This is a genomic window from Streptomyces stelliscabiei (assembly GCF_014873495.1).
Taxonomy (GTDB): domain Bacteria; phylum Actinomycetota; class Actinomycetes; order Streptomycetales; family Streptomycetaceae; genus Streptomyces; species Streptomyces bottropensis.
Genome location: NZ_JADBGF010000001.1, coordinates 2582892 through 2695898 on the forward strand (window position 1 = coordinate 2582892; position 113007 = coordinate 2695898).

Consider the following 113007-nt stretch of genomic DNA (forward strand, 5'->3'; position numbering starts at 1 on the left):
CGCACGGCCCGGGAGCACCCCCGCAACCGCCGCTGACCCGAACGGCCGCCGGGCGCACCCGGGTAAGGGAACGGTAAAGCGGCCTGAATCGTTCACCACGCATGACCGCTATGACCCCCGGCTCGAACATCCCGCTGCCCGTCACCCGCGTCGCGGTGGACGTCTCCGCCCCCGTGCGGCTCGACGTGTCGGGCCTGCTGCTCACCGCCGACGGCAAGGTGCGCTCGGACGACGACTTCATCTTCTACAACCAGCCGTCCGGCCCGGGCGTGACCTACCGCTCCGGCGGCGGCACCACGCCCGACTCGATCACGGTGGACACCTCGGCCGTGCCCCCGGGGATCGAGAAGATCGTCGTCACGGCCAGCCCGGACGCGGCGGGCCAGACCTTCCAGGGCATCGAACCGACGGCGACGATCCGCGACGCGGCGAACGGCTCCGTGATCTCCACCTTCACCCCGCCCCAGCTGGGCACGGAGACCGCCCTGGTGATCGTCGAGATCTATCTGCGCAACGGCGCGTGGAAGGCCCGCGCGGTCGGCCAGGGATACGCGAACGGTCTCGCGGGCATCGCGACGGACTTCGGGGTCACGGTGGAGGAACCCGCCCCGGCCGCCCAGCCGGCCCCCGTCCCGCCCGCTCCCGCCGCGCACCCCCCGGCGGCCCCGCCCGCCCCCGCCATGGACCCCCGTGTCATGGCTCCCCCGGCGCCGCCCGCCCCGCCGGCCGCACCCCCGGCCCCCGCCCCGGGTGCCGGCAAGATCAACCTGGACAAGGGCCGCGTCAGCCTGCAGAAGAACCAGACGGTCTCCCTCGTCAAGGGCGGCCGCCCACTGCTCTCCCAGGTCAAGATGGGTCTCGGCTGGGAGCCGGCGTACCGGGGCAAGGACATCGACCTCGACGCGTCGGTCATCGCGTACGGCCCGCAGCGCAACCACATCGACAGCTGCTACTTCGGCAAGCTGTCGATCGTGAACGGCGCGATCAAGCACTCCGGTGACAACCTCACCGGCGAGGGCGGCGGGGACGACGAGGTGATCGTGGTCGATCTCGGACGGCTGCCGCAGGAGGTCACCGGGCTGGTCTTCACGGTCAACTCGTTCTCCGGCCAGAAGTTCACCGAGGTCGCCAAGGCATACTGCCGGCTGCTCGACGCCGCGACCGGCGAGGAGCTGGTCCGCTTCGACCTCACCAACGCCGAGGCCCAGACCGGCGTGATGATGGCCAAGCTGATCAAACAGTTCAGCGGCGAGTGGGATATGACCGCGATGGGCGACTTCGTGAAGTCCCGCACGGTCAGGGGGATGGTGAAGCCGGCGGCGCAGGCCCTCTGAGACGCGCGTACGCGACGCCGGGCGCCTCCCGCGTGCGGAGGGCGCCCGGCCGGCGAGCGGTGGGGCGGAGCCCCCGCCCCTTACTGGATCACTCCGCTGTACGCGTTCAGCGCGGGCTGGCCGCCGAGGTGGGCGTAGAGCACGGTCGACTCCGGGCCGATCTCGCCACGCTCGATCAGGTCGATCATCCCGGCCATCGACTTGCCCTCGTACACGGGGTCGGTGACCATGCCCTCGGTGCGGGCGGCGAGCTGCATGGCGACGAGGGTGGCATCGTCCGGAACCCCGTAGATCCCGGCGTGGTAGCGCTCGTCCAGCTCGACGTCGTCCACGGTCAGCTCCCGCTCGACGCCGATGAGCTTGGCGGTGTTCCGGGCGATGCGGGCGACCTGCTCCCGGGTGGTGGTCGGCTTGGCCGAGGCGTCGATGCCGATCACCCGGCGCGGCCTGCCGCCCGCCTCCTCCAACGCGGCGAAGCCGGCGACCATGCCGGCCTGGGTCGAGCCGGTCACCGAGCACACGATCACCGTGTCGAAGAAGACGCCCAGCTCGCGCTCCTGATCGGCGACCTCGTACGCCCAGCCGGCGAAGCCGAGGCCGCCGAGGGGGTGGTCGGAGGCGCCGGCCGGGATGGCGTACGGCTTGCCGCCGCCCTCCTCGACCTCCCTGAGGGCCAGCTCCCAGCTCTCCTTGAAGCCGATCCCGAAGCCGGCCCGCACGAGCCGTACGTCGGCGCCGGCCAGCCGGCTGATCAGGATGTTGCCGACCTTGTCGTAGACGGAGTCCGGCCAGTCGACCCAGCTCTCCTGCACGAGCACGCACTTGAGCCCGGCGCGGGCGGCGACGGCGGCCACCTGGCGGGTGTGGTTGGACTGCACGCCGCCGATGGAGACGAGGGTGTCGCAGCCCTGCGCGAGCGCGTCGGCGACGAGGTACTCCAGCTTGCGGGTCTTGTTGCCGCCGTACGCGATGCCGGAGTTGCAGTCCTCGCGCTTGGCCCAGACGGAGGCTCCGCCGAGGTGCGCGGTCAGCCGCTCCAGCGGGTGGACCGGCGAGGGCCCGAAGAGGAGGGGGTAGCGCTCGAAGGACGAGAGGGACACGGGTTCTCCCGGGTGGGGTGGGGCGGAGCCGGACGGGCGAGGCGGGATGCGTTGGGGCGGGGCGGGGGTGGGGGCGGATTGAGGCGAGGCCGGTCGGGTCAGTGGTCCGCTCGGCGCACGGGCGTGTCGCCGGGTTCGGGGGCAGGCTGGTGGGCGGACTCGTGGGTGGGCCGGCGCGCGGACGCGGCGCCGCCCACTCCCTCGGCGGACTCCGGCCCCGACCCCTCACCCGACTCCGCGACCGGCTTCTCTTCCGGCTCGGCGCTGGGACCGGCGTCCCGATCGGCATCGAGATCGGTGTCCGGCTCGTCGGCGAGTGCGGCCAGGCCGCGCCAGATCTCCGCCGTGACGCGGACCGCCTCGTCCGTGTCGCCGTCCGCGCAGGCCGCGATCAGCTGCTCGTGCAGTCCGGCCGAGCGGCAGTTGCCGCCCTCGCCGAAGCGCCGTCGCTCCAGCCGGCGGATGAGCGGGGTGTAGCGGGCGACGGTGGCGGCGGCCGCGCGGTTGCCGCTCACCCGGACGAGCACGTCGTGCAGTGCGTCGTCGGCGACCAGGGCCGCGTCGACGTCGCCGGTGCGGACGGCCGCCGCGAACCGCTCGTTGGCCGAGCGCATCATCTCGACGTCCGCCGCGAACAGCCGGGGCACGGCGGTCCGGGCGACCAGCTCGTGCATGGCCCCGACCACGGCGGCGGCGTCCCGCACATCGGAGGCGACGACGGCCGTGACCCGGGTGTAGCTCTGCGGCTTGCTCTCCAGGAGCCCCTCGTCCACCAGCCGGGAGAAAGCCTCCCGCACCGGCGCCCGGGACAGACCCAGCAGCTCCGCGAACTCGGCGTCCCGCACCACCGCGCCCGGCTCGATCTCGCCGGCCACGATGGCGTCCCGGATGGCTTGGTAGGCGCGGTCCCTCAGCAGGGTGCGCGCGACCGGTCGTATGGCCTCCATGAACTGAAATGTTAGATGCCAGTCCCTCCCTCGAACAAGAGTGTGGCCCGCGTCCCCCATGGGACACGGGCCACACTCATCCCCCGTGCTAGTGGACCGCCGGTCCGCGGAGCGGCGTCACCCGGCCGCCCACGGCCACTCGGCCCGCCGGGCCCCCTCCAGCAGGGGCACCATGCGAAAGGCCGCGTCGGAGAGCCCGCCGAAGGTGTGGCGGTTCGCCGTGCCGGAGGGGCCGTGGCCCGCCCGGTGACCGGCGAGGTTCCAGGTGTAGACCGGCACATGGGCCGGGACCTGGGCGGTCGGGTCGCCGTGGTGGCTGTATGTGGCCTGCTCGTCGGTGACGATCAGCACCCGGTCGTGCTTGCGGTAGTGCGTGCGCACCGCCTCGGTGGTGTCGGTGCCGCCGAGGTCGCCGAAGCGCTCCAGGATTTTCAGCACCGACTCGCCCTTGCGGTACGACACCGGCCGGCTCGTGGTGCCGAACTCGACGAGATCCCCGTCCGCCGCCCGCAGCGCGAGCGCCGTACCGAAGATCGCCGCCGCGTCCGCGTAGGTGAGGGACGAGCCGTCGGTCAGCCCCGAGTAGAACATCGAGCCCGAGCGGTCGACCAGGACCAGCGTCCGGCCGGGCAGCGCGGGCACATTGGCCAGCGAGTGACCGAGCGCCTGCTCCAGCGGGTACGCCCAGCGCAGCGACGGCGCGTGCCGGTACGCGGCGAGGTAGCGGAACGGGAACTGCCGGGACCGCGCGACCTCGGCCGGGTCGCTGATCCTCGCGGCCACCCGGGCCGCGACCTCGTCGGAGACCCCGGCCTCGTCGAAGTTGCGCAGGTTCCGCACGAGCGCCATGGCGCCCATGGACGGGATGACGGCCTCCCAGGCCGCCTTGTCCATCGGTCCCTGGAGCCAGCCCGCCAGCGCCTCCCAGGTGATGCCCGCGTCCGCGAGCCGCTGGGCGCCGCCCGCGCCAGTCACGACTCTGCGGCGCTTGGCCGGACGCAGGGCCATCAGGTCGCGGTGGGCCGCGAGCACGGGCAGCGACTTGGGCACGACCGCCGTGTCCGGGTGGTGCCGCCGGTCGAGGGCGTACTGGAACAGGTCGCCCTGCCACGGCTTGTCCGGGTCGGGCGCCGCGTGCACCAGGTTGAGGATGTCGCCGAAGCGGTAGCCCTTGGACGCGGTGTCGTACTTCAGCAGCGACTTGGGGTGGTAGAGCCGTCGTACGGCGTCGGCGACACCCCGCTTCACCGGCTTGGGGAGGGCGCGGCCGTAACGGGAGGTCCAGTACGCGAGCAGCTCGCCGGGCTCGTCCGGGCGCCGGAGCACCGAGTCGATGACCTGGCGGTTCGTCGGACCGTCGGTGACGCCCGCGTCGAGCCGTGCCTTCACGTACTCGGCGGCGCCCACGAGGGAGGCCGTACGGAGGTTGCCCTCGCCGCGCAGCCAGCCGAGCAGGCCGGCCGTCCACTCCGGATCGGTGACGGCGAGACGGCGGACGAGCGCGGCGAACCGGTCGTCCCGGTCCTCGCCGGACTCGTAGAACGTCCTCTGCGCGACGAAGTTGGCAATCGAGAGCAGGAACAGCTCCGAGCGCTCGTCCCGCTCCTGGCCGCGACCGCCCTGGTGGGTGCGGAGCACGCGTCCCGTCGAGGTGACGCGCGACGTGGGCCGTGCCCGGGTGCTCTTGCTGTTGAACCGCGCCATGATGAATTCCCCCGAATTCCTTCGCACGTCGTGCGTGGCATTTTTCGGAGGGAGGCGCGACAGAAGGAAGGTGCCCGAGGTCGAGGTCGGCGGCGGTGCTTATAAACTGGCGCGTCTGCCGTTCCGCCACATCGGCCGTGGGCCGATGACGGGATTCGAACCCGCACGAGGATTTCTCCCCACCAGTTCCCGAAGTATCCGCTGCCTGCGCACCGGGCACCCACCGTCTGCCGCGCCTCCCGAGATCGAAACGCACCGGGAGGTGCGTGAAGCATGAGGTGTCCAGAGATCGAATTCGGCGGAACCGACGTAGGTGCTCTGCCAACTGAGCTACACCGGCGTGTTGGTGCCGGCGACGGGACTCGAACCCGCGACCTCCCCATTACGAGTGGAAGTAGGTCCTGCCTTCGCACCTGGACGTGCATCACTCTAGGAGGACGGTCGCGGAACGGGCGACCGAATTAATGACCGCTTCAGCGCTTCACCGCTTCTGCCGCTTCCAGGGGCCGGTGATGGCGAGCAGGATGCCCGGCGTCTGGATGTTGGCGTACAGGGTCGTTCCGTCGGGCGAGAAGGTGACGCCGGCGAACTCGCTGTACTCCGGCTCCTCCTCGGTGCCGATGTTCAGGTCGTTGCGGGCGATCGGATAGGTACGGCCGCTGTCGGTGGCGCCGAACAGGTGCTGGACCCCTTCGCCGTCCTCGGCGAGGACGATGCCGCCGTAGGGGGAGACGGTGATGTTGTCGGGGCCGTCGAGGGCGCCGTCGGCGGACGGGTCCGGGTTGACGCCGAGCAGGACCTTCAGGGTCAGGGTGCGGCGCTTGGGGTCGTAGAACCAGACCTGGCCGTCGTGCCGCACCGGGCTCTCGTCACGGGCGTACGAGGAGACGACGTACGCTCCGCCGTCGCCCCACCACATGCCCTCCAGCTTGCGGGCGCGGGTGATCTCGGTGTCGGCGAACTGCTTGCGCACGGCGACGGTTCTGGCGTCCCGGTCGGGCACGTCGACCCAGTCGACGCCGTACACCGTGCCGATCCGCGTGGCGCGGGACAGGTCGTCGACGAAGCGGCCGCCGGAGTCGTAGCAGCGGGGGGCCTGGAGGACGCCCGCGTCGTCGGCGAGGGTACGGAACTTCCCGGGCCCGTGGGTGAATCCCCTGGGCGGGGTCCAGCGGAAGAAGAGGCCGTTGGGGGCGGCCGCGTCCTCGGTGAGGTAGGCGTGGCCCCGCTTGGGGTCGATGACGACGGCCTCGTGGTCGTAGCGGCCGAAGAACTTCAGCGGCTTCGGGGCGCGGTTGGCGCGGCGGTCACAGGGGTCGACCTCGAAGACGTAGCCGTGGTCCTTGGTCATGCCGTTGACGCCGGCCCGGTCGGAGTTCTCCTCACAGGTGAGCCAGGTGCCCCACGGGGTGGAGCCGCCCGCGCAGTTGGTGGAGGTGCCCGCGATGCCGACCCACTCGGCGACCCGGCCGTCCGGCCGCACCTCCACCACCGTGCAGCCGCCGGCCGCCGCCGGGTCGTACACGAGCCCCTCGGTGAGCGGCACCGGGAACTCCCAGTTGGACCGGGGGCCCTTCAGTTCGTGGTTGTTGACGAGGAGGGTGGTGCCGCGGGGGCCGGGGAAGGCGGCGGTGCCGTCGTGCTTGCCGGGGGTGAACTCGCCCGACTCCAGCTTGGTCCTGCCGCTGTACGTGATGATCCGGTACTTGAATCCTGCGGGCAGCGCGAGGATGCCCTCAGGGTCGGGCAGGAGGGGGCCGTAGCCGAGCCGGTCCGCCCCGTGCCCTGTTTCTTTGTGACCGGCCTCCGAGCCCGGATCGAGGTCGCTGTCGGTGTCGGTCGCCGCGAGGGCGTTCGGCGCGGTGGCGAGCGCGCCCACGCTGCCGGCCAGCGCGACACCGGCTCCGGTGACCGCGGATCGTCTGGCGAAGTCCCTGCGGGTGAGCGGCATGCTGTCTCCTGCGTGGCGGTGGAGGACCGTGGGTGCGGACCCGAGGTGTCGCGCCACGGTGGCGCCCGCGCCTGAACGCGGGCTGAACGCGGAGAGAAGGACGCCCCCCGTCTTCGATGAACCACCAAGGGTCTGCGCCTCACCACTCGAACATCCGGCCCGTCGGCGCCTGCGGCTCCGGTGCTCCTCGCGCAGCCCCCCGCACCCCTGAAAACCCAGCCCCTACGGGCCTGAACGAGGACGGGGCCCGCAGGGCTGAAGGCGAGGGGGACCGCGAGGGGCGCAGCCCCTGCTTTTCAGGGGCGCGAGGAACTGCGCGAGAAGCCCCACCGAAGCCGCACCCACGCACGCACAGGGCCCCCCGCCCTTCGGGGGCGCGAGGAACTGCGCGACCAGCCCCCACCCACCCGCAGACGCCGACGCACCCGCACCCCCGAGCTACCGCCCCCGAACTACTGCGCCCCAGCCCCCGGCCCCATCTGCGACCGCGCCTTGAACGCCGCCTTACGCGCCTCCTTCGCCACCCTCTTGTCGGGATGGATCCGCCCCATCGCCTCAAGAACGTCGGGCGTGGCCGGATGATCCACCCGCCACGCCGCCGCGAAGAACGAACCGTGCTGCGCGGCCAGCCCCTCCACCAGCGCCCGCAGCTCCGCGGAGTTCCCCTCGGCCGCCAGCTGCGCGGCCACCGTGTCGATGGTCAGCCAGAAGACCATCGCCTCGGACGGCACGGGCACGTCGACCGCCCCGTTCTCGGTCAGCCACACCCGGGCGAGCCCGCCCAGCTCGGGGTCGTCCAGCACCTCCCGCAGGGCCGGCTCGGCCACGGCCCCCACGAGGGACAGCGCCTGCTGACAGCGCAGCCGCCGCAGCGGCGCGCCGGCGTCGGCGCCCCGCGCGGCGGCGAGCAGCTCGCGCGCCGCGGAAGCCGGCTCCCGGCGGGCGAGCCACTGCTCGGTCTCGGCCTGGGCCGCCGCCGGCGGGAACCCGGCGGTGCCGTCGAGCAGCGCGTCCGCGCCCTTGTCGACGAGGTCCCCGACCGCGGGAGCCGGTACCCCCGCCTCCTGGAGCCGGGCCCGCATCCCGTACAGCCCGAGCGGGGTGAGCCGGACCATGCCGTACCGCGTGACATCGGTGTCGTCGACGGTGGGCGCGCCGCCCGGCCCTTCGGCGGCGACGACCTCCTCGGCGTCCGTCATCAGCGCCTCGTCGACCGGCTGGTACTCCACCAGCCCGATCGGCTCCAGCACCCGGAACTGGTCGTCCAGCCGCATCATCGCGTCCGAGACCTGCTCCAGCACGTCGTTGGTGGGCTCCCCCATGTCGTCGGGGACGATCATCGAGGCGGCGAGGGCGGGCAGCGGCACGGGCCCGTCGGGGCCGTCCTCGCTGACGGTGAGGAGGTACAGGTTGCCGAGCACCCCGTCGAGGAACTCGGCCTCGGCCTCGGGGTCCCAGTCCAGCTCGGAGAAGTCGATCGCGCCGCCGGTCTCCATCGCGTCGACGAGGCCGTCGAGGTCGGGCACGCTCGCGTCGGCGAGGACGGTCTCCAGGGCGGTGAGCCAGATGCCGAGCACGTCCTGCGGCCCGCCGCCGGTGAGCAGGGCGAGCTCCTCGCCCACGGTGACCGCCCCCTCCGCCCCTCCCTGCGGCCCCTCGGGTCCCTCGGGTCCCTCGGTTCCGTCGGGCCCCTCAATCCCCTCAGGGTTCACGATCTCGACGAGCCCGGTGTCCACGGCCACCCGCCAGGCCTCGCCGGCCGAGGCCGCCGCGTCGCCGTCGTCGACGCCCGCCCCGGTGAGCCCGAGCGCCTCGGCGGCGGCGGGCAGTTGCTCGTCGACGAGTTCGCCCCCGGTGCCCACGCGTGTGTCGGGCCCGGCCCAGCGGGCGAGCCGCACGGCACGCGAGAGCAGCGGGGTGGCGAGCGCCTCCCGCGCCAGCTCCGCTTCGGGGAGGAGCCGCACCGGCGGCAGTGGCGAGCTGTCTGACATCGGTGGGGATCTCCTCGGGAACGGGTGCTGACGAACAGGTGCTGACGAACGACTGCCGAGCGATGCGGCGCCCCCGGCGAGGGGGCTTTCCGTAGGCGATACGCGTACGGGTACGCAGCCTAGACGGATTTGGACCCATGCCGCCCGGTTCATGTACCTGCCAGGAGTTGGACATGGCTGAAACCTTGACAACTGGCCTGAGCAGGCAGGAGATTGACGCGCGTAGAAACTCGCGGGTAGCTCTGGGATGATTCCGGGGCCTCCCACAGGCACGACCGTCGGAGTTCATCGGGTCCGCCGGGTTCTACGCGCGTCGCACCGCCCCACCGGTCGCAGGCCACCCCGTCCACTCTCGTCCCGGCGCCCACGTACGTCCCCGGAGGGATCCCCTTGCCGAGCAAGAGAACCGCGCGCATCGGCGCGCTGACCGTCGCCACCATCTGCTCCACGGTGTCCGCCGTGGTCCTGACCTCGCCCGCCGAGGCGGACTCGCTACGCATCCACGACATCCAGGGCACCACCCGGACGTCCCCGCTCACCGGCCAGCAGGTCGCCGGGGTCCAGGGCATCGTCACGGGCGTGCGCACCTACGGCTCGCGCGGCTTCTGGATCCAGGACCCCGAGGCGGACTCCAACCCCGCCACGAGCGAGGGCGTCTTCGTCTTCACCAGCTCCCGGCCGACGGTCTCGGTGGGCGACGCGGTGACGGTCGCGGGCACGGTCGGCGAGTTCATACCGGGCGGCACTTCGTCCGGAAACCAGTCCGTGACGCAGATCTCCCGCCCGACGATCACGGTCGTCTCCACGGGCAACGCCGTCCCGGCCGCGAAGGTCATCGACACCAAGTCCGTGCCGAAGAAGTACGCCCCGGCCGGCGACCCCGCCGCCGCCGGCTCGATCAACGGCCTCAAGCTCGCCCCGGCCACGTACGCCCTGGACTACTACGAGTCCCTGGAGGGCATGAACGTCCAGGTCGCCGACACCCGCGTGGTCGGCGCCAGCGACCCGTTCACCGAGCTGTGGGTCACGGTGAAGCCCCGGGAGAACGACAACCGCCGTGGTGGCGCGCTGTACGACTCCTACACCTCGCAGAACACCGGCCGGCTGCAGGTCCAGTCGCTGGGCGCGGTCGCCGACTTCCCGAAGGCGAACGTCGGTGACGTTCTGAAGGGCACGACGGCCGGCCCGCTGGACTACAACCAGTTCGGCGGCTACACGCTCGTCGCCAACCGCATCGGCACCCTCAAGCAGGGCGGCCTGGAGCGCGAGACGACCGCCAAGCAGGCGCGGGGCGAGCTGGCGGTGGCGACGTACAACGTCGAGAACCTGGACCCCTCGGACGCCTCCTTCGCGGACCACGCGGCCGCGATCGTGCACCACCTGCAGTCGCCCGACATCGTGGCCCTGGAGGAGATCCAGGACAACAACGGTGCCACCAACGACGGTACGGTCGCCGCCGACAAGACCGTGAAGAAGCTGATCGACGCGATCGCGGCGGCCGGCGGTCCGGCGTACGACTGGCGCTCCATCGACCCGGTGAACCTCGCGGACGGCGGTGAGCCGGGCGGCAACATCCGCCAGGTCTTCCTGTTCAACCCCGCGCGGGTCTCCTTCACCGACCGCGCGGGCGGCGACGCCACGACCGCCGTCGGCGTGACGAAGGTGAGCGGCAAGGCGCGGCTGACGGTGTCCCCGGGCCGGATCGACCCGGCGAACGCCGCCTGGACGAACAGCCGCAAGCCGCTCGTCGGCGAGTTCTCCTTCCGCGGCAAGCCCGTCTTCGTGGTCGCGAACCACTTCGCGTCCAAGGGCGGCGACCAGGCGCTGCACTCGGAGTTCCAGCCGCCGAAGCGCAGCTCGGAGACCCAGCGCCACCTCCAGGCGACGGCCGTGAACACCTTCGTCAAGCAGGTCCTGGCGAAGGACAAGAAGGCGTCCGTCATCGCCCTCGGCGACATCAACGACTTCGAGTTCTCCGACACCGCGGAGCTGCTGGAGAAGGACGGCGTCCTGTGGTCGGCGATCAAGTCGCTGCCGAAGCGGGAGCGTTACTCGTACGTCTTCCAGGGCAACGCCCAGGTCCTCGACCAGATCCTGGTCAGCCGCTCGGTCCGGCGCGCCACCGGGTTCACGTACGACAGCGTGCACATCAACTCGGAGTTCAACGACCAGATCAGCGACCACGACCCGCAGGTGGTGCGGTTCGAGCCGTAGGCCGTGCACCACGGCCATGATCGATCATGACCATTCATGATCGATCATGGCCGGGTCGTGGCCGTCCGTGCCGCTCAGGGCTGGCTGAACACGCCGTTCAGCCAGCCCTGCCACGCGTTCTCGTCCGCCCCGGCGTCGGCGCCCGGCGCGAAGTCGTGGACGCTCATGCCCACCCGGTAGCCCCAGTGGTTGCGGCCGAAGAAGCGGATGAGGGCGTCGTCGGTGCGCAGGCCGATGAAGTACGGGTCTCGGTAGTCGACCACGGCATCGAGGAGCCGTCCGTCGGGGCCCTTGACCTGGACCCGGGCCTCCTCGGCGGTGTCGTCCGCGAGACCGAGCGCGCGTCCGACGGTGGTGAGCGCGTCGGGGGCCCCGGCCGTCTCCGGCGCGTCGAAGGTGGCGAACGCGGTGACCGTACGGCCCCTGAAGCGCGTCAGGTACTGGCGCAGGGTGTGCAGGTAGAAGCCGGTGTGCTTGGCGGCGCCGTCGTACTGGTTGTCCCAGTCGTCGACGAAGATGCCGCTGTGCACGTACCTCACCCAGGCCCGCTTGCCGTCGTCGCGCGGTTCGATCGTGTAGTCCAGCTGGTTGCGCGTCTGTTCGGAGATGCCCTCGACGTCCTCGACCCGGTTGGTGTACCGGTGCGGCGGGTCCCAGGCGGTGACCTCGGAACCGAACGGCCCCCTGCCGCCGACGCGCGGCTCGGGCGCCTCCATGGGCCACAGCCACCCGCCCGTCCCGGCGGTGACGGCCTCCCACACCTCCTCGGGGGTGGCGTCGACCTCGAACTCCCGGGCGATCTCGAATTCCTTGGACATGACGTGCTCCTCAACGGGTCTCACAGGCCGGGCAGTTCGGTCCGGTCGGGCAGTTCGGTCTGATTGGGCTGCTTGCGCAGTTCGGTCCGGTCGGGCAGTTCGGTCCGGTCGGGCCGCTTGCGCGATTCGGTCTGCTTGGGCTGGTCGAACAGTGCGGGCCGGTCAGGCCGGTCGTCGAGTCGGTCGGCCTCCTCGGACCCGTCGGGCGGTGCCGATGCCCCGGCGGCCTGCGGCCTGACCGTGGGGTGGACCGCGACGACGATCCGGTGCCCCCGGCCGGCCGCGGCGTCGGGCGCGTCGTACTTGCGCAGGAGCGCGCTCACCCCGGCCGTCAGTTCCTGGACGAACGCGGCCCGGTCGGCGGCCGAGGCGAAGGTGACCTCGCCGTCGAGCGCGTAGGTCGCGAGCCCCTTGCGGGCCCTGGCCGCGCCCGTGACGAGCGACCCGACGTCCCGGACCAGACGGGCGCCGAGCGCCAGCAGCCAGCGCGCGGAGAGCTGGTCCCGGAAGCGGTCCGGATCGGGCTGCACGGCGGCGAGCGCGAGCGGGGAGATCACGTACGACGCGGCGGTCGCCCGCATCAGCCGCTCGGTGACATTGCCCTTGCGCCGCTCCCCCGCCAGCTCGACCAGACCGTGCCGCTCCAGCGCCTTGAGGTGGTAGTTCACCTTCTGGCGCGGCAGCCCGACCTTCCCGGCCAGCATGGCGGCCGAGGCGGGCCCGGCCGCCAGCTCGGCCAGCAGCCGGGCACGTATCGGATCCAGCGAGACCGCCGCTGCCTCGGGATCCTCGATCACGGTGACGTCCAACATGACCCCACCGTCTCACCGAAAACTTTTTTTGTCCAGGACATCGGAGTGTTCGGTGAGAGGCGGTGCCGGAGTCAGTCCGCGACGAGGCCGAGCGCGTACTCGTAGCGCCTGACCGTGCTGCTCCTCAGTCCGGGCCAGGTCTGCACGCGCTGCCAGAGCGCCGAGGGCGAGCCGACCCCGTCGCCGGGCGACGCGAGGGCGTCGACGTGGTGCCGCGCGCTCTCCCACTCGGCGTAGTTGAGGACGCGGGTGCCGTCGGTGGCGAGGTGGAAGTGGGCGGAGATACCGCCGGGGTGCGGATGCGGCTCGGCCGCCAGGGCCTCTTCGACAGCGTCCACCCAGGCCCGCTGCCGCGCCGGGTCCGGCCCCTCGAACTCGACGTCGACGATCACGACGCACCCCGGAACCCGGTCGGCACGGTCGCCGTCCCCCGTGAGACTGCGGTACCGCCGGTAGCGCCCGAGCCCCACCCGCTCGATCCCGGGCACGGCGGTGTCGATGGCGTCGTTGCGCTCCTGCCGACGCGTCCGCACGAAGGCCTCGTACGCCTGCTCGTCGGCCCACTGGGAGTAGTGCAGCAGGCCGGAGCCGTCGTCCGCCGTGTAGACGAAGTAGCCCAGCAGCCCGTCGGTGGGCCAGGGGCGGCTCTGCCAGGTGTCGGCGACGGCCTGGACGGTCAGCCGCTGCCGCTCGGGCGTACCCACCTGCCAGGTGCTGAAGAAGGGCGCCCCGACATCGGGGCGGTCGAGGACGGGATGGAGGTCCGTACGACGGGTCATGCCGCTCTCCCATGATCGGTGCTCGGTGTGGGTGCACCGACCACCTTTCAACCTCAACCAGGATTCAGGTCAACTCCGCGATTCGGGCCCCTGTTTCGGGAGACCCGCCCGGTCATGGACGAGAAGCGGCCCGAGGCCGAGCGGGTGGGGAAGGAACCGGATTCCGGGGCGAAGGACGCAACGGAGACCGGGGCGGAGGCGGAGGAGCGGACCGGCGTGGACGGCCCCACCGGGCTGCCGAAACGCTCGTGGTGGGCAGTGGTGCGGCGCACGGCGAAGGAGTTCCAGGACGACGAACTGTCCGACCGGGCGGCCGCGTTGACGTACTACGGTGTCCTGTCGTTGTTCCCCGCCATCCTGGTGCTGGTGTCGATGCTCGGTGTCGTCGGACAGCGTGCGACCGACAAGATCCTGGACAACATCGGCGATCTGGCGCCCGGCCCGGCGCGCGACATCCTGCGGGACGCGGTCGTCCAGTTGAGCGACAGCGGCGGTACGGGCAGCCTGCTGGCGATCGTCGGCCTGCTCGCGGCCGTGTGGTCGGCGTCGGGATACGTGGCCGCGTTCATCCGTACGTCCAACGCCGTGTACGACCTGCCGGAGGGCCGCCCGGTGTGGAAGGTGACGCCGCTGCGGATCGGCCTCACCCTGGTACTGATGGTGATGCTGGCGGTGAGCGCGTTGATCGTGGTGTTCACCGGCCCGCTGGCCGAGCGCGCGGGGACGACGATCGGGCTCGGCGACGCGGCGATCGCGGTGTGGAACATCGCGAAGTGGCCGGTGCTGCTGGTGCTGGTGACGCTGATGATCGCGCTGCTGTACTGGGCCGCGCCCAACGTCCGTGGCCGGGGCTTCCGTTGGGTCAGCCCCGGCGGCATCGTCGCCACGCTGATCTGGCTCGCCGCGTCCGCCGGTTTCGCGGTCTACGCCGCCAACTTCGGCTCCTACAACAAGACCTACGGCACCCTCGCCGGCGCCGTCGTCTTCCTCATCTGGCTCTGGCTCACCAACCTCGCGATCCTGCTGGGCCTCGAATTCGACGCGGAACTCTCCCGCGAACTCGCCATCACCGAGGGCCGCGCCCCCACCGAGGAGCCCTACGTCGAACCCCGGGACACCCGCAAGTGGCCGCCCCGGCTACGGGCCCTGCGAGAGGCACGCACCCGGACGACCACCACCGCGACCGGCCGCGACCCGATGACGAAGGGCTGAGCGCGACGACGGGATCCCCGAGCGGAGAGACGTGCCCGCAGCCGCGGACGGGGACCGGCTGCGGGCGGGTGCGCGGGGCGGCCGGGCGACCGCACGGTCCTCTGTGCGGTCGCCCGGCCGCGGCTGCCGCTTGCGGGGTGGCGCCGCCGCCGGTCGCTCGTGGGCTCCGCGTACCGCCCGAGGCGGTCGAGGGGGCTGCGTCTCACCTCGCCCGGGCGCCGGAACACGGAGGGCCACACCGTCGTTGGGCCGCATCAGGGGAGGCCATCGCATGCGACGGCTGCGAGCGGGGCCGCACACACGAAACGGACCCGCTCGCAGCCGTCGCACGCGAACAGGTCAAGAAGATCCAGCCCTCTTCGAGAGCGGGCACCCCCGGCGCACCCCACCATGCCGAAGGAGCACCAGCCGCACCACCCCGCCCCGCACGCGGCAGGGGGTGGGCGGGAGGCGAACGCCGTGCCCCGCCTAGCGGTAGTGCCGCCAGACCAGCACCCCCACCGCGGCCACGGCGACACTCGCGCCGCCCACGATCAGCATCTCCCGGGGCACCCGCTCCCACGCCGACTGGGCCTTGGCCTTCACATCGGCCTGGGCCGCGTGCACCCTCGCCTTCACGTCCGCCTTGGCTGCCAGTTCCTCGACCGTGTCGCCGAGCTGTGCCCGGGTCTCCTCGATCTGTCGCCGGAGTTCGTCGGGGCCCTTGGCGCCGACCGAACCATCGGCCCTGCTCGATGCCTGCGTCATCGCCGCGCCCTCCCCTTGATCTCGTCCACGTCCGCCTTGACGCTGTCGAGCGCCCGCTCCGGCTTGGGCGGGGTGGCCCGGCGGAGCTGTGCGCGCCCGAGCGCGGCCAGCACGCCCGCGATCACGAACAGCACGGCCATGACGATGAGCGCGGCGGCCCAGACGTCCAGCACCAGGGAGAGTGCTCCGACGCCGGCGGCGGCGAGGGTCATGAATCCCACGTAGGCGACCGCGCCGGCCGCGCCGAGCAGCCCGCCGCCGCGTCCCGCGCGCCGCCCCTTCTCGGCCAGCTCCTCCTTGGCGAGGGCGACCTCCTGTCGTACGAGCAGGGAGAGCTGTTCGGTGGCCTGCCCGACCAGCTCGCCCACGGAGTGGTGGTCGTGTTCGCCCGGCCCCGGACGTTCGGATCGCGCAGAGCGCACGAATCGCGTGGGCCTGGTCTCGGTGGTCCCGGTCACGGTGTCGCCTCCTCACACATCGGGACGCCCCGAGTACCCTTCCCGGCCCGCGCTACCCCTGCGACATCGCTTCGACCTCGAACGTCACCCGTACCCACCTGCCCCGGCCTCGCACACGGCTCCCCACTCCGTCCTCGTAGCGAAACTCCCAGACATTCCGTAGAAGAATTAAGTGGAGCTTCACAATGAGGCCCCCGAGACTACCCGTATGACCCTCACCCACCGCCCCGCCCCCACTCCCTTCGGCCGCGCCCTCTGCGCGATGATCACGCCCTTCACCCCCTCCGGCGCACTGGACCTGGACGGAGCCCAGCGACTGGCCGACCATCTGGTGGCCGAAGGGTGCGACGGACTGGTGCTCTCCGGTACGACGGGTGAGTCGCCGACGACCACGGACGCGGAGAAGGCGGAGCTGATCCGGGCCGTGCGCGCGGCGGTCGGCGACCGGACCGTGATCGTCGCCGGGGTGGGCACCGCCGACACCCGGCACACCGTGGAACTGGCGCTGGCGGCCGAGAAGGCGGGCGCGGACGGCCTGCTGGCGGTCACGCCGTACTACAGCACACCCCCGCAGGACGCGGTCGAGGCCCACTTCCGCGCACTCGCCGACGCCTCCGGGCTGCCCGTCGCCCTGTACGACATCCCCGGCCGCACCGGCACCCGTATCGAACCGGAGACCATGATCCGGCTGGCCGGGCACCCGAGGATCGTGGCGGTGAAGGACTGCGCGTACGACCTCCTCGGCACCCAGAAGGTGCTGGCGCAGACGGAGTTGGCGTACTACACGGGCTGCGACGAGTACGTGCTCGCGCTGTACGCGATCGGCGGTTCGGGTTACGTCAGCACGGTCGCGAACGCGGCCCCCCGCCACGTCCGGGCAGTCATCGACGCGTTCGACGTGGGTGACACCGCCGAGGCGGCCCGGCTCCAGCGACGAACCATCGCCCTCACCGAACTGATGATGTCCTCGGGCCTGCCCGGCACGGTCACGGCGAAGGCGCTCCTGGCCCGGCTCGGTCTGCCCGCGGGTCCGGTCCGCGCACCACTGCGGCCCGCCGGTCAGGAGGTGACCGACGGGCTGCTGAGGGCGTACGAACGCCTGGTGGCCGCCTGAGAGGGGTGGTCAGCGGGTGGCGAAGACCGCGTTCCAGCGCCCGGCCGCCCCGTCGTTGCCCTTGCGGGCGCCGCTGAGCGTGAGCGTCTTGTCGCTGCCGATGGTGACGAGCACCAGGGCGTTGTGGAACTCGTTGTCGCCGGCCGCGATGTCCCAGGCGATGAGCCGCTTGTTGTCGACCCAGGTGAGCAGTTGCTGTCCAGGGATCTTGTGCAGCCGCTTGCCGGTGTAGGGATCGAGGATCTCGGAGGCGGTCGTCCTGGCCCCGCCCGCGAAACCACCGGCCGCGAGCTTGCCGTCCGGGGAGAGCCGCGCCTCCACCGACCAGGTCAGGTACTTCTCGTTGGCCGGCTTGGCGACCTTGTCACCCTTCAGGTCGTAGAACTGATCGTGCGGTTCCGAGGTCAGCCCTGAGTAGACCAGCTTCGCGTCTCGGCTGAAGGCGAAGTCCTGACGGGCGTTGAGGACGCCCATCTCGTCGCCTTCGTCGGGGACGACCTCGCTCCAGTCGGCGTTTCCGGAGTCGACGTCGACGACGTAGAAGCCGGTCCGGTACGACGTGGACCAGTCCGACTCGAAGTCGTTCTTCTTGCCGTCGCCGTCGGAGTCGTAGTCCACCCGGTTCAGCAGGTCGGGGTTCTTGCTGTAGGTGGTGGCGACGAGCTTGGTGCCGTCGGTGGAGAACTCCACGCTCGCGACGCCCCGGCCGACCGGGATCCAGCGCTCGACCTTGCCGGTGAGCAGGTCGAGGAGTCCGATCCGCTCGGCGGGCAGCTCCTTCTCCAGGACGGCGGCGGTCCGCATGCCGGGGGCGACCGAGACCTGGGACCAGCGGGTGTCCTTGACGTACTTGCCGGTCTCCTGGTCGAGGATCCGGTAGGTACGCGCCCTGACCGCGGTGTCCTTCGAGGTCCTGACGGTGTCCGAGGTGTACCACGCGGCCAGCGCCACCTCCCCGGCCGCGATCAGGTCCCGCGGCGGTGACTGGTCGGGGTGGGCGATGATGTCGCTCTTGTTCATCTCGGTGGCGAGCCGTACCTCGTCCTTGCCGGAGTCCAGCAGCGGCACGGCCACCGCGACGGCGACCACGGCGGCGGTGGCCGCGGCGACGGTCGCGATCGACCGGTTCCGGCGGCGCCGCCGGACGGTCAGCACCCGGTCGGCGAAGCCGGGGGTCAGGGGCGGCTGTTCGGCGGCCTGCTCCCGCAGGGAGTCGCGCACCAGTTCGTCGACGTTCACGGACGCACCTCCACGGGCGAGAAGTCACGGGACGGGGTCTGCTCGGCGGCGGCGGGCCCGAGCAGGGCCAGCTCGGGCGCGAGTTCGCGCAGCCGGGCCAGCGAGCGGTGGGTCGTGGACCGGACGGTCCCGACGGAGCACCCGAGGATCCGGGCGACCTCGCCCTCGGGCAGGTCCTCGAAGTAGCGGAGCACCAGCACGGTCCGCTGGCGGGCGGTGAGCCGGGCCAGCGCCCCGCGCATCACCAGCCGCAGTTCCACCCCGGCCGCCCCGTCGGCGGCGCCGCTCTCGGGCGGCTCGGCGACGGTCAGCTCCCGGCGCCGCCACTTCAGCCGCCACCGGCTGACCTGCTGCCGGTAGATGATCCGCCGTACGTACGCCTCAGGCTCGTCGATCCGCTGCCAGCGTCCGGCGGCCTTGATCAGCGCGTTCTGCAGCAGGTCCTCGCCGGCGTGCCGGTCCCCGCCGCTCAGCAGTACGGCCGTCTTCAGCAGAGCGGACGACCGCCCCGCCACGAATTCCCGGAAACTCTCCTGCCCCGCGGCATCCATCGTCACCTTCTCTTCCCTGGCGGGCCCCGTGTCCCGCCCCTGTGCCCCTAGTGACGCGCGGACCCGCGCCCGGCTATGCCGCCCCGGGGAAGAAAGTCGTGCGGGTGGTGGAGAACGGATGGTGGGGAACGCCGCGGGCCCGCACGCGCGTCGAGCGCGTACGGGCCCGGATTCCCGACGGCGGCCGGGTCAGCCCCAGCGGTACCCGTCACCGAACAGCAGGGTGTGCTCCAGCACGTCCTCCATCGGGTCGTCGACCTGGCCGACGTTGACGAGCCCGATGCGGGGGCCGTTGTGCGAGGAGGTGTTGGTCTCGTCCGCGTACGCGGCCCCGGCCGGAAGCCAGCACAGCGTCGCCCCGGCCAGCACCCCCGTGACCACGCGCGCCACGCCCCTCGCCCGGTCGTTCCTCATCCCTCGGCCCCTCATCTCGTCGGCCCCTCGTTTCGTCGGCTCGGCAGCTGATCGGACTCCGTGTCCGCCCGTTCATCTGCCTGGACCGCGCGAAGGTCACGCCGAGTAACCCGTACGTGGGGCCTTGATGATCAGTTGTGGCTGTGCAGGATCTCGTTCAGGCCGCCCCAGACCGCGTTGTTCGGGCGGGCCTCGACCGTGCCGGTGACCGAGTTGCGGCGGAAGAGGATGTTCGAGGCGCCGGAGAGGTCGCGGGCCTTGACGACCTGGCCGTCGGGCATGGTGACGCGGGTGCCGGCGGTGACGTAGAGGCCGGCCTCGACGACGCACTCGTCGCCGAGGGCGATGCCGACGCCCGCCTCGGCGCCGATCAGGCAGCGCTCGCCGATGGAGATGATGACGTTGCCGCCGCCGGAGAGCGTGCCCATCGTGGAGGCGCCGCCGCCGATGTCCGAGCCGTCGCCGACGACGACGCCGGCGGAGATCCGGCCCTCGACCATGGACGTGCCGAGGGTGCCCGCGTTGAAGTTGACGAAGCCCTCGTGCATGACCGTGGTGCCCTCGGCGAGGTGCGCGCCGAGGCGGACGCGGTCGGCGTCGGCGATCCGGACGCCCTTGGGGGCGACGTAGTCCGTCATGCGCGGGAACTTGTCGATCGAGGTGACCTGGAGGTGCAGGCCCTCGGCGCGGGCGTTGAGGCGCACCTTCTCGATGTCGTCGACGGCGACCGGGCCGAGCGAGGTCCAGGCGACGTTGGCGAGGAGGCCGAAGACGCCGTCCAGGCTCTGGCCGTGCGGCTTGACCAGGCGGTGGGAGAGCAGGTGGAGGCGCAGGTAGGCGTCGTGCGTGTCGAGCGGCTTCTCGTCGAGCGAGGAGATGACCGTGCGGACCGCGACGACCTCGACGCCCCGGCGCGCGTCCTGACCGAGCGCGGCGGTCGCGCCCCCGCCCAGCAGTTCGGCGGCCCGCTCGGCGGTCAGCCGCTCGGTGCCGGACGGGCCGGGCTCGGCCGCCAGCTCGGGCGCGGGGTACCAGGTGTCGAGAACGGTGCCGTCGGCGGCGATCGTGGCGAGGCCGGCGGCCACGGCGCCGGTGGAGCGGGGAGCAGTCGTGTCGGTCATGAGGGCAACCTAACCGTCCGGGGCCGGTACGGGCCAACCCACGACGCGGCCGTCTCAGGAGCCGGGCACTTTACGGACATACGACACCGGGCGGCCCGCCCACCCCCGTGGGACGGGCCGCCCTCGTTCGGGGGCGCCGGCGCCCGCAGGGCCCGGACTTGCGTACGGCGGTGCTTGCCGATGAGGTTGCCCGCGATGCCGTACAGCCAGGGGCGGGCGTCGGCCCGGGTCCGGTCGTAGCGGCCCCGGATGCGGAACGCCGCCAGGAAGGTGTCGGTGGTGAGGTCGTCGGCGATGCCGTCGCCGAGTCGCCGGGCCACGTACCGGTGGATGTCCGGCGCGTAGCGGTCGTAGAGCCGTGCGAACAGCTCGGGCTGTTCCAGGGATGGGGCGACGACCTCGGCGTCGTCCTCGACCTGCGCCTGCGCCTGCGCCTGCGGCGGTAATCCGCTCACCGGGTTCTCCCCCACCCGGCACCCTGCTCGTCACGGGTTCCCCCTCTGCTTCGCCGTGTTCTGTCACCCCCTGTTCCCCGTCGGGCCGAGGAAGGTTCACGGCTCGCGCGCGGGTCTGTTCAGGGAATCACCCGCGCCAGCACCTCCCGCGCGTACTCCTCGTCGTACGGCGTCCCCGTCAGCAGGACCTGCAGACAGATGCCGTCGACCAGCGCGACCAGCGCCCGCGCGGTCACCGGGTCGGTGCGGCGGGCGAGCGTGTCGGCGAAGGCGCGGGCCCACTCGTCGGCGACGGGTCGCAGCGCGGGTCGGCGCAGGGCGGCGAGATACAGCTCGTACTCCACCTCCAGGCCCGTCCGGTCGCCGCTGAACCACTCCCCGCCCAGCGCGGCCAGTTCGGCGGCGAGGTCGGTGCTCGGGTCGCGCAGGGCCTCGCGCGCGGCGACGGCCTTCGCGAAGCCCTCGTTGGCCTGGCGCAGCGCGGCGACCATCAGATCGTCGAGGGTCTTGAAGTGGTACGTCGTCGAGCCGAGCGGTACGTCCGCCTCGGCGGCCACGCTGCGGTGGCTCAGCCCGGCGATGCCCTTCGCCCCCACGACCCGGATCGCGGCGTCGATGATCCGCTGCCGCCGCTCGGGGTCGTAACGCCGGGCCATCAGTGGGCGCCTCCCAGGTTCAGCACCACCACTCCCGCGACGATCAGCACGATCCCGGCGATCTTGGCGAAGCTCAGCCCCTCCCCGAAGAGGACCAGCCCGAGCGCGGCGACGGTCGCGGTGCCGACGCCGGACCAGATCGCGTACGCCGTGCCGATGGACATCGACTTCAACGCCTGGGCGAGCAGCACGAAGGAGACGAGGTACCCCACGCCGGTGACGACCGACGGCCACACCTTGCTGAAGCCCTCGCTGTACTTCATGGCGGTGGTGGCGGCCACTTCGGCGGCTATGGCGCCGGCGAGCAACAGATATCCCATGTGTACGAGCGTACACATCATATGTACGGATGTACACATCGAGTGTAGTGGCTCGCTTATGGGCGGAATTGGCCGCCGCCGCCCCCCAAGAGGCCCTCGTTTCGGGGCCGTTCCGTTATGGAAGCGCTCACTGAAAGGGCTCCCCGGGCGTCACTTGGTGAACTACTGTTTCAACGGTCAATCTCCCGAATGTGTGACGACCGCCAGGGTTTGCACACACCGGTGACACGTAACACCCTCCCTGATCCGCATGACGAATTTGCGTCCGCCTGTGGCGACGCCGAGGGAACCGCGCATGCCGCCGACTAAGCCCGGACCTGATCCGGACCAGACCCCGCCCAGCCTTCCGATGCTCAGATCCGCGAAGGTGTGGGAGACCGGGGTCGCCCCGAACGACACCCGTATACCGGGCACCCGCCGCCTCTGGCTGGCCGGTGCCCTCGCTCTCGCCGTGGTCTCCTCCTGCGTCACGGCGATCACCCTCCAGGCCTCGGGACCTGACCACTCGTCGGACAAGAACGCACGCACCACCGCCGCCGACGACCGGGTTCCCACCGCGTCCCTCCCGCCCACGTCGCCCCCCGCGACCTCGGCACCGGACGGCAAGAGCGGTCTGTCGGAGCCTCAGGGCTCCGAGGACGACCCCAAGAAGGACGGGAACAAGAGCAAGGGCGAGGACTCCAAGGGCTCCAAGGGCTCCGGCTCGTCCGACGACAAGCAGCAGGGCGGCTCCAAGCCGACCGCCAAGCCGTCGAAGACGACCTCGCCCGCCAAGAACCCGCCGTCCTCGTCGACCACCCGCAAGTCCGTCCAGGCGGTCAACTACCCGGACCGGTACTGGCACCTGAGCAACGGCGCGATCCGGCTCGACTCGGTGGGCTCGTACAGCGGAGGCGAGACCAGGGAGGACTCCTCCTTCAAGGTGGTCTCCGGGCTCGCCAAGTCCTCCTGCTACTCCTTCAAGATGGCGGACGGCCGCTACGTACGGCACCAGAGCTTCCGGCTCCGCGTCAGCGGCAACGACGGCTCGGAACTCTTCCGCCAGGACGCCACCTTCTGCCCCATGCAGTCCCCGTACTCGGACGCCGTGATGCTTCAGGCGGTCAACTACCCCGACCGCTTCCTGCGCCACAAGAACTTCGAGCTGGTCCTGGACCCGTACGGCTACAACACCACCGGACGGCAGGACTTCTTCTTCCGCCTGGTGAAGGGCCTCGGCTGAGCGACCGGACACCCGCCCGCACATGAGTGTGGCCCCCGGCGAATGTATTCGCCGGGGGCCACACTCATGACCGATGGATCTCAGACGTTGAACCCGAGCGCCCTCAGCTGCTCGCGGCCGTCGTCGGTGATCTTGTCGGGGCCCCACGGGGGCATCCAGACCCAGTTGATGCGCAGCTCGTTGACGATGCCGTCCGTGGCGGACTTGGCCTGGTCCTCGATGACGTCCGTCAGCGGGCAGGCCGCGGACGTCAGGGTCATGTCGATCGTCGCGATGTTCGCGTCGTCGATGTGGATGCCGTAGATGAGGCCGAGGTTGACGACATCGATGCCCAGTTCGGGGTCGACGACGTCGTACAGGGCCTCGCGGACCTCCTCCTCGGAGGCCGGCTTCATCTCCAGGGTCTCGCTCATGCCGTCTTCCTTTCGACGTCGGCGTCGGCGCCCAGCGCCTGGGCCGTCGCGTCCTTCCACGCCATCCAGCTGAGGAGGGCGCACTTGACCCGGGCGGGGTACTTGGAGACACCGGCGAACGCGACCGCGTCCTCCAGCACCTCCTCCATCGCGTCGTCCGGCTCGATCTTCCCCTTGGACTGCATCAGCTCCAGGAAGGTCTCCTGGATCTTCCGCGCGTCGCCGAGGTCCTTGCCGACCAGGAGGTCGTTCAGGACCGAGGCCGACGCCTGGCTGATCGAACAGCCCTGGCCCTCGTACGACACGTCCTGCACGGTCGTGCCGTCGTACTTCACTCGCAGGGTGATCTCGTCGCCGCACGTCGGGTTCACGTGGTGCACCTCGGCGTCACCGTCCCGCAAGCCCCGGCCGTGCGGGTGCTTGTAGTGGTCCAGGATGACTTCCTGGTACATCGAATCCAGCTTCATGCGATCGCTCGTCCCCTCAGCCGAAGAAGTTCCGTACGTGCTCCAGGCCGTCGACCAGGGCATCGATCTCGGCCGGGGTGGAGTACAGATAGAACGACGCTCGGGTGGTCGCGGGAATTCCGTAGCGCAGGCAGACGGGGCGGGCGCAGTGGTGGCCGACCCGGACCGCGATGCCCTGCTCGTCGAGCACCTGGCCCACGTCGTGCGGGTGGATGTCGCCGAGCGTGAAGGAGATCGCCGCGCCCCGCTCCTCGGCCGTGGCCGGGCCGATGATCCGCAGGTCCGGGACCTCCGTCAGCCGCTTCACCGCGTACTCGGTGATCGCGTGCTCGTGGGCGAGGATCTTGTCCATGCCGATCGCGCTCAGGTAGTCGATCGCCGCGCCCAGACCGACCGCCTGCGCGATCGGCGGGGTGCCCGCCTCGAACTTGTGCGGGGCGGGGGCGTACGTCGACGAGTGCATCGACACCGTCTCGATCATCTCGCCGCCGCCGAGGAACGGAGGCAGGTCCTCCAGCAGCTCCTGGCGGCCCCAGAGCACACCGATGCCCGTCGGACCGCACATCTTGTGGCCGGTGAAGGCCACGAAGTCGGCCTGGAGGGCCTGGACGTCCAGCGGCATGTGCGGCGCGGCCTGCGAGGCGTCGATGCAGACCAGGGCGCCGACCTCCTGCGCCCGGCGCACTATCGCCTCGACGGGGTTGACCGTGCCGAGGATGTTGGAGACCAGCACGAAGGAGACGATCTTCGTCTTCTCGGTGATGACCTCCTCGATGTTGGAGAGGTCGAGGCGGCCGTCGTCGGTCAGGCCGAACCACTTCAGCTTCGCGCCCGTGCGCTGCGAGAGCAGCTGCCACGGCACGATGTTGGAGTGGTGCTCCATCTCCGTGATGACGATCTCGGTCTCGGCGTCCACGCGGTAGGGCTCGTCGGCCCAGCCCAGCATGTTCGCCACGAGGTTCAGTGACTCGGAGGCGTTCTTGGTGAAGATCACCTCGTCGCGCGAGGGAGCGTTGACGAACGCGGCGACCTTGTCGCGCGCGCCCTCGTACAGCGCCGTGGCCTCCTCGGCGAGCACATGCACACCGCGGTGGACGTTGGCGTTGTAGCGCTCGTAGTACTCGCTCAGGGCGTCCAGCACCTGGCGCGGCTTCTGCGAGGTCGCCGCGTTGTCCAGGTACACGAGCTTCTTACCGTCGTGGACCTGGCGGTCCAGGATGGGGAAGTCCTTGCGGATCGCCTCGGTGTCGAGGAGGCCCGGCAGCTGTGTCACGCGGATGCGCCACCCTTCGTGTATACCTCGTAGCCCTCGTTCTCCAGCTTGTCGGCGAGCTCGGCGCCGCCGGACTCGACAATGCGCCCGCCGGAGAAGACGTGGACGAAGTCGGGCTTGATGTAGCGCAGGATGCGCGTGTAGTGCGTGATCAGCAGGGTGCCGACCTCGCCGGTCTCGCGGACGCGGTTGACGCCCTCGGAGACGATGCGCAGGGCGTCGACGTCCAGACCGGAGTCCGTCTCGTCGAGGATCGCGATCTTCGGCCGGAGCAGCTCCAGCTGGAGGATCTCGTGGCGCTTCTTCTCACCGCCGGAGAAGCCCTCGTTGACGTTGCGCTCGGCGAAGGCGGGGTCCATGTTCAGGCGCTGCATGGTCTCCTTGACCTCCTTCACCCAGGTGCGGAGCTTGGGAGCCTCGCCGCGGATGGCGGTGGCGGAGGTGCGCAGGAAGTTGGAGACCGAGACGCCGGGGATCTCGACCGGGTACTGCATCGCCAGGAACAGGCCCGCGCGGGCGCGCTCGTCGACGGACATCTCCAGGACGTCCTCGCCGTCGAGGGTGACGGTGCCGCCGGTGATCGTGTACTTCGGGTGACCCGCGAGGGAGTAGGCGAGGGTCGACTTGCCGGAGCCGTTCGGGCCCATGATGGCGTGCGTCTCGCCCTGCTTCACGGTGAGGTCGACGCCCTTGAGGATCTCCTTCGTGGCGTTGTCGGCCTCGACGGTGACGTGCAGGTCGTGGATTTCAAGCGTTGCCATGGATGCCTCAGGACTCCTGGGAGAGGGAGACGAGCACGTCGTCCCCTTCGATCTTTACGGGGTATACGGGGACGGGGCGCGTCGCGGGAAGGCCGGACGGCTTGCCGGTTCTGAGGTCGAACGCGGAGCCGTGCAGCCAGCACTCGATCTGGCAGTCCTCCACCTCGCCCTCGGAGAGCGAGACGTTCGCGTGGGAGCAGATGTCGTGGATGGCGAACACCTCGCCCTCGGTCTGTACGACCGAGACCGGCGTGCCGTCGAGTTCCACCCGCTTCGGGGTGTCCTTCTCCAGCTCGCTCAGCCCGCAGGCGCGTACGTAGGTGGTCATCGGGCCGATCCAGACACAGTCTCCAGCTCCTCGTCGATCTTCGCGAGGAGGCGGTCCTGGATGTCGTCGACACCGATCTGCTGGACCAGTTCGGCGAAGAAGCCGCGAACGACGAGGCGGCGGGCCTCGTCGGCCGGGATGCCGCGGGCCATCAGGTAGAAGAGCTGCTCGTCGTCGAAGCGGCCGGTCGCGGAGGCGTGGCCGGCGCCGACGATCTCGCCGGTCTCGATCTCCAGGTTCGGCACCGAGTCGACCCGGGCGCCGTCCGTGAGAACCAGGTTCCGGTTCATCTCGTAGGTGTCGGTGCCCTCGGCCTTGGCCTCGATGAGCACGTCGCCGATCCACACCGCGTGGGCACGCTCGCCCTGGAGCGCGCCCTTGTAGACGACGTTGGACTTGCAGTGCGGGACGTTGTGGTCGACCAGGAGGCGGTGCTCCTGGTGCTGGCCGGCGTCCGTGAAGTACAGGCCGAACAGCTCCGCCTCGCCGCCGGGGCCGGCGTAGGTCACGCGCGGGTGCAGACGTACGACGTCGCCGCCGAAGGTGACCACGACGGACTTGAAGGAGGCGTCGCGGCCGACCAGGGCGTTGTGCTGGGCGACGTGCACGGCCTTGTCGTCCCAGTCCTGGACGGAGACGACGGTCAGCTTCGCGCCGTCGCCCAGGAGGTAGTCGACGTTGGCGGCGAGCACGGCGTCACCGGTGTGGTCGATGACGACGACGGCCTCGGCGAAGGCGCCCAGCTCGATCACCTGGTGGGCGAAGGCGGTGCCGCCCTCACCGTGCACGGCGATCCGGATGGGCTCGGCGAGGACCGTCTCCTTGGGGACGGTGATCACGCCGGCCTTCTCGAACGCCGAGTACGCCTGGGCGGCGACGCGGTCCACCGGGGTGCCGGCCCTGCCGAGGCGCGCGTCGTCACGGCCGACGGCCTCGACGGTGACGCCCTCGGGGGCCTGGACGTCGACCTTGAGGCCGTCGCCGGTGGCGACGGCGGTGCCGTCGTGCAGCCCGCGCAGGCGCTCCAGCGGGGTGAACCGCCACTCCTCCTCGCGGCCGTGCGGCACGGGGAAGTCCGCCACGTCGAAGGACGGGGGCGCGCTCATGCGCGTGGCGACGGTCGACTCGGCGGCCACCGCGATCTGGCCCGCGGTGGTGGATCCCACGGGGATGTTCTGAGCCTCAGCCATGGCTGTCGGTCTGCTCTCTTCCTACGTCAAGAAAATCTGGCTACTGCCGGCAGGGACGGTCTTAACCGACCGCGCCTTCCATCTGCAGCTCGATCAGCCGGTTGAGCTCCAGCGCGTACTCCATGGGCAGCTCCTTCGCGATGGGCTCGACGAAGCCGCGCACGATCATCGCCATGGCCTCGAACTCGCTCAGGCCGCGGCTCATCAGGTAGAAGAGCTGGTCGTCGGAGACCTTGGAGACGGTCGCCTCGTGGCCCATGGACACGTCGTCCTCGCGGACGTCGACGTACGGGTAGGTGTCCGAGCGGGAGATGGTGTCGACGAGCAGCGCGTCGCACAGCACGTTCGACTTGGAGCCGTGGGCGCCCTCGCCGATCTCCACGAGCCCGCGGTATGAGGTACGGCCGCCGCCTCGCGCCACCGACTTGGAGACGATGTTGGAGGAGGTGTTCGGCGCCATGTGGACCATCTTGGAGCCGGCGTCCTGGTGCTGACCCTCGCCCGCGAAGGCGATGGAGAGGGTCTCGCCCTTGGCGTGCTCGCCCATCAGGTAGACGGCCGGGTACTTCATGGTGACCTTGGAGCCGATGTTGCCGTCGATCCACTCCATGGTCGCGCCCTCGTACGCCACGGCGCGCTTGGTGACCAGGTTGTAGACGTTGTTCGACCAGTTCTGGATGGTCGTGTAGCGGCAGCGGGCGCCCTTCTTGACGATGATCTCGACGACCGCGGAGTGCAGCGAGTCCGACTTGTAGATCGGCGCCGTACAACCCTCGACGTAGTGCACGTAGGCGCCCTCGTCGACGATGATCAGCGTCCGCTCGAACTGGCCCATGTTCTCCGTGTTGATACGGAAGTAGGCCTGGAGCGGGATCTCCACGTGCACGCCCTTCGGCACGTAGATGAAGGAACCGCCGGACCACACCGCGGTGTTCAGCGACGCGAACTTGTTGTCGCCGACCGGGATGACCGTGCCGAAGTACTCCTTGAAGAGCTCGGGGTGCTCCTTGAGGGCGGTGTCGGTGTCGAGGAAGATGACGCCCTGCTCCTCCAGGTCCTCACGGATCTGGTGGTAGACGACCTCGGACTCGTACTGGGCCGCGACGCCCGCGACGAGGCGCTGCTTCTCCGCCTCGGGGATGCCGAGCTTGTCGTACGTGTTCTTGATGTCCTCGGGCAGGTCCTCCCAGGACTCCGCCTGCTTCTCCGTGGACCGCACGAAGTACTTGATGTTGTCGAAGTCGATGCCCGACAGGTCCGAGCCCCAGTTCGGCATGGGCTTCTTCTCGAACAGGCGCAGGCCCTTGAGGCGGAGCTTGGTCATCCACTCCGGCTCGTTCTTCTTGGCGGAGATGTCGCGGACGACGTCCTCGTTGATACCGCGCTTGGCAGAGGCACCGGCCACGTCGGAGTCGGCCCAGCCGTATTCGTAGTTGCCCAGACCCTCGAGCTCGGGGTGGGCGGTCTCCTCGATGGGGAGCGTCATGCGGGGTTCCTCCCGGCGGTACGTGCAGATGCGGTGTCGGTGGCTGTCGTGGAAATTCTGGGGATGAACGTCGTGCAGACGCCGTCGCCGTGGGCGATGGTGGCCAGCCGCTGGACGTGCGTGCCGAGCAGTTCGGCGAACAGCTCGGTCTCGGCCTCGCAGAGCTGCGGGAACCGCTCGGCGACATGGGCCACCGGGCAGTGGTGCTGGCAGAGCTGCTCCCCCTGGTGGGGGTGGGGCGCGCTGCGCGCCGTAGCAGCGTACCCGTCGGCGCTCAGGGCCTTGGCCAGGGCTTCGGTCTTCTCTTCGGGGTCCGCGGCCTCGACGGCCCGGCGGTAGGCGCCGGCCTCGGCGGCGACCCGGGCCCGGGCGAAGGCGGCGACAGCCTGCTCCCCGCCCTCCTGGTCGGCGATCCAGCGGAGCGCGTCCATGGCGAGCTTGTCGTAGGACTGGTCGAAGGCGTCCCGGCCGCAGTCCGTCAGGGCGAACACCTTGGCGGGGCGCCCGCGCGTGCGCGCGCCGTAGACGCGCTGCTCGCGGGGCTGCACGACGTCGTCGCCGACCAGCGCGTCGAGGTGACGGCGGACGGCCGCCTGGGTGAGTCCGAGCCGCCCGGCGAGGTCGGCCACCGTGGACGGGCCGTGGGACAGGATGGACCGCGCGACCCGGTTGCGGGTGGACCGCTCACCGGTCGCGAGTTCCTCCTGCGGAGCCTCGCCAACGTTTTTCACAACGCCATTGTTGCGTAATTCCTCAGAGAGGGGCAAGCCGTGCCCGGACGGGCCGGCGGTGCCGTGCATCACTTAGGTGAACCTAAGCTGACCTGGGGAAACGATCACCGATCGATCAAAGGGCTGGCGCCGCGAAGGGCGCTCCGGAAGACTGCCACACCATGTCGACAACCCCTCCCACCGGCCCACTTGTCACCCGCGCCGGACTGGCGGCGGACCTGCGCGCCGCCGGTGTCGAACCCGGCGAGACCCTTCTCGTGCACTCCTCGCTCAGCGCGCTCGGCTGGGTCTGCGGAGGTGCCGTCGCGGTCGTCCGGGCGCTGCTCGACGCACTCGGTCCGGACGGCACCCTGGTCGTCCCCAGCCAGACCGGCGACCTCTCGGATCCCGCGCTCTGGTCCCGGCCACCGGTGCCGGAGGAGTGGTGGGAGCCCATTCGGGTCGCCATGCCCGGCTACGACCCCGCGATCACACCCAGCCGCGGGGTCGGGGTGATCCCCGAGACGGTACGGACCTGGCCGGGCGCCCGGCGCAGCGCGCACCCCCAGACCTCCTTCGCGGCGATCGGCCCGGCCGCGGCGGCGATCCTCGCGGACCACGCCCCCGACTGCCGCCTCGGCGAGCGCAGCCCGCTGGCCCGGCTGGAGCGGGCGGGCGCCCGGGTGCTGCTGCTCGGCGCGGGCTACGACACCTGCACCAGCTTCCACCTGGCCGAGTACCGGATACCCGCACCGCTGGTCGAGGTCGGCCGTCCGGGCCCGGACGGCTGGGAGGTGGTGACCGAGGTGTCGATCGACTCGGACCGGTTCGACGAACTGGGCCACGACTTCGAGCGCGACCTGGGCGTCCGCCGGACCAGGGTGGGAGGGGCGGACGCACGGCTGTTCCCGGTGGCCGACGCGGTGGCGTACGCCGAGCGCTGGCTCCCGGTGCACCGTCCCCGTGAGGAGGAGATCTCCGGACCCGGCCGCCTCGGCGCCCGGCCGCGTCCCTAGACTCGGCCCCATGCGAAGTGACCCCGTGGTCCAGGTCCGGTCCCTGGTGAAACGGTACGGCGACAAGACCGCGGTGGACGGCCTGGACCTGACGGCCCGAGCGGGCGTCACCGCCGTCCTCGGCCCCAACGGAGCGGGGAAGACGACCACGATCGAGACCTGCGAGGGCTACCGGAAGCCGGACTCCGGCTCGGTGTCGGTCCTCGGTCTCGACCCGGTCCGCGAGGCCGCGGCGCTGCGCCCCCGGATAGGCGTGATGCTGCAGTCCGGCGGCGTCTACTCCGGCGCCCGCGCCGACGAGATGCTCCGGCACGTGGCCAGGCTGCACGCCCACCCCCTCGACGTGGACGCCCTGATCGAGCGCCTGGGCCTCGACGGCTGCGGCCGTACGACCTACCGCCGGCTCTCCGGCGGCCAGCAGCAGCGGCTCGCCCTCGCGATGGCCGTGGTCGGCCGCCCCGAGCTGGTCTTCCTCGACGAGCCGACCGCCGGCCTCGACCCGCAGGCCCGCCGGGCCACCTGGGAGCTGATCCGGGACCTGCGCGCGGACGGCGTCTCGGTCATCCTCACCACGCACTACATGGACGAGGCCGAGCAGCTCGCGGACGACGTCGCGATCATCGACGGCGGCCGGGTCGTCGCCCAGGGCGCGCCCGAGGAGCTGTGCCGGGGCGGCGCCGAGAACACCCTGCGCTTCACCGGGCGCCCGGCCCTCGACGTCGGCTCCCTGCTCAAGGCCCTCCCGGCGGACTCCGCCGCCGCCGAACTGACGCCCGGCGTCTACCGGGTGACCGGCAAGATCAACCCGCAGCTCCTCGCGACCGTCACCTCCTGGTGCGCCCAGCACGGGGTGATGCCGGACCGGATCTCGGTGGAACGGCACACCCTGGAAGACGTTTTCCTGGAGCTGACCGGCAAGGAGCTGCGTTCATGACCGCGAGGACGAACACGGGCACCGGCACCGGCACGTACGCGCCGAAGCCGGGTGCCGCCCCCCTGTCGCGCATGATCGGGGCGCAGGCGGCCCTGGAGACGAGGATGCTGCTGCGCAACGGCGAGCAGCTGCTCCTGACGGTCGTCATCCCGACCCTGCTGCTGGTGCTGTTCGGCTCGGTGGACATCGTCGACACCGGCGAGGGCGAGGCGGTCGACTTCCTGACGCCCGGCATCCTGGCACTCGCCGTGATGTCGACGGCCTTCACCGGCCAGGCCATCGCCACGGGCTTCGAGCGCCGCTACGGCGTGCTGAAGCGGCTGGCCGTCTCACCGCTCCCCCGCTGGGGCCTGATGACCGCGAAGACCCTGTCCGTGCTGGTCACGGAGATCCTCCAGGTCGTCCTGCTCACCGTGATCGCCTTCGCGATGGGCTGGAACCCGCACGGCAACCCCTTCGCCGTGCTGCTCCTGCTCGTCCTCGGTACGGCCGCCTTCTCGGGACTCGGCCTGCTGATGGCGGGCACGCTGAAGGCGGAGGCGACGCTCGCGGCGGCGAACCTGGTCTTCCTGCTGCTGCTCGTGGGCGGCGGTGTCGTCGTCCCGCTGGACAAGTTCCCGGACGCGGCCCAGAGCGTGCTCCACCTGCTGCCGATCTCCGCGCTGTCGGACGGGCTGCGGGACGTCCTCCAGGACGGCGCGGGCATGCCGTGGGGCGACCTCGGGATCCTCGCCGTCTGGTCGGTGCTCGGGCTGGGCGCGGCGGCTCGGTTCTTCCGCTGGGAGTAAGCGCAGCTCAGCGCCCCGGCCGTACCCTCGTGAACGCGTGCACAAGCGGCACGCCTACCATGGTGGGCGTGCCGAAACCGACCCGCGACGACCTCGTCTCCGCTGCGCGCAACCCGCTCGCCTTCATCGCCGACCGCTGGACCCCGGACCCCAGAACGGTCCGCCGGGCGGCCCTCGCCGCCCTCGTCATGGCGGTGGTCATCGTGGTGACCGGCGGTGCCGTGCGGCTCACCGGGTCGGGCCTCGGCTGCCCGACCTGGCCCAAGTGCACCGACGACTCGCTCACCGCGACCCGTGAGATGGGCGTCCACGGCTACATCGAGTTCGGCAACCGCATGCTGACGTACGTGCTGTGCGCGGCGGTCGGCTGGGCGATCGTCGCCGCGCGCTCGCAGAAGCCGTACCGGCGCAGCCTGACCCGGCTGGGCTGGGCGCAGTTCTGGGTCGTCATGGGCAACGCGGTGCTCGGCGGCATCGTCGTCCTGGTCGGCCTCAACCCGTACACGGTGGCCGCGCACTTCCTGCTCTCCACCGCGCTCATCGCCGTGGCCGCCGTGATGTGGCACCGCACCGGCGAGGGCGACACCGCCCCGCGTCCGGTGGTCGGCCAGGCGGTGCGGCAGCTGGTGGCGATCCTGGTGGGTGTCACGCTGCTGCTGATCGCGGTGGGCACGGTCGTCACGGGCGCCGGTCCGCACGCGGGTGACTCCAGCAAGGTCCATCGCATCCCGCTGAACTGGGAGAACGTCACCAAGCTGCACGCCGTGCTGGCCTGGATCGTGGTGACGCTCGCCTTCGCCCTGTGGTTCGTCCTGAAGGCGGTGGACGCCCCGCGCGAACCGCTGAACCGCACCCGCGACCTGTTCCTGGTCCTCCTCGCCCAGGGCGCCGTCGGCTACGTCCAGTACTTCACCGACCTCCCCGAGATCCTGGTCGGCGCCCACATGCTGGGTTCCTGCCTGGTGTGGATCGCGACCCTGCGGGTGCTGCTGTCCCTGCGGGAACGGCCGGCGGACGGGGCGGACGCGCCGGGACCGGCCGCCACGGAGACGCCGGTCGCCGCGCACGGCTGAGTCAGGGACGGGCCCGCGCCCGCCGCGTCAGCCGTACGTCCGTACGAGGTTCTCGATCGCGGGGGCCAGGAACAGGCGGGTCAGCTCGCCCCGGTGCCGCACCTCCTCGGTCCGCTGCCCGTACCGGCGCCGCCTGATGTCCTCGACCACCTCGGCCGGCGCGTCCAGGGTGGGCAGCAGGTCCAGGGCCTCGCGCTTGGAGATCAGCCGGCCCTCGCGCAGGGTGGCGGTGGCGCGGGCGAAGGTGAGCAACCCCAGGTCGACCCAGATGTCCTGGTCCCACAGGTGGGCCCTGTCGAGTGCCGGGCGCCAGAACTCCCGCTGGTCGCGGACGACGAAGGCGTCCAGCTCGGTGTCGGAGACCGGCGGCAGCACCGCCCCGGGCGGTTCGCCGTGCAGGACGAGGCCGAAGGTGTGCAGCTCGCGCCGGGTGACCGGGGTGACCGTACGCCGGAACAGCCGCTCGTGCGCCCAGGTGAGGTGCGGGCGCCCGGCGTCGGCCGCCGTGGGGGGCGTCAGATACGTGCAGTGCAGATTCGCCGCCTGCGGCGCGTGGCGCAGGCGGGCGTGCAGACGTCCCGCCCGCCAGACGGTCCGGGCGGTGACCGGGCCCTCCAGGACGGCGATCAGGTCCAGGTCGCTGCGGCCCTCCTGGTAGTCGCCGCCGCCGAGGGAACCGTGGGCCCAGACGGCGAGCGGGGCGAGGTCCCGCAGTTCGTCGAGGAAGCGTCCGACCAGGGCCGCGGTCCCGGTCGCGGTGGCGGGTAAGCCGGCGGTCGCGTCGCTGTCTGTCATGCGGGCCAGTCTCGCCCGCTCAATCCAGCCCGTACACCCGCCGGGCGTTCCCCGCCGCGATCAGTCCCGCCACGCGCTGCGCGTCCACCGGTGACCAGGCCCCCTCCGCCACCCAGGTCCCCAGCACCCGGGCCAGCGCCTCACGGAACAGCCGGGCCCCGACCACGTGCAGCTCGGGCAGGCCGTGGGCGCCGCTGGAGAAGAGGAGCTTGCCGAAGGGGGCGAGTTCGAGGACTTCGGCGAGCACGGCGGCGGCCCGGGCGCCGGTGCGCACGAGTTCGGCGCCCAGGTCGACGTGGACGTGCGGGAAGACCCCGGCGAGGTGGGCCGCGTGACGGTGGTACGGGTAGCCGTGGAGCAGGACCAGGTCGGTGCCGAGGCCCGCCGTGGCGCGGGCGAAGTCGGTCAGCAGGACGGGATCGGTGGCGTCGATGCGCAGGCCGGGTTCGCCGAGGCCCGCGTGGAGCTGCAGGGGACGGCCCGAGGCTACGGCGATCCACAGCAGTTGGCGCAGGAGGACGGGGTCGGTGAGCGCCCCGCCGACCGGCCGGTGCGCCAGCCAGCGCCCCACCGCACCGCGCACCTCCCCCGGGCCGGGCGGCTCGGGCGCGAACGCCAGGCCGTGCCGTACGCCCGCCACCGAGGTGAAGGCGACGGCGTTCGCGGCGGCCGCGTGCACCGACTCGGCGAGGTTGGCCAGGAACGACTCGACGGTGCCGGAGGTGTCGGCGACCTGTTCGGCGAGGAGTTCGAGGCGGACGATCTCGTGGGCGTCCGCCTCTCCCGTGGAGGCCATCTCGCCCGGCCCGGTGAGGTCGCCGGGCAGCCCCGTGTCGACGAGGTAGGTCGTGATGCCGCTGCCCCGCAGGAGCCTGCGGCCGGCCTCCAGGACGCCCAGTTCGCGGCGCCGGGCCAGATAGCGGGCCGGCGGGCAGTGCGGTTCCAGGCCGAGCAGGGGCGGGCACCAGCGGCGTACGGCGAAACCCGTCTGGGTGTCGAAGAAGGTGGTGCCGGGCGCGGGCGGGCCCTCGCTGCGCGCGAGGTGGGCCTCGAAGGTGCCGAGGCCCAGCTCCGTGCGCAGTACGCCGTGGCAGTACTGGTCCACGAGGGACGGCGTTTCGATCATCCGGGCTCCCCGAGGCCGACTCCGTCGTTCACGGGGCCTAACGGGTGAGCCGGGCTCAGGTGTTGCTGTTCTTCGGACCGCCGACCTGGATTCCGGCCATGCGCGACCACTCGTAGGGGCCGGTGGTGACCTTGGCCGCGAACTCGCCGTCGAAGTCCTCGTGGACGGTGACGCCGGACTTCCGCACGGCGGCCTCAGCGATGGCGTGGGTGGGGGCCACGAGGTCGCCCCAGCCGCCGTCCTCGCCGACCAGGACGATCCGGGCGCCGATCTGGCCGATGTAGGCGACCTGGGCCTCGGCTCCTCCGTGGGCCTTGGCGAAGGTGCCGATCTGCTTGGCCAGCCGGGTCGCGCGGCGCTCGGCCTTCGCGGCGGCCTTGGCTTCCTTGGCCTCGTCTGCCTGCTTCGTGTCTGACATGGTCAGGATGCTACCGATGGGTACTGCGGGCGGCGACGGTGGCCCGAGTGGGCTTCGCCACTCGCCGTTGCGCGTTGCGGTGAGTGGGTGCGTGAGGCCCGTCGTGGTTGCTCGCGCCCACGCGGCGGAGCCGCACATCGATACAGCCCCGCGCCCCTTACCGGGCGGGCCTCAGCGCAGGAAGGGGTCCACCGCGACCGCCACGAAGAGCAGCGACACGTAGGTGATCGACCAGTGGAACAGGCGCATCTCCTTGAGCTTGCCGCCGGTCGCGCCGCCCTTCGCGCGGTTCTGGAGGGCGTGCGCCTCCCAGAGCCACCAGCCGCCGGTGACCGCGGCGACCGCGGTGTAGAACCAGCCGGTGTAGCCGAGGGGGGTCAGCATCAGGGAGACGGCGACCATCACCCAGCTGTAGAGGACGATCTGGCGCGCGACGACCTTGTTGGAGGCGACCACCGGGAGCATCGGGACGCCGACCCGGGCGTAGTCGTCCTTCACCTTCATGGACAGGGGCCAGTAGTGCGGCGGGGTCCAGAAGAAGATGACGAGGAAGAGGATGACCGCGGCCCACGACATCGAGTTCGTGACGGCGGACCAGCCGATGAGGACGGGCATGCAGCCGGCGATGCCGCCCCAGACGATGTTCTGGGACGTACGCCGTTTGAGGATCATCGTGTAGACGACGACGTAGAAGAGGAGCGCCCCGAGTGACAGCCAGGCGGACAGCCAGTTGACGAGGAGTCCGAACCAGGCGGTGGAGACGGCCGCGAGGGTGAGGCCGAAGACCAGGCCCTCACGCGGGGTGACCATGCCGGTGACCAGGGGGCGCTGCGACGTGCGCTCCATGAGTGCGTCGATGTCCCGGTCGATGTACATGTTGAGCGCGTTGGCGCCGCCCGCCGAGAGGTAACCGCCGACGCAGGTGGCGAGCACCAGCCAGAGGTCCGGGACGCCCTGTTCCGCCAGGAACATCACCGGAACCGTGGTGATCAGCAGCAGTTCGATGATCCGCGGCTTCGTGAGCGCCACGAAGGCCATGACGCGGGCCCCGATCGGCCGCTGACCCCGGCTGCTGCTCGTGCTGCTCGCGCCCAGCACGCCCGGTGGACGGGATTCGACGGCCGTCACGCACACCCCTGACAGAGACTCCTCAGCAAGCCTCCGGATGTGAACTCCCCGTGACGGCTCGCGCGTACCACGCCACTGTAGACGTTGCCCAGAGCCAGCCTTTCAAGGGGGTGGGGTCGTGTTTGGGGGTGCCCCGCGGCGAGCCGGACACACTTGCGTTGAGCAGTCGGATGAGCGGGTCCGTATTCAGATGTCGAACAGCGGAACCCCCTGGTCTCAGCATGCGAACCGCTGGTCGGGAGGCGGACGGGACACAGTCCCGGCAGTCTGGAATGGCTCGAAAAGATGCGCGTTCCTACGGGGGTAGGCTCGACAACGGCCGGTGCCGTTGTGAACACCGGCACGACACATGTGGAGAGGAGCCCTGACCCAGGGTGAGCACCAAGCCGACCACTACAGCCCTCGCGTGGACCGAATTGGACCAGCGGGCCGTCGACACCGCCCGGATCCTGGCCGCCGACGCCGTCCAGAAGGTCGGCAACGGCCATCCGGGGACGGCGATGAGCCTCGCGCCCGCCGCGTACACCCTCTTCCAGAAGGTGATGCGCCATGACCCCGCCGACCCCGACTGGGTGGGCCGTGACCGGTTCGTCCTGTCCGCGGGCCACTCCTCGCTGACCCTGTACATCCAGCTGTACCTGGGGGGTTTCGGCCTGGAGCTGGCTGATCTGGAGTCCTTCCGCACCTTCGGTTCCAAGACCCCGGGCCATCCCGAGTACGGGCACACCAGGGGTGTGGAGACGACGACGGGGCCGCTGGGCCAGGGGGTGGCCAACGCGGTGGGCATGGCGATGGCCGCCCGTTACGAGCGCGGCCTGTTCGACCCGGAAGCCGCGGTCGGGGAGTCGCCGTTCGACCACCACGTCTTCGCCATCGCCGGTGACGGCTGCCTGCAGGAGGGCATCTCCGCCGAGGCGTCCTCGCTGGCCGGGCACCAGAAGCTCGGCAACCTGGTGCTGCTGTGGGACGACAACCACATCTCCATCGAGGGTGACACCGAGACGGCCGTCTCCGAGGACGTCACCAAGCGGTACGAGGCCTACGGCTGGCACGTGCAGCGGGTGGAGCCCAAGGAGAACGGCGACCTCGACCCGGTCGCGCTGTTCGCGGCGATCGAGGCGGCGAAGGCGGTCACCGACAGGCCCTCCTTCATCGCGATGCGTTCGATCATCGCCTGGCCGGCCCCGCACGCGCAGAACACCGAGGCCGCGCACGGCTCGGCGCTCGGCGCGGACGAGGTCGCCGCCACCAAGCAGGTGCTGGGCTTCGACCCGGAGAAGAGCTTCGATGTCGCGGACGAGGTCATCGCGCACACGCGTGCCCTGGGCGAGCGCGGCCGTGAGGCGCGTGCGGTGTGGGACAAGCAGCTGCAGGAGTGGCGGGACGGCAACGCCGGGCGGGCCTCCGAGTTCGACCGGATCAGCGCGGGCGAGCTGCCCGAGGGCTGGGAGTCGCACCTGCCGGAGTTCGAGACGGGCAAGGGTGTCGCCACGCGCGCCGCGTCCGGCAAGGTCCTCCAGGCGCTCGGCGCGGTGATCCCGGAGCTGTGGGGCGGCTCCGCCGACCTCGCCGGGTCCAACAACACCACGATCGACAAGACGTCGTCGTTCCTCCCCGCGGACAACCCGCTGCCCGAAGCCGATCCGTACGGGCGCACGGTCCACTTCGGTATCCGTGAGCACTCCATGGCCGCGGAGATGAACGGCATCGCGCTGCACGGCAACACCCGTATCTACGGCGGCACGTTCCTGGTCTTCTCCGACTACATGCGCAACGCCGTGCGCCTGTCGGCGTTGATGCATCTGCCGGTGACGTACGTGTGGACGCACGACTCCATCGGTCTGGGCGAGGACGGCCCCACGCACCAGCCGGTCGAGCATCTGGCCTCGCTGCGGGCGATCCCGGGTCTGAACGTGGTCCGTCCGGCCGACGCCAACGAGACGGCCATCGCCTGGCGCGAGATCCTCAGGCGCTGGACCAAGGAGTTCGGCAAGGGCGCCCCGCACGGTCTGGCGCTGACCCGTCAGGGCGTGCCGACGTACGAGGCCGACGAGGATGCCGCCAAGGGCGGTTACGTGCTCTTCGACGCGTCGAACGGCGCGCCGGAGGTCGTCCTCATCGCCACGGGCTCCGAGGTGCATGTGGCCGTCGAGGCCCGCGAGCGGCTGGAGGCCGACGGTGTGCCCACGCGGGTGGTGTCCATGCCGTGCGTGGAGTGGTTCGAGGAGCAGGACCAGGGGTACCGGGAGAGCGTTCTGCCGCCGTCCGTCAAGGCGCGTGTCGCGGTCGAGGCCGGTATCGGACTGACCTGGCACAAGTACGTCGGCGACGCCGGCCGCATCGTTTCGCTGGAGCACTTCGGCGCTTCGGCCGACGGCAAGGTCCTCTTCCAGGAGTTCGGCTTCACCGCGGAGAACGTGGCCGCGGTCGCGCGGGAATCGCTCGCAGCCGCTCAGCGCTGACGCTCTACACACGACACGTAGGAGATGGAATTTCCATGACAGACGCACTCAAGCGCCTCTCCAAGGAGGGCGTCGCGATCTGGCTGGACGACCTGTCGCGCAAGCGCATCACGTCCGGCAACCTCGCCGAGCTGCTCGACCAGCAGCACGTCGTGGGCGTCACCACCAACCCGTCGATCTTCCAGAAGGCGATCAGCAGCGGTGACGGCTACGAGCAGCAGGTCTCCGACCTCGCCGCCCGCAAGGTCACCGTCGAAGAGGCCATCCGCATGATCACGACGGCGGACGTCCGCGACGCCGCCGACATCCTGCGCCCGGTCTTCGACGCGACCGGCGGACAGGACGGCCGGGTCTCCATCGAGGTCGACCCGCGCCTGGCGCACGACACCAAGGCCACGGTGGCCGAGGCCAAGCAGCTGGCCTGGCTGGTGGACCGGCCCAACACGCTGATCAAGATCCCGGCCACGATGGGCGGCCTGCCGGCCATCACCGAGGTCATCGGCCTCGGGATCAGCGTCAACGTCACGCTGATCTTCTCGCTGGAGCGCTACCGCCAGGTCATGGACGCCTACCTGGCCGGCCTGGAGAAGGCCAAGGAGCGCGGCCTGGACCTGTCGAAGATCCACTCGGTGGCGTCCTTCTTCGTGTCCCGCGTGGACACCGAGATCGACAAGCGCATCGACGCCCTCGGCACCGACGAGGCCAAGGCCGCCCGCGGCAAGGCCGGTGTCGCCAACGCGCGTCTGGCGTACCAGGCGTACGAGGAGGTCTTCTCCACCGACCGCTGGAGCGCACTGGAGAGCGCGGGCGCCAACAAGCAGCGTCCGCTGTGGGCCTCGACCGGCGTCAAGGACCCGGCGTACAAGTCGACGCTGTACGTCGACGAGCTGGTCGCGCCGAACACGGTGAACACCATGCCGGAGGCCACGCTGGAGGCCACCGCCGAGAGCGGTGAGATCCGCGGCAACGCGATCGCCGGGACGTACGAGCAGTCGCGTGCCGAGCTGGACGCGGTCGAGAAGCTCGGGATCTCGTACGACGAGGTCGTCCAACTGCTGGAGGAGGAGGGCGTCGAGAAGTTCGAGGCGTCCTGGAACGACCTGCTCAAGTCGACCGAGGCGGAGCTTCGGCGCCTCGCACCCTCGGAGGGCTGAACACCTTGTCGAGCAGCAATCCGCTGCGTGACGCCGCGGACCGACGGCTCCCGCGTATCGCGGGGCCGTCGGGCCTGGTCATCTTCGGCGTCACAGGCGATTTGTCACGTAAAAAGCTGATGCCTGCCGTGTACGACCTCGCCAACCGCGGACTGCTGCCGCCGGGCTTCTCGCTCGTCGGCTTCGCACGCCGGGAGTGGGCCAACGAGGACTTCGCGCAGGAGGTGCACGACGCGGTCAAGGAGCACGCGCGCACGCCCTTCCGCGAGGAGGTCTGGCAGCAGCTCATCCAGGGCATGCGGTTCGTCCAGGGCACCTTCGACGACGACGAGTCCTTCGAGCGGCTGCGCGACACCATCGAGGAGCTGGACAAGGCGCAGGGCACGGGCGGCAACTTCGCCTTCTACCTGTCCGTGCCGCCCTCCGCGTTCCCGGTGGTGATCCAGCAGCTGAAGAAGCACGGCCTGGCCGACCAGAGCAGCGGCTCATGGCGGCGCGCGGTCATCGAGAAGCCGTTCGGGCACAACCTGGAGTCGGCCGAGGATCTCAACAAGGTCGTCCACGAGGTCTTCGCCCCGGACCAGGTCTTCCGCATCGACCACTACCTGGGCAAGGAGACCGTCCAGAACATCCTGGCGCTCCGCTTCGCCAACACGATGTTCGAGCCGATCTGGAACCGGTCCTTCGTCGACCACGTGCAGATCACGATGGCCGAGGACATCGGCATCGGCGGCCGGGCGGGTTACTACGACGGTATCGGCGCCGCCCGTGATGTCATCCAGAACCACCTGCTGCAGCTGATGGCGCTGACCGCGATGGAGGAGCCCGCCTCCTTCGACGCGGACGCGCTCGCGGCCGAGAAGACCAAGGTGCTCGGCGCGGTGAAGCTGCCGAAGGACCTGGGCCGGGACACCGTGTTCGCGCAGTACGCGGCCGGCTGGCAGGGCGGCGAGAAGGTCATCGGCTACCTCGAAGAGGACGGCATCGACCGCAAGTCGAAGACCGACACCTACGCGGCGATCAAGGTGCAGGTGGACAACCGCCGTTGGGCGGGCGTCCCGTTCTACCTGCGGACGGGCAAGCGCCTGGGCCGCCGGGTCACCGAGATCGCGGTGGTCTTCCAGCGTGCCCCGCACTCCCCCTTCGACTCCACCGCCACCGAGGAACTGGGCCAGAACGCGATCGTCATCCGCGTCCAGCCCGACGAGGGCGTGACGGTCCGCTTCGGCTCCAAGGTGCCCGGCACGTCGATGGAGATCCGGGACGTGTCGATGGACTTCGCCTACGGCGAGTCCTTCACCGAGTCCTCGCCCGAGGCGTACGAGCGTCTCATTCTCGACGTCCTGCTCGGCGACTCGAACCTCTTCCCGCGCACCGAGGAGGTCGAGCTGTCCTGGAAGATCCTCGACCCGATCGAGGAGTACTGGGACAAGAGCGGCAGGCCCGCGCAGTACCAGGCGGGCACCTGGGGTCCCGTCGAGGCGGACCAGATGCTGCAACGAGACGGACGGAGCTGGCGCCGGCCATGAAGACGGACCTCACGGACACCACGGCCAGCAAGATCAACAAGGCGCTGGTGAAGGCCCGCCGGGAGATAGGGACCCCGGCGGTCGGCATGGTGCTCACGCTGGTCATCGTGACGGACGAGGAGAACGCGTACGACGCGCTCAAGTCCGCCAACGACGCCTCCCGCGAGCACCCCTCGCGCACGATCGTGGTCATCAAGCGTGTCTCCCGCTCCCCCCGGGACCGCACCAAGTCCCGCCTCGACGCCGAGGTACGGGTGGGCGCGGACGCCGGCACCGGTGACACGGTCGTCCTGCGGCTGTACGGCGAGGTCGCGGACCACGCCCAGTCGGTCGTGCTCCCGCTGCTGCTGCCGGACGCGCCGGTGGTCGTCTGGTGGCCGGTCAACGCGCCGCTCGACCCGGCCCGCGACCCGCTGGGCGCGCTCGGCCAGCGCCGGGTGACCGACAGCTACGCCGCCGAGAAGCCCATCGATGAGCTGCGGAGCCGCGCCGACAACTACGAGCCCGGCGACACGGATCTGGCCTGGACCCGGATCACCCCCTGGCGCTCCATGCTGGCCGCCGCGCTCGACCAGGTGGACTGCGAGGTCATCTCCGCGGAGGTGCAGGGCGAGCAGTACAACCCGAGTGTGGAGCTGCTGGCGATGTGGCTGGCGGACCGCCTCCACGTCCACGTACGGCGGGGGGTGTCGGCCGGGCCCGGCCTCAACGAGGTACGGATGCTCACCAGCACCGGTCCCATCCGGCTGTACCGCCCCGCCGGGGGGCTCGCCCTCCTCACGCTGGAGGGCCAGCCGGACCGGGCGGTCGCGCTGAAACGCCGCGAGACGTCCGAGCTGCTGGCGGAGGAGCTGCGCAGGCTCGACCCCGACGACACGTACGCGTCGGCGCTGCGGTTCGGGGTGGACCGGCTGGGCGGGGCGCTGGGGAGCACGGCCGGCGGTGGGCCGACGGCTTCGGCTTCGGTCACCTCGTCCGCATCGGCCGACGGTTCGGCTTCGGCCGGCGCTGCGGCCGGCGCTTCGGCTTCGGCTTCCGGCTCCGTGCCGGCGTTGCCGGCGGGGGCGCCGTCGACTCCGTCCTCCTCGGCGGGATCTCCGGGGCCGGCCGGTGGCGAGGACTCCGAGCGGCCCACGCCGGCGCAGATGCCGCCCGTGAAGAAGGCGGCCGCGCCGTGAGCACCCCGCAGCTGGTCGTGCACCGCGACAAGGAGCTGATGGCTCAGGCCGCGGCGGCCCGGCTGATCACCAAGGTCGTGGACGCGCAGGCTTCGCGCGGCTACGCCTCGGTGGTCCTCACGGGCGGCCGCAACGGCAACGGGCTGCTCGCCGCGCTGGCCACGGCGCCCGCCCGGGACGCGATCGACTGGGGCCGGCTGGATCTGTGGTGGGGCGACGAACGGTTCCTGCCCGAGGGTGACGCCGAGCGGAATGTCACCCAGGCCCGGGAGGCGCTGCTTGACTCGGTGCCGCTGGATCCGAGGCGGGTGCACGCCATGCCCGCGTCGGACGGGCCGTGGGGTGCCGATGTGGGTGCGGCGGCCTCGGCGTACGCGCAGGAGCTGGCGCGGGCGGCGGGGCCCGAGAACCACGGGACCGTGCCGACGTTCGACGTGCTGATGCTCGGGGTCGGGCCGGACACCCATGTGGCCTCGCTCTTCCCCGAGTTGCCGGCCGTGCGGGAGACCGAGCGGACGGTGGTGGGCGTGCATGGCGCGCCGAAGCCGCCGCCGACGCGGGTCACGCTGACGCTGCCCGCGATCCGGGCCGCGCGTGAGGTGTGGCTGCTCGCCGCCGGGGAGGACAAGGCGGCGGCCGCGGCCATCGCGTTGTCCGGTGCGGGGGAGATCCAGGCGCCGGCCGCGGGTGCGTACGGGCGGTCGCGGACCTTGTGGCTACTGGATTCGGCCGCGGCGTCCCAGCTGCCGCGGTCCTTGTATCCGCCTGCCTCGCCGTAGCTCCGTTCGGGTGCGGGTCCGGTGGGGGCCGGTCGCGCAGTTCCCCCGCTCCTGAAAAGCACGGGCTGCGCCCCGCGCTTTTCAGGAGCGTGTCGTTCAGGCCCGCAGGCACCTGGGCTTTCCGGGGCGCGGGGAACTGCGCGAGAAGCCCCACCGGACCCGCACCCGACAACGCACCCCACTCAAGCCGTCAGGACGCGAAGTCGTCCTCACGGGTCTCCGGCAGCGCCCACACGCACAGCAGACTCACCAGGCACAACCCACCGGTGTAGCACCCGAGCACCAGCGGCGACGACCACTGACTGTTCAGCCAGGTCGCGACGAGCGGAGCGAAGCCGCCGCCCAGCGTGTTGGCCAGGATGAACGCCGCCGACGCCCCCGTGTACCGCACCCTCGCCGGGAACAGCTCCGCGAGGAACGCCGCCGCCGGGGAGAACATCAGGGCGAGCAGCATGAGCCCGACCGTGTACGCGCCGGTGATGACGAACGCGTCGCCCGTGCTGAGGGACGCGTACATGGGAACGGACCACACCACGCAGCCGGCCGCGCCCGCCAGCATCAGCGGCCGGCGCCCGATCCGGTCGGCGAGCCGCGCGACCGGCAGCGTGATCGCGATCCCGGCCGCCGCCCCCACGCTGGCGGCGGTGAGCATCGTGTTCTGCGGGATGCCGAGCGATTTCGGACCGTAGGACAGGCTGTAGACGATCGTCAGGTAGTACACGGCCGAGCCGCCGATCGCCGCGCCCGTGCCGAGCAGCAGCCGGCGCGGGTGGCGCGCGACGAGCGTCCCGAGCGGAAAGCGCGACGCCGGGGAGCCCGCTGATCCGGGAGAGGCCGGGGACGCCGGGGACGCCGCCGGGGGCGAGCCCGTGAACACCGGCGACTCCGACACCGTCGTCCGTACCCACAGCCCGACCAGGACGAGCACCGCGCTGAGCAGGAACGGCACGCGCCAGGCCCACTCCGTGAAGCCCTCGCGGCCCACGATGTTCAGAGTGGGGAGGATGACGGCGGTGGAGAGCAGGAAGCCGAGCGAGGGGCCGACGTTGGGTATGGCGGCGTACAGCGCGCGGCGGCCGGGCGGGGCGTGTTCGGCGGCCAGCAGGACCGCGCCACCCCACTCGCCGCCCATGCTGACGCCCTGCAGCAGACGGAGGGTCACCAGGAGGACGGGAGCGAGGAGTCCGGCGGTCTCGTAGGTCGGCAGGAGGCCGACGCCGACCGTCGCGAGGCCCATGAGCAGCAGGGAGGCGACCAGGGCGCGGCGGCGGCCCAGCCGGTCGCCGATCGTGCCGAAGAGGACGACGCCGAGGGGGCGGGACAGGAAGGCCGCGGCGAAGGTGAGGAACGCGGCGAGGGTGGAGACGGTCGCGTTGCCGGAGGGGAAGAACGCGGGTCCGAGGACGAGCGCGGAGGCCGTGCCGTAGACGGCGAAATCGTAGTACTCGATGGTGGTGCCGATGAGGCTCGCGGCGGCGACCTTGGGCGCCTTGCTCGGCCCGGCCGGCGGCGAGGCGGCAGGCGTCGGGGAGGCCGACGACGGTAACGCGACCGATCCGGGGTCCACGGCCTCGGAGACGGTCCCGGGCGGGGATTCGGGCATGGGGGCTCACTTCCGGTACGCCCGGACGAATGTCTCGGGTGCAGAGGGGGACGGCCACGCATGAAACACGAACCGGAGTGTGACTGTCACCCTAGGCCGCGTAATTCGATCCCCACAAGGAAGTCTCGGAAATGGCAGTCCGGATCCCCGTCGAATTGTTTCGACAGGCCCGTAGGTGGCGTTTACTCGCGACAATGGTGAATAGGGCATGTGATCCCGCGTGATCCCTATGTGATCCGTGTGATCCCGCTATGCCTGCGGACAGGTCGGCAGAATGTGCCACGAACACCACCTTCGGGCGGCGTCAACCCGGTAGGCGCTGTCAAGTCGTTATCAAATAATCATGTGGCGACCTGCATAAAAATTGCCCGCAGGTCACGCCTTGCCAACTCCCGATCACGCACGGAATGCTGACGTCCTGGCAGAACTTGAAAGTTCTACGACCATCGTTTTTCGGACATGGAGACCGCATCGGGTTGCCGCGGTTCAACTTTCTGAAATGCGGCCTCAGAGCCGGGAAGGCGCATTACCCATGCTGAAAACTGGCAAGCCATTACGTTGGAGAAGACTTTCTCGGGCCGGTGATGACCGGCATTTGCTCATCCCTCTCGACCACAGTGTTTCGGACGGCCCGGTCGCCCCTCCCGGACAGTGGGAGGACCTCCTTCGGGCACTGGTGGCCGGCGGGGCCGACGGGATCGTCGTCCACAAGGGGCGGGCCCGCGCACTCTCCCCGGACCTCCTCGGGAACTGCGCGCTGGTGGTGCACCTGAGCGCGAGTACGGCCTGTTCCGCCGACGTGGACGCCAAGGTGCTGGTCGGCGATGTCGAGGAGGCGGTGGCGCTCGGCGCGGACGCGGTCAGCGTCCATGTGAACATCGGCTCGGACACCGAGGGGCGTCAGCTCGCCGACCTGGGCGCGGTGGCCCGTTCGTGCGACACCTGGGGCATGCCGCTGATCGCGATGGTCTACCCGCGCGGCCCCCGGATCGAGAACCCGCACGACCCCGCCCTCCTCGCGCACATCGTGAACGTCGCCGCCGATCTGGGCGCCGACATGGTGAAGACGACCGTCGCCCTGCCGGTGGAGCGGATGGCCGAAGTGGTGGCCCACAGCCCCATCCCCGTCCTCGCGGCCGGCGGTCCACCGGACGGCTCCGACCTCATCGAGTACGGCACCGCCGTGATGGCGGCCGGCTGCCGGGGGCTCGCCGTCGGCCGCCGGATCTTCTCCTCCCCCTCCCCCGCCTCCCTGGTCTCCCGGCTCGCGGCCGTGGTGCACGGGGCCGGCGGCGACGGCATCACCGAAGACATGAGCATGACCGCTCCCCCTCCCCCCGTTACTCGACGATCGTGGCAGGTGTCGCATGAGGTTCGCGTGGATCGATCTCCGTGAAGTCCCCCGTCCGCAGCTCCAGGCGGTGGTGGACGCGGCCGTCCACGCCCGGATGGCCGGAGTGGTCTCGGCCGACGCCGAGTTGCTGGGAACGCTGCCGCCGACCGTGACCCGGGTGCTGGTGTCCGCGGAGCCCGCGGCGGCGCTCGCGAGGAAGCCGGCCGACAAGTTGGCCGACAAGGGGGGCAAGGAGGCCAAGGGCGCGGGTGACGCCAAGTCCTCCGGCGCGGGCGGGACCCTCACGGACGCCGGGATCGACGTCCTGCTGCGGAGGTTCTCCACGCAGGACGAGCTGGACGCGCTCGCCGCGGAGAACCGGGCCGCCGTCCGAGTACCCGCCTCGGGTGGGCCCGCCTCGGGAGCGCCGGTCACCGCCGCACCCGTCGCCGGCTTCGTCGACGTACGGGACGACCGCACGCTCCAGCTGTCGTGCGTGGGCGCGATGGCGCTGCCGTACACGGTGATCCATTTCGCCGACCCGACGAAGATCCCGTTGGAGATCGTGCTAGCGGCGGCCGAGTCGGCCGAGGGCAAGCTGGTGACCGTCGTCGGGGACCTGGAGGAGGCCGCCATCGTCTTCGACGTGCTCGAACGCGGTTCCGACGGCATCCTGTTCACCCCCCGGAGCGCGGACGACGTGTTCGCGCTGGCCCGGCTGCTGGAGGCGACGACCCCGCAGCTTGAGCTGTCCACGCTGACGGTGGAGAGCATCCGGCACGTCGGGCTCGGCGACCGGGTCTGCGTGGACACCTGCTCGCACTTCGAGGAGGACGAGGGCATCCTCGTCGGTTCGTACTCCTCCGGTTTCGTGCTCTGCTGCAGCGAGACGCACCCGCTGCCGTACATGCCGACCCGGCCGTTCCGGGTCAACGCCGGCGCCCTGCACTCGTACACACTGGGCCCCGACAACCGCACCAACTACCTCAGCGAGGTCGGCTCCGGCAGCACTCTGCTGGCGGTCGGTGCCGACGGCCGCACCCGGCGCGTGGTGGTCGGGCGGGCCAAGCTGGAGTCCCGGCCGCTGCTGGAGATCCGCACGCACGCGGAGGACGGGCGCCTGGTGAGCCTGACCGTGCAGGACGACTGGCACGTACGGGTCCTCGGACCGGGCGGCAAGGTCCTCAACGTCACCGAACTGCGGACCGGGGACGAACTGCTCGGCTATCTGGCGGCGGACAAGCGCCATGTCGGTCTGCCCATCGGCGAGTTCTGCAAGGAGGTCTGAGGCCCCATGGGCGAACTCGTGGCGGCCGCGGCCGGTGAGGACGGGATGGGCGTCCTCGTCCAGAGGCTGTTCGACGCGCGGGACGACGGCCTGCCGTATCTGACGCACCAGCGGGAGACCGTCGGCCGGGGCGGGTTACGGGAGCGGGTGGCCAAGCAGGCCGCCGTGTTCGCCGGCTACGACATCGGGCCCGGCAGCACGGTGGGGCTGCGGACGCCGCCCAGTTTCACCCAGGTCGAGGTGCTGCTCGCGCTGTGGCGGCTGGGCGCGCAGGTGATGCTGTTCGACTTCCGGCTCAAGCCCGCCGAGGTGGACGCGCTCTGCGCCGGCTGTCGGCCGCAGTTCATGGTCCGGGCCGGGGCCAACGTCCGGTCGGCCTTCGGCTTCCGGCCCGAGTACGAGGTCGCCACCGAGTGCCGCAGGGGCGGCCGGCCGGCCGCGGGCGGGCACCGGCTGGTCCAGTTCAGCTCGGGCTCCACCGGGCGGCCGAAGGTGATCGGCAGGACTCCCGGGTCGATCGCCGCCGAGATCGAGTCGTTCGCGGCGGTCCCCGGCATGCCGGGCGAGGGCGACCGGCTGCTGCTGCTCAGCTCCACGGCGCACAGCTTCGGCCTGATCGGCGGACTGCTGCACGCGCTGGCGGCCGGCGTCCGGGTCGTCTTCGCGCCCCGGGTCTCCGCCCGCGAGATCCTGCTGACCTCGGCCGAGCACCGGATCACCCATCTGTTCGGGGTGCCGATGCACTACGAACTGCTCGCCGCCGCCCTCGATCCGCCCGAGCTGCCCGAGCTGCGAGCCGCCGTCTCCGGTGGAGAGCTGATGCCCCCCGAGGTCGCCGCGCGGTTCGCCGAACGGTACGGCGTCACGGTCGGCGAGGCCTACGGCACCACCGAGACCGGCATCGTCGCCATCGACGTCGGCGGCACGCTCCGGCCCACGGTCGGGCGGCCCGCGCCCGGTGTGCTGGTCCGGGAGCACAAGGGTGAACTGGACGTCGCGCTCGACACGTCGCCGTACCTCTTCGACTCCGGCGGCACCCAGTACGAGGACGGCTGGCTGCACACCCGCGACCGGGCCACGGTGGACGCCGACGGGACGGTCACCGTGGGCGGCCGCGCCGACTCCCTCGTCGTCGTCGGCGGCCTCAAGGTCGACCTCACCGAGGTCGAGCAGGTGCTGCGCGCGCACCCGGCCGTCGAACAGGCGGTCCTGGTCCACGAGGACGTGACCGAGGCGTACGTGGCGGTCGCCGCCGGGGCCGGGAGCCCGTCGGCGGAGGAACTGCTGCGCTGGTGCCGGGAGCGGCTGGCCGACCACAAGCTGCCCCGCGTGATCCGGGTGCTGGACACCCTGCCCCGCACCTCGAACGGGAAGCTGGTCCGCCGGGCGGCCACGCTCCAGGCGGCGAGCGGCGCGTAGCGGCCGGACGGCCGACCCCCGCGACGGGCGACCCCACTACGGGCAGTCCTCGCACGACTTTTCGCATGACCTTCTCACGACATTCCCCCATGGAGATGGCGATCATGAGCACGTCCACCCTGGACAACGAGATCCGCGAGTTCGTCCTGACCACGGTCATCGACGAGATGAACATCCTGCTGAGCCGCGACGGCATCACGGACGAGAGCCCGGTGACCGTCGGCGGGCTGGAGCTGGACTCCCTGAGCCTGATCGAGCTGACGCTGCGGCTGGAGTCGCGGTTCGGCGTGGAGATCCCGGACACCGACATCGAGCCGCTGGCCTCCCTGACCCTCGGCGGGCTCGTCACCGAGGTCGTCCGGCGCGGGGCGAAGGCATGAGCGCGGAGGTCTCCGCGCCGTCCGTCCCGGGCACCTCCGCGCCGTCCGTCCCGGGCACCTCCGCGCCGTCCGTCCCTGGCACCTCCGCGCCGTCCGTCATCACCCTCGGCACCGTCCGGGAGCTGCTGTCCGACCGCAAGATCTTCCCCGGGGTCCCGGACGACCTCGGCGACGACTCCGAACTGGTCCTGGACTCACTGGGGTTGGTGTGGCTGCTGCACGTGGTGGAGGAGCGGTACGGCCTGGTGGTGGAGCCCGGTGACGAGGACATCGCGAACCTGACCTCGCTCCGGCGGCTCACGGAGTTCCTGAGCGCGTCCGCGGCGGACGCGGCGCAGGGAGGTGACCGCGTTGACCGGTGACGTGACGGTGACCGGGTTCGGTGTGCGCACGGCCTTCGGCGCGGGCGCGGACGCCCTGCGCCGCGGTGTCTTCGCCGGCGTCCCCTCCTTCGCGCCCACCACCCGCTTCGACACCGGCCCGTACCGCACCCCGATGGCCGGCGCCGCCCCCGACGGCCCCGACGGCCCCGAGCACCGGGCCCTGCGCCCCGCCCTCGCGGACTGCGGAAGGGAGGCGCTCGACATGGCGGGCCTGCCCCCGGGCACCGAGGCGGCGGTCCTGCTGGGTATCGCGGGCGACTGCACGAGCATCACGCGTCACTGGCGGGACGCGGCGGCGGGGCCGGGTGTGGAGACGAGCGGTGGCGCCGACGGACGCGGCGACACCGTACCCGGGCTCGCCGACCCCATCGACGCGGAGGCGGCGCACCTCGCCGACGCCGTCCCGGCACACCTCGCCGAGTCACTGGCCCGGGGCCTCGGCCTGACGGGGCCCCGGCTCACGTTCACCAACGCCTGTGTGGCCTCCGCCGCCGCGATCATCCATGCCTGCCGGCTGATCTCGTCCGGCCGGACCGACGTGGCGGTGTGCGCCGGCGGCTACCTCGTGGAGGAGGAGACGTTCGGGAAGTTCGACTCGGGGCGGGCGCTGTCCCGGGACGGCATGGTGCGGCCGTTCAGCGCGGACCGCACCGGGCTGCTGCTCGGCGACGGGGTCGCGGCGGTCGTGCTGGAGTCCACCGAGCACGCGCGGCGGCGCGGGGCCCGGCCGCTGGCGGGCGTGGTCGGCTGGGGGGCGGCCACCGACGCCCACCACATCGCCCAGCCGCACCCGGAGGGCGTGGGCCTGGCCCGCGCGGCCCGGCAGGCGCTGCGGCTGGCCGGGGACCCCGACGGTTCGGCCCTCGGCTACGTCAACGCGCACGGCACCGGCACCAAGTACAACGACGGCGCCGAGACCCGGGGGCTGCGCGCCGCCCTCGCGGAGCGGGCCGGGTCGGTCCCGGTCAGCTCCACCAAGAGCACCACCGGCCATCTCCTGGAGGCGGCCGGAGTCGTGGAGTTCGTGATCACGGTGCTGGCCCTCATGGACGGCGTACTGCCGCCGACCGCGGGCCTCACGCGGCCGGACCCCGAGTGCGATCTCGACTACGTGCCGAACCGGGCCCGGCAGGCCGACCTGCGCCGGGCCCTGACCATCAACGCCGCGTTCGGCGGCGCCAACACCGCACTCGTCCTGGAGCGGCCGTGACGACGACGGACCACGGCGGGAGAGCCGCGCCGGCGGCCACGCCGACCAGCACACGGCCAAGCGCGCCCGCCGGCACGCAGGAGACCGTGCCGGCCGGGAAGGGGCCCCTGCGCTCGCCGCTGGGCGTCCTCACCACCGCCACCGCGACGCACGGCACCGGGCGGCCCGACGACATCCCGCTGCCCCGGCTGCCGGGGTTCGTGGAGTCGGCGTTCAGCCCGTTGGCGTACGAGGTCGCCGCGCGGTGCCTGACCGAGCGGGCCGGGGACGGGGCCCGTACGGCCGTCGTGCTGGCGAGCCTCATGGGGGACACCACCACGGCCGATCTGGCCAGCCGGCGGGTGGTCTCCGGGCGGGTCCACAACCCGCTGCTGTTCATGCAGGCCACGCCCAACTCCGTGCTGGGGCACATCAGCAGGGAGTTCCGGATCACCGGGCAGATGTTCAGCCTCTCCACGCTCGACGATCCGGTGACCGAACTGCTGGCCATGGCCGACCTCCTCCTGGAGGACCCGGAGCTGGACCGGGTCCTGGTGGCGGGCGTCGAACTGGGCGGCGGCGCGCGTACGGCCGCCGTGCACCGGGAGCTGTCCGCGATCAGCGGCCGGCCGGTCCCGGACCTCCCGGAGGCCGCCGCCCTGGCGGCGGCCGTCCTGCTCGGCCGCCCCGGCCCCGGCGTACCCGTGACCGTCCGCGCGACGGACACGCACGACGGCGAACGGCCGGCGGCCCTCGCGCACCCCGGCAGCGTCCAGGCCCTGTTCGACCTGGCCGCCGCCCACCGGCGGCTGCTGCGGGACGGCGGCACCCACGTCCTGGTCACCGAACCCCGGACCCCCGCGTTCCTCCTGGACGCCGAACGCCTCCCGGAAAGAAACGAGACGGAGACCCATGCTCATCAGTAGGCAGGAGCGGGCGCGGATCTGCTCCGACACCGAACTCGGCGCCGGCAACATCCTCGGGCGGCTGCGCGCCTACGCCCGCCCGCTCGACGAGCCGGTGCTGCGCACCGACGGCACCTGGCGCGCGCCGGACGGCAGCCGGCCCGAGGTGCTGACACTCGGGCAGCTGTACGAGGTGGTGGAGACGTACGCGGGCTGGTACGCGGCCCGGGGCGTGCGGCCCCGTGACCCGGTGGCCGTCCACTCCTTCTCCGCCGCCGAGTTCGCGGTGAACTTCCTGGCGCTGACCTCGCTCGGCGCCGTCCCCTCGTTCGTCAACGGCAACCTGGCCCCGGAGACCGCCCGGGAGTACGTCCGCCGGCAGGGCGCGGTGGGCGCCTTCACCGACGAGGCCCACCGCGAGGTGCTGACCGGCGACGCCGAGGGCGCGGCGGGCGGGACCGGCCTCGGTTTCCTGGTGACCGCCGCCGACATTCGGCCGGAGCACCGCGCGTCGCTCCCGCCGTCGTACCCGTACCGGCACGACCCGACCGACCCGGTGCTCATCTCCCACTCGTCCGGCACCACCGGCATGCCCAAGGGGGTGCCGCACACCCACCGCACGCTGATGTACGCCCAGGTGCACCGGCTGCGCTTCTCCACCGGCGCCGACATGGAGCGCACGCTGGTGGGACTGCCCGGCGCGCACAACGCGATGGTGGCGACGCTGCTGTACTGCCTGCTGCTGCGCACGGACATCAAGCTGCTCTCCAGCCAGCGCGGCCCGGACGTGCTGGACGCCGTCGAGGAGTTCCGGCCGACGACCGTCCTGGCCTTCGCCGGGACCTTCGGCGAGATGGCGGCGGAGGACCTCGCGGCACGTGACCTGTCCAGCGTGCAGGTGTGGTTCAACACCGGGGACGCGGCGCACGAGGCGCACATCCGGGCGCTCGTGGAGCACGGGAGCCACACCGAGATCCGGCGCGACCTGAGCCGGGTCCGGGTCGACGGCTCGGTCTTCGTGGACGGCCTCGGTTCGTCGGAGGCCGGGTACTCCGTCTTCCACAACCGGCACACCAAGGACACCTCGGCCTACTCCCGCCGCGTCGGCAAGCCGATCAGCTTCGCCGAGGCCGCGGTGCTGGCGGAGGACGGCACCCCGCTGCCACCCGGGCAGATCGGCCGGCTGGGCCTCAGGTCGCCCACGCTCACGCCCGGTTACTGGAACGACTCGCTGACCTGGAACCGGATGCGGCTCGGCGGCTACTGGCTCACCGGCGACCTCGCCCACCAGGACGAGGAGGGCAACTTCTACCACCTGGACCGGGTCCCGGACGCCGTGCGCACCCGCGCCGGCATCGTCTTCAGCACCCGCACCGAGGAACTGCTGCTGGCCGGGCTGCCGAGGCTCGCCGACTGCACGGTGGTCGGGGTCGCCCCCGAAGGCGTCCGCGCGGACTGGGACGGCGACGGTCAGGCCGAGGCGTACGCCCTGCTCCAGCTCGCGGACGGCGAGGGGACCGACGACGACGGGGAGAGCGACGAGGTGTGGACCGGGCGCGTCAACGCCGTGCTGACGGCCGCCGGGTTCCCGCCGGTCACCCGGGCGCTGCGGATGAAGCCCGACGACGTGGCCAAGGGCGCCACCGGCAAGGTTCTCAAACGAGTGATGCGGGACCGGTTCGCGGCCCGCCTGGCCGCCGCGACCGCCGCCGAGGAGCAGCACGCATGAGCACGCACAGCGACGCCGACGGCGTCAACCACCGCGCCCGCGCCGGTGAGGCGTACCGGCTCTGGTGGCAGCACGACGCCAACTGGTACCAGGGGGTCGCCGCGCGGTACGGCCAGGAGGTCGCCAACGAGATCAACGCGGAGGCGATGGGGAAGGTCGCCCTGCACGTCGGGCAGCGCGTCGCCCGGCTGCGCGGACCGCTCCCGGACACCGGCGACAGCCGCAAGGACCTTCAGGAGCTGCGCCGCCGCTACGACGAGTGCGGCGACCGGATGTTCCCGCCGGAGCTGCGCAACGCCTCCACCGAGGTCGAGGACGACGACCTCGTCGTGCTCACCCTGAAACGGAACTTCGCGATCACCATGGTCCGGATGGCCGGTTCCCTGGAGGGCTACCGCTGCCCGTGCACCGCCGTCCACGCGGGCTGGTCCGAGGGCCTCGGCGCGACCCTGACGGAGAACCGGGCCGAGAGCTGTCTGCGGGACGGCGACCCGGCGTGCCGTCTGCTCATGCGGATCGCCACCCCCCTCGCACCGGGTGCGGAGGGCTGAGGCGTGCGTGTACTCGTCGCCGGGGCCACCGGAGTGGTCGGGCATCCGCTGGTGGGCGCGCTCCGGGCGCGGGGCCATCACGTGAGCGCGCTGGTGCGGCAGGGCTCCCGGAGCCGGGCCCCCGAGGCCGACGAGGTGGTGGTCGCCGACGCCCTCGACCGTGCCGCCGTGCTGTCGGCGGTGTCGGCGGCCCGTCCCGAGGCGGTCGTCCACCAGCTGTCTGCCCTGCGGCTGCTGGGCGACGACCCGCCCGGAGCCTTCGCCCTCACCGCGCGGCTGCGCACCGAGGGCACCGCCCATCTGGTCGAGGCGGCCCGCGCGGCCGGCGCGCGCCGGCTGGTCGCCCAGTCCATCGCCTTCGCCGCCGCCCCGGCGGGCGATCCGGTCCTCGACGAGGACGCGCCGCTGTACGTGGACGCCCCCGACCCCGGCTGGGCCTCGACCGTACGGGCCGTCGCCGAGCTGGAACGGCGGGTGACGGGCGGGGGCCCGCAGGGGGTGGTGCTGCGCTACGGCACGCTGTACGGCCCGCGCACCGCGTACGCCCGGACCGGCGCGACCGCCGCGTCCGTGCTGGCCGGACGGCTGCCGCTGGCCGGCGGTGGGGCCGGGATCATGTCGTTCCTGCACGTCGAGGACGCGGTGGGGGCGGCCGTGACGGCCGTCGAGTCCGACGCCACCGGGGTGTTCCATGTGACGGACGACGACCCCGCCCCCGCCGCGCAGTGGCTGCCGCACCTCGCCCGGACGCTGGCCGCGCCCTCCCCGCGCACGGTCCCCGCGGCCCTCGCGCCCCGGCTGCTCGGCTGGTTCATGGCCCACCAGCTCACGTCCGCGCACGGCGCCGCCAACGACCGCGCCCGTACGGCCCTGGGCTGGAAGCCGGTCAGAGCGAGCTGGCGCGACGGGCTGGGCCGGGAATGACCCGAACCGATGACGCCCTCGCCGTCTGTGTGATCGGCGCCGGTCCGCGCGGCCTCTCCGTGCTGGAGCGGATCTGCGCCAACGCGCGAGGGGCCGGGCGGCCGGTCGAGGTCCACCTCGTCGATCCGTACCCGCCGGGCGCGGGCGCGGTCTGGCGCACGGACCAGCCGGGCGAGCTGCTGATGAACACGGTCGCCTCGCAGGTGACCCTGTTCACCGACGACAGCGTGGACTGCGCGGGCCCTTCGGTGGCGGGACCGAGCCTCTACGAGTGGGCGTGCGCGATCCGCGACCAGGACGTCGAGGACGGCTTCGGCCGGGACGTCGCACAGGCCCTGCCCGCGCGGGCGGTGGAGGAGGCCCGGCGGCTCGGCCCCGACACCTATCCGACCCGCGCGTTCCACGGCCACTACCTGGAGTGGGTCTTCCGGCACCTGTTACGCACGGCCCCCGCGCACGTGACGGTCCGCACCCACCGGACGACGGCCGTCGCACTCACCGACGACGCCGGGACCGGGCGCGACGAGGACACCGCGAACCCGCCGCAGCGGGTGGCGCTGGCGAACGGCGAGCGCCTGGCGGGGCTGGACGCGGTGGTGCTCGCCCTCGGCCACGGCGCTGTGACGCCGTCGCCGGAGGAACGCGCCCTGCGCGCCTTCGCCGACCGCCACCACCTCGTCCACGTGGCCCCCGCGAACCCGGCCGACACCGACCTGAGCCGTGTCGCGCCGGGCACGCCGGTCGCCCTGCGGGGACTGGGCCTGAACTTCTTCGACTGCCTGGCCCTGCTCACCGAGGGCCGCGGCGGCACCTTCAAGGAGGGCGAGTCCGGTCTCGTGTACCTCCCGAGCGGCAACGAGCCCGTGCTGTACGCCGGTTCACGGCGCGGGGTGCCGTACCACGCCCGGGGCGAGAACGAGAAGGGCGCGCTCGGCCGCCACGAGCCGCGCTTCCTGACCCCGGACGTCATCGCGGGGCTGCGGCGCCGCGTGGCCGACGGGCACCCGCTCGGCTTCCGCCGGGACCTCTGGCCGCTCGTCGACCGCGAGGTACGGACCGTCCACCACGAGGCATGGATCCGCGCCGCCCGAGGAGCGGAGGCGGCCGAGGAGTTCGTACGGTCGTGCCGCGCGGACCCGGACGGGCGGGGCGAGGGGGCCCTGCTCGACCGTCACGCGGTCCCGCCCGGCGAACGCTGGGACTGGACGCGGATCGAACGCCCCTACGGTGAGCGGAGGTTCACGGGCCGCGCCGACTTCCGGGACTGGCTGCTGGCGTATCTGCGCCGGGATGTCACCGAGGTCCGTCGCGGCAATGTGCGCGGTCCGTTGAAGGCGGCGCTGGACGCCCTGCGGGACCTGCGCAACGAGATCCGGCTCGTCGTCGACCACGGCGGAGTCTGCGGCGACTCGTACCGCGCCGAACTCGACGGCTGGTACACCCCGTTGAACGCCTTCACCTCGATCGGCCCGCCGGCCTTCCGCATCGAACAGCTGATCGCGCTGATCGAGGCGGAGGTCGTCCAGGTGCTCGGCCCGGGGATGCGGGTACGGGCGTGGACCTCCGGTGCCGACGCGGTGGCGGGCATCGGCGAGGGCGGTTTCCTCGTGGACGCCGAGTCGGTGGACGAACCCCCGGTGCGGGTCACCGCCCTGATCGAGGCCCGGCTGCCCGCCGTGGACCTGCGGCGGAGCGCCGACCCGCTGCTCCGGGGGCTGCTCGCGTCCGGCGCCTGCGGCCCGTACCGGCTGACGGGCGCGCCGGGGCACGAGCCCGGCGGGCTGGCGGTCACCGACGGCCCGCCCCGGCTGGTGGACGCGGCGGGCCGGCCACACCCGCGCCGGTTCGCCTTCGGGGTGCCGGTGGAGGGGGTGCGCTGGGTGACGGCGGTCGGCATCAGGCCCGGCGTCGGCTCGGTGACGCTGGAGGACTCGGACGCGATCGCGCGTGCGGCGCTGGGGCTGGGGCCTGAGGCCGGGCCGGGGCCGGCGCCGGAGACCGGAAGCCACGGGGTCACCGTCGTTCCGTCCCCGCATCGGACATCAGGCACGAGGAGTCGAGGAGCGTGAACGCGATGCCCGTATCCGTGGGCACCGATGCCGGCCTGCTCGCCCCCACCTGGGCGGGCACACCCGTCGCCGCCGAGGTGACCGACGAGGCGTGGCTGCAGGCCATGCTGGACGCGGAGGTGGCGCTGGCCCGCGCCCAGCACGCGGTCGGGCTGACCCCCGCCGCCGCCGTGGAGACGATCGCCGCGGCGGCCCGCGCGGAACGTCTGGACCTGGCTGCCCTCGCCCACGCGTCCCGGGCGGCCGCCAATCCGGTGGTCGCCCTGGTGACCGTCTTCGGGGAGGTCGTCGCCGCGAAGGATCCGGCCGCGGCGGAGTATGTGCACCGGGGGTCCACCAGCCAGGACATCCTGGACTCGGCGGCGATGCTGATCGGCCGCCGGGTGCTCCACCTGATCGCGGCGGACCTGTCGCGCGTGACGGCCGCCCTCGCCGCGCTGGCCGACGCCCACCGCCGCACCGTTCTCGCCGGCCGCACCCTCGCCCAGCACGCGGTACCGACGACCTTCGGGCTGAAGGCGGCGGGCTGGCTGGAGCTGGTCACCGACGCGTCGGTGCGGGTGCGGGCGGTGGCCTCGCGGCTTCCGGCCCAGTTGGGAGGGGCGGGTGGGACGTTGGCCGCCTATCGGGAGTACGCGATTCTGGACCGCGGGGGCCCGGCCGGAACGGGCGACGGCGGCACCGGTGAGGGCGGGCTGGAGCTGCTCAAGCCGTTCGCCGAGGCGCTGGGCCTCGCCGAGCCCACCCTCCCCTGGCACACGGTCCGCACTCCCGTCGCCGAACTCGGGGCCGTGCTCCAGCTCGTCACCGGAGCGCTCGGGAAGTTCGCGCTCGATGTGCAGACGTTGTCCCGCACGGAGATCGGTGAGCTGTCGGAGCCAGCCGGGGCCGGGCGCGGCGCGTCCTCGGCCATGCCGCAGAAGCGGAACCCCGCGCTGGCCACGCTGATCGTGTCGGCCGCCCGGCAGGTCCCCGCGCACGCCCTCGTGCTGGCACAGTGTCTGCTCGCCGAGGACGAGAGACCCGCCGGGGCGTGGCACGCCGAGTGGCAGCCGCTGCGGGAGGCGTTGCGACTGACGGGCGGGGCCGCGCACACCGCCGTCGAACTCGCGGAAGGGCTGATCGTCCACCCGGAGCGCATGCGGGCCAACCTCGAACTGACCGGCGGCGCCATCGTCACCGAACGTCTGAACGTGGCGCTGGCCCCGGTGCTCGGCAAGGTCCGCGCGAAGAAGCTCCTGACCACGGCCTCGGCCGAGGCCGCCGACACCGGTCGCCCCCTGCGTGCGGTGCTGGCCGCCGACCCGGAACTGTCCGCCCGCTTCTCCCCCGACCGGCTCTCGGAACTGCTGGATCCGGCCCGGTACACGGGCGCGGCCGAGGCCCTGATCGAGCGGGCCCTGCGCAGACACGCCGAGCTGGGCGGGGAGCGGCTCCCGGAACCGGACAGAGAGCGGCGCCGGGAACCGCACGAAGCGCCGCGCGGTCACGAGAAGGGCGGAGACACGCGGTGAGCACCGCGAGCCGGACGACCGCGACACCGGCCGCCCCACCCGCCCGCTCCTGGCCTGGCCTCCTGGTCGTGGTCTGCGCGCAGATGCTGATCTGGCTGGACACCCCTCTGGGTCGTCGCCGTCCTGCTGTGGATCCAGGGCTTCGGCATGGATCTGGTCGGCGCACCGGTCACGGCCGTGACGATGCGCGGGGTGCCGCCGCAACGGCGGGCGCCGGCTCGGCCGTCAACAGCGTCACCCGGCAGGTCGGCGGCACCCTGGGGGTGGCCATGGCCGGCTCGATCCTCGCCGGTGTCTACCGGCACCGGACGGCCGACGCCGAACTGCCCGGCGCCGCGCGGGGTCCGTCCCCGGCGGCCGAGGAACAGGCCCGCGCCTCCGCCGAGGCCGCCCGCTCCCTGCCCCTGCCCCTGCCCCTGCCCTAGCTGGCCACCACCGCCGACCGCGCCTTCCTCGACACCATGTACGCCGCCACGCTCTCGGTCGCCGCCCTCGCGCTCATCGGATGCGCGGTGGCCGTCGGGGGCCCGCGCACACGGCCCTCGGTAGGCGACAGAGACAAACCCGACAGAGAGAGACGGACAGCGCGATGACACAGCCCACGCCCCGCTCGGTCCTCGTCACCGGTGGCAACAGAGGCCTCGGCCTGGCCATGGCCCGCCGTTTCGCGGCGGCCGGGGACCGGGTCGCCGTGACCTACCGGGGCACCGAACCCCCCGCCGCCGAGGGCTTCCTCGCCGTACGGTGCGATGTGACGGACAGTGCCCAGGTCGACCAGGCCTTCGAGGAGGCGGAGACCGCCCACGGCCCGGTCTCCGTCCTGGTCGCCAACGCGGGCGCCACCCAGGACCGACTGCTGGTCCGGATGACCGAGGCGGACTTCACCTCGGTCCTCGACACCAACCTCACCGGGGCCTTCCGTGTCGCCCGGCGCGCGGTGCGGGGCATGCTGCGCGCGGGCCACGGCCGTATCGTCCTGGTCTCCTCCACGGCCGCCCTGCGCGGCGCCCCCGGCCAGACCAACTACGCGGCGGCGAAGGCCGGTCTGGTCGGCTTCGCCCGCGCCCTCACCCAGGAGCTCGGCCCCCGCGACATCACCTGCAACGTCGTCGCCCCCGGCCTCACCGAGACCGACATGAGCCGCGCCCTCACACCGGATCAGCGCGGCGCACTGCTGCGGACCACCCCGGCCGGACGCCTGGGCACCCCCGAGGAGGTCGCCGACGCGGTGGCCTTCCTGGCCGGCGCCGGGTACGTCCGCGGCGCGGTCGTCCCGGTCGACGGGGGCGCCGGGCTGGGGCACTGAGGCGGCCTCGCGGACCGGGTGGGGAAGTGGACGTCGCGCGGCCGCCCGCTTCCCCACCCCGTACGGCTACCGTCCGCGCAGTGTCCGGTACGTGGCGACCAGCGCCTTCGTGGACTCGTCCAGGCCGGGCACCTGCGCCCCTTCCGTCAGCGCCGGCTCCACCCGCTTGGCGAGGACCTTGCCCAGCTCGACGCCCCACTGGTCGAAGGAGTCGATGTTCCAGACGGCGCCCTGGACGAACACCTTGTGCTCGTACAGCGCGATCAGCTGGCCGAGGACCGACGGGGTCAGTTCCTTCGCCAGGATCGTGGTCGTCGGGTGGTTGCCCAGGAACGTCTTGTGCGGCACCAGCTCGTCCGGCACGCCCTCCGCGCGCACCTCGTCGGGCGTCTTGCCGAAGGCAAGGGCCTGGGTCTGGGCGAAGAAGTTGGCCATGAGGAGGTCGTGCTGGGCCTTGAGCGTGTCGCTCAGCTCGGCGACCGGCTCGGCGAAGCCGATGAAGTCCGCCGGGATCAGCTTCGTGCCCTGGTGGATCAGCTGGTAGTACGCGTGCTGCCCGTTCGTCCCCGGCGTGCCCCACACCACCGGCCCGGTCTGCCACGTCACCGGCTCACCGTCCCGGCCCACGTACTTGCCGTTGGACTCCATGTCCAGCTGCTGCAGGTAGGCCGTGAACTTGGACAGGTAGTGGCTGTAGGGCAGCACCGCGTGCGACTGGGCGTCGTGGAAGTTGCCGTACCAGATGCCCAGCAGCCCCAGGAGCAGCGGCACATTGGACTCGGCGGGCGCCGTCCGGAAGTGCTCGTCGACGATCCTGAACCCGTCGAGCATCTCCCGGAAGCGGTCCGGGCCGATCGCGATCATCAGGGACAGCCCGATCGCCGAGTCGTACGAGTAGCGTCCGCCGACCCAGTCCCAGAACTCGAACATGTTGGCCGTGTCGATACCGAAGTCCGACACCTTCCCGGCGTTCGTCGACAGTGCGACGAAGTGCTTGGCGACGGCGTCGGGGCCGGCCTTCAGCTCGGCGAGCAGCCACTCGCGCGCGGAGGTCGCGTTGGTGATCGTCTCGATCGTGGTGAACGTCTTGGAGGCGATGACGAACAGCGTCTCCGCCGCGTCCAGGTCCCGCACGGCCTCGTGCAGGTCGGCGCCGTCCACGTTCGACACGAAGCGGACGGTCAGGTCGCGGTCGGTATAGGAGCGCAGCGCCTCGTACGCCATCGCCGGGCCGAGGTCGGAACCGCCGATGCCGATGTTGACGACGTTCTTGATGCGCCGCCCGGTGTGACCGGTCCACTCCCCGGACCGGATGCGCTCGGCGAAGCCGCTCATCCGGTCGAGCACGGCGTGCACGGCCGGCACCACGTTCTCGCCGTCGACCTCGATCACCGCGTCGCGCGGGGCGCGCAGCGCGGTGTGCAGGACGGCGCGGTCCTCGGTGGTGTTGATCTTCTCGCCGCGGAACATGGCGTCCCGCAGCCCGAACACGTCGGTCGCGGCGGCCAGCTCGCGCAGCAGCCGCAGCGTCTCGTCGGTGACCAGATGCTTGGAGTAGTCGACGTGCAGATCGCCGACCTCCAGCGTGTACCCGGCACCGCGCCCGGGGTCCGCCGCGAACAGCTCGCGCAGCTGGACCTCACCCTGCTGCTCCCGGTGCTCGGCCAGCGCGGTCCATTCGGGCGTCTGGTCGAGCCTGGTACGGCTTTCTGCGTTCATCTCGGACTTCAGCCTTCTTTCCTACCTGGTCCTGCGTACCTTGCCCCGCTGCCGGTCCCAACCTAATTGATCACAAGGGAACACGAGCTGTCGTCCCGCGGTCGTCCGGTTCGACAACGGATACGTCCCTTCCGAGCACCGGTATCAACACGGCGACGGACAGGGCGGGGAAAGCCGACGGCAACCGAGGTCGGCGGCGCGCCTTCCGGAACATGGCCATGCTCCGGAAAGCGCCCTGACCAGCAGGAACGCGAACCTCGCGAGCCGCAGCCCCGGAACAGCTCCGGCCAGGCACCTTCGGTGCCCGGCCGGTGTCGACTTCTAGATCTCGCCCCGCAGTTTGGCGAGCGCCTCGGCGAGGATCGCCTCGCCGTCCGCGTCGCTGCGGCGCTCGCGCACATACGCGAGGTGTGTCTTGTAGGGCTCGGTGCGCGGTGGGTCCGGGGGGTTGTCCCGGTCCTGTCCGGCCGGGAAGCCGCAGCGCGGGCAGTCCCAGGTGTCGGGGACCTGTGCGTCGCTGGCGAAACTCGGCTGGGTCTCGTGTCCGTTGGAGCACCAGAAGGAGATGCGCAGCCGGGGTGCGGACTCGCCGCGCTCGGCTTCGCCCATCGGCCCCGCCCCGACCCGGCTTCCTCGGATCGCGTTGCCACTTGCCACGGTCGTAACTCCCTGCGTGATGGTGCGGCGAAGCGAGTCGGCGTTTCGCTTCGCTGCGAGCGCCTCAGTCTACGTAAGGCCCAACGCGCGTCCAGTGATTGGAGTTACATCCCGCCCACAGACGCAAGCCCCATGATAGGCCGCGTTCGAAGTCGCGTACCCGTCATGGGGCTTTACGTGCGGATTGGTGCGTCCGTGACGCGTTGTCTCTCGGTGTCGGCCCAAAGGTCAGTTGTTGACCTTCATCAGGATGCCGAGGACGATGATGCACGCGAACCACAGCAGACCGACCACGACGGTGATCCGGTCGAGGTTGCGCTCGGCGACCGAGGAGCCGCCGACGGAGGACTGCATACCGCCACCGAACATGTCGGAGAGGCCTCCGCCCTTGCCCTTGTGCATCAGCACCAGCAGCATCATCAGCAGGCTGAAGACGATCAGGGCGATCGAGAACCCCATAACCACGGCTGGACCAACTTCCTCGGATTCTGATGGACTGCGGGGACCGGCCGCGTGGCCGGTCCCCGCAAGAGTACGACGTTACGCCGTCAGGGCCTACTCACTGGTCGCGGAAGCGCACGATCTTGACGAACTCGTCCGCGTCCAGGGAGGCACCGCCGACGAGGGCGCCGTCGATGTCGGCCTGCGCCATGATCTCGGCGACGTTGCCGGCCTTGACCGAACCGCCGTACTGGATGCGGATCCTGTCGGCCGTCTCCTGGGAGTACAGCTCGGCGAGCTTGCCGCGGATGGCCGCGCAGACCTCCTGCGCGTCCTCGGCGCCGCAGACCTTGCCGGTGCCGATGGCCCAGACGGGCTCGTAGGCGACCACGACGGTCTCGGCCTGCTCGGCGGGGACGTCCTTGAGGCCGCCCTCGACCTGGGCGAGCGTGTGGGAGACGTGGTTGCCCGCCTCGCGGACCTCCAGCTCCTCGCCGACGCACAGGATCGGGGTCAGGCCGTGCTTGTAGGCGGCCTTGACCTTGGCGTTGACGATCTCGTCGGTCTCGTCGTGGTACTGGCGGCGCTCGGAGTGGCCGATCGCCACGAACGTGCACTTGAGCTTGGCCAGCATCGGCCCGGAGATCTCTCCGGTGTAGGCACCTGAGTCGTGGGCCGACAGGTCCTGGGCGCCGTACTTGATCTTGAGCTTGTCGCCGTCGACCAGGGTCTGGACCGAGCGCAGGTCGGTGAAGGGCGGCAGGACCGCGACCTCACAGGCCTCGTAGTCCTTGTCGGCGAGGGCGAAGGCGAGCTTCTGGACGTGCGCGATGGCCTCGAGGTGGTTGAGGTTCATCTTCCAGTTGCCCGCCATGAGGGGCAGGCGGCTCTGTTCCGTAGCGGTCATCGAGGGTCAGTCCTCCAGTGCGGCGAGCCCGGGGAGCGTCTTGCCCTCGAGGTATTCGAGGGAGGCGCCACCACCGGTCGAGATGTGGCCGAATGCGTTCTCGTCGAAGCCGAGGATGCGCACGGCCGCGGCGGAGTCTCCGCCGCCGACGACCGTGAAGGCCTCGGAGTCGAGGAGTGCCTGGGCGACCGCCTTGGTGCCCTCGGCGAAATCGGGGTGTTCGAAGACGCCCATGGGGCCGTTCCAGAAGACGGTGGCGGCGTCGGCGATCTTCGAGGCGTACAGCTTGTTCGACTCCGGACCGATGTCCAGGCCCATCCGGTCGGTCGGCATGGCGTCCGCGGCGACCGCGGTGGCGTCGGCCGGGGCCTTGCTCTTCAGGTCCGGGAACCCGGGCGCGACGACGGCGTCGACGGGCAGGACCAGTTCGACACCGGTCCGCTCCGCGCGCTCCACGTACTCCTTGACGGCGTCGAGCTGGTCCTCCTGGAGGAGGGAACTGCCGATCTCGTGGCCCTGGGCCTTGAGGAAGGTGTACGCCATGCCGCCGCCGATGAGGATGCGGTCGGCCTTGCCGAGCAGCTGGTCGATGACGGCCAGCTTGTCGGAGACCTTGGCGCCGCCGAGCGCGACCACGTAGGGGCGCTGGACGTCGTCGGTGAGCTTCTTCAGGACGCCGACCTCGGTGGCGATGAGGTATCCGGCGTAGTGCGGCAGGCGGGCCGGCAGGTCGAAGACCGAGGCGTGCTTCCTGTGCACCGCGCCGAAGCCGTCGCCGACGTAGACGTCGGCGAGGGCGGCCAGCTGGTCGGCGAAGGCGCCGCGCTCGGCGTCGTCCTTGCTCGTCTCGCCGGCGTTGAAGCGCAGGTTCTCCACGACGGCGACCTGGCCGTCGCCCAGGCCCGCGACGGTGGCCGTGGCGGACTCGCCGACGGTGTCCGTCGCGAACGCCACGTCGGCGCCCAGGAGTTCACCGAGGCGGGCGGCGGCCGGGGCGAGGGAGAAGGCCGGGTCCGGGGCGCCCTTGGGGCGGCCCAGGTGCGAGGCGACGACGACCCGCGCGCCCGCCTCGGCCAGTGCCTTGACGGTGGGCAGCACGGCGCGGATGCGGCCGTCGTCGGTGATGGTCGTGCCGTCCAGCGGCACGTTGAGGTCGGCGCGGACGAAGACCCGCTTGCCGGCGACCGGCCCGGCGAGGAGTTCGTCGATCGTCTTCATGAAAGAGGGCTCCCGAGGAGGACGTGTGGTGCTCGTGATCGTAGGAGGGCCGCTGTGTACGTGGGTCGGGGCCCGGGCGGCGCGTCCCTGCGCCGCACGGGCCCCGACGTCACACGAAGGTGCCTGCTCTGTCGGTCAGAGCTGCTCGCCGACGAAGACCGTGAGGTCGACGAGGCGGTTGGAGTAGCCCCACTCGTTGTCGTACCAGCCGAGGATCTTCACCGTGTTGCCCTCCTGGACCATGGTCAGGGAGGAGTCGAAGGTGCAGGAGGCCGGGTCGCTGACGATGTCCGAGGAGACGATCTCGTCCTCGGTGTAGGCCAGGTAGCCCTTGAGGTCGCCGTCCTCGGAGGCCTTCTTGAACGCGGCGTTGACCTCGTCCTTGGTGACCTCGCGCTGCAGCGTGACGACCAGGTCGGTGGCCGAGCCGGTCGGGACCGGGACGCGCATCGCGATGCCGTCGAGCTTGCCCTTGAGCTGCGGGAGGACCAGCGCGGTGGCCTTCGCGGCGCCGGTGGTGGTCGGGATGATGTTCTCGGCGGCGGCGCGGGCGCGGCGCAGGTCCGAGTGCGGGAAGTCCAGGATGCGCTGGTCGTTGGTGTACGCGTGGACCGTCGTCATCAGACCCTTGACGATGCCGAAGTTCTCGTCGAGGACCTTGGCCATCGGCGCCACACAGTTGGTGGTGCAGGAGGCGTTGGAGATGACGTGGTGGTTGGCCGCGTCGTACTTGTCCTGGTTGACGCCCATCACGATGGTGATGTCCTCGTCCTTGGCCGGAGCCGAGATGAGGACCTTCTTGGCGCCGCCGGCGAGGTGCTTCGCGGCGTCGGCCTTCTTCGTGAAGATGCCGGTGGACTCGATCACGATGTCGACGCCCAGCTCGCCCCACGGGATGTCGGCGGGGTTGCGCTCGGAGAGGACCTTGATGGTGTGGCCGTCCACGGTGATCGTGTCGGCGGTGTGCGACACCTCGGCCTTGAGGCGGCCCAGGATGGTGTCGTACTTCAGGAGGTGTGCGGTGGTCGCGGTGTCACCCAGGTCGTTGACAGCCACGATCTCGATGTCAGCACCCTGCTCCAGCAGCGCGCGGAAGTAGTTACGACCGATGCGGCCAAAGCCGTTGATGCCTACGCGGATCGTCACGAACCGATCTCCTCGTTGGTACGCCGGCTCAGTGCCGGCGAGCTGTATGGGATGTCCCCGACCGCCTACGACCCTACCTCCCCCGGGCCCGTCGAGTGACATCGAGATGCCCTATACATGCCGGTGCGGTCCGTACTCGCCAGTAGGGGTACGGACCGCCCTGGTTTTGCAAGGTGATTACCTTTTGAGCGGCCCCCCGATCATCTGATTCCAGACGTCCGCAAGGGCCGCTCACGAGGCCTTCTTCCAGCCGTTCGGCGCAGTCGGCGCTCAGTTCTTCAGAGCCGCCAGCGCCTTGCCGAGCAGTGCCTTGCGGTCGGCGGCCGCGGGGACCTGCTCCAGACCGAAGCCCAGCAGCACGGTGTCGCCCGTGGTGACCGCGCCGTAGGTCTTGAACAGTTCACCCGACAGGCCCCAGTCCTTCACCACGGCCGGGCTGCCCGCGGGCGGACCGGGAGTGCTCCAGGCACCGAGCGACGTCTCGAAGCCCTCGACCGCGCCGGCCGTGCCGCCGATGACGACGGTGGCGTTGTCGGCCAGGACGCCGCGACCGCCGGAACCGGGGTCGGTGACGTAGCTGAGCGACACCTCGACCTTCTTCCCGGCGTACGCGGACAGGTCGAACTCGACCTTCTGCCAGCCGTCCGAGGCCCCGGTGAAGCTGTTCCAGGAACCGCTGGTGCCGGTGGGCGTGCAGCCGCCGGAGCCCAGGGTCAGGTACCGCTTCAGCGCCGGGTGGCCCTGGATGAAGTACCCGGCCTCGCACTCGACGGGCACGGCGGTGGAGGTGGCGCCGCCGGCCTCCGGCAGCGTCGTCCAGTCGTCCGCCCCCACCGTGTGCGCCTCAAGGAGGGCGTGGTCATACCCCTCCTCGGTGCTCCACAGCAGCTGGCTGCGCAGGGTGGGCCTGTCGGCCGCGCTCACCGAGGTGAGGTCGATGGTGCGGGTGAGACGGTTCCACGCGTAGTCGGTGTGCGTGGCGGCCGCCATGGACGCGCCCTCGTACGGGCCGTACGGGTTGACGGTCCCGGGGTACTGGCCCGCTCCCGCGCTCTTGAACTGCGGGAACGTCTCCACGGACAGGGCGTCCGAGGTGACCCCGAAGGAGCCGGCCGTGTTCAGCGGGTTCCCGGGCGCGTCGCCGAGCTTGCCGCTGAAGCCGCCGAGCTTGCCGAGGCCCGCGAAGGCGGTGGCGTTGGGCAGGGAGGTGCGGCTGTAGGCGCCCAGGTAGTACTGGCTGAAGTCGTTCGACAGGGTGCCGTCGCCGAGGTCGACGGAGCCGCCGGCGCTCTCGCCCGCCTCGATCAGCTTGCCGCCCTCGTTGAGGTAGGCGCGCAGGGCGAGCTGGGTGGCGACGCCCGGACGGACGGCGCCCGTGTAGTGCACGACGGTCTTGAAGTGCTCCAGTACGCCGAGCGCGTCGGGAGCGCCCTGGGTCGCGACATCCCAGACGAGCGCCCTCTTGTTGTTGGCCTTCAGGGCGTCGACGTAGGCCTGTGTCTGGGTCGCGGTCGCGCCCTCCTCGGCGACGACGAGGATGTCGCCCTTGGGGCGTTCGGCCACGGTGTAGGTGAAGCGCTCGCTCTTGGTGGGTTTGCCGCTCTTGGTCTCACCGGTGAACCAGACCTCGACCTTGTCGCCGGGCTCGCCCTCGCGCACCCTGGCCCGGTACTCGTCGAACCAGAGGTTGTCCTCACCGCCGAAGGTCTCGCCGCCCTTCCAGGGCTTGAGCCTCTCCTGGTACGTGGCGCCGCGGCCGTTGACCCGGTAGTTCAGCTCCTTGTCGCTCACGGATCTGCGGGCGACGACGGAGACCTCCTGCTTCTTGCCGCGCGAGTACGACGTGCCGAACGTCGCCGGGGTGAAGTCGGGGGCGTCGACGCCGACCGAGGACTTCGGCTTGTCGGGCGTGGCGGCGGACTCGGCGACGGAGAGCGCGAACGGGATGTTCTTCGCGAACTCCTGCTGGATCAGCTTCTCGTCGTCCGGGAACGTGAAGACGGAGGCGCAGTCCTCGGGCTTCCAGGCGTCGTTCGGGTCGATGTTCGACGCCGTCTGGCAGGTCGACATCTCGGGGGTGAACATCGCCGTGCCGTTGACGTTGGCCGCGTGGCCGTCCGCCTCACCGTTGGTGGTGTACAGCTCGGAGGAGAGCTGGGGGTGGTAGCCGGGGACCGCGGGGTTCTCCGGGGTGCCGGCCAGCGACTTGTAGAGCACGTCGTCCGGGCTGGGCGTGGCCACCTGCCAGCCGACCCCGTAGAGGATGAGTTCGGCGGCCGAGTGGTAGTTGATGCCGTACTCGAAGCCGATGCGCTTCTCGAAGGCGTCCAGGGCCTTGGTCTCGGGCTCCGAGCCGGGGCCGCCGCCGCGGTAGGTCTCGCTGGTGGGGAACGGGGACGAGCCCTCGTTGTCGTAGCCCCACTTGTAGGCGAAGTTGCGGTTGAGGTCGACGCCGTCGCCGACGGTGATGGCGTTGTCGCCGTTGACGTCCCGCAGGTTCTTGCGCCACTGGCGGTTGGCGGCGTCACGGTGGGTGAAGTCGTAGCCGTCCGGGTTGGCGGAGATCACGAACCACAGCTCGGTGGAGTCGACGATCTTCTTGATCCGCTTGTCCGTCTTGTAGTTGTCCAGGTAGTGGTGCATGAGGCGCCGGGTCATCTCCGGCGTGATCCACTCGCGCGCGTGCTGGTTGGACATGTACAGCACGGACGGCTTGGCGCCGTCCTTGGTCTTCTTCGCGTCCTTGGTCAGCTTCAGGGCGAGGATGTCCTGGCCCTGGAGGGACTTGCCGAGGGAGACCACCTTGGTCAGGGACGGGTTCTCCTGCCCCGTCCGCAGGATCTCCTCCTTGATGTTCCCGGCTCCGCTGTAGGGGCGGTAGACCCCGTCGGCGGCGGCGTCCACACGCGCCTCCGCCTTACGCGTGAGCTGGTGCTCCTTCAGCTTGACGCCCTGCTCCTCCAGGGCGTCCGCCTGTTTGTCGGTGAGGTAGACCTCGACCGACGCGGTGCCCTTCTCGGGTGCCTGCTCGCTGAGTTCGTGACCGTCCTGCCCGGCGGCGAGCAGCAGCGGTATCTGCTTCTTCGTCACCTCGGCCCGGAAGACCTTGACTTCGTCGGTGTCGGAGCCGTCGTTCTCGGCGGCCTGGGCCAGCGGCGCGAGTCCCGCGCCACCGCCCAGCAGGAGTGCGCCGGTGGCGAGGATCGATCTCGCTCTTCGTCTCATGAGCCCCCCTTGCGTGGTTCGCCCCAGTAGCGAACAGACGCCAGGCTCATGTCAGATCTGGGCCAAGTCAAGGAGGCGACACAGGCCAATCACGGAATTCACGCGGAAAGCAGAAAGCCGGTGCCGACATGCACAAGTGGCCGTCGGCACCGGCGAGTTGAGCCTTCCCGGCGATCTGTCACCCCACCAGGTTTTCGGCCATCTCCTCGGTGATGCTGGCCTCGGTGCCCGGGATGCCGAGGTCCGACGCGCGCTTGTCGGCCATGGCCAGCAGACGGCGGATCCGGCCCGCGACGGCGTCCTTGGTGAGCGGCGGGTCGGCGAGCGCGCCCAGCTCCTCCAGGGAGGCCTGCTTGTGCTCCATGCGCAGCCGCCCCGCGGCCGCGAGGTGCTCGGGGACGTCGTCGGCGAGGATCTCCAGGGCACGGCCCACGCGGGCGCCGGCGGCGACGGCGGCACGGGCCGAGCGGCGCAGGTTGGCGTCGTCGAAGTTGGCGAGCCGGTTCGCCGTAGCCCGGACCTCGCGGCGCATCCGCCGCTCCTCCCACGCCAGCACGGACTCGTGGGCGCCGAGGCGGGTCAGGAGCGCGCCGATCGCGTCCCCGTCCCGGACGACCACCCGGTCCACGCCCCGTACCTCGCGGGCCTTCGCCGCGATCGACAACCGGCGGGCGGCGCCGACCAGCGCGAGCGCCGCCTCCGGGCCCGGGCAGGTCACCTCCAGGGAGGACGAGCGGCCGGGCTCGGTGAGCGAGCCGTGGGCCAGGAAGGCACCACGCCAGGCCGCCTCGGCGTCACAGGTGGCGCCGGAGACGACCTGCGGGGGAAGGCCCCGGATGGGGCGGCCGCGGCCGTCCACCAGACCGGTCTGCCGGGCCAGCTGGTCGCCGCCCGCCACCACGCGTACGACATAGCGCGAGCCTCTGCGCAGGCCGCCGGGCGCCATCACGATCAGTTCGGAGCTGTGGCCGAAGATCTCCAGGATGTCCCGCTTGAGTCTGCGGGCCGCCATCGCGGTGTCCAGCTCCGCCTCGATCACGATGCGTCCGCTCACCAGGTGCAGCCCGCCCGCGAACCGCAGGATCGCCGAGACCTCCGCCTTTCTGCAGCAGGTCCGGGTGACGGGTAGCCGGGAGATCTCGTCCTTCACCGCTGCCGTCATCGCCATGGGCCGATCCTTCCATGCATCCGAAAAATACGGTCGTACGCGGCGGCCAACAGCTCCGGGTCGTGCCGCGGAGATCCGTCGGGCCGGGCCACCGGCGCCAGCTCGACCGCGGCGCCGAACCGTTTGGCGGCGTCGGTCAGGGAGTCGCGGTCGGGCACGGCGGCCTCGTCGGCCAGCACCACGTCCAGGGCGAGTTTAGGGGCGTGTCGTGCCAAAACCTCCAAATGACGCTGCGGGGAGAAGCCATCGGTTTCTCCGGGCTGCGGTGCGAGGTTCAGCGACAGCACGAGCCGGGCCTTGGTCTCGGTGAGCGCGTCGAGCAGCTCGGGCACGAGCAGGTGCGGGATCACCGAGGAGAACCAGGAGCCGGGGCCGAGCACCACCCAGTCGGCGTCGCGGACCGCCGCGACGGCCTCGGGCACGGCGGGCGGGTCGTGCGGCACGACGTGCACGGACTGCACCTCACCGGGGGTGAGTGCGACGGTCGCCTGCCCCCGGACCGTCTCGACGTCGTCCGGGCGCGCCGGATCGTGCCCCTTGACCAGGGCCTGGAGCTCCAGCGGTACGGCCGACATGGGCAGCACCCGGCCCTGGGCCCCCAGCAGCCTGCCCACCAGGTCGAGGGCCTGGACATGGTCGCCGAGCTGTTCCCACAGGGCGACGATCAGCAGATTGCCGACCGCGTGTTCGTGCAGGTCGCCCTGGGACTGGAAGCGGTGCTGGATGACACGGGCCCAGGTCTGGCCCCAGTCGTCGTCGCCGCACAACGCGGCCAGCGCCTTGCGCAGGTCGCCGGGCGGCAGGACGCCCAGCTCGTCCCGCAGGCGTCCGCTGGAGCCGCCGTCGTCGGCGACGGTGACCACGGCGGTGAGGTCGCCGGTGATCCGGCGCAGGGCGGCGAGCGAGGCGGACAGGCCCATGCCGCCGCCGAGCGCGACGACCTTGGGCTGGGCTCCCCGGCGGCGCGGCCGGGCCCCGCGGGCCTCGACGGGCCTGTCCGCACGGCCCTCCGGGGCGACCCGGCGCAGTCTGCTCAGCCTGCTCAGCCGGGACGAGGTGGGTCCGGTCACTCGCGCCCCATGTCCCGGTGCACGACGACGGTCTCGACGCCCTGGGAGGCGAGGCGGGCGGCTAGCTTCTCGGAGGTGGCGACCGAGCGGTGCTTGCCGCCGGTGCAGCCGACCGCGATGGTCACGTACCGCTTGCCCTCGCGGCGGTAGCCGGCGGCGATCATCTGCAGCAGCTCGGTGTAGCGGTCGAGGAACTCCTTGGCGCCGGGCTGGTTGAAGACGTACGCGGAGACCTCCTCGTTGAGTCCGGTGAAGGGGCGTTCCGGGACCCAGTGGGGGTTCGGCAGGAAGCGCATGTCCACGACCAGGTCGGCGTCGACCGGGAGGCCGTACTTGAAGCCGAAGGACATGACGGTGGCCCGCAGCTCGGGCTCCTCCTCGCCGGCGAACTGGGCGTCCATCTTGGCGCGCAGCTCGTGCACGTTCAGGCTGGAGGTGTCGATGACCAGGTCGGCGTCGCCGCGCAGCTCGCGCAGCAGTTCCCGCTCGGCGGCGATGCCGTCGGTGATGCGGCCGTCGCCCTGGAGGGGGTGCGGGCGGCGGACCGACTCGAAGCGGCGCACGAGGGCGTCGTCGGAGGACTCCAGGAAGACGATGCGCCGGGTGACGTGCTTGGTCTCCAGGTCCGCGAGGGAGTCGCGGAGGTTGTCGAAGAAGCGGCGGCCGCGGACGTCGACGACGACCGCGATCCGGGCCACGTTCCCCTGGGAGCGGGCGCCGAGTTCCACCATGGTGGGGATCAGCGCGGGTGGCAGGTTGTCGACGACGAACCAGCCGAGGTCCTCCAGACACTTGGCGGCCGTGGACCGTCCGGCGCCGGACATGCCGGAGATGATGACCAGCTCGGGGATGGCCGCCTCGGGGACCCCGGCTGTTTCGATGCCCGTACTCACGTGTGCTCCGTCTTCCTGTGGCGCTGGGTGCTGCGGGGTTCCGTCGCCCACCGCGCTGTGGGCCTCCCCGCGCTCCGCCGTGTGCTCGTGGTGCTGCTCTTCCGGACGCTCCGGGGGCCCCGGGAGTTCTGTGGGCTCCGGGAGTTCCGGTCGTTCGTCGTGCTCGGTCATGTCTCCTGCCCTCGCCGCCGGTCCGGGGCGCCCGCGGCCACGGGCTCCCCAGAGGGGTCCGCCGTCGTACCGGGCTCCTCTTCCTCCATGATCTCTCCAGTGGCCGTGTTCACGGCGGGCGCGGCCGGAGCCGCCTCGGCGAGGGCCACGGCGATGGTCTCGGCCGTCTTGCGGCCTATGCCGGGGACCTCGCAGATCTGGTCGATCGTCGCGGAGCGCAGCTTCTTCAGCGAGCCGAAGTGTTTCAGCAGGGCCTGCTTGCGAGCGTCCCCGAGGCCGGGCACGTCGTCCAAGGGGCTCGCCCGGAAACGCTTGGCGCGTTTGGCGCGCTGGTAGGTGATGGCGAAGCGGTGGGCCTCGTCGCGTACCCGCTGCAGGAGGTACAGGCCCTCGCTGCTGCGGGGCAGGACCACCGGGTCGTCCTCGCCCGGCACCCAGACCTCCTCCAGGCGCTTGGCGAGGCCGCAGACGGCGATGTCGTCGATGCCCAGCTCGTCGAGCGCCCGCCGGGCGGCGGCGACCTGCGGCTGCCCGCCGTCGACGACGACGAGCTGGGGCGGGTAGGCGAACCGCTTGGGGCGGCCGTCCTCCTCGGTGAAGGCGTTCGGGTCGTCGCCCGCGTCCCCGTCCTCCTCGACCCACTCGCCCGTCTTCTCCTTCTCCGCGAGGTAGCGCCGGAAGCGGCGGGCGATGACCTCGTGCATGGAGCGGACGTCGTCCTGGCCCTCGCCGTGCCAGACCTGCGTGTCCCCGACCCGGCCCTTGATCTGGAAGCGGCGGTACTCGCTCTTGCGGGCCAGTCCGTCCTCGAAGACGACCATGGAGGCCACGACGTCGTCCCCCTGGAGGTGGGAGATGTCGTAGCACTCGATCCGCAGGGGGGCGCTGTCCAGGTCGAGGGCCTCGGCGATCTCCTCCAGCGCGCGGGAGCGGGTCGTGAGGTCGGAGGCCCGCTTGGTCTTGTGCAGGACGAGCGACTGCTGGGCGTTGCGTGCGACGGTCTCCATGAGCGCCTTCTTGTCGCCGCGCTGCGGGATGCGCAGGGAGACGCCCGCCCCGCGGCGGCCGGTGAGCCACTCCTGGACGGGTCCGACGGGGTCGGGCAGCGCCGGGACCAGGACCTCCTTGGGCACGGAGTCGCCGGTCTCCTCGCCGTAGAGCTGCTGGAGCGCGTGTTCGACGAGGTCACCGGTGGTGACGGCCTCGACCTTGTCGGTGACCCAGCCGCGCTGTCCGCGCACCCGTCCGCCGCGAACGTGGAAGATCTGGACGGCCGCCTCCAGCTCGTCCTCGGCGACCGCGATCAGGTCGGCGTCGGTCGCGTCGGCGAGCACGACCGCGTTCTTCTCCATGGCCTTCTTCAGGGCCTCGATGTCGTCCCGCAGCCGGGCGGCCCGCTCGTACTCCATGTCCTCGGCCGCGTCCGTCATCCGCTTCTCCAGACGGCGGATGTACGTGCCGGTGCGCCCCGCCATGAAGTCGCTGAACTCGTCGGCCAGTTCGCGGTGGTCCTCGGCGGAGATCCGCTCGACGCAGGGCGCCGAGCACTTGCCGATGTAGCCGAGCAGACAGGGCCGGCCGGTGCGGGCCGCGTTCTTGAACACCCCGGCCGAGCAGGTGCGTACGGGGAAGACGCGCAGCAGCAGGTCGACCGTGTCCCGGATCGCCCACGCGTGCGCGTACGGCCCGAAGTACCGCACGCCCTTCTTCTTGTGACCGCGCATCACCTGCACGCGCGGGTACTGCTCGTTCATCGTGACCGCGAGGTACGGATAGCTCTTGTCGTCGCGGTACTTGACGTTGAACCGGGGGTCGAACTCCTTGATCCAGGAGTACTCCAGCTGCAGCGCCTCGACCTCCGTGGACACGACGGTCCACTCCACGGAGGCGGCCGTGGTGACCATCGTGCGGGTGCGCGGGTGGAGGCCGGTCAGGTCCTGGAAGTAGTTGGCCAGGCGCTGACGCAGGCTCTTCGCCTTCCCGACGTAGATCACCCGGCGGTGCTCGTCACGGAACTTGTACACCCCGGGAGAGTCCGGGATCTGCCCCGGGCTGGGGCGGTAGCTGGAGGGATCGGCCATGCTCCACACCCTACTGGCGGGGAGTGACAACCCGGGGGCCCTGTGGACGGAGCGCAGCGGCCGGAGGGCACCGCGCCCCGGGCTCTAACGCGTCTCCAGGAACGTCAGCACCGCCAGGACCCGCCGGTGGTCGTCCGGCTCCTCGGGCAGCCGCAGTTTCCCGAGGATGCTGCGCACATGCTTCTCGACGGTCCCCTCGGTCACCCACAGCCGACGGCCGATGCCCGAGTTGGACCGCCCCTCCGCCATCAGGCCGAGGACCTCTCGCTCACGATTGCTGAGCATCGACAGCGGATCGTCACGGCGCTGCGCCGCCACCAGCTCCTGCACCAGCGAGGGGTCGACCACCGACCCTCCCCGGCGGATGCGGTCCAGGGTCTCCAGGAACTCGTCCACGACCGTGATCCGGCTCTTGAGCAGATACCCGATGCTGCGCCCGCCGGCCAGCAGCTCCAGGGCGTCCTCGACCTCGACGAACGCCGACAGGACCAGGATCCCGACCGACGGATACCGCTCCCGGATGGTGCCGGCGGCCTTCAGCCCCTCCGTGGACTGCGTCGGCGGCATCCGGATGTCGACGATCGCGATGTCCGGCAGCTCCGTCTCGACGAGGTCCATGAGCCCGTCGGCGTCGCCCGCCTGGCCCGCCACCTCGTAGCCGACGCGCTCGCACAGGCTCGCCAGCCCCTCCCGCAGCAGCACGTCGTCGTCCGCGAGCACCACCCGTCCGCGCACCGGATGCTGATCGGCCTCCATGGTCTCGGCCTCCCCCTTGCCCGACCTGTCCCGTTCGTCTCGACAGCCTGCCTGAACACGGGTCTTACGGCTAGCCGGAAGCCTAGTTGGGGGAGGGCCGTGAAGACACCTGAACGTCTGTCCGCCATGCTCGCAGATGTGCGGCCGCGGGTGGACCGGCGCCTCCGACGGGAGACGGCGAGTCATCCGCCCTGCCCCGGGACCGGACGGCCGTCTCCGCCGTCCGATTCGGCCGCCCGGAACGTACGCCCGTACCGAGTCCCGAACTCCCCCCTTTGAACGGGCCTCACCGCGTACGCTTCGGGCGGTCACACACGTCATGCACGTCGCACACGTCACATACGCGGCAGGACGACCGCCGCGTCCTCCTCCTGCGGCGGCGCCAGCGGCAGACGCACGCTCAGCGTGGTCCCGGTGCCGGGCGGGCTGACGACCGTCAACCGGCCGCCGATCGCCTCCACCCGGTCGATGAGCCCGATCAGCCCCGAGCCCTTGTCGGGCTCCGCCCCCCCGTCGCCGTCGTCGCGGATGACCAGTTCCAGCACGCCCGAGCGCTCCTCGGCCGCCACGGTCACCACGTTCGCGCGCGCGTGCTTGACGGCGTTGGTGAGGCTCTCGGAGATGACGTAGTAGGCGGCCACCTCGACCTGTTCCGGGAAGCGGGCCTTGCCGAAGGCGAGGTCGAGTTCCACGGGCACGGCGCAGCGGCGGGCCAGGGCGCGCAGAGCGGGGCCCAGGCCACCCCTGGAGAGGACGGAGGGGTGGATGCCCCGGGCCACCTGCAGCAGGTCCTGGAAGGTGTCGTCGAGGCCCTTGGCCAGCTGGTCCAGCCGCCGGGCCAGTTCCGAGGAGGGGTCATCCACCAGGGTCTCGGCCATCCTCAGTTCCAGTTGCAGGGAGACCAGGCGCTGCTGGACGCCGTCGTGCAGGTCGCGTTCGATGCGCCGCCGGGAGGCGTCCCCGGCGGCGACCACGCGCGCGCGGGAGGCGGCCAGCTGGGCCCGGCTGTCGGCGTTGGCGATCGCGGTGGCGATCAGTTCGGTGAAGTCGGCGAGCCGGGACTCGGTGCCCCCGGGCAGCGGGTCGAGGAGCGAGGCGGCCACGACGACCCCCCACAGGCAGCCCTCGACGACGATGGGGGCGCCCACACAGGTCCCCGAGCGGGCGGCGCTCCGGGTGCGGGCCACCTCGTCGATGGTCTTCCGGGCCGCCTCGCGGCGGGCCGTACGGACGATCTCGGCGGCCTCGTCCCCGCGCGCGTGCGCGATCCCGAGGACCTTGACGCCGCCGTCGGGCTCGTGGCGCAGGACGGCCGCCGCCGTGCCCAGCAGGGACGCCACCTCCTCGGCGACCTTCCCGAACACGTCGGCCGGCGGTACGCCGCGCGCGACCGCGGTGGCGACCCGGCGCAGCGCGGCCTGTTCGAGCGCGGCCCGGCGGCTCTCGGTGACGTCGCGGGCGGCGGCGTAGACGAGGCCCTCCTCCGGGACCGGCCGGGCGCTCCACTGCAGCCAGCGTTCGGTGCCGTCGGCACGGACGTACCGGTTCACGAACTCGGCGACCTCGGTGCCGCTCGCCAGCAGCGCGATGGCCTCGCGGGTCTTGTCCCGGTCCTCCTCGTGGACGAAGTCGAGCAGGGGCCGGGAGGTCAGCGTCTCGATCGGGTAGCCCAGGGTGCGTTCGAACGCCGGGTTGACGCGCTTGAAGTAGCCGTCGACGCCGCTGATGCAGAGGAGGTCCATGGAGAGGTTGAAGATGCCCTCCAGCTCCTGTTCGGCCCGTCTGCGCCGGCCGTGGGCGGCGGCGAAGGACGCCATGGTGCCGTTCATGCCGCCCAGCAGCTGGGCCCAGGTGCCGTCGAAGGAGTCGACGTCGGCCCGGTGGCAGAGCCGGCCCGCGTCGATCGCGGTGTTCATGGCCCGGATCTCGCCGGCCAGCCGTCCGCTGGTCACCCGCAGCTCGCGGAACGTGTCGGCGACGTCCCCGAGTTCGTCGCGTCCGGTGTAGTGGATGTCGTACGAGAGGTCGCCCTCCGACAGGGCGCGGGCGCCCTCGGAGACCTCGCCGAGAGGGCGGGTGATCGAGCGGCGCAGGGCCAGCGCGAACAGGGTGACGAAGGTCAGGACGGCGAGGGAGATGCCCAGTTCGGTCAGGGCCCGGGCCCGTATGGCGCGCAGATCGCGGTGGGCGGTGTCGTCGAGTTCGCGGGCGGCGCGGTCCTGGATGCCGCGCAGGGCGTCGACGTAGCGCGCGGAGTCGTCGAGCCAGCTGTCGTACGAGGGCCAGTCGGCGGGCCGGGGGTCGGTGTCGGCGGCGAGCAGGTCACGGACCGTGCGGACCTCGCGTCCGGGGGCCTGAAAGATCACGGTGTGCAGTTCGGCGTTCAGTCCGTCCGAGGCGGTCAGCCGAAACCTTCTGAGCTGGGACTTCTCCAGTTCGGTCCAGCGACCGGCGGCGGCGGTGGTGCGCCGCTCGCCGGGTGTGTGGAAGAGGATGGCGAGTTCCGCGCGTTCACTCTCGGTGGCGGCGACGGCCCGCAGCATCGCCATGTGGGCGTCGGCCGCGCGGCCCGCGGCCCGGGTGGGCCGCCCGGCTTCGAGGCCGGCGACCGTGTCGAGCACCCTGTTCTGGATCACCTCGTACCGCTGGGTCAGGGTCCGGGCGTCCAGCGAGCCGGTGCCGGTCTGGACCCGCAGGGCGTGCAGCTGGCGGCGTACGGAGTCGAGGACCCCGGCGACGTCGGACCCCACCTGCCGGTCCACGGCTTCCCCGAAGGCGTGCCGCAGGGCGTCGTCGGTGACCCGCTGGGCCTGCGTCCGGGCGCGCAGGGTGTCCGGTCCGGCATCCAGCCGGGCCTCGACCGCGGCGATCCGCTCACGGGCCACGGCGCCTCCGACCTCGCTGGTCGCGAACGAGACCTCGATCGCGGTGTCGAAGTCGCGCAGGGTCCGCGCCTCCTGCCACTGGGTCATGGCGGTGAACGCCGTGAAGGACAGCAGGACGGTGACCGGCAGCAGGACGAGCAGCATCAGCTTGGGGCCGACGCGCAGCCGCGCCAGGAACGGGACGGTGATCGCGCCCGTGGCGGGCCGGCGGACCTCGGTGGGGCGCGGGGCGGGGGTACGTCCGTGGGACGGCGGGCGGAGCACGGCCGGGCCTCACGGTCCGGTCGGGGGGTAGTGCCCGTGGTCCGCCAGATCCTGGTCGACGGCCCGCACCGCCTCGTCCAGCGCGGGGCGCACGGCCCCTCCGCGCATGATCTTCGCGAAGGCGTGGGAGAAGGCCTCGGTGATCGCCGGATAGGCGGGGGTCTGCGGCCGGGGACGTGCGGTCCCGGTGCGCAGTTGTTCTATGTAGAGGCGTGCGCGGCCGCCCTCGGCGAAGGCGTCGGTCCGCTCGATCGCGGTTCCGGTGGCGGGAATCGCGCCGTTGGCCTCGGTCATCCGCAGGATCTCCTCGGGGCGCAGCAGGAAGTCCAGGAACCGCCACACGGCGTCGCCGTCCGCCGTGCCCGCGGGGATGCCCCACTGCCAGGAGCCCATGCCGGTGGCGCTGCCCGTGCCGAAGTCGGGCAGCGGCACGATCGCCACGTCGCCCGGGTGGGCCTCGGTGTAGCGCCCGTACGACCAGTGGCCGGCCCAGGACACCGGGGTTCTGCCCTTCTGGAAGGCCTCGAAGTCCTTGTTCGCGTCCACGTAGCCCGTCTTCACCCAGCCCTGCAGCGTGGTCAGTGCCTGGACCGACCGCGGCCCGTTGAGCACACCGTCGGCCGTTCGATAGGTGGAGCGGTCGATGAGGTCGCCGCCCGCCGACCACAGCGCCGGTGCGAAGCCGTACGTGCCCCACTCGGTGTCGGCCCACTGCAGCTGGAGGTCCAGGGGCCGCTCGTGGCCGTGCGCGCGCAGCTTCTTCAGGATGCCGGTGAACTCGTCGGCGGTCCAGGCGTCGCCGACACCCCGCGGGATGCGTACGCCCGCCTTCTTCAGCTCCGACGGCCGTACGTACAGCCCGAGTCCGGAGTCGAACGTGCCGAGCCCCCACAGCCTGCCGCGATAGGTGCCCTGTTCGAGGACGGACGGCAACAGGTCGGCGCGCAGGGACTTCGGGACGCAGGAGTCGATCGGCCGGAGGTCGCCGGCCCAGGCGTGGCTGAACAGTTTCGGGGCGTCGAAGTCGAGCAGGTCCGGCAGTTCGCCGTCGGCGGCCGCCTCGCGGACCAGTTCGTCGTGGTCGCCCTTCGGATGGTGGACAAGCCGGACGGTCACGTCGTCCTGGGCGGTGTTGAAGGCCCTCACCTGGGCGCGCAGGGCCTCCAGTTCGCCGCGTGCCGACGGCCGGTGGTACCACATGGTGATCTGCGCGGGGGCGTCGATCCGCCCGTCGCAGGTCACGTCGGAGGCACGCCGGGTGTCCTTGTCGCCGTCCCCGCCCGCCTCGCAGCCCGCGAGCAGCAGGGCCATGCAGAGCAGGAGCGCCGCCGGGGCCCGGCGGGCCGGCCGCACCGTGCCGAGCCGGCCCGCCGCGCGGGGCGTGCTGCGCCGGGGTCCGGCGGCTCGCGTCATGGTCCGCTCTTCGGGTATCCGTCGTGGGCCGCGAGGTCCTGGTCGATGCTCTCGACCGCCTTGTCCAGCGTCTTCCGGACGGGCGCTCCGGAGAAGACGATGTCGGCGACCGCGTGCGAGAACGCGACGGTGACCGCCGGGTACGCCGGTGTCTGCGGCCTCGGCCGGGCGGCGCCGCTGCGCAACTGCTCGATGAACAGCCGCTCCGCGCCGTCCTGGCCGTACAGCGGGGACAGCTTCACGCCCCCTTCCGTCGCGGGGATCGCGCCGTTGGCCTCGCTCATCCTCGCCACCTGCTCGGGCCGCAGCAGATACTCCAGGAAGCGCCACACCGCGTCACCGTCGGCGCCCCCCGAGGGGATGCCCCACTGCCAGGAGCCCATGCCGGTGACGGTACCCGTGCCGAAATCGGGCAGCGGCACGATCGCCACGTCGCCCGGGTACGCCTTGCTGAACTCGCCGTACTTCCAGTGCCCCATCCAGGAGATGGGGCTGCGACCCTTCACGAACGCGCTCTTGTCCTTCTTCTCGTCCCTGTCGACATAGCCCTGCTTCACCCAGTTCTGCATGGTGGTGAGTGCCTCGACGGCCTCGGGGCCGTTGAGGAATCCGTCGGCCGTGCGGAACTCCTCGGGGTCGATGAGGTCGCCGCCCGCCGACCACACGGCCGGTGCGAAGGCGTAGGTGTTCCACTCGTCCGCGATGCGGGAGTCGGTGAAGTTCAGGTCGAGCGGCGCCTCGTAGCCCTGTGCGCGCAGTTTGCGCAGGATCCGCGTCAGCTCGTCGGCCGTCCAGGCGTCGTCGACGCCCTTCGGGACGCGCACGCCCGCCTTCCTGAGCACCGACGGCCGTACGTACAGGCCGAGTCCGGAGTCGAACGTGCCGACGCCCCACAACCGGTCGTCGTACGTGCCCTGTTCGCGGATGGAGGGAAGCAGGTCCTTGCGGATCCTCGCGGGTACGCAGGAGTCGATCGGCTTGAGGGTGCCGGACCAGGCGTAGCTGTAGAGGTTCGGGCCGTCGAAGTCGAGCAGGTCGGGCAGGTCGCCGCTGGCCGCCGCGGACAGGACGAGTTCGTTGTACGGGCGCTGCTCGGGCAGGGTGACCAGTTCGACCCGCACCTGCCGCTGGGACCTGTTGAACTCCTTGACCTGGCTCTTGAGCGTGCTCTGTTCTCCGCTCTGCCCGGCGTGGAACCACATCGTGATGTGGGCGGTGCCCTCGATCCGTCCGTCGCAGGTCGTGTCGGCCGCCGCCTTGCCCTCCTCGTCCACCCGGCCGCCGCCGTCACCGCCGCTGCATCCGGCGAGCAGCAGGACGGCCGCCGCCGAACCCGACAACAGGGCACGGCGGACGGGACGTTCTCCGAGGTCCCGGCGCTGTTTCTGCATCGCACACCCCCACTTGACCGGAGGGTACGGCCCCCAGGGCAGCGACATGCTACTCCTCGTGTCGCACCCGATTCCCTGGGTGAGAGTGAACCCGTCGTTCCGGCACAGGACGTGGGCACATTCCACGGGAGGGTGCGCGGTGGGGCCCACTCTTTCCCGCTAGCCGGAATGTGCGTCCATGACCGCCTTGGGAGGCTGTGCGCATGTCCACGCGCTGTCTCCTCGTCGATGACAGCGCCCGGTTCCTGGAGGCTGCCCGTACGCTGCTGGAGCGCGACGGGATCCGCGTCGTCGGTGTGGCCCGCACAGGCGCGGAGGCGCTGGCACGGGCCCTGGAACTGGCCCCTGATCTCGTCCTGCTGGACATCGACCTCGACGGCGAGAGCGGTCTGGAGCTCGCGCCGAGGCTCGCGCGCACCGCCGCGTCCGTCATCATCCTCACCTCCACGCATCCGCTGGACGACTTCGAGGAACTCGTCGCCGCCAGTCCCGCCCGGGGTTTTCTGCACAAGTCGAAGCTCTCGGGGCGGGCGCTACGGGACCTGCTGGGGCCTGATCAGGGGCCCCTGGCGCGTTGAGGATCTTGCCGACGGTGTCCGGCCATGTGACGCATCAGGTGTTGTCGGGACCTGGTCAACACGCTTCAATGCGGAGGAACTCGGGGCAAGGAGCCTTCCCTACGGATGCGCGGACGGACGGATGCGCGGACGGAGGTGCGGACAGAGGACAGAGGTACGCACGGGGGTACGTACGGACGGCCGCCGACGGCCGCGGGGTGGAGGGGCGAGGCCCCCGAGAATCCACTGGGCCCCCTCGGCCCGCATGGTCCTACCACCCGTCGCGCTCTCTTCTACAGAAAGGTCTCTGCATGCGGCACGCCACAGAGCACGCGGACGTCGCGACGATGACGGACGCCGCCACGGCGGAGTTGGAGTCGGTCCTGCGGGGCGGCCCCTTCCATGTCGCGCTGCGCGCCGCGATCGCCGCCCGCGGCCTGCCGCTGCAGCGCGTGCAGCACCACCTCTCGCGCTACGGGGTCAAGGTCGGTGTCACCAGTCTCAGCTACTGGCAGCAGGGCGCCCGGCGCCCCCAGCGTCCCGAGTCGCTGCGGGCCGTGCGGGCCCTGGAGGAGATCCTCCAGCTCCCGGACGAGTCCCTGATCCGGCTGCTCGCCCGGGCCGACGACCACCCCGGCCCGGAGCGCCCCGCCGGCCGCTCGTACCGCTCGGTCGTGGAGGCCTCCGACGTCCTGGAGCGCCTCCTCGGCGAACTGCGAGTGCCGCTCGACGGCGGTGTCCACACCGTCGGCCACCACGAGCGGGTCCGCGTCGGTGCGGGCCGGGAGCTGCTGGGCCGCGAGTCCCAGCACATCGTGCGCGCCCACAAGGACGGCGTGGACCGCTATGTGGCCGTCCATCACGGCGACCCGGGCTGCGCGCCGGAGCGAATGGCCGTCCGCGCCCTGGAGAACTGCCGCAGCGGCAGGGTGCGCTGGGACCGGGAGACCGGCGTCCTCGTCGCCGAACTCCTCTTCGACACCCGGCTGCGCAGCGGTGACACGTACCTCTTCCGCTACGGCTTCGACGACGGCACGGCCGGTGTGTGCACCGAGTACGTCCGTGGCTTCCGATCCACGGGCGGCCAGTACGCCCTCCAGGTCCGCTTCGACGAACGGGCCCTGCCCCTGCGCTGCCACCGCTTCAGCCAGCACTCCGCCGCGGCCCCCCGCAGCGGCCGGCAGATCCTTCCTCTGAGCGGCCCGCACCGCTCGGTCCACCTCGTCGAACCACGGGTGCGGACGGGGGTCGTGGGCATCGGCTGGGACTGGGAGTGACGGCCGGGAGGCACGGGGCCCGCGCCAGGACGGCCGTCCGTCATGGTGCGCACGCCTTTGCGATACTTTCCGGCCGACAGTCCCCGAGAAAGGATCCGCCTCGTGATCGTCGTCGCCGGTGAAGCCCTGATCGACCTGGTCCCGCAGGGTGCGGGCGCGCTCGTGGATCTGCGGCCGGCACGCGGCGGCGGCCCCTACAACACGGCCGTGGCGCTCGGCCGTCTCGGCTCCCCCACCGCCTTCTGCTCGCGGGTGTCCCACGACGCCTACGGCGAGACCCTGCTGGACGGCCTGCGCGACGCGGGTGTGGAGGTGACGTCCGTGCAGCGCGGGCCCGAACCGACGACGCTCGCCCTGGCCTCGATCGGCGAGGACGGCTCCGCCCGGTACTCCTTCTACGTCGAGGGCAGCGCCGACCGCCTGTTCGAGACCCCCGACCGGCTGCCCCCGGGCACCCGGGCCGTCTCCTTCGGGACCTGCTCACTCGTCCTGGAACCCGGCGCGAGCGCTTACGAGAAGCTGCTCCACGCCACCGCCGCCCGGGGTGTGTTCACCGCCCTCGACCCCAACATCCGGACGGGGCTGATTCCCGACGCGGACGCCTACCGGGCCCGCTTTTGGAGCTGGCTGCCCTCGGTGTCGCTGCTCAAGCTCTCCGAGGAGGACGCGCGGTGGCTGGGCGGCACCCCGCGCCAGTGGCTGGACTCCGGGCCCGCCGCGGTCGTGGTCACCCGCGGCGGTGACGGCCTGACCGTCCACACCCGCGGCGGCGCGGAACACTCCGTACCCGGCGAGAAGGTCGACGTCGTGGACACCATCGGCGCCGGCGACACGGTCAACGCGGCCCTCCTCCACGGCCTGTCGGCACGGGACGCCCTCTCCGCCGGGGCCCTCGCCGCCCTCGGCGCCGACGAGTGGATCCGCTTGCTCCGCTTCGCCGCCCGCGCGGCGGCGATCACCTGCTCCCGGGCGGGCGCCGAGCCGCCGTACGCGGCAGAGGTGGGCGAGGTCTAGGACCCTTCGCGCGAGGTGTCCTGTCCGGGCCGGTCGGCGTTTTCGCCCTCGGCGCCGTCGGTGCCCACGGTTCCTGCGGGCCCTGGAATGTTCGCCTGGTCAGCCGCCGACCGTGCGCAGCGCGCCCGGCTCACGGCTGGCGAGGAGGTCGAGGGCGGTGGCCGTGGCCTTGTCGGCCGGAAGGTGGACCATGAGGCGCTGCCCGTCGTCCGGCAGCGCGAGCGTCTCGTACGCCAGGCGCAGCCGTCCCGCCTGCGGATGCTCGACGAGATCCGTGCCGTTGCGCATCGGCATCGCCGGCACTCCCTTCAGCCGCAGGGTGAATCTGGCTCCCGCGGTGACCGTCAACTCGTCGGTCAGGGCGGCGACATACGGGTCGTGGGGCGGGGCCTCGTGGCGCAGATGGGCGACCTGTTCGTCGGCGAGCCGCTCCCAGCCCGGATACACCGTGCGGGCCCGCTCGTCGGTGAACAGATACCGCGTGACGTTGGGCGGGTCGCCGTCGAGCAGACCGAGCGGGCGGGCGAAGCGCTCGTAGCCGGAGGTGTGGGCCACGATGTCGCCGAGCCAGTTGAGGAGCACGGCCGGGGTGGGCTCCAGCCGGTCGAGGAGGGCTCGGACGGTGGGGCGCACGGTCCGGGCCGGCGGAGCGGCCGGCGGGCGGACCGTCCTGTCGCCGCCGCTCTCCCCGGCCAGTCGGCGCAGCAGGACCCGATCCGGCACGGGCAGACACAGCGCGTCCGCGAGGGCGCCGAGCACGTGAGAGGTGGGGGTGTGGTCGCGGCCCTGTTCCAGCCGGGTGAGGTACTCGACGCTGATCCCGGCGAGGGTGGCCAGCTCGGCGCGGCGCAGCCCGGGTGCGTGGCGGCGGGAACCGGTGGGCAGTCCCGCCTCGGTCGGGGTCATGGCCTCGCGGCGGCTGCGCAGGAAGGCGGCCAACTCGTTGTCGCTCACCCGTCGAACGTACAGGGTGCGCCGCTGCCGAGGGGTGCCCTCGCCTCACCACCCCCGGCCGGGCCCGCCCGCTCGGGTGCGAAACGGCGGATGGTGGAGGCATGACGCATGACGACGCTCCGCGCCGGCCCACCGCCGGCGCTCTGCCCCTGTCCCCCGGCGACTGGGAACTCGACCCGCTCCACTCGGCCGTGCGCTTCACGGTCCGGCACCTCGGGATCGCCAAGGTGCAAGGCCGGTTCGAGCGGTTCACGGCCGAGCTGCACATCGGCGTGACGGCCGGCGACGTGCGGGTGGGCGCGGAGATCGCCCTCACTTCCCTCGACACCGGGAACGCCGACCGTGACACGCGCACACGCTCGGCCGAGCTGCTCGATGTCGAGAGGCGTCCGACGATGACCTTCCGCTCGACGGGAGTGCGCGGGGCGGGCGAGAGGTGGTCGATGGAGGGGGCCCTGACCATCGGGGACGTGACCCGTCCGGTGAGGCTCGCCGTCCGGTTCGGCGGGCTCGTGGACTCACCCGGCGACGGGCGCAGGCGCGCCGGGTTCGAGGCGACGGGTGAGATCCGGCGCGGCGACTACGGGCTGGACTTCGGGGCCGGGCTTCTCGGTGATGTTGTCAAGGTGCGACTGGACATGCGGTTCGTCGAGCCCGAGGTGCGGGAGGGCTGACCGGCCACAGGGGCAGGGCGGTTGAGGGAAGAACGAGCGGTGGCCCGCGGGGAGTTCCCGCGGGCCACCGCACTTTTCCTGATTTCGGCGGACCTGTCGGTCAGGTGCCGCGATGCCGCCTCAGTCCTCGCGGGCCCGCGTGGTCCTCTTCGCGGGAGCGGCCTTCTTGGTGGCCGTGGCCGCCTTCTTCGTGGCGGTGGCGGCCTTCTTGGTGGCCGTGGCCGCCTTCTTCGTGGCGGTGGCGGCCTTCTTGGCGGGGGCGGCCTTCTTGGCGGGGGCGGCCGTGGCCGTCCGGGCCGTCGCCGTCTTCTTCGCGGGCGCCCCGGCGGCGACCGTCCGCTTGGCCGCGGCCTTGCGCGTGGCCTTCACCTGGGCCGCGTCGCTGATCCGGTCGGCGCCAAGGATCTCCCGCAGGAACTTGCCCGTGTGGCTGGTCGGCACCCCGGCGACCTCCTCGGGCGTGCCCTCGGCGATCACGAGGCCACCGCCGGCGCCGCCCTCGGGTCCCATGTCCACGACCCAGTCGGCGGTCTTGATGACGTCGAGGTTGTGCTCGATGACGATGACCGTGTTGCCCTTGTCGACCAGCCCGGAGAGCACCTTGAGGAGCTTGCTGATGTCCTCGAAGTGCAGTCCGGTGGTCGGCTCGTCCAGGACGTAGACCGTGCGTCCGGTGGAACGGCGCTGCAGCTCGCTGGCGAGCTTGACGCGCTGCGCCTCACCGCCGGACAGGGTGGTCGCGGACTGCCCGAGCCGGACGTAGCCGAGGCCGACGTCCTTGAGCGTCCTGAGGTGACGGGCGATCGCGGGGACGGCCTCGAAGAAGTCCGTGGCCTCCTCGATCGGCATGTTCAGTACGTCGGCGATGGACTTGCCCTTGTAGTGGACCTCCAGGGTCTCCCGGTTGTACCGGGCGCCGTGGCAGACCTCGCACGGGACGTAGACGTCCGGGAGGAAGTTCATCTCGATCTTGATGGTGCCGTCGCCCGCGCAGTTCTCGCAGCGGCCGCCCTTGACGTTGAAGGAGAAGCGGCCGGGCAGGTAGCCGCGGACCTTCGCCTCGGTGGTCTCGGCGAACAGCTTGCGGACGTGGTCGAAGACGCCGGTGTACGTCGCCGGGTTGGACCGGGGCGTACGGCCGATGGGCGACTGGTCGACGTGCACGACCTTGTCGACCAGGTCGTCGCCGTCCACGCGCGTGTGCCGGCCCGGGACGTTCCTGGCGCCGTTCAGCTCGCGGGCCAGGTGCGTGTACAGGATGTCGTTGACCAGCGTGGACTTGCCGGAGCCGGACACACCGGTGACGGCCGTGAAGACGCCCAGGGGGAACGAGACGTCGATGTCCTGGAGGTTGTTCTCCCGGGCGCCGTGCACGGTGAGCCGGCGGGTCGGGTCGAGCGGGCGGCGGATGTCGGGCAGCGGGATGGCCTTCCGGCCCGAGAGGTACTGCCCGGTCTGCGACTCCGCGTTGTCGAGCAGTTCCTTCAGGGAGCCGCTGTGCACGACGTTGCCGCCGTGCTCGCCCGCGCCGGGACCGATGTCGACGATCCAGTCGGCCATCTTGATGGTGTCCTCGTCGTGCTCGACGACGATGAGCGTGTTGCCCATGTCGCGCAGCCGGACCAGGGTCTCGATGAGCCGGTGGTTGTCGCGCTGGTGCAGACCGATGGAGGGCTCGTCGAGGACGTAGAGGACGCCGACGAGACCGGAGCCGATCTGGGTGGCCAGACGGATGCGCTGGGCCTCGCCGCCGGAGAGCGTGCCGGCCGCGCGGTTCAGCGAGAGGTAGTCGAGGCCGACGTCGACCAGGAACCTCAGCCGTTCGTTGACCTCCTTCAGGACGCGCTCGGCGATCTTCTTGTCGCGGGTGTTGAGCTTCAGCTTGCCCAGGAAGTCGGCGCAGTCGCTGATGGACATGGCGGCGACCTCGGCGATCGACTTCTCCATGACCGTGACCGCGAGGACGATCGGCTTCAGCCGGGTGCCCTCACAGGTGGGGCAGGGCACCTCGCGCATGTAGCCCTCGAAGCGCTCACGGCTGGCGTCGCTCTCGGCCTCGCCGTGGCGTCGCTTCACGAAGGGGACGGCGCCCTCGAAGGCCGTCGTGTAGACCCGCTCGCGCCCGTACCGGTTGCGGTAGCGCACCTCGATCTGCGTCTTGTGGCCGTACAGCAGGGCCTTCCTCGCGCGCTGCGGGAGTCCGGCGAAGGGGATGTCGGTCCGGAATCCCAACGCCTCCGCGAGGGCTCCGATGAGGCGGCCGAAGTAGTCCTTGGTGTGGCCGTGGGACCAGGGGTGGATGGCGCCCTCGTCGAGCGACTTGTCCTCGTCCGGGACGATCAGCTCGGGGTCGACCTCCATGCGCGTGCCGATGCCGGAGCAGTCGGGGCAGGCGCCGAAGGGCGAGTTGAAGGAGAAGGAGCGCGGCTCCAGCTCCTCGAAGGACAGGTCGTCGTACGGGCAGTACAGGTGCTCCGAGAACATGCGCTCGCGCTCGGGGTCGTCCTCGGGGAGGTCGACGAAGTCGAGCACGACCATGCCGCCGGAGAGGCCGAGGGCGGTCTCCACGGAGTCGGTGAGGCGGCGCTTGGCGGAATCCTTCACCGTCAGGCGGTCGACGACCACCTCGATGGTGTGCTTCTCCTGCTTCTTCAGGGTGGGCGGATTGGAGAGCTGGACGGTCTCGCCGTCCACCCGCGCGCGGCTGTACCCCTTGGTCTGCAGATCCGCGAAGAGGTCGACGAACTCGCCCTTGCGCTCCCGCACCAGCGGCGAGAGGACCTGGAAGCGGCTGCCCTCGGGCAGCTCCAGCACCCGGTCGACGATGGCCTGCGGCGACTGGCGGGAGATCGGGCGGCCGCACTCGGGACAGTGCGGCTTGCCGATGCGCGCGAAGAGCAGCCGCAGATAGTCGTAGACCTCGGTGATCGTGCCGACCGTCGAGCGCGGGTTCCGCGAGGTCGACTTCTGGTCGATGGAGACCGCCGGGGACAGACCCTCGATGAAGTCGACGTCCGGCTTGTCCATCTGTCCGAGGAACTGCCGGGCGTAGGAGGAGAGCGACTCGACGTACCGGCGCTGCCCCTCGGCGAAGATCGTGTCGAAGGCCAGCGAGGACTTGCCCGACCCCGACAGGCCCGTGAAGACGATGAGCGAGTCGCGTGGCAGGTCGAGCGAGACGTTCTTCAGGTTGTGCTCGCGCGCGCCACGGACGATGAGACGGTCGGCCACGCCGGTCCGCACCTTTCTTGAGTGAATGACAGGGGCCAGAGCCCCCGTCTTCACAGACTAGGGGGAGCCACTGACAACGCCGGTCCTGTTTCCCCGTTCCAGAACAATCCCGGGCCTTCCAGCATGCCCGACGCCGCACCCGACCATATAGCACGCGCATTCGATTTACGGGCGTGGCCGGACTGCTTCACCCCAAGGTGTGGCGGGGATAGGGTCGGCGGCATGATGGATCACGCACGTGACCTGGCCTCTGTACGAGAAGCGACGGACCGGCTCCTCACCGCAGCCGCCGGACTGGACAACGCCGCTGTGGCCGACGCGTCACGGCTGCCCGGCTGGAGCCGGGGTCACGTCCTGGCTCATCTCGCCCGTAACGCGGACGCACTGGTGAACGTGCTCGAAGGGCGCCCCATGTACGGCTCCGAGGAAGCGCGGGACCTCGACATCGGGCGGGACGCGCCGCGGCCTCTGCAGGCGCAGCTCGCCGACGTGCGCGACAGCGCGGACCGGTTCCAGGACGCCGCCGCGCTCCTCGCGGACTGGGCCCGCACGGTCGAGCTGCGCAACGGGGTCACGGACTCCGTGTCCCGGTTGCCCTTCCGGCGCTGGATCGAGGTGGAGCTCCATCATGTGGACCTCGGCATCGGGTACGAGCTGGAGGATCTTCCGCGTGAGTTCGTGGAGCGGGAGATCGGCTTCCTCGTCGACCGCTTCACCGGGCATCCCGACGTGCCGCACACCCGTCTGACGGACGGCACGCACGCGTGGACCACCGGTAGCGCCGCTTCCGGATCCGAAGTGACGGTGACCGGCACCGCGCCGGCCCTCCTCGGCTGGCTCGCGGGCCGCCGCGACGGCACCGCGCTGCACGTCGAAGGAGGGGCTCTACCGCCGCTGCCCCCGCTATAGGCTGCCACCATGACGTACAGCGGAGCGGTGAAGGTCGGCGGTCCTGCGGATGTGCACGAGCTGCGGGACCTGATGATCTCCAAGGTCGCCGTCGGTCCGATGGACAACAACGCGTACCTGCTGCGCTGCCGGGCCACCGACGAGCAGCTGCTGATCGACGCCGCCAACGACGCCGGAACCCTGCTCACCCTGATCGGGGACGACGGGATCGCCTCGGTCGTCACGACGCATCGGCACGGGGACCACTGGCAGGCGCTCGCCGAGGTCGTGGCGGCCACCGGCGCCCGTACGTTCGCGGGCCGGGACGACGCCGAGGGCATCCCGGTGGCGACCGACGTACCCGTCGGCGACGGCGACACGATCCGGGTCGGGCGCGTGGAGCTGACCGCACGCCACCTGGTGGGCCACACGCCGGGTTCGATCGCCCTGGTCTACGACGACCCGCACGGGCATCCGCACGTCTTCACCGGGGACTGCCTCTTCCCGGGCGGGCCCGGCAGGACGACGAACCCGGTGGAGTTCACGAGCCTGATGGACGGGCTGGAGGAGAAGGTGTTCGGCCCCCTGCCTGACGAGACGTGGATCTATCCGGGCCACGGGAACGACACGACGCTCGGGACCGAGCGGCCGCGACTGGCGGAGTGGAGAGCCCGCGGCTGGTGATCAGCTGATCCGACCGGGGCCGCCCGGAGACGGATCGCCGGCTGCCGAGCGGACCGGTGCGGCGGTCCGGGCGGTCCGGGCTCCACGAGCGCGGACCGGTGGCCGCTGCGCGGCTTCCCCTCACGCGGTCAAAGGACGCACCCGGTCCAGTCACTTCACGGAGTGTCGGCGGCCGCACGCTGCCGGAGTCGACGCAGCGCCATGTCCCCCCACGCGAGGTTCTCCCGCTCGAACGCCATCCCCCGCAGCAGCGTGAGGTACGGACCGATGCGCTCGGCCTCGGTGAAGTAAGCCTCCTCCGAGCGCCCGTCGAGCAGACGCCGGCGCATTTTTTCGTAGCGGGCCAGCTTGGCCGTGGCCCATTCCATGCGCTCGGCGACAGCCGCCCGCACCGCCTCGACGTCCCCCGCGTCCGCGCACTGCACCTTGACCAGCAACTCGTCCCGGATGACCACGGGCCGGCTCGGCGACGCTGCCGTGTAGGCGCGCACAGCCTGCCGCCCCGCTTCCGTCAGCGAGAAAAGTCGTTTGTTGGGGCGACGCTCCTGCTCGACGACCCGGGCCGCGATCAGCCCCTCGGCCTCCATGCGCTCCAGCTCTCTGTAGAGCTGCTGAGGTGTCGACATCCAGAAGTTGGCGACCGTCGCGTCGAACCCCTTCGCGAGGTCATAACCGGACGCCTCGCCCTCCAACAGTGCGGCCATCACCGCGTTCCGCAATGCCATTGACCCAATTTACCAGAAACGCGACTAGCCAATAAATTGAGCATGCCCTTACACAGCCATCCTGGACAGGACCACCCACAGCCTCTAGCCTCGCCGCTATCTATTCAACTTGTTGACTATGACAGGTGAGGTCTCATGCATCCCTTCCGCAAGGCCGTCGAGGCCCGCGACATGGACGCCGTGGCAGCCCTGCTGGCGGACGACGTCGTCTTCACCAGCCCGGTCGCCTTCACGCCGTACCCCGGCAAGGCGGTGACCGCCGCGATCCTGCGCCATGTGATCCAGGTCTTCGAGGACTTCACCTACGTCCGCGAGATCGCCAACCCCGACGGCCGCGACCACGCCTTCGTCTTCACCGCCAACGTCGGCGGCAAGAAGCTCCAGGGCTGCGACTTCCTGCACTTCGACGAGCACGGAAAGATCGACGACTTCACGGTGATGGTGCGCCCGCTGTCGGCTGCGAAGGCGCTGTCCGAGGCGATGGGCGCCCGGTTCGACGAGATCGCCCGCGAGGCGGCCGCGCAGTGACCACGACGCCCGACTTCGGCGTCCGTGTGGGCAACACCCGGAAGGACCCGTAGGCGTTCGCCCGTCTGCTCCACGGCCCGGAGCGCCCGCACCCGTCGGGGTGGCGCACACGGGGACGATGAACTCTCCTGCGCCGTAAGGAAGTTGGTGAGGCATCCGACAGGGGGCGTGGAGTCGCCCGCACGCGCCCCGTGTGAATCGAACACACATGCCGACGCCCCACGCGCGCTCCCGGCGTACGCCGTGGCGTAGTCCACTGGAAGCAGGTCCGCACGGGATGACGGCTCCCGCGCGGATGGGCCGCCGGCCACCCATCCCCGCCCTCGGTCGGCGGCCCCGCCCAGCGTTCACAGGAATGCAACGCACGTTCCCAGAATGCGGACAGTTACCCATGTGACCTCGACAAACAGGACGTCGCGCTGTCAATCTCACGCCATGCGTCCTGTCCTGCGAGCCGCGCGCTCCCCGCGCCGTGCCGTCTCCGCCGCCATAGCCGCCCTGCTCGCCACCGTCGCGGTGGGCTGCGCCCCGCAGCCGGAGGAGGATGCCTCCGGCTCGGCCTCCGCCTCGGCGGCCGGGGCGTCCTGCGCCAAGGGCGGGTTGGACACGAAGACCTCCGGCAAACTGACCGTCGCCACCGACGAACCGGCCTACGAACCCTGGTTCACGAACGACGACCCGAGGAACGGCAAGGGCTTCGAGTCGGCGGTCGCGTACGCCGTGGCCGAGCAGCTCGGCTACGCGAAGGCGGACGTCGTCTGGCAGAGCGTGCCCTTCAACAAGGCGTTCGCGCCGGGGGCGAAGACCTTCGACTTCGACATCAACCAGGTCTCGATCAGCGACGAGCGCAGGAAGGCCGTGGACTTCTCGTCGGGGTACTACGACGTGCGCCAGGCCGTCGTCGCGCTGAAGGGCTCCGCGGCCGCGAAGGCCACGAGCATCGCGGACCTCAGGAAGCTGCACCTGGGCGCCCAGGTCGGCACCACCAGCCTCAACTACATCGACGACGTGGTGAACCCGGCCCGGGACGCCGCCGCGTACGCGAAGAACGACCAGGCCAAGTCCGCGCTGAAGAACGGCCAGATCGACGCCATCGTGGTCGACCTGCCGACCGCGTTCTACATCACGGCGGCCGAGGTGACGGACGCGAAGATCGTCGGCCAGTTCGAGAACCAGGGTGGCGCCCCCGAGCAGTTCGGGCTCGTCCTCGACAAGGGCAGCGCCCTCACGTCCTGCGTGACGTCCGCCGTGGACGCGCTGCGCGAGGACGGCACGCTGGCGAAGATCGAGCGGCAGTGGCTGTCCGAAGCCGTCGACGCCCCGGTGCTCAAGTGACGGTCGTCAAGCAGGAGTCCGGGCAGGGGGACGCCGACGACGACGGCATGCCCGGCGGGGACGACGGCATGCCCGGCGGGGACGACGGCTACGTCCCCTCACCACGACGACTCGACCGGGAGCGCTACAGGCGCGACCGGGCCCGCCGCGCCACCGGCGTAGCCGCCCTGTCGACCCTGGCCACGGCCGTCGTCCTCTATCTGGTCGTGGTCAACGCTCCCGGCTGGCCGCGCACGAAGGAGACGTTCTTCAGCGCCGAGTACGCCCGCGAGGCGTTCCCGAAGGTGCTCGAAGGGCTGTGGCTCAACGTTCGGCTGCTGCTGGTCTGCGGCGTCGCCGTCCTGGTCCTCGGCATGCTGATCGCCGTCGCCCGCACCCTGCGCGGCCCGGTGTTCTTCCCCCTGCGGGCGCTCGCCGCCGCGTACACCGACTTCTTCCGCGGTCTGCCGCTGATCATCAACCTGATGATCGTGGTGCTGGGCGTCCCGGCGCTCAGGCTCCAGGGCGTGACCGTCGATCCGGTGCTGCTCGGCGGCACCGCGCTGACGCTCACGTACTCGGCGTACGTCGCCGAGGTGTTCCGGGCCGGCATCGAGTCCGTGCACCCCTCACAGCGCGCGGCGGCCCGCTCGCTGGGGCTCACCAACCGGCAGGCACTGCGTCACGTGGTGCTCCCCCAGGCGGTACGCCGCCAGGTGCCGCCCCTCCTCAACGACCTGGTGTCGCTGCAGAAGGACACCGGGCTGGTCTCCATCGGCGGCGCGATCGACGCCGTACGCGCCGCCGACATCATCGTGGGCCGCAGCCTCAACTACACGCCGTACATCGTCGCGGGACTGGTCTTCGTCGCCCTGACCATCCCCATGACCCGCTTCACCGACTGGGTCACGGCCCGGATGGACCGGCAGCGGGCGCAGGGAGGGACGACATGAGCGACACCCGAGAGACCGCGCACGCCCCCGAGGCGTCCCCCGTGCTGCGGATGGAGTCCGTGCGCAAGACCTTCGGCGGCTCGGTCGTGCTGCGCGACGTCGACCTGGCGGTCGCCCCGCACACCGTCACCGCGCTGATCGGCGCCTCCGGTTCCGGCAAGTCGACCCTGCTGCGCTGCGCCAATCTCCTGGAGGACATCGACGACGGGGCGATCTGGCTGGACGGCGAGGAGATCACCGACCCGCGCGCCGACCAGGACGCGGTACGCCGCCGCATCGGCGTGGTCTTCCAGTCGTACAACCTGTTCCCGCACATGACGGTGCTGGACAACATCACCCTCGCCCCGCGCCGGGTGCACGGCGTGGGCCGTGCGGAGGCCGAGGAGCTAGCCCATGGGCTCCTGGACCGGCTCGGGCTGAACGGGAAGGCGGGCGCGTACCCCGACCGGCTCAGCGGAGGCCAGCAGCAGCGCGTGGCGATCGTGCGCGCCCTGGCCGTACGCCCCCGGCTGCTGCTGCTCGACGAGATCACCGCCGCCCTCGACCCGGAGCTGGTGGGCGAGGTCCTGAACGTCGTCCGCGACCTGAAGGCCGACGGCATGACGATGGTGCTGGCCACCCATGAGATGGGCTTCGCGCGCGATGTCGCCGACCAGGTCTGTTTCCTGGACGGGGGTGTGGTGCTGGAACGCGGCACGGCGGAGCAGGTCTTCGGTGACCCACGTGAAGAACGCACGCGGCAGTTCCTGCGCCGGATCGTGGAGGCGGGCCGTCTGTGACGGGCGGTGCAGGGGGCGGGTGCCAGGGGCGGGTGCAAGGAGCGGGTGCAAGGGGCGGCCACCTGGAGATCGGGCGTTACCGTCCGCCTCGCCGGTCGGACCGGTCCGGCCCGACCGCGCACCCCCGATGACCGAGCCCTACGCCTGCGCCTTCCCCGCCCCCGCCAGCGCGGCGACGCGCTCCACGCCGAACACATACCCCTGCACCCCGCAGCCGGCGATGACCCCGTCGGCGCGCAGGGAGACGTACGAGTGGTGCCGGAACGTCTCCCGCTGGTGGATGTTGGAGATGTGCACCTCCAGCACGGGCAGCCCGTCACAGGTGTTGAGCGCGTCGAGGATCGCCACGGAGGTGTGCGAGTAGGCGCCGGGGTTGATGACGATGCCGCTGTGGTGGAGCCGTGCCTCGTGGATCCAGTCGACCAGTTCGCCCTCGTGGTTGGACTGCCGGAAGTCCACTGTGCCCCCGTGCGCGGCCGCCGCCTCGGCGCACATCGCCTCGACGTCGGCAAGGGTGTCGGAGCCGTAGATCTCGGGCTGGCGCTGCCCCAGGAGGTTCAGGTTGGGGCCGTTGAGAATCATGATCGGGGCGTGGGCCAGGCTGCGGGGCACGGTTCCTCCGGTCCTTCGGGGTGGGCGGCCGTCGGGGCCGCTGCTCGACCCCGGTTTATCACGGTGAAACGATGCGGCAGGAAGCCGTACCCTCCCCGCATGACCACGCCCGCGTACCCTCCGAAGCCCTCCCCCGGTGACCGTGTCGCCGTCCTCTCGCCCGGCGCCGGCCTGCCCGAACTCTTCCCCCGGCCCTTCGAACTCGGCCTGCGGCGGCTGCGCGAGGAGTACGGTCTCGAACCGGTCGAGTACCCGACAACCCGGAAGATGGGCGCCTCACCGCGGCAGCGGGCCGACGACATCCACGCCGCCTTCGCCGACCCGGACATCAAGGCGGTGTTCACGTCGATCGGCGGTGACGACCAGATCACCGTGCTGCCGCTGCTCGACCGGGAGTTGCTGCGGGCCAACCCCAAGCCGTTCTTCGGACTGAGCGACAACACCAACCTGTTGGCCTTCCTCCACACCACCGGAATCGTCGGATACCACGGCGGCACCGTCATGACCGCGCTCGGCAGGTCCGTCGCCATGGATCCGCTGACCGCGGAATCCCTGCGCGCCGCCCTGTTCACCTCCGGGCCCTACGCACTGCGACCGGCCGAACGCTTCAACGACATCGACCGTGACTGGGCCGACCCGGCGACCTACGACGCGGAGCCGGAGACCGTGCCCGGCACCGGGTGGACCTGGGTGAACGCCGACCGCGTGGTGGAGGGCCGGAGTTGGGGCGGCTGTCTGGAGATCTTGGGCTGGCTGCTGATGGCCGACCGCGAGGTGCCGCGCGACCTGTCCGTGTTCGACGGCGGGGTGCTCTTCCTGGAGACCTCGGAGGAACTGCCCAGCGGCGAGGAGGTCTTCAACACCCTGCGGAACATGGGCGAACGCGGCCTGCTCCACCGGTTCTCCGCGCTCCTGATGGGACGCCCCAAGGCGTGGTCCCTGGAGCGGCCCACCACTTCGGAGGAAGCGGCCCGTTACACGGCCGGACAGCGGGAGGCCGTCCTGCGCGCCATGCGGACGTACGCCCCCGACACCACGATCGTCTTCGACGTCGATCTCGGGCACACCGATCCGCAGGTCGTCATCCCCTACGGAGGCGTGGTCCGGGTGGACGGTCCCGCCCGGCGCATCACCGTGACGTACTGAGGCCCGTTGACGCCTCCCGGAACACGGTGACCTCGCACGAGCCTCCGCACGCCCCCCGTAACCGCCCGTCACCGTGGGTAGTTGACGCGGCATGCAACCAGCACGCACCGTGAAACCGCCGTCCATGCTCCGCCTCGCGTCCGCCTCGCTCGCCGGGACGGCCATCGAGTTCTACGACTTCTTCGTCTACGGGACGGCGGCGGCGCTCGTCCTGGGGCCGCTGTTCTTCCCGACGTTCTCGCCCCTGGCGGGGACCCTCGCGGCCTTCGCCACGTTCGGGGTCGGGTTCGTGGCACGGCCGCTCGGCTCGGTGCTGTTCGGGCACATCGGGGACCGGCGCGGGCGGCGGCCGGTGCTCGTCGTCTCGCTGCTGCTGACCGGGGGCGCGACCGTGGCCGTCGGCTGCGTCCCCACGTTCGACTCCATCGGTGTGATGGCCCCCTTCCTCCTTCTCGTGCTCCGCTTCCTCCAGGGGCTCGGGCTGGGCGGGGAGTGGGGCGGGGCGGTGCTGCTGACGGCGGAGCACGCGCCGGCCGACCGGCGCGGACTGTGGTCGAGCTTTCCCCAGGTCGGCCCGGCGGTGGGGTTCCTGCTGGCCAACGGCGTGATGCTGGCGCTGTCGGCGACTCTGACGGAGGCCCAGTTCGCCGCATGGGGGTGGCGGGTGCCGTTCTGGGCGGCGGGGGTCCTGGCCCTCGCGGGACTGTGGCTGCGGTCGTCGCTCACGGAGAGTCCGCAGTTCCTGGGGATCGACGAGCCCGCGCGCGTGCCGTTCGCCGAGGTCGTACGCGGCCACTGGCGGCTCGTCCTGCTGACGGCCGGGGCGCTCGCGATCGGGTACGCGGTGTTCTACGCGGTGACGACCTGGTCCCTCGCGTACGGAACCGAGCGGCTCGGTGTCAGCCGGACGGTCATGCTGACCTGCGTCATGGGCGCCGTGGTGGTGAAGGGCGCCCTGACGCCGGTGGCGGCGGTGCTGGGCGACCGCTACGGGCGGCGCCCGATGTGCCTGATCGGCTGCGGTGTCACCGTGCTGTGGATGTTCCCGATGGTCGCGTTGCTGGCGACCGGTGAACCGCTGCTGATCTTCTTCGGCTTCCTCGTGGCGATGCTCGCGTTCGTCACGATGTTCGCCGTCGTCGCCGCGTATCTGCCGGAGCTGTACGAACCCCGGGTGCGCTGCACGGGCGCCGCCGTCGGCTACAACCTCGGCGGCGTGCTGGGCGGTGCCCTGACCCCGATCGTGGCCACCGCCATGGCCCAGGGCGGGCGGGTGCCCTGGGGCGTGGGCGCGTATCTGACCGGGATCGCCGTGCTGAGTCTGGGCTGCTTCGCACTGCTCCCCGAGACCCGGCCGGTGCCCCTGACCGCGACGGCGCAGGCGGAGGCCGCCGCGGGGTGAGCACCTCTGTGCCGTACTCACGACCTCGCGCGACGGCCCCCGGCCTACGGGTTGACCGCCAGCTCCAGATACGCCGCGAACAGCACCAGATGGACCCCGCCCTGCAGGGGCGTCGCGCGTCCGGGGACGACGGTCAGCGAGGCCACGACGACGGTCAGGGCGAGCAGCACCATATGGGTGGCGCCGAGGCCGAGGACGAGCGGGCCGGAGAGCCAGACGGAGGCCAGGGCGACGGCCGGGATGGTCAGGCCGATGCTGGCCATGGCCGAGCCGAGGGCGAGGTTGAGGCTGGTCTGGACGCGGTCACGGCGGGCCGCGCGCAGGGCTGCGATGGTCTCGGGCAGCAGCACCAGCAGCGCGATGACCACACCCACGACGGCGTGCGGCAGGCCCGCGGCGTCGACACCGGACTCGATGGTGGGCGAGACCCCCTTGGCCAGGCCGACCACGCCGACGAGTGCGAGACCGAGCATGCCGAGGCTGATCTTGGCGGTGCGGGCCGACGGAGCCTCGGCGTGGTCGTCCTCGGCGATCACCTCGCCCAGCCGGGTGATGGGCAGGAAGTAGTCGCGGTGGCGCACGGTCTGCGTCGCGACGAACAGGCCGTACAGAGCCAGTGAGGACAGCGCGGCGAAGGTGAGTTGCGCTGTGGAGAACTCCGGGCCCGGCTTGCTGGTGGTGAAGGTCGGGAGCACCAGGCTGAGCGTGGCCAGCGTCGCGACCGTGGCGAGCGCGGCGCCGGTGCCCTCCGGGTTGAAGACCGCGAGTCCGTGGCGCAGAGAGGCGACGAGCAGACAGATGCCCACGATGCCGTTACAGGTGATCATCACGGCGGCGAAGACGGTGTCGCGGGCGAGGGTCGCGCTCTTGTCGCCGCCGTCGAGCATCAGGGTGACGATCAGGGCGACCTCGATGATCGTGACGGCGACGGCGAGGACGAGGGAGCCGAACGGTTCCCCGACCCGGTGCGCGACGACCTCGGCATGGTGCACGGCGGCCAGCACGGCGCCCGCGAGGACCAGTGTCACCAGGGCGACGGCCGCAGGGGGCAGATCACGTCCCCAGCTGAGAGCGAGCAGGACGACCGCGGCCACCGGGACGACATCGGTCCATCGCGTCGTGAGCGACCGGAGCCGAGCGAGCATACGGTGATCCTTTCAGACGTGAAGGGGCCCCGCACGCCGGTGGACGCCGTGGATACGCGTCACCGTCGTGCGGGGCCCCATCAGTGATTGCTGTGCGGTACGGGCCCGGCGTCAGGCCTCGATGCTGTCCTTCTCGGTGCCTTCGGCCTTCTCCTGCGCCGCCTCGGCCTCCGCCTGCTTCTTGGAGGCGATGAGGCTGGTGATCGTGGTGACGACCAGGACCGCGCAGATCACGCCGAGCGACACGGGGATGGAGATCTCGGGCACGTGTACCCCGGACTCGTGCAGGGCATGCAGCACCAGCTTCACCCCGATGAAGCCGAGGATGACCGACAGACCGTAGGACAGGTGGACCAGCTTCTTCAGCAGCCCGCCGATGAGGAAGTACAGCTGTCGCAGGCCCATGAGCGCGAACGCGTTGGCCGTGAACACGATGTACGGGTCCTGGGTCAGGCCGAAGATCGCAGGGATCGAGTCCAGTGCGAAGAGGATGTCCGTGGTGCCGATGGCGAGCATCACGACCAGCATCGGCGTCATGACGCGCTTGCCGTTCTGCTCGATCCACAGCTTGGTGCCGTGGTACCGGTCGGCGACGCCGAAGCGCTTCTCGACGGCCTTGAGGAGCTTGTTCTCCTCGTACTCCTCCTCCGTCTCGTCGGCCCTGGCCTCCTGGATGAGCTTCCAGGCGGTGTAGATCAGGAACGCGCCGAAGATGTAGAAGACCCAGGCGAAGCTGGCGAGGATCGCCGCGCCCGCGGCGATGAATATCGCGCGGAGCACCAGGGCGATCAGCACACCGACCAGCAGCACCCGCTGCTGGTACTGCGTGGGCACCGAGAACTTCGCCATGATCAGCACGAAGACGAAGAGGTTGTCGACGCTCAGGGACTTCTCGGTGATGTAGCCCGCGAAGAACTCTCCGGCCGGCTGGCCGCCGGAGAAGACGAGCAGCCCGAGTCCGAAGAGGGCGGCCAGGACGATCCAGACGATCGTCCAGATTCCGGCTTCCTTGATGGACACTTCATGGGGCTTGCGGCCGATGAAGAAGTCGACCGCGATGAGGGCGGCGAGGCCCACAACTGTCAGGACCCAAAGGGTCGTTGAAACATCCACTGCGCCTCCGGCAGTACGTAACGGCAAATTTCAGCGTCGTCGCTACCGGAGGTCTCTTCCACCCGGTCCTCCGGGACGTTCCACAACGTCCGGTGCCGCCGGGCCGACGCCCCGGGATCAGGATTGATCCGTATTGACGGGTACGCCGCAGCATGTAGGGAGTACTCCCCTCCGCACGAAAAGAGTACCCAATCACCAAGAATAGGTAAAGGGCCTGGCAAAGAAAGAATCAAAACCGCAGGTCAGGCGGCTTTGCGAGGGCTTGGTGCAGGGCTGGGCTCACCGGTTCCAGGTGCGGCGGGCGTCCGCGACGCGGGCGAGGACGTCGTGCATGACCCGGCTGCCGGGCGGGATGCTCGACGGCTCGTACGTCCAGGCGTGCCCGACCCAGGGGTCGGCGAGATGGTCGTCGGGGGCGGGTGTGAGTCGCATCAGCGAACGCCACAGCGGGTCGAGCAACGGCCCGTAGGAGGCGGCTTCCTGCCGGTCGGCGACCATCATCAGGTGGACGCCGAAGGCCGGGCCCTCGTCCGCGAGATAGCGGAGCTGGGTGACGGCGCGGTCGTCGAAACCGTGCGGGAAGTCGTTGACGATCAGCAGTTGTTCGGCCGTGTCGAAGCCGGGGGGCAGGGCGTCGGCCGCACCGCCGCGCACCGCCATCTGCACGAGGTCGACGCGCTGGGTGAGCCGCCCGAGGACGTCGGAGACGCCCGCGGCTCCGGCGGCCGGCGGTCCGGCGAGCACACCCGCCCCCACCAGCGGAGCCAGCGCGGACACGCCGGCCCCGGCCGCGTCGACGACGTGCACCGTGAACTCGCCGGGCGGGTAGACCGCGAGCAGGCGCGCGGCGAGCGCCACCGCCGTGTCCAGCGCACGGCGGCGCAGCTCGTCGGAGTCGGCGAGCGAGTCGCGGGAGCCGGAGCGCCCGCTGTCGATCCACAGGCCGCGCTCCAGCGGCAGCCGGACCAGCATCGGTATGCGCACGTCCTCGCTCTCCGGCAGCCGGAGGTCGCCCAGGCGCAGGGCCATCGGGATCTCCATCGGCACCCGGTAGCCGTGCCAGACCGGGTTGTCCCAGCCGGCGAAGGCCGGGGGCAGCGCGGGCTCGACGACATCGGCCTCGGCCCGAAGCTGCGCGAGGTCGCGGTCGAGGGCCTCCCGGGCCAGGTCGACGAGCTGGGCGTGCTTGGCGCGGGCGGCCTCGCGCACCGCGTCGCCCTGTCCGCCGATCCGGCTGCGCGGGTCGGACAGCGCCCTGTCCAGCTCCTGCTCCATGCGCGACTCGGCGAAATCGACGGCGCTGCGATACGCGGCGGTGGTGCGGGCGAGGTCCTCGAACATGCCCCACACCTGGTTGTAGAGCCGCTCCTCCATGGACCAGCCGGTCGCGTCACCGGCGACGGGCCGCGCGGGCTGTCCCGGCTGGGCCGGGGGCGCGGTCGGCGGCGGAGGCGGCGGCGCGGTGGTCTGGCGGCCGGGGTGGCTGTAGTTGACGGGGCCGCCGGTGGTGGACGCGGCGGGCTGGGGCCCGGCGGACGGGTCGGCCGGGGCGGGGCCGCCGTGCTGCGGCGAGAGGTGATCGGGCAGTGTGGCGTCGGGCGAGGAGCCGTACGGGGGCGTGCTGCCGTACGGGGAGGCGGGTGGATGTCCTTGCTGCGGTGGGGTGTTCCCGGGCAGGCCCTGAGGTGTCGCATCCCCGTGGGTCTGGTCGGGGCCCTGCGCGGGGGCGGCCGTCCGGCGGGGACGGTCCGTCTCCGGAACGCGGGGCGGAGGCGCGGCCACGGAGCGGGCGAGGCCCTGGGCCACGGCCTCGTGGATGCTGCCGGCGAGCTGCTGGGCCTGCGGCAGTCCCTGGTCGGTGAGCAGCTCGGCGAGGCCGCCCGCGTACCCCTGGCCGACCGCGCGGACTTTCCAGGCGCCCTGTCTGCGGTACAGCTCCAGGGCGATGACCGCCGACTCCGCCTCGAGGTCGGTGATGGTGTAGCTGGCGACCTCGGTGCCGTCGAGGCCGGTGACCGCGACGAAGGGGGCGGCGACGGCACCGAACCGCGCCGGCCCGCCGCTGCCGGACGGCAGGGCGAGCAGCACGGTCACCCGGTGCACGGACGGTGTCAGGGCATCGAGGTCCACGGCGAGGCGGTGGTCGGCCGCCGCCTGTCTGGGGACCTCGACGCCCGGCAGGGTGGGTGCGCCCGGGTGGGCGACCCACTCCACGCCGTGCACCCGGCCGCGCTCGTCGCCGAGAGTGGCCCCGGCCACGATCGGCGTGCCGGCCGAGACGCGGATCTCCAGTCGGACCTCGGGGAGCGGATGGTTCTGCCCCCGGACCAGCTCGGCCGTCATCGGCTTCTTCCCCCTGTGTCGCTCACCGCGTGCTGCGTCGTGCTCGCCTAGAGAACCGGCAGGATCGCCGGCATCAGGTCCTGGAAGGTGCGCCCGTTGGCGGGCGTGCCGATGGCGGTCATCTGCCATCCCGCGCCCGCGCGGTGCACCTTGGCCATGATCTGGGCCGTGTACTGGCCGCCGCCCGCGAGGGTGTAGCGCGCGAGCTCCTGGCCGTTGGTCTCGTCGACCAGACGGCAGAACGCGTTCTGCACCTCCTGGAAGGTCTGGCCCGTGAAGGAGTTCACGGTGAAGACGATCTGGTCGATGTGGACCGGCACCCGGGCCAGGTCCACGAGGATCGCCTCGTCGTCGCCGCCCTGGCCCACGCCGCCGACCAGGTTGTCGCCGGTGTGGCGGACCGAGCCGTCGTCGCTCACGAGGTGGCGGAAGAAGACGACGTCGACGGGCTGCTTGTCCGCGAACAGCACGGCGGAGGCGTCGAGGTCGATCTCGCGGGTGCGGGATCCGAACAGGCCGCGCCTGGGGGCAGCCTGCCAGCCGAGACCCATGCGTACCGCGGTCAGGCTGCCTCCGTCGTTCTTCTGCAGACTGATGGCCTGACCCTTGGTCATGTTGACGGTCACGCGCTGTTTCCCCTCTCGAACTGTCCCCTGTTTCCGCGGAGTCCGCGGATGAGCAGCACCTTACGCAGCGGCACTGACATTGCCGCAGCCCGAGTGGCACTTTGTGTCGGTCTTGCAACACAGCGCGCCCGCGCCGGTGGGGCCTCCTCCCCCGCGCGCGCCCAGGCCCGTCAGGCCTGCCCCGCCTCTCTCATCTGCCGCAGTTCCTTCTTCATCTCGGAGACCTCGTCACGCAGCCGGGCGGCGATCTCGAACTGCAGGTCGGCGGCGGCCGCACGCATGCGCTGCGTCATCTCGTCGATCTGCTGGGCGAGCTCGGCGGCGGGGCGGTCGGTCGGAGCGGCTTCCTTCACTCCTCCCTTGGCGGCTCTGGCCGCCTTGCCACCGAGGGCGGGGACGGGGGCCTTGGCGGCCTTGCCGTCCTTCCCCTGGCGGTAGCCCGTGCCGAGCAGCTGCTCGGTGTCGACGTCCTCGCGGGCGATCCGCGCGACGATGTCGTTGATCTTCTTGCGGAGCGGCTGGGGGTCGATGCCCTTCGCCTTGTTGTACGCGACCTGCTTCTCCCGGCGCCGGTTGGTCTCGTCGATGGCCTTCGCCATCGCCGGGGTGATCCTGTCGGCGTACATGTGGACCTGCCCCGACACGTTGCGCGCCGCGCGGCCGATGGTCTGGATCAGGGAGGTCCCGGAGCGCAGGAAGCCTTCCTTGTCGGCGTCGAGGATCGCCACCAGGGAGACCTCGGGGAGGTCCAGGCCCTCGCGCAGGAGGTTGATGCCCACCAGGACGTCGTACTCACCGGCCCGCAGCTCGCGCAGCAGTTCGACGCGGCGCAGGGTGTCGACATCGCTGTGGAGATAGCGGACCTGGATGCCCAGTTCCAGGAAGTAGTCGGTGAGATCCTCGGCCATCTTCTTGGTGAGGGTGGTGACGAGGACCCGCTCGTCCTTCTCGGTGCGCTTGCGGATCTCGTGCACCAGGTCGTCGATCTGGCCCTCGGTGGGTTTGACGACGACCTCGGGGTCGACCAGGCCCGTGGGGCGGATGATCTGCTCGACATGGCCGTCGGAGCGGGACAGCTCGTACTGTCCGGGGGTCGCCGAGAGGTAGACCGTCTGCCCGACGCGTTCCTGGAACTCCTCCCACTTCAGGGGACGGTTGTCCAGGGCGGAGGGCAGCCGGAACCCGTGGTCGACCAGGGTGCGCTTGCGGGAGGCGTCGCCCTCGTACATCGCGCCGATCTGGGGCACGGTGACATGGGACTCGTCGATGACGAGGAGGAAGTCGTCCGGGAAGTAGTCCAGCAGGGTGTTCGGCGGGGAGCCGGGCTCACGGCCGTCGAAGTGCATCGAGTAGTTCTCCACGCCGGAGCAGGAGCCGATCTGGCGGAGCATCTCCAGGTCGTAGGTCGTGCGCATGCGCAGCCGCTGGGCCTCCAGGAGCTTGCCCTGTTTCTCCAGCTCGGCGAGCCGCTCCCCCAGCTCCTTCTCGATGTCGTTGGCGGCGCGCTCCAGGCGCTCGGGGCCGGCGACGTAGTGGGAGGCGGGGAAGACGTACAGCTGCTGGTCGTCGCTGATGATCTCGCCGGTGAGGGGGTGGAGCGTGGAGAGGGCCTCGATCTCGTCGCCGAACATCTCGATGCGGACGGCGAGTTCCTCGTAGACCGGGAAGATCTCGATGGTGTCGCCGCGGACGCGGAAGGTGCCGCGGGTGAACGCCAGGTCGTTGCGCGTGTACTGGATGTCCACGAAACGGCGCAGCAGCTCGTCCCGGTCGAACTCCTCACCGACCCGGAGGGGGACCATGCGGTCCACGTACTCCTGGGGCGTACCGAGGCCGTAGATGCAGGAGACCGAGGCGACCACCACGACGTCGCGGCGGGTGAGCAGCGAATTGGTCGCGGAGTGGCGCAGGCGCTCCACCTCCTCGTTGATCGAGGAGTCCTTCTCGATGTAGGTGTCCGACTGCGGGACGTACGCCTCGGGCTGGTAGTAGTCGTAGTACGAGACGAAGTACTCGACCGCGTTGTTCGGCAGCAGCTCGCGGAACTCGTTGGCCAGCTGGGCGGCCAGCGTCTTGTTCGGCGCCATCACCAGGGTGGGGCGCTGGAGCTTCTCGATCATCCACGCGGTGGTGGCGGACTTGCCGGTACCGGTCGCGCCGAGCAGGACGACGTCCTTCTCACCCGCCCCGATGCGCTGGGCGAGTTCGGCGATGGCCGTGGGCTGGTCACCGCTCGGCTGGTAGGGGCTGACGACCTCGAGGGGCGCCACCGTGCGTTCGATCTTGGAAACGGGCCGCATGGAATCCACCGTACGACCCCGCACTGACAACGGGCTCCGATCAGCGGTTCTGCGGGGTGCGGGAACTGCGCTCGCGGTGCTCCCGGGCGAGGTGGGGCTCCGGGTGCCGGCAGGTGTGCGCGGTGGCCTGGGCCGGGATGCCGGGCCGCCGCTCGACCGGACCCGCGTAGAACCGGCCCATGATCATGAACGGGTCGAACATCACGACGACTCCCGCGAGGAGCAGGAAGACCAGCGGGCCGATGATCAGCGGGGCGAGCAGTCCGGCGGAGGAGGATCCGTCGGCCGGGGCGGAGGCGGCGGCGCTGTGCAGATGGATGTCGAGGGCGGCCATGCCCGTGTAGTGCATGCCGCTGACGGCGATCCCCATGACGAGACTGGCACCGACGCTCCACAGGAAACCGCGGACCTGTCCGGCGGCCCACAGGGCGGCGATGGCGGCCACCACGGCGATCACGACCGACGCGGCCACGGTGAGCGTGTTGTATTCGAGCGTGCCGTTGAGCCGCAGTCCGGCCATCCCCAGGTAGTGCATGGAGGCGATGCCCAGTCCGGTGATGGTGCCGCCGGTGAAGAGCGCGGCCCCGGTCGCCCCCTTGGAGGCGACCATGAAGATACCGATGCCGACCATGACGATCGCGACGGCGAGACTCGCGAAGGTCGTCAGGGGGTCGTAGCGGACCGGGGTCTGCAGGACCTTGAACCCCATCATCGCCACGAAGTGCATCGTCCAGATGCCGGAGCCGATGGCCGCCGAGCCCAGCGCGAGCCAGCCGATCCGCCATCGGCCGTCCACGAGCGTCGATCTGGTGGTGCAGCGCAGGCCCAGCGCGCCACCGAGGCAGGCCATGAGATAGGCCACCACCGGTGTGACGAGTCCGTAGCTGAAGCCGTCGACCGTGCCCTGCATTCGCGGCTGCCTTTCCCGCCCTGTCGCGTCCCTGGATTCCCTGACGTGCCCCCAGCCCCGGGACCGCCACGACGGTCAGGGGTGTCGCAGAGAGTATGACCCCCACCGGAATGGTCGAACGATTTTCCGGCAAAGAAACACGCCCTTGCCTCACTTGTGCGGTGCCCGTGAGCGGACTTGGGCAACTCCATTCAATTCGTGGTCATCCTGCACCCCTCTGCCGTTGACCCTCTGCTGTCACTCTTGAGCTGACCGTGATCGATCGACGCGAGGAGTACGCATGCACGTGCGCGCAGTTGCCGCCGCGACCACAGCGTTCTTGGGGGCCACCGTCCTCCTGCTCCCCACTTCCGCCGCCCATGCGGCCGCCGATACCGAGAATCCGCTGGTCGTCGCGCATCGTGGAGCATCCGCCTACGCGCCCGAGAACACGCTGGCCGCCGTCGACAAGGCCGACGAGATGGGCTTCGAGTGGGTCGAGAACGACGTCCAGCGCACCAGGGACGGCAGGCTCGTCGTCGTCCACGACGCGACGCTGACGCGGACGACCAACGTCGAGGAGCTCTATCCGGAGCGTGCTCCCTGGAACGTGGCGGACTTCACCGCCGCGGAGATCGCGCGCCTGGACGCGGGCAGCTGGTTCAACGACGCGTACGCGGGCGCGCGCGTTCCGACGCTGGAGCAGTACATGAGGCGTGTGTCGCGCAACCACCAGAAGCTCGTCCTCGAGATCAAGAACCCGCAGCTCTATCCGGGCATCGAGCAGGAGACCCTCAAGGTGCTCGGCAACGAGGGCTGGCTCGGACCGGCGCATCTGGACAGGCTGGTGATCCAGAGCTTCGGCGCCGACGCCGTCCGGCGGGTGCACGAGCTGCGCCCGGCGGTGAAGACCGGCCTCCTCGGCACCCCGGACATCGCCGACCTGCCCGAGTACGCGACGTTCAGCGACCAGATCAACTCCTCGTACACGACCATCTCCGAGCCCTACGTCGCCACGCTCCACGCGCTGGTGGGTCCGCACGGGAAGCCGCTGGAGATCCTCACGTGGACCGTGAACGACGCGGTCAACGCGCGCCGGGTGGCGGGCTACGGCGTGAACGGCATCATCACCAACAAGCCGGACGTGGTCAGAGAGGCCACGCAGGGCTGACACGGTCCGGGGCCGAGGGCGTGCGTTTCGCCGGGGTGGACCGCACGCCGCCGCCGTTGTCAGTGGCGGCCCGTACGGTGGTCGCATGAACAGCCATGCGCAGGACGAGCAGCGGGTCGTATGGGCCGTCGTCGGCACGGACATCGGGCCGCTGCTGCTGGCCGCGACGGACGAGGGCCTGGTGCACGTCGTGTTCCACGCCACGGACGCGGTGCGCGACCAGACACTCGGCCGGCTCGCCTCCCGCCTGGGCACCACCCCCGTGGAGGCACCCGGCGCGCCGCAGCTGGCCGAGGCGATACGTCAGGTGAAGGCGTACTTCGCGGGCGAGCGTCATGACTTCGAGCTGCCGCTCGACTGGTCACTGATCTCGGGGTTCAATCGCCAGGTGCTGCGCGAGCTGGCGTCCGGCGTCCGCTACGGCTCGGTCGTGGGCTACGGCGATCTCGCTCGGCGCGTGGGGCAGCCGGGCGCGGCCCAGGCGGTCGGAGTCGCGATGGGGTCGAATCCGTTGCCGGTGGTCGTGCCGTGCCACCGGGTGGTCGAGAGCGACGGCGGCATCGGCGGGTTCGGCGGCGGGCTGGAGACCAAGCGGAAGCTGCTGGCGCTGGAGGGCGTGCTTCCGGAGCCCCTGTTCTGAGACGGCCGTGGACGGACTGTGCGTGTCCGTGCCCGGCCTGAGCGCAAGGGGCACCGAAGGCGGGTGCAGTGGGCGCGCATCGGTCATCGGGCGGCATTCCGGCACGCGCGGAGCGGCCGGAAACCGATCACGCCCGGTCGTAGTGGCGTGCCTCGAACACGTTGCCGTCCGGGTCCCGGAAGTAGAAGCTGCGCCGGGCCGCTCCCCGCGCGCCGAAGGAGTCGTACGAGAAGTCGGAGACGGGAACCGCCCTGTCCTCCAGGCGGGTGCGCAGTTCGTCGAAGGCGTCGCCGGGCATGGCCAGGCAGACGTGGTTGACCGGGTGCCCCGCGCTGTCGGCGGCGCCGGGAACCATGGTCAGGGTTTCGGCCATGGAGAGCGGCATGAGGTCGAGGAGGGTCTCGTCGTTGAGGCGTACGGAGGGGAAGGGCGCTCCTCCCGCCGCGTACTCGGTGACCCGCACGGGCTCCAGACCGACGGCCTCCTCGTAGAAGGCGGCCGCGGCGATCGGCTCCCGCACCCACAGGACGACATGGTCGAGGCGTGTCGTGTTGTCCTTCATGCACGTCAGGCTGGTGTCCTGCACCACAGTACGCAAGGGTTTGGCCGGGCGCGCCGTCCGCCAGGGATGAGGGAAGAACGACAGACAGGAGGCGAGCGCGTGCTGGTGGTGTCCGAAGAGGTGCGGGAAGCGGTCGACGCGCGTCGACCCGTGGTGGCGCTGGAGTCCACGATCATCGCGCACGGGCTTCCCCGCCCGCGCAATCTGCAGGTGGCACTGGAACTGGAGGAGGTAGTACGGCAGGAGGGAGCCGTACCCGCGACGATCGCCGTGCTCGACGGGCGGCCCCACATCGGCCTCGGCAAGGACCAGTTGGAGCGGGTCGCCAACGAGGACGGCATCCGCAAGCTGGGACACCGGGACCTGCCCCTCGCGGTGGCCTCCGGTGCGAGCGGCGCGACCACCGTGTCGGCGACCGCCCAACTGGCGGCCCTGGCAGGCGTACGGGTGTTCGCTACGGGCGGGCTCGGGGGTGTGCACCGGGAGTGGACGTCGACCCAGGACGAATCCGCCGACCTGGGCCTTCTCGCCCGCACCCGGATCACGGTGGTGTGCGCCGGCGTGAAGTCGATCCTGGACGTCCCGGCCACCCTGCAGCGCCTGGAGACGCTGGGTGTCGCGGTCGCCGGGTACGGCACGGAGCGCTTCCCCGGGTTCTATCTGTCCGACTCCGGTCATCCGGTGGAGTGGACGCTGCGGTCGCCGGACGAGGTCGCGGACGTCATGCGGGCACAGGACACGCTCGACGGACCGGAGTCGGCGCTGATCGTCGCCAACCCCGTACCGGAGGAGGAGCAGCTCGATCCCGAACTGCACGCACGCGTGCTCGCGGAGGCGCTGCGGGCGTGCGAGGCGGAGGGCGTCACGGGGCAAGGGGTCACCCCCTTCCTGCTGAGCCATCTGGTCCGGCACACGGACGGCGCCTCCCTCCGCGCCAACCTGGCGGCGGTACGCGGCAACGTACGGCTCGCGTCCCGGATCGCGGCGGCCTGGGCCGGGGCGTGACATGAGCGGGGCGTTGCTCGTCGTGGGGGACGTCGTCACGGATGTCGTCGCCCGGCACCGCGGACCGCTCGCGCCGGGCACCGACACGGCTTCCGCGATCCGGACGCTGCCGGGCGGGGCGGGTGCCAACGTGGCCTGCTGGGCGGCCCACTGGGGCTGTGCCGACGTGCGGCTGCTGGGGCGGGTGGGCACGGACGGGGCCGCGTGGCACGAGCGGGAGCTGCGGGCTTCGGGAGTACGGCCCCGTCTCGTCGTCGATCAGGACGCGGCCACGGGGACGGTGATCTGCCTGGTGGACACGGGTGAGGCGGCCGAGCGCACGTTCCTCACCGACAGTGGCGCCTCGCTGCGGCTCGACCCTGACGACTGGTCACCGTCGCTGCTCGACGGGGTCGCGCGGCTGCATCTGTCGGGCTATCTGTTCTTCTCGGAGCCGAGTCGCGCGCTGGTGTCCGTGGCCCTGGAGTCGGCACGCGCGCGTGGCGTGCCGGTCAGCGTCGATCCCGCGTCGGCGGGCTTCCTCAGGCGGCTGGGCGTGGCCCGTTTCCTCTCGCTCGTCGAAGGGGTCGACCTGTTGCTGCCCAGCCGCGACGAGGCGTGCCTGCTGACCGGCCTGCCCGATCCGGCCGACGCGGCGGCCAAGTTGAGCCGCCTCGTCCCCCTGGTCGTGGCCAAGCAGGGCGCCGACGGTGCGCTGGTCGCCCGCGGGGGCAGTGTCGCGGCACGGATTCCGGCGGCTCCGGCCACGCCGCGCGACACCACCGGCGCCGGCGACGCCTTCACCGGGGCATTCCTGGCCGCGCTGCTCGCGGGCGCCGAGGCCGAGGTCGCGGCGATCGAGGGGTGCGGGGCGGGGGCGCGGGCGGTGCAGAAGGTGGGGGGACGGCCGCCGGGGGTGGGCTGAGGGTCTCGCGCGGCGTAGGTCGGGCGGTTGCGCCCCCGCATGCCCGTGCGGGGCGGAGCACGAGCACGCGCACTATGCCTTTCGGCCCCACGCCGAGATGAGCGGCGGGGCGGCGATGTCCATGGCACCGGCGGCGATGTCGGCCAGATGCCGGTCGATCTCCTCCTCCGTGGCGAGGTTCGCCTCGACGAGTGCCGCACGGAGCCCGCTGATGGTCGTCGACTCCAGCGCCGCGCAGGCGGGTGAGGCCACGGGGAAGTACGCGTCGGCCTCCACACCGCGCAGACCCGCCGCGCGCAGCAGTCGCGGGAGTCGCCGGCCGTGTGCCGGATCGATTCCACGTTCGGCGAGCAGGGCGCGGACGGCCTCATGGAGCCTGTTGGCCAGCTGGTGCTCGGGGCCGGTTTCCTCCAGACAGGCCAGGGGTTGGAGAGCGGGGTCGGCGTCCTCGATCAGGAGCCGTCCACCAGGACGCAGAGCCTTGATCATCGACAGCAGCGCCCGTTCGCGGTCCGGCGCGTGGGCCAGGGCGAGGCGGGCGTGGACGAGGTCGAAGCCGTCGCCGGGCGGCTGGTCGACGCCCAGGTGGTGGACGAGGGCCTCGACCGGCGGGCGGGTGACCGAGGGGACGGCCCAGGAGATGTCGGTGTCGGTCGCGATGACCTTGCCGGTCGGTCCGACCTTCTTGGCCAGCCAGGAGACCACGGTGGTGCCGCCCGCGCCGACCTCCCAGCAGCGCCAGCCCGAACCCAGTCCGAAGCTTTCCATGTGCCGGAACGTCGTGGGGTCGAAGAGGGTGGCGAAGGCGTCGGGGCCCTGGCCCGTCTCGGCCTGCCGGTGGTCGAGGAGATACCCGTCGGTTCGCATCATGCCGCGATCATCCCATTTGCCCGACTTATCACTCACGGCGACTCTCCAGCGGTCCGCGAGGTCCGTCCCCTTGACGGCGATAGGACGGCGATCGGACGGCGAGGACGGCGACGGAACGGACGGCGATCGGACGGCGAGGACGGCGACGGAACGGACGGCGATCGGACGGCGAGGACGGCGACGGAACGGACGGGATCGGACCGAACGGACCGAACGGACCGGATCGGGACGGCTGGATCCGGGTGGTTGGATCGGGGCAGCTGGATCAGGAACGGCCGGCGTCGGCAAGGACGTCTACCTCTACAAGTGAAGTGGAACATTCCGTTCCCACAGGCTTACCCGGCACTCGTTCGGCCCTGGCAAACTGGCGCGACAAGGCACGGAGTGCGGTGCGAGGGGATTCACGCAAGGAGAACCAGATGTCCATGGCAGGGAATCTGCGGAAGGTCACCGGCCTCGACAAGGTCGGTGGTCTCCGCAGGATGGCACGGCTGTCCCGACGGCGTCCCCGCGTCGACCTCAGCCATCCGGCCCGC

102 protein-coding genes and 1 pseudogene (2 of these 103 running past the window's edge) are annotated in these 113007 nt (G+C 71.3%); 46 read left to right on the forward strand and 57 right to left on the reverse strand.

All coding sequences use genetic code 11. The annotated features are described in order from the left end of the window. Positions 1-36, forward strand: partial view of a hypothetical protein gene (locus tag H4687_RS11315; protein WP_046919684.1) — the 3' portion only. 186 nt of this gene lie to the left of the window's left edge; only the last 36 of its 222 coding nucleotides appear in the window; its start codon lies beyond the left edge, outside the window; it ends in the stop codon at positions 34-36. A 74-nt stretch (positions 37-110) separates the two neighbouring features. Then, complete coding sequence (locus H4687_RS11320; RefSeq protein WP_192781809.1) at positions 111-1334, forward strand: TerD family protein; 1224 nt, start codon at positions 111-113, stop codon at positions 1332-1334. An 80-nt stretch (positions 1335-1414) separates the two neighbouring features. Here H4687_RS11320 and H4687_RS11325 read toward each other — a convergent pair whose 3' ends face one another. The 5 genes from H4687_RS11325 to H4687_RS11345 all read right to left on the reverse strand — a co-directional run bounded on the left by H4687_RS11325 (position 1415) and on the right by H4687_RS11345 (position 9027). Further along, entirely contained in the window at positions 1415-2434 is a 1020-nt protein-coding gene (locus H4687_RS11325; protein WP_013004572.1) for a 1-aminocyclopropane-1-carboxylate deaminase, read from the reverse strand. Positions 2435-2532: 98 nt separating this feature from the next. Further along, complete coding sequence (locus H4687_RS11330) at positions 2533-3381, reverse strand: GntR family transcriptional regulator (RefSeq protein WP_046919718.1); 849 nt, start codon at positions 3379-3381, stop codon at positions 2533-2535. A gap of 117 nt (positions 3382-3498) precedes the next feature. Beyond that, positions 3499-5085 (reverse strand): TROVE domain-containing protein, encoded by a 1587-nt coding sequence (locus H4687_RS11335; RefSeq protein WP_046919719.1) that lies wholly within the window; start codon positions 5083-5085, stop codon positions 3499-3501. Between the two features lie 481 nt (positions 5086-5566). Further along, positions 5567-7036, reverse strand: a complete 1470-nt coding sequence (locus H4687_RS11340) for an alkaline phosphatase PhoX (RefSeq protein WP_046919720.1) — start codon at positions 7034-7036, stop codon at positions 5567-5569. Positions 7037-7488: 452 nt separating this feature from the next. Continuing rightward, entirely contained in the window at positions 7489-9027 is a 1539-nt protein-coding gene (locus H4687_RS11345) for a hypothetical protein (protein ID WP_046918667.1), read from the reverse strand. Positions 9028-9417: 390 nt separating this feature from the next. On the opposite strand from H4687_RS11345, the gene H4687_RS11350 reads away from it, so the two are divergent. Then, positions 9418-11241, forward strand: coding sequence for an endonuclease/exonuclease/phosphatase family protein (locus tag H4687_RS11350; protein ID WP_046918666.1), 1824 nt, complete (start codon positions 9418-9420; stop codon positions 11239-11241). 74 nt (positions 11242-11315) lie between these two features. Here the strand turns inward: H4687_RS11350 and H4687_RS11355 are convergent, their stop codons facing one another. The 3 genes from H4687_RS11355 to H4687_RS11365 all read right to left on the reverse strand — a co-directional run bounded on the left by H4687_RS11355 (position 11316) and on the right by H4687_RS11365 (position 13650). After that, complete coding sequence (locus H4687_RS11355; RefSeq protein WP_046918665.1) at positions 11316-12059, reverse strand: SRPBCC family protein; 744 nt, start codon at positions 12057-12059, stop codon at positions 11316-11318. 20 nt (positions 12060-12079) lie between these two features. Beyond that, positions 12080-12871 carry an ArsR/SmtB family transcription factor gene (locus H4687_RS11360; protein WP_046918664.1) on the reverse strand — a complete coding sequence of 264 codons (792 nt, stop codon included), beginning with the start codon at positions 12869-12871 and terminating at the stop codon, positions 12080-12082. A gap of 71 nt (positions 12872-12942) precedes the next feature. Beyond that, on the reverse strand, positions 12943-13650 hold the full coding sequence (locus H4687_RS11365) for an antibiotic biosynthesis monooxygenase (protein ID WP_046918663.1): 708 nt from the start codon (positions 13648-13650) through the stop codon (positions 12943-12945). Positions 13651-13764: 114 nt separating this feature from the next. On the opposite strand from H4687_RS11365, the gene H4687_RS11370 reads away from it, so the two are divergent. Beyond that, a complete protein-coding gene (locus H4687_RS11370; protein WP_046918662.1) occupies positions 13765-14862 on the forward strand; it encodes a YihY/virulence factor BrkB family protein in 1098 nt (365 codons plus the stop codon). A 468-nt stretch (positions 14863-15330) separates the two neighbouring features. Here H4687_RS11370 and H4687_RS11375 read toward each other — a convergent pair whose 3' ends face one another. Continuing rightward, the gene (locus H4687_RS11375; protein ID WP_046918661.1) at positions 15331-15609 is read right to left on the reverse strand and encodes a DUF3618 domain-containing protein; all 279 of its coding nucleotides are present in this window, start codon (positions 15607-15609) and stop codon (positions 15331-15333) included. Then, complete coding sequence (locus tag H4687_RS11380; RefSeq protein ID WP_063778558.1) at positions 15606-16067, reverse strand: phage holin family protein; 462 nt, start codon at positions 16065-16067, stop codon at positions 15606-15608. Before H4687_RS11380 ends, H4687_RS11375 begins: the two co-directional genes overlap by 4 nt. A gap of 208 nt (positions 16068-16275) precedes the next feature. On the opposite strand from H4687_RS11380, the gene dapA reads away from it, so the two are divergent. Next, the gene (gene dapA, locus H4687_RS11385; RefSeq protein WP_050398319.1) at positions 16276-17181 is read left to right on the forward strand and encodes a 4-hydroxy-tetrahydrodipicolinate synthase; all 906 of its coding nucleotides are present in this window, start codon (positions 16276-16278) and stop codon (positions 17179-17181) included. A gap of 9 nt (positions 17182-17190) precedes the next feature. Here dapA and H4687_RS11390 read toward each other — a convergent pair whose 3' ends face one another. From H4687_RS11390 to H4687_RS11420, 7 genes and pseudogenes are all read right to left on the reverse strand, one after another. Continuing rightward, positions 17191-18420 (reverse strand): WD40 repeat domain-containing protein, encoded by a 1230-nt coding sequence (locus H4687_RS11390; protein WP_192781664.1) that lies wholly within the window; start codon positions 18418-18420, stop codon positions 17191-17193. Next, complete coding sequence (locus H4687_RS11395; RefSeq protein WP_050399136.1) at positions 18417-18971, reverse strand: SigE family RNA polymerase sigma factor; 555 nt, start codon at positions 18969-18971, stop codon at positions 18417-18419. The genes H4687_RS11390 and H4687_RS11395 overlap by 4 nt, the downstream gene beginning before the upstream one ends. A 189-nt stretch (positions 18972-19160) precedes the next feature. Beyond that, entirely contained in the window at positions 19161-19385 is a 225-nt protein-coding gene (locus tag H4687_RS11400; protein WP_005477873.1) for a hypothetical protein, read from the reverse strand. Positions 19386-19516: 131 nt separating this feature from the next. Beyond that, positions 19517-20506, reverse strand: a complete 990-nt coding sequence (dapD, locus tag H4687_RS11405; RefSeq protein ID WP_050398966.1) for a 2,3,4,5-tetrahydropyridine-2,6-dicarboxylate N-succinyltransferase — start codon at positions 20504-20506, stop codon at positions 19517-19519. Positions 20507-20639: 133 nt separating this feature from the next. After that, positions 20640-20961 (reverse strand): annotated as a pseudogene (locus tag H4687_RS46320) (RNA polymerase sigma factor); the annotation flags it as partial. Positions 20962-21080: 119 nt separating this feature from the next. Beyond that, positions 21081-21617, reverse strand: coding sequence for a TetR/AcrR family transcriptional regulator (locus H4687_RS11415; RefSeq protein WP_050398968.1), 537 nt, complete (start codon positions 21615-21617; stop codon positions 21081-21083). Next, entirely contained in the window at positions 21617-21937 is a 321-nt protein-coding gene (locus H4687_RS11420) for a DMT family transporter (RefSeq protein WP_050399138.1), read from the reverse strand. Before H4687_RS11420 ends, H4687_RS11415 begins: the two co-directional genes overlap by 1 nt. Positions 21938-22286: 349 nt before the next feature. Between H4687_RS11420 and H4687_RS11425 the strand changes: the two genes are divergently transcribed. Beyond that, complete coding sequence (locus tag H4687_RS11425) at positions 22287-23159, forward strand: AbfB domain-containing protein (protein WP_050398969.1); 873 nt, start codon at positions 22287-22289, stop codon at positions 23157-23159. Between the two features lie 80 nt (positions 23160-23239). Here H4687_RS11425 and H4687_RS11430 read toward each other — a convergent pair whose 3' ends face one another. The 8 genes from H4687_RS11430 to H4687_RS11465 all read right to left on the reverse strand — a co-directional run bounded on the left by H4687_RS11430 (position 23240) and on the right by H4687_RS11465 (position 29808). Next, positions 23240-23572, reverse strand: coding sequence for a metal-sulfur cluster assembly factor (locus H4687_RS11430; RefSeq protein WP_005477879.1), 333 nt, complete (start codon positions 23570-23572; stop codon positions 23240-23242). Next, positions 23569-24039, reverse strand: coding sequence for a Fe-S cluster assembly sulfur transfer protein SufU (gene sufU, locus H4687_RS11435; protein ID WP_005477880.1), 471 nt, complete (start codon positions 24037-24039; stop codon positions 23569-23571). Before sufU ends, H4687_RS11430 begins: the two co-directional genes overlap by 4 nt. Before the next feature lie 16 nt (positions 24040-24055). Then, positions 24056-25312: a cysteine desulfurase gene (locus H4687_RS11440; RefSeq protein WP_050398970.1), complete on the reverse strand. Its 1257-nt coding sequence runs from the start codon at positions 25310-25312 to the stop codon at positions 24056-24058. Continuing rightward, the gene (gene sufC, locus H4687_RS11445; RefSeq protein WP_050398971.1) at positions 25309-26073 is read right to left on the reverse strand and encodes a Fe-S cluster assembly ATPase SufC; all 765 of its coding nucleotides are present in this window, start codon (positions 26071-26073) and stop codon (positions 25309-25311) included. Before sufC ends, H4687_RS11440 begins: the two co-directional genes overlap by 4 nt. 7 nt (positions 26074-26080) lie before the next feature. Next, the gene (locus H4687_RS11450) at positions 26081-26401 is read right to left on the reverse strand and encodes a non-heme iron oxygenase ferredoxin subunit (RefSeq protein WP_005477883.1); all 321 of its coding nucleotides are present in this window, start codon (positions 26399-26401) and stop codon (positions 26081-26083) included. Then, positions 26398-27591 (reverse strand): Fe-S cluster assembly protein SufD, encoded by a 1194-nt coding sequence (sufD, locus tag H4687_RS11455; RefSeq protein WP_050398972.1) that lies wholly within the window; start codon positions 27589-27591, stop codon positions 26398-26400. The genes H4687_RS11450 and sufD overlap by 4 nt, the downstream gene beginning before the upstream one ends. 61 nt (positions 27592-27652) lie before the next feature. Beyond that, positions 27653-29077 carry a Fe-S cluster assembly protein SufB gene (gene sufB / locus H4687_RS11460; RefSeq protein WP_005477887.1) on the reverse strand — a complete coding sequence of 475 codons (1425 nt, stop codon included), beginning with the start codon at positions 29075-29077 and terminating at the stop codon, positions 27653-27655. Beyond that, positions 29074-29808 carry a helix-turn-helix transcriptional regulator gene (locus H4687_RS11465; RefSeq protein WP_050398973.1) on the reverse strand — a complete coding sequence of 245 codons (735 nt, stop codon included), beginning with the start codon at positions 29806-29808 and terminating at the stop codon, positions 29074-29076. The genes sufB and H4687_RS11465 overlap by 4 nt, the downstream gene beginning before the upstream one ends. A 161-nt stretch (positions 29809-29969) precedes the next feature. Here H4687_RS11465 and H4687_RS11470 point away from each other — a divergent pair, with 161 nt between their 5' ends. Genes H4687_RS11470 through H4687_RS11485 form a run of 4 tightly spaced genes read left to right on the forward strand, consistent with a single transcriptional unit; the run spans position 29970 to position 33598 of the window. Next, the gene (locus H4687_RS11470; protein WP_050398974.1) at positions 29970-30803 is read left to right on the forward strand and encodes an aminoglycoside N(3)-acetyltransferase; all 834 of its coding nucleotides are present in this window, start codon (positions 29970-29972) and stop codon (positions 30801-30803) included. A gap of 10 nt (positions 30804-30813) precedes the next feature. Further along, on the forward strand, positions 30814-31737 hold the full coding sequence (locus H4687_RS11475) for an ABC transporter ATP-binding protein (protein ID WP_046916170.1): 924 nt from the start codon (positions 30814-30816) through the stop codon (positions 31735-31737). Further along, complete coding sequence (locus H4687_RS11480) at positions 31734-32525, forward strand: ABC transporter permease (protein WP_046916169.1); 792 nt, start codon at positions 31734-31736, stop codon at positions 32523-32525. The genes H4687_RS11475 and H4687_RS11480 overlap by 4 nt, the downstream gene beginning before the upstream one ends. 59 nt (positions 32526-32584) lie before the next feature. Beyond that, a complete protein-coding gene (locus H4687_RS11485) occupies positions 32585-33598 on the forward strand; it encodes a COX15/CtaA family protein (RefSeq protein ID WP_046916168.1) in 1014 nt (337 codons plus the stop codon). A 27-nt stretch (positions 33599-33625) separates the two neighbouring features. Here H4687_RS11485 and H4687_RS11490 read toward each other — a convergent pair whose 3' ends face one another. The 4 genes from H4687_RS11490 to H4687_RS11505 all read right to left on the reverse strand — a co-directional run bounded on the left by H4687_RS11490 (position 33626) and on the right by H4687_RS11505 (position 37065). Next, on the reverse strand, positions 33626-34393 hold the full coding sequence (locus H4687_RS11490) for a DUF4111 domain-containing protein (RefSeq protein ID WP_046916167.1): 768 nt from the start codon (positions 34391-34393) through the stop codon (positions 33626-33628). Positions 34394-34412: 19 nt separating this feature from the next. After that, positions 34413-35519 carry an amidohydrolase family protein gene (locus H4687_RS11495; protein WP_046916166.1) on the reverse strand — a complete coding sequence of 369 codons (1107 nt, stop codon included), beginning with the start codon at positions 35517-35519 and terminating at the stop codon, positions 34413-34415. Between the two features lie 55 nt (positions 35520-35574). Beyond that, complete coding sequence (locus H4687_RS11500; protein ID WP_046916165.1) at positions 35575-35937, reverse strand: hypothetical protein; 363 nt, start codon at positions 35935-35937, stop codon at positions 35575-35577. A 171-nt stretch (positions 35938-36108) separates the two neighbouring features. Further along, a complete protein-coding gene (locus H4687_RS11505) occupies positions 36109-37065 on the reverse strand; it encodes a heme o synthase (RefSeq protein WP_046916172.1) in 957 nt (318 codons plus the stop codon). Positions 37066-37439: 374 nt separating this feature from the next. Between H4687_RS11505 and tkt the strand changes: the two genes are divergently transcribed. From tkt to pgl, 5 genes are read left to right on the forward strand one after another with little or no spacing between them, the layout of a single operon-like run. Then, a complete protein-coding gene (gene tkt / locus H4687_RS11510) occupies positions 37440-39527 on the forward strand; it encodes a transketolase (RefSeq protein ID WP_192781665.1) in 2088 nt (695 codons plus the stop codon). 35 nt (positions 39528-39562) lie between these two features. Next, positions 39563-40681, forward strand: a complete 1119-nt coding sequence (gene tal, locus H4687_RS11515; protein ID WP_046917589.1) for a transaldolase — start codon at positions 39563-39565, stop codon at positions 40679-40681. Positions 40682-40686: 5 nt separating this feature from the next. Next, positions 40687-42210, forward strand: coding sequence for a glucose-6-phosphate dehydrogenase (gene zwf, locus H4687_RS11520; protein ID WP_046917590.1), 1524 nt, complete (start codon positions 40687-40689; stop codon positions 42208-42210). Continuing rightward, the gene (gene opcA / locus H4687_RS11525; protein WP_046917591.1) at positions 42207-43388 is read left to right on the forward strand and encodes a glucose-6-phosphate dehydrogenase assembly protein OpcA; all 1182 of its coding nucleotides are present in this window, start codon (positions 42207-42209) and stop codon (positions 43386-43388) included. Before zwf ends, opcA begins: the two co-directional genes overlap by 4 nt. After that, positions 43385-44167, forward strand: a complete 783-nt coding sequence (pgl, locus tag H4687_RS11530; protein WP_046917592.1) for a 6-phosphogluconolactonase — start codon at positions 43385-43387, stop codon at positions 44165-44167. The genes opcA and pgl overlap by 4 nt, the downstream gene beginning before the upstream one ends. A gap of 190 nt (positions 44168-44357) precedes the next feature. Here pgl and H4687_RS11535 read toward each other — a convergent pair whose 3' ends face one another. Beyond that, entirely contained in the window at positions 44358-45770 is a 1413-nt protein-coding gene (locus H4687_RS11535; protein ID WP_046917593.1) for an MFS transporter, read from the reverse strand. Positions 45771-46365: 595 nt separating this feature from the next. On the opposite strand from H4687_RS11535, the gene H4687_RS11540 reads away from it, so the two are divergent. The 14 genes from H4687_RS11540 (at position 46366) to fabG (ending at position 60760) form a co-directional block, all read left to right on the forward strand. Continuing rightward, a complete protein-coding gene (locus H4687_RS11540) occupies positions 46366-47166 on the forward strand; it encodes a 2-amino-3,7-dideoxy-D-threo-hept-6-ulosonate synthase (protein WP_318787707.1) in 801 nt (266 codons plus the stop codon). Next, the gene (locus H4687_RS11545; RefSeq protein WP_046917594.1) at positions 47138-48391 is read left to right on the forward strand and encodes a 3-dehydroquinate synthase II family protein; all 1254 of its coding nucleotides are present in this window, start codon (positions 47138-47140) and stop codon (positions 48389-48391) included. Before H4687_RS11540 ends, H4687_RS11545 begins: the two co-directional genes overlap by 29 nt. A 6-nt stretch (positions 48392-48397) precedes the next feature. Beyond that, complete coding sequence (locus H4687_RS11550) at positions 48398-49810, forward strand: class I adenylate-forming enzyme family protein (RefSeq protein WP_046917595.1); 1413 nt, start codon at positions 48398-48400, stop codon at positions 49808-49810. Between the two features lie 95 nt (positions 49811-49905). Continuing rightward, a complete protein-coding gene (locus tag H4687_RS11555) occupies positions 49906-50190 on the forward strand; it encodes an acyl carrier protein (RefSeq protein ID WP_225967402.1) in 285 nt (94 codons plus the stop codon). Continuing rightward, entirely contained in the window at positions 50187-50552 is a 366-nt protein-coding gene (locus H4687_RS11560; RefSeq protein ID WP_046917596.1) for an acyl carrier protein, read from the forward strand. Before H4687_RS11555 ends, H4687_RS11560 begins: the two co-directional genes overlap by 4 nt. Then, complete coding sequence (locus H4687_RS11565; RefSeq protein WP_046917602.1) at positions 50542-51783, forward strand: beta-ketoacyl-[acyl-carrier-protein] synthase family protein; 1242 nt, start codon at positions 50542-50544, stop codon at positions 51781-51783. The genes H4687_RS11560 and H4687_RS11565 overlap by 11 nt, the downstream gene beginning before the upstream one ends. Continuing rightward, a complete protein-coding gene (locus tag H4687_RS11570) occupies positions 51780-52688 on the forward strand; it encodes a hypothetical protein (protein WP_233443552.1) in 909 nt (302 codons plus the stop codon). The genes H4687_RS11565 and H4687_RS11570 overlap by 4 nt, the downstream gene beginning before the upstream one ends. Then, on the forward strand, positions 52675-54396 hold the full coding sequence (locus H4687_RS11575; protein ID WP_046917597.1) for a class I adenylate-forming enzyme family protein: 1722 nt from the start codon (positions 52675-52677) through the stop codon (positions 54394-54396). Before H4687_RS11570 ends, H4687_RS11575 begins: the two co-directional genes overlap by 14 nt. Continuing rightward, entirely contained in the window at positions 54393-54947 is a 555-nt protein-coding gene (locus H4687_RS11580) for a hypothetical protein (protein WP_046917598.1), read from the forward strand. The genes H4687_RS11575 and H4687_RS11580 overlap by 4 nt, the downstream gene beginning before the upstream one ends. 3 nt (positions 54948-54950) lie before the next feature. Continuing rightward, entirely contained in the window at positions 54951-55871 is a 921-nt protein-coding gene (locus H4687_RS11585; protein WP_046917599.1) for an NAD-dependent epimerase/dehydratase family protein, read from the forward strand. Next, positions 55868-57940, forward strand: coding sequence for an FAD/NAD(P)-binding protein (locus tag H4687_RS11590; RefSeq protein ID WP_046917600.1), 2073 nt, complete (start codon positions 55868-55870; stop codon positions 57938-57940). The genes H4687_RS11585 and H4687_RS11590 overlap by 4 nt, the downstream gene beginning before the upstream one ends. A 5-nt stretch (positions 57941-57945) precedes the next feature. Next, the gene (locus tag H4687_RS11595; protein WP_225966658.1) at positions 57946-59454 is read left to right on the forward strand and encodes a class-II fumarase/aspartase family protein; all 1509 of its coding nucleotides are present in this window, start codon (positions 57946-57948) and stop codon (positions 59452-59454) included. Beyond that, positions 59451-59879 (forward strand): hypothetical protein, encoded by a 429-nt coding sequence (locus tag H4687_RS11600; protein ID WP_225966659.1) that lies wholly within the window; start codon positions 59451-59453, stop codon positions 59877-59879. Before H4687_RS11595 ends, H4687_RS11600 begins: the two co-directional genes overlap by 4 nt. Positions 59880-60043: 164 nt before the next feature. After that, positions 60044-60760: a 3-oxoacyl-ACP reductase FabG gene (fabG, locus tag H4687_RS11605; RefSeq protein WP_046913477.1), complete on the forward strand. Its 717-nt coding sequence runs from the start codon at positions 60044-60046 to the stop codon at positions 60758-60760. Between the two features lie 66 nt (positions 60761-60826). Here fabG and pgi read toward each other — a convergent pair whose 3' ends face one another. The 15 genes from pgi to H4687_RS11680 form a co-directional block, all read right to left on the reverse strand. Next, positions 60827-62479, reverse strand: coding sequence for a glucose-6-phosphate isomerase (gene pgi / locus H4687_RS11610; RefSeq protein WP_046913478.1), 1653 nt, complete (start codon positions 62477-62479; stop codon positions 60827-60829). 321 nt (positions 62480-62800) lie between these two features. Then, positions 62801-63136 carry an RNA polymerase-binding protein RbpA gene (locus H4687_RS11615; protein ID WP_003957010.1) on the reverse strand — a complete coding sequence of 112 codons (336 nt, stop codon included), beginning with the start codon at positions 63134-63136 and terminating at the stop codon, positions 62801-62803. A gap of 228 nt (positions 63137-63364) precedes the next feature. Continuing rightward, positions 63365-63595 carry a preprotein translocase subunit SecG gene (secG, locus tag H4687_RS11620; protein WP_005477937.1) on the reverse strand — a complete coding sequence of 77 codons (231 nt, stop codon included), beginning with the start codon at positions 63593-63595 and terminating at the stop codon, positions 63365-63367. Positions 63596-63695: 100 nt separating this feature from the next. After that, the gene (gene tpiA, locus H4687_RS11625; RefSeq protein ID WP_078907408.1) at positions 63696-64484 is read right to left on the reverse strand and encodes a triose-phosphate isomerase; all 789 of its coding nucleotides are present in this window, start codon (positions 64482-64484) and stop codon (positions 63696-63698) included. 6 nt (positions 64485-64490) lie between these two features. Then, on the reverse strand, positions 64491-65702 hold the full coding sequence (locus H4687_RS11630) for a phosphoglycerate kinase (protein WP_046913479.1): 1212 nt from the start codon (positions 65700-65702) through the stop codon (positions 64491-64493). A gap of 135 nt (positions 65703-65837) precedes the next feature. Then, a complete protein-coding gene (gene gap, locus H4687_RS11635; RefSeq protein ID WP_005477940.1) occupies positions 65838-66848 on the reverse strand; it encodes a type I glyceraldehyde-3-phosphate dehydrogenase in 1011 nt (336 codons plus the stop codon). Between the two features lie 270 nt (positions 66849-67118). After that, the gene (locus tag H4687_RS11640) at positions 67119-70073 is read right to left on the reverse strand and encodes a M14 family metallopeptidase (protein WP_046913480.1); all 2955 of its coding nucleotides are present in this window, start codon (positions 70071-70073) and stop codon (positions 67119-67121) included. Positions 70074-70251: 178 nt separating this feature from the next. Further along, entirely contained in the window at positions 70252-71241 is a 990-nt protein-coding gene (gene whiA, locus H4687_RS11645) for a DNA-binding protein WhiA (protein ID WP_005477942.1), read from the reverse strand. Then, entirely contained in the window at positions 71232-72311 is a 1080-nt protein-coding gene (locus H4687_RS11650; RefSeq protein ID WP_046913481.1) for a gluconeogenesis factor YvcK family protein, read from the reverse strand. The genes whiA and H4687_RS11650 overlap by 10 nt, the downstream gene beginning before the upstream one ends. Beyond that, entirely contained in the window at positions 72308-73375 is a 1068-nt protein-coding gene (gene rapZ / locus H4687_RS11655) for an RNase adapter RapZ (protein WP_192781666.1), read from the reverse strand. Before rapZ ends, H4687_RS11650 begins: the two co-directional genes overlap by 4 nt. Next, a complete protein-coding gene (gene uvrC, locus H4687_RS11660; RefSeq protein ID WP_046913483.1) occupies positions 73372-75456 on the reverse strand; it encodes an excinuclease ABC subunit UvrC in 2085 nt (694 codons plus the stop codon). Before uvrC ends, rapZ begins: the two co-directional genes overlap by 4 nt. An 84-nt stretch (positions 75457-75540) precedes the next feature. Next, positions 75541-76212, reverse strand: coding sequence for a response regulator transcription factor (locus H4687_RS11665; protein WP_020115213.1), 672 nt, complete (start codon positions 76210-76212; stop codon positions 75541-75543). 335 nt (positions 76213-76547) lie between these two features. Beyond that, positions 76548-79241 (reverse strand): PAS domain S-box protein, encoded by a 2694-nt coding sequence (locus H4687_RS11670; RefSeq protein ID WP_078907431.1) that lies wholly within the window; start codon positions 79239-79241, stop codon positions 76548-76550. A gap of 129 nt (positions 79242-79370) precedes the next feature. Further along, a complete protein-coding gene (locus tag H4687_RS11675) occupies positions 79371-80774 on the reverse strand; it encodes an ABC transporter substrate-binding protein (protein WP_046913485.1) in 1404 nt (467 codons plus the stop codon). Beyond that, positions 80771-82165: an ABC transporter substrate-binding protein gene (locus tag H4687_RS11680; protein WP_046913497.1), complete on the reverse strand. Its 1395-nt coding sequence runs from the start codon at positions 82163-82165 to the stop codon at positions 80771-80773. Before H4687_RS11680 ends, H4687_RS11675 begins: the two co-directional genes overlap by 4 nt. Positions 82166-82368: 203 nt before the next feature. Here H4687_RS11680 and H4687_RS11685 point away from each other — a divergent pair, with 203 nt between their 5' ends. The 3 genes from H4687_RS11685 to H4687_RS11695 all read left to right on the forward strand — a co-directional run bounded on the left by H4687_RS11685 (position 82369) and on the right by H4687_RS11695 (position 85013). Beyond that, positions 82369-82743 carry a response regulator gene (locus H4687_RS11685; RefSeq protein WP_005477953.1) on the forward strand — a complete coding sequence of 125 codons (375 nt, stop codon included), beginning with the start codon at positions 82369-82371 and terminating at the stop codon, positions 82741-82743. A 290-nt stretch (positions 82744-83033) separates the two neighbouring features. Beyond that, positions 83034-83999, forward strand: coding sequence for a hypothetical protein (locus tag H4687_RS11690; protein ID WP_046913486.1), 966 nt, complete (start codon positions 83034-83036; stop codon positions 83997-83999). Positions 84000-84101: 102 nt separating this feature from the next. Next, positions 84102-85013, forward strand: coding sequence for a carbohydrate kinase family protein (locus tag H4687_RS11695; protein ID WP_046913487.1), 912 nt, complete (start codon positions 84102-84104; stop codon positions 85011-85013). A 99-nt stretch (positions 85014-85112) separates the two neighbouring features. Here H4687_RS11695 and H4687_RS11700 read toward each other — a convergent pair whose 3' ends face one another. Further along, positions 85113-85967 carry a helix-turn-helix domain-containing protein gene (locus tag H4687_RS11700; RefSeq protein WP_046913488.1) on the reverse strand — a complete coding sequence of 285 codons (855 nt, stop codon included), beginning with the start codon at positions 85965-85967 and terminating at the stop codon, positions 85113-85115. A gap of 101 nt (positions 85968-86068) precedes the next feature. Between H4687_RS11700 and H4687_RS11705 the strand changes: the two genes are divergently transcribed. Next, positions 86069-86641: a YceI family protein gene (locus H4687_RS11705; RefSeq protein WP_046913489.1), complete on the forward strand. Its 573-nt coding sequence runs from the start codon at positions 86069-86071 to the stop codon at positions 86639-86641. Positions 86642-86761: 120 nt separating this feature from the next. Here H4687_RS11705 and uvrA read toward each other — a convergent pair whose 3' ends face one another. Then, positions 86762-89872: an excinuclease ABC subunit UvrA gene (uvrA, locus tag H4687_RS11710; RefSeq protein ID WP_046913498.1), complete on the reverse strand. Its 3111-nt coding sequence runs from the start codon at positions 89870-89872 to the stop codon at positions 86762-86764. Positions 89873-90094: 222 nt separating this feature from the next. Between uvrA and H4687_RS11715 the strand changes: the two genes are divergently transcribed. Continuing rightward, the gene (locus H4687_RS11715; RefSeq protein WP_046913490.1) at positions 90095-90781 is read left to right on the forward strand and encodes a maleylpyruvate isomerase family mycothiol-dependent enzyme; all 687 of its coding nucleotides are present in this window, start codon (positions 90095-90097) and stop codon (positions 90779-90781) included. A gap of 9 nt (positions 90782-90790) precedes the next feature. Continuing rightward, positions 90791-91444: an MBL fold metallo-hydrolase gene (locus H4687_RS11720; protein ID WP_046913491.1), complete on the forward strand. Its 654-nt coding sequence runs from the start codon at positions 90791-90793 to the stop codon at positions 91442-91444. A 155-nt stretch (positions 91445-91599) separates the two neighbouring features. Here the strand turns inward: H4687_RS11720 and H4687_RS11725 are convergent, their stop codons facing one another. Further along, on the reverse strand, positions 91600-92169 hold the full coding sequence (locus H4687_RS11725; RefSeq protein ID WP_046913492.1) for a PadR family transcriptional regulator: 570 nt from the start codon (positions 92167-92169) through the stop codon (positions 91600-91602). Between the two features lie 135 nt (positions 92170-92304). Between H4687_RS11725 and H4687_RS11730 the strand changes: the two genes are divergently transcribed. The 4 genes from H4687_RS11730 (at position 92305) to H4687_RS11745 (ending at position 95743) form a co-directional block, all read left to right on the forward strand. Continuing rightward, a complete protein-coding gene (locus H4687_RS11730) occupies positions 92305-92697 on the forward strand; it encodes a nuclear transport factor 2 family protein (RefSeq protein ID WP_046913493.1) in 393 nt (130 codons plus the stop codon). 435 nt (positions 92698-93132) lie between these two features. Beyond that, a complete protein-coding gene (locus H4687_RS11735) occupies positions 93133-94032 on the forward strand; it encodes an ABC transporter substrate-binding protein (RefSeq protein WP_046913494.1) in 900 nt (299 codons plus the stop codon). Continuing rightward, the gene (locus H4687_RS11740; RefSeq protein WP_046913495.1) at positions 94029-94964 is read left to right on the forward strand and encodes an amino acid ABC transporter permease; all 936 of its coding nucleotides are present in this window, start codon (positions 94029-94031) and stop codon (positions 94962-94964) included. The genes H4687_RS11735 and H4687_RS11740 overlap by 4 nt, the downstream gene beginning before the upstream one ends. After that, entirely contained in the window at positions 94961-95743 is a 783-nt protein-coding gene (locus tag H4687_RS11745) for an amino acid ABC transporter ATP-binding protein (RefSeq protein WP_179860152.1), read from the forward strand. The genes H4687_RS11740 and H4687_RS11745 overlap by 4 nt, the downstream gene beginning before the upstream one ends. A gap of 138 nt (positions 95744-95881) precedes the next feature. Here H4687_RS11745 and aroQ read toward each other — a convergent pair whose 3' ends face one another. Next, positions 95882-96355, reverse strand: coding sequence for a type II 3-dehydroquinate dehydratase (gene aroQ / locus H4687_RS11750; protein WP_046920400.1), 474 nt, complete (start codon positions 96353-96355; stop codon positions 95882-95884). Between the two features lie 99 nt (positions 96356-96454). On the opposite strand from aroQ, the gene H4687_RS11755 reads away from it, so the two are divergent. Together H4687_RS11755 and H4687_RS11760 are read left to right on the forward strand one after the other, a co-directional pair. Next, the gene (locus H4687_RS11755) at positions 96455-97501 is read left to right on the forward strand and encodes a S66 family peptidase (RefSeq protein WP_046920401.1); all 1047 of its coding nucleotides are present in this window, start codon (positions 96455-96457) and stop codon (positions 97499-97501) included. A 124-nt stretch (positions 97502-97625) separates the two neighbouring features. After that, positions 97626-98903 carry an MFS transporter gene (locus tag H4687_RS11760; protein WP_050399020.1) on the forward strand — a complete coding sequence of 426 codons (1278 nt, stop codon included), beginning with the start codon at positions 97626-97628 and terminating at the stop codon, positions 98901-98903. Between the two features lie 44 nt (positions 98904-98947). Here the strand turns inward: H4687_RS11760 and H4687_RS11765 are convergent, their stop codons facing one another. From H4687_RS11765 to H4687_RS11790, 6 genes are all read right to left on the reverse strand, one after another. Continuing rightward, a complete protein-coding gene (locus tag H4687_RS11765) occupies positions 98948-100048 on the reverse strand; it encodes a calcium:proton antiporter (RefSeq protein ID WP_046919672.1) in 1101 nt (366 codons plus the stop codon). 111 nt (positions 100049-100159) lie between these two features. Next, on the reverse strand, positions 100160-101161 hold the full coding sequence (locus H4687_RS11770; protein ID WP_046919671.1) for a TerC/Alx family metal homeostasis membrane protein: 1002 nt from the start codon (positions 101159-101161) through the stop codon (positions 100160-100162). A gap of 279 nt (positions 101162-101440) precedes the next feature. Continuing rightward, positions 101441-103504, reverse strand: a complete 2064-nt coding sequence (locus H4687_RS11775) for a TerD family protein (RefSeq protein WP_050399023.1) — start codon at positions 103502-103504, stop codon at positions 101441-101443. A 47-nt stretch (positions 103505-103551) separates the two neighbouring features. Further along, positions 103552-104130 (reverse strand): TerD family protein, encoded by a 579-nt coding sequence (locus H4687_RS11780; protein ID WP_013004489.1) that lies wholly within the window; start codon positions 104128-104130, stop codon positions 103552-103554. Between the two features lie 170 nt (positions 104131-104300). Continuing rightward, the gene (gene uvrB / locus H4687_RS11785) at positions 104301-106430 is read right to left on the reverse strand and encodes an excinuclease ABC subunit UvrB (RefSeq protein WP_046917306.1); all 2130 of its coding nucleotides are present in this window, start codon (positions 106428-106430) and stop codon (positions 104301-104303) included. 40 nt (positions 106431-106470) lie between these two features. After that, positions 106471-107340: an MHYT domain-containing protein gene (locus tag H4687_RS11790; protein ID WP_046917305.1), complete on the reverse strand. Its 870-nt coding sequence runs from the start codon at positions 107338-107340 to the stop codon at positions 106471-106473. 280 nt (positions 107341-107620) lie between these two features. On the opposite strand from H4687_RS11790, the gene H4687_RS11795 reads away from it, so the two are divergent. Next, positions 107621-108490 (forward strand): glycerophosphodiester phosphodiesterase, encoded by an 870-nt coding sequence (locus H4687_RS11795; protein ID WP_046917304.1) that lies wholly within the window; start codon positions 107621-107623, stop codon positions 108488-108490. 85 nt (positions 108491-108575) lie between these two features. Then, the gene (locus H4687_RS11800) at positions 108576-109130 is read left to right on the forward strand and encodes a methylated-DNA--[protein]-cysteine S-methyltransferase (RefSeq protein ID WP_046917303.1); all 555 of its coding nucleotides are present in this window, start codon (positions 108576-108578) and stop codon (positions 109128-109130) included. Positions 109131-109257: 127 nt separating this feature from the next. Here H4687_RS11800 and H4687_RS11805 read toward each other — a convergent pair whose 3' ends face one another. Next, positions 109258-109692 (reverse strand): VOC family protein, encoded by a 435-nt coding sequence (locus H4687_RS11805; RefSeq protein WP_046917308.1) that lies wholly within the window; start codon positions 109690-109692, stop codon positions 109258-109260. Positions 109693-109791: 99 nt separating this feature from the next. On the opposite strand from H4687_RS11805, the gene H4687_RS11810 reads away from it, so the two are divergent. Together H4687_RS11810 and H4687_RS11815 are read left to right on the forward strand one after the other, a co-directional pair. Then, positions 109792-110697, forward strand: a complete 906-nt coding sequence (locus H4687_RS11810) for a pseudouridine-5'-phosphate glycosidase (protein ID WP_046917302.1) — start codon at positions 109792-109794, stop codon at positions 110695-110697. Position 110698: 1 nt separating this feature from the next. Next, positions 110699-111601: a carbohydrate kinase family protein gene (locus tag H4687_RS11815; protein ID WP_050399025.1), complete on the forward strand. Its 903-nt coding sequence runs from the start codon at positions 110699-110701 to the stop codon at positions 111599-111601. 72 nt (positions 111602-111673) lie between these two features. Here the strand turns inward: H4687_RS11815 and H4687_RS11820 are convergent, their stop codons facing one another. Continuing rightward, complete coding sequence (locus H4687_RS11820) at positions 111674-112471, reverse strand: methyltransferase domain-containing protein (RefSeq protein ID WP_050399026.1); 798 nt, start codon at positions 112469-112471, stop codon at positions 111674-111676. Between the two features lie 419 nt (positions 112472-112890). Here H4687_RS11820 and H4687_RS11825 point away from each other — a divergent pair, with 419 nt between their 5' ends. Further along, on the forward strand, positions 112891-113007 hold the beginning of the coding sequence (locus H4687_RS11825) for a magnesium and cobalt transport protein CorA (protein WP_046918196.1). Its footprint extends 1011 nt past the window's final position; 117 of the gene's 1128 nt are visible here — the first part of the coding sequence; it begins with the start codon at positions 112891-112893; the stop codon falls past the right edge of the window.

Excerpts from the sequence above, each read along its gene's own strand:
- H4687_RS11320 (WP_192781809.1), top strand. The coding sequence starts at position 111 with ATGACCCCCGGCTCGAACATCCCGCTGCCCGTCACCCGCGTCGCGGTG.
- H4687_RS11330 (WP_046919718.1), bottom strand. The coding sequence starts at position 3,381 with ATGGAGGCCATACGACCGGTCGCGCGCACCCTGCTGAGGGACCGCGCC.
- H4687_RS11335 (WP_046919719.1), bottom strand. The coding sequence starts at position 5,085 with ATGGCGCGGTTCAACAGCAAGAGCACCCGGGCACGGCCCACGTCGCGC.
- H4687_RS11340 (WP_046919720.1), bottom strand. The coding sequence starts at position 7,036 with ATGCCGCTCACCCGCAGGGACTTCGCCAGACGATCCGCGGTCACCGGA.
- H4687_RS11345 (WP_046918667.1), bottom strand. The coding sequence starts at position 9,027 with ATGTCAGACAGCTCGCCACTGCCGCCGGTGCGGCTCCTCCCCGAAGCG.
- H4687_RS11355 (WP_046918665.1), bottom strand. The coding sequence starts at position 12,059 with ATGTCCAAGGAATTCGAGATCGCCCGGGAGTTCGAGGTCGACGCCACC.
- H4687_RS11360 (WP_046918664.1), bottom strand. The coding sequence starts at position 12,871 with ATGTTGGACGTCACCGTGATCGAGGATCCCGAGGCAGCGGCGGTCTCG.
- H4687_RS11365 (WP_046918663.1), bottom strand. The coding sequence starts at position 13,650 with ATGACCCGTCGTACGGACCTCCATCCCGTCCTCGACCGCCCCGATGTC.
- H4687_RS11370 (WP_046918662.1), top strand. The coding sequence starts at position 13,765 with ATGGACGAGAAGCGGCCCGAGGCCGAGCGGGTGGGGAAGGAACCGGAT.
- H4687_RS11375 (WP_046918661.1), bottom strand. The coding sequence starts at position 15,609 with ATGACGCAGGCATCGAGCAGGGCCGATGGTTCGGTCGGCGCCAAGGGC.
- dapA (WP_050398319.1), top strand. The coding sequence starts at position 16,276 with ATGACCCTCACCCACCGCCCCGCCCCCACTCCCTTCGGCCGCGCCCTC.
- H4687_RS11395 (WP_050399136.1), bottom strand. The coding sequence starts at position 18,971 with ATGGATGCCGCGGGGCAGGAGAGTTTCCGGGAATTCGTGGCGGGGCGG.
- H4687_RS11400 (WP_005477873.1), bottom strand. The coding sequence starts at position 19,385 with ATGAGGAACGACCGGGCGAGGGGCGTGGCGCGCGTGGTCACGGGGGTG.
- dapD (WP_050398966.1), bottom strand. The coding sequence starts at position 20,506 with ATGACCGACACGACTGCTCCCCGCTCCACCGGCGCCGTGGCCGCCGGC.
- H4687_RS11415 (WP_050398968.1), bottom strand. The coding sequence starts at position 21,617 with ATGGCCCGGCGTTACGACCCCGAGCGGCGGCAGCGGATCATCGACGCC.
- H4687_RS11420 (WP_050399138.1), bottom strand. The coding sequence starts at position 21,937 with ATGGGATATCTGTTGCTCGCCGGCGCCATAGCCGCCGAAGTGGCCGCC.
- H4687_RS11425 (WP_050398969.1), top strand. The coding sequence starts at position 22,287 with ATGCTCAGATCCGCGAAGGTGTGGGAGACCGGGGTCGCCCCGAACGAC.
- H4687_RS11430 (WP_005477879.1), bottom strand. The coding sequence starts at position 23,572 with ATGAGCGAGACCCTGGAGATGAAGCCGGCCTCCGAGGAGGAGGTCCGC.
- sufU (WP_005477880.1), bottom strand. The coding sequence starts at position 24,039 with ATGAAGCTGGATTCGATGTACCAGGAAGTCATCCTGGACCACTACAAG.
- sufC (WP_050398971.1), bottom strand. The coding sequence starts at position 26,073 with ATGGCAACGCTTGAAATCCACGACCTGCACGTCACCGTCGAGGCCGAC.
- H4687_RS11450 (WP_005477883.1), bottom strand. The coding sequence starts at position 26,401 with ATGACCACCTACGTACGCGCCTGCGGGCTGAGCGAGCTGGAGAAGGAC.
- sufD (WP_050398972.1), bottom strand. The coding sequence starts at position 27,591 with ATGGCTGAGGCTCAGAACATCCCCGTGGGATCCACCACCGCGGGCCAG.
- sufB (WP_005477887.1), bottom strand. The coding sequence starts at position 29,077 with ATGACGCTCCCCATCGAGGAGACCGCCCACCCCGAGCTCGAGGGTCTG.
- H4687_RS11470 (WP_050398974.1), top strand. The coding sequence starts at position 29,970 with ATGTCGACAACCCCTCCCACCGGCCCACTTGTCACCCGCGCCGGACTG.
- H4687_RS11475 (WP_046916170.1), top strand. The coding sequence starts at position 30,814 with ATGCGAAGTGACCCCGTGGTCCAGGTCCGGTCCCTGGTGAAACGGTAC.
- H4687_RS11480 (WP_046916169.1), top strand. The coding sequence starts at position 31,734 with ATGACCGCGAGGACGAACACGGGCACCGGCACCGGCACGTACGCGCCG.
- H4687_RS11485 (WP_046916168.1), top strand. The coding sequence starts at position 32,585 with ATGGTGGGCGTGCCGAAACCGACCCGCGACGACCTCGTCTCCGCTGCG.
- H4687_RS11490 (WP_046916167.1), bottom strand. The coding sequence starts at position 34,393 with ATGACAGACAGCGACGCGACCGCCGGCTTACCCGCCACCGCGACCGGG.
- H4687_RS11495 (WP_046916166.1), bottom strand. The coding sequence starts at position 35,519 with ATGATCGAAACGCCGTCCCTCGTGGACCAGTACTGCCACGGCGTACTG.
- H4687_RS11500 (WP_046916165.1), bottom strand. The coding sequence starts at position 35,937 with ATGTCAGACACGAAGCAGGCAGACGAGGCCAAGGAAGCCAAGGCCGCC.
- tal (WP_046917589.1), top strand. The coding sequence starts at position 39,563 with ATGACAGACGCACTCAAGCGCCTCTCCAAGGAGGGCGTCGCGATCTGG.
- opcA (WP_046917591.1), top strand. The coding sequence starts at position 42,207 with ATGAAGACGGACCTCACGGACACCACGGCCAGCAAGATCAACAAGGCG.
- H4687_RS11535 (WP_046917593.1), bottom strand. The coding sequence starts at position 45,770 with ATGCCCGAATCCCCGCCCGGGACCGTCTCCGAGGCCGTGGACCCCGGA.
- H4687_RS11545 (WP_046917594.1), top strand. The coding sequence starts at position 47,138 with ATGAGGTTCGCGTGGATCGATCTCCGTGAAGTCCCCCGTCCGCAGCTC.
- H4687_RS11550 (WP_046917595.1), top strand. The coding sequence starts at position 48,398 with ATGGGCGAACTCGTGGCGGCCGCGGCCGGTGAGGACGGGATGGGCGTC.
- H4687_RS11555 (WP_225967402.1), top strand. The coding sequence starts at position 49,906 with ATGGCGATCATGAGCACGTCCACCCTGGACAACGAGATCCGCGAGTTC.
- H4687_RS11560 (WP_046917596.1), top strand. The coding sequence starts at position 50,187 with ATGAGCGCGGAGGTCTCCGCGCCGTCCGTCCCGGGCACCTCCGCGCCG.
- H4687_RS11575 (WP_046917597.1), top strand. The coding sequence starts at position 52,675 with ATGCTCATCAGTAGGCAGGAGCGGGCGCGGATCTGCTCCGACACCGAA.
- H4687_RS11580 (WP_046917598.1), top strand. The coding sequence starts at position 54,393 with ATGAGCACGCACAGCGACGCCGACGGCGTCAACCACCGCGCCCGCGCC.
- H4687_RS11590 (WP_046917600.1), top strand. The coding sequence starts at position 55,868 with ATGACCCGAACCGATGACGCCCTCGCCGTCTGTGTGATCGGCGCCGGT.
- H4687_RS11595 (WP_225966658.1), top strand. The coding sequence starts at position 57,946 with ATGCCCGTATCCGTGGGCACCGATGCCGGCCTGCTCGCCCCCACCTGG.
- fabG (WP_046913477.1), top strand. The coding sequence starts at position 60,044 with ATGACACAGCCCACGCCCCGCTCGGTCCTCGTCACCGGTGGCAACAGA.
- pgi (WP_046913478.1), bottom strand. The coding sequence starts at position 62,479 with ATGAACGCAGAAAGCCGTACCAGGCTCGACCAGACGCCCGAATGGACC.
- secG (WP_005477937.1), bottom strand. The coding sequence starts at position 63,595 with ATGGGGTTCTCGATCGCCCTGATCGTCTTCAGCCTGCTGATGATGCTG.
- tpiA (WP_078907408.1), bottom strand. The coding sequence starts at position 64,484 with ATGACCGCTACGGAACAGAGCCGCCTGCCCCTCATGGCGGGCAACTGG.
- H4687_RS11630 (WP_046913479.1), bottom strand. The coding sequence starts at position 65,702 with ATGAAGACGATCGACGAACTCCTCGCCGGGCCGGTCGCCGGCAAGCGG.
- H4687_RS11640 (WP_046913480.1), bottom strand. The coding sequence starts at position 70,073 with ATGAGACGAAGAGCGAGATCGATCCTCGCCACCGGCGCACTCCTGCTG.
- whiA (WP_005477942.1), bottom strand. The coding sequence starts at position 71,241 with ATGGCGATGACGGCAGCGGTGAAGGACGAGATCTCCCGGCTACCCGTC.
- rapZ (WP_192781666.1), bottom strand. The coding sequence starts at position 73,375 with ATGACCGAGCACGACGAACGACCGGAACTCCCGGAGCCCACAGAACTC.
- uvrC (WP_046913483.1), bottom strand. The coding sequence starts at position 75,456 with ATGGCCGATCCCTCCAGCTACCGCCCCAGCCCGGGGCAGATCCCGGAC.
- H4687_RS11665 (WP_020115213.1), bottom strand. The coding sequence starts at position 76,212 with ATGGAGGCCGATCAGCATCCGGTGCGCGGACGGGTGGTGCTCGCGGAC.
- H4687_RS11670 (WP_078907431.1), bottom strand. The coding sequence starts at position 79,241 with ATGCTGCTCGTCCTGCTGCCGGTCACCGTCCTGCTGTCCTTCACGGCG.
- H4687_RS11675 (WP_046913485.1), bottom strand. The coding sequence starts at position 80,774 with ATGACGCGAGCCGCCGGACCCCGGCGCAGCACGCCCCGCGCGGCGGGC.
- H4687_RS11680 (WP_046913497.1), bottom strand. The coding sequence starts at position 82,165 with ATGCAGAAACAGCGCCGGGACCTCGGAGAACGTCCCGTCCGCCGTGCC.
- H4687_RS11685 (WP_005477953.1), top strand. The coding sequence starts at position 82,369 with ATGTCCACGCGCTGTCTCCTCGTCGATGACAGCGCCCGGTTCCTGGAG.
- H4687_RS11690 (WP_046913486.1), top strand. The coding sequence starts at position 83,034 with ATGCGGCACGCCACAGAGCACGCGGACGTCGCGACGATGACGGACGCC.
- H4687_RS11705 (WP_046913489.1), top strand. The coding sequence starts at position 86,069 with ATGACGCATGACGACGCTCCGCGCCGGCCCACCGCCGGCGCTCTGCCC.
- H4687_RS11715 (WP_046913490.1), top strand. The coding sequence starts at position 90,095 with ATGATGGATCACGCACGTGACCTGGCCTCTGTACGAGAAGCGACGGAC.
- H4687_RS11720 (WP_046913491.1), top strand. The coding sequence starts at position 90,791 with ATGACGTACAGCGGAGCGGTGAAGGTCGGCGGTCCTGCGGATGTGCAC.
- H4687_RS11725 (WP_046913492.1), bottom strand. The coding sequence starts at position 92,169 with ATGGCATTGCGGAACGCGGTGATGGCCGCACTGTTGGAGGGCGAGGCG.
- H4687_RS11730 (WP_046913493.1), top strand. The coding sequence starts at position 92,305 with ATGCATCCCTTCCGCAAGGCCGTCGAGGCCCGCGACATGGACGCCGTG.
- H4687_RS11735 (WP_046913494.1), top strand. The coding sequence starts at position 93,133 with ATGCGTCCTGTCCTGCGAGCCGCGCGCTCCCCGCGCCGTGCCGTCTCC.
- H4687_RS11745 (WP_179860152.1), top strand. The coding sequence starts at position 94,961 with ATGAGCGACACCCGAGAGACCGCGCACGCCCCCGAGGCGTCCCCCGTG.
- H4687_RS11755 (WP_046920401.1), top strand. The coding sequence starts at position 96,455 with ATGACCACGCCCGCGTACCCTCCGAAGCCCTCCCCCGGTGACCGTGTC.
- H4687_RS11760 (WP_050399020.1), top strand. The coding sequence starts at position 97,626 with ATGCTCCGCCTCGCGTCCGCCTCGCTCGCCGGGACGGCCATCGAGTTC.
- H4687_RS11765 (WP_046919672.1), bottom strand. The coding sequence starts at position 100,048 with ATGCTCGCTCGGCTCCGGTCGCTCACGACGCGATGGACCGATGTCGTC.
- H4687_RS11775 (WP_050399023.1), bottom strand. The coding sequence starts at position 103,504 with ATGACGGCCGAGCTGGTCCGGGGGCAGAACCATCCGCTCCCCGAGGTC.
- uvrB (WP_046917306.1), bottom strand. The coding sequence starts at position 106,430 with ATGCGGCCCGTTTCCAAGATCGAACGCACGGTGGCGCCCCTCGAGGTC.
- H4687_RS11790 (WP_046917305.1), bottom strand. The coding sequence starts at position 107,340 with ATGCAGGGCACGGTCGACGGCTTCAGCTACGGACTCGTCACACCGGTG.
- H4687_RS11795 (WP_046917304.1), top strand. The coding sequence starts at position 107,621 with ATGCACGTGCGCGCAGTTGCCGCCGCGACCACAGCGTTCTTGGGGGCC.
- H4687_RS11800 (WP_046917303.1), top strand. The coding sequence starts at position 108,576 with ATGAACAGCCATGCGCAGGACGAGCAGCGGGTCGTATGGGCCGTCGTC.
- H4687_RS11805 (WP_046917308.1), bottom strand. The coding sequence starts at position 109,692 with ATGAAGGACAACACGACACGCCTCGACCATGTCGTCCTGTGGGTGCGG.
- H4687_RS11815 (WP_050399025.1), top strand. The coding sequence starts at position 110,699 with ATGAGCGGGGCGTTGCTCGTCGTGGGGGACGTCGTCACGGATGTCGTC.
- H4687_RS11820 (WP_050399026.1), bottom strand. The coding sequence starts at position 112,471 with ATGATGCGAACCGACGGGTATCTCCTCGACCACCGGCAGGCCGAGACG.